This is a genomic window from Rhodococcus sp. MSC1_016 (assembly GCF_023667485.2).
GTDB classification, from domain to species: Bacteria; Actinomycetota; Actinomycetes; order Mycobacteriales; family Mycobacteriaceae; genus Rhodococcus_F; species Rhodococcus_F oxybenzonivorans.
Genome location: NZ_JAMOZI020000001.1, coordinates 860,059 through 971,154, shown reverse-complemented (window position 1 = coordinate 971,154; position 111,096 = coordinate 860,059). Strand labels below are relative to the sequence as shown.

Below are 111,096 nucleotides of genomic sequence, written 5' to 3'. Positions count from 1 at the left end.
CCGTCGATTCCTTCCTCGACCCAGAGACCGCGCTCGCCCTGGCCGCCGCCATCGCCGAGAAGGCCACCAACGCAATCGCCCTGAGGTCCGGCGACTGATGCCCGGCTCGCGGTGCAGGAAATGCAATCAGGAGATCGTGTGGGCGAAATCCATGACGCGTGACGCGTGGGTACCGCTCGACCCGTCGATGGACGCCGCCGGTTCCGTCCGCAAGCGCCGCGTCGATGACACCACGTACGCGCAGGTCCTCAGCGGCGACGAGCTCCACACCGCCGTCGCGAACGGTGAACTCCTGTGGGTCCTGCACCGCGACACCTGCAACGCATTCCGCCCAACCAACCCCATGCCCGCCCACGTCCGCGACGCCCTCCCCGCACGGCGCCGCACGTTCCGTTCATGAACGACGCGGCCCGCGCCGCCGACGAGTGGTGGCACACCCTCCCCGACGACCGCCGCGCCCAGATCCACCGGTGGGTCGACCCACCCATCACCAGCCCGCCGCCCGTCGCCGGGCAGTACGAACTCCCTATCCACGACAACGAACAAGGAGGTGACGACTGATGGCATCGATCCTCGTCGGAACCAACGACCTGCGCGCCGGACTGATCTCGGTCCTCGTCCACGCCTGCGTCGACCCCGAACTGCCCGGCCTGTGCCGGATCCGGCTCGACGTCGGCAAGGAGAACGTCACCGTCACCGCCACCGACCGCTTCACCGCCGGACTCGCCCTCGTCTCGGTGTTCTCCCACCTCGGGTACGACCTCGAAGAGACCGACATCCCGTGGGTCGAGATCATCGACCTCAGCGTCGACGACGCCCAGAAGATCCTCAGCATCTTCAAGGCAGGCAAGGACAAGGCCGACGAGCCCGAGTTCCTCCTTCGCATCGAGACCACCGACACCCACGTCACCGTCACCGACTCCTCCGGGATGATCGACGGCCGCGCACTGAAACTGCCGCGCCTCGCCGCCGACGACGCGTTCCCCGACCTGACCGACCTCTTCGCGAAGGTCCACCACGGCAAGCCATCCCTCCTCGAGGACATGGCAGTCGGTGGGAAACTCCTCGCCCGGTTCAAGGCCGCCGCCGCCTGCTACCGCGAGGCCCTCCTGATCGAAGCGACGACCAGCTCCCGCTCGCTCACCATCCGCTGCGGCGAAAGTTTCCTCGGTGTCCTCATGCCCGTGCACCTGGACGACGAGGCCCGCGACAAACAGAAGGCGTGGCGCGACGCCTGGACCGAACGCCTGCCCCTCCCCGCGTACGCCAACGACTCGGCCGAATCATGACCGCGCCCTCACTGTTCCCCGACTGCGTGCTCCCAGGCTGCGACCAGCCCGTTGCGAAGATCGGCGACACCTGCGACACCTGCCTGACAGCGTTCGGCGCGTTCCTCCGTCCCACCGAGGCCGCACTCACCGCCGACGAGATCGCCGAACGCGACCGCATCGTCGCCGCCACCTACGCAGCCAGGCGGACCCCATGACCATGTACGCCACACCCGAACGCGACGGCTCCGCAGTCACCGTGGTCCGCGCCTCCGGTGACCTCGTCTGCCTCAACTGCCCGTTGATCCCCGGCCGCGACAGCTACAGCCGATTCCGGGCCGCCGACATCCCCACGATGCTCGACCACCTCGACTTCCACCAGATCCTCGGCCAACACGTCCCGCCGGCCACCTTCCTCCGCCTGCGCACCGAGCACGCCGACAACTTCGAGAAAGGCCCCCGATGAATCCGCTCCGCACCCCACCGCATGCGCCCACCCGTGTCCGCGTAGCCCGCGAGCACCCGATCCCCGGCACAGACCGCACGTTCACCGAGTTCATCCCGTGCCACACGATGTACGGCGGGCACGACGGCGAAACCCACTGGTGGGCAATCCGCACCGTCACCGACGAATGGATCCGCCCGACCGACACCATCACCCACGACCCGATGCCGAGCGACTACGCACTCAGTCGCTACACCGCATCGGCGGTGACCGCATGAAGAACGCCGTCCGCACAGTCCGCAACGGGCTCATCTGGGGCCTAGCCGGATGGGTCGCATTCATCGCGTTCCTCGTGTGGGTGATGCCGACATGAGCACCGAACCAATCGACCTCGACGCCGCCCAGACCCTCGCCGACGCAGCAACGCCCGGGCCGTGGACTGCCATCACCTCAGGCATAGCCAACGGAGACCACTGGTACATCTGCGACGGAGGCGAGTCAATCGCCATGATCTCCGCGAACGACGGCATCAACGAAGACCAGCGGGAACCTGACGCCGAGTTCATCGCCCAGGCGCGCACCCTCGTCCCCGCGCTGATCGACGCGTGCCGAACGCTGCTCGACGCAGCCTCGGCGGGAATCGCCGCCGAGTCGAAGCTGATGACGATCCGCCAGCTCGCCATGGCACCTCGGTACATCGGCCGCGGCTGGGGCGGAGGTCCGCTCAACGAGCAGAACTATGTCGTAACCGCCACCGAGGTGCTCAACATCATCGAAGGCGGTCAGTGATGATCACAGTGCTCCGCTGCCGTGGCATCGGCGAGGCCCGACACGACAACATGCTGTCGCAGGTCACCCGACATCTAGACCCAGCACGTTTCCGGGCCCGCGAGGTCCCATGGGAAGCCACCTACGGCCCGATCGGCGGCGGCCCCGGCGGCGTCAGCTACGGCCGTGCCCTCGCCAATGGTCGGAAGCTGCTGATCGACACGATCCGCGCTGACCCGTACCCCGTCGTGCTGCTCGGCTACTCCGGTGGTGCTGCATTGGCCGGCAACGTCGCCGCCGAGATCGCTCTCGGGAACTGGAAGGAACTCGACGTCCGCGGCGTCGGCCTGGTCTCCGACCCCCTGACCCCGAAGGTGGTCAACCGTGAGGGCTGGGGCATCGCAGGCAGCCGATGGATTGGCTCAGCCTTCCCCGTCTGGCACATGTCCGATCCTGCCGATGTGATCGCTCGGTGCCCGGCCGACTCGCCGTTGCGGACGATCGCCGATCAGTCCGCGGCCTTCGCGCTCGGCGACCTGCGGTCTTGGGGCTGGGATCTGATCGACCGGTTACGACAGAACCGCTGGCAGGCAACGATCGCGGACTGGCGCAACACCCGCGAGGTGTGGCGGACATACGGGAAGGCGATCGACGACGCCCGTGGCTACCTCACCGGTGACCACACGAGCTACGACACCCGCCTGCACCCCGGCAGCACGCGCACCTACTGCGAGTGGCTCGCCGACCGAATCAACGAAGTCAGGGAGTGACCATGGCCGACACGTACTGGAACGGCGAGCCCGCACACGCTACTCGCGGCACGGCGGTCGTCGCTGACGCGCCCGAGTTTCCGCAGTACTGGGCACGGACCGAGGGCATTATCGGGCAACGCATCCCCGTCGTCCTGGTGTCGTATGGCGACTGGGAGTACATCCTCGACAACCGTCGAGGGCAGGCCTGGGACAAAGTCACACGTGGCAACGGCTCTCCGCGCTACGGCCACGCAGACGTGGGGATCGAGCCGAACTCATTTGTAATGGAGGGGCTGTCATGAGCCTCGGCATCGAACGAGCCCGCGAGCAGAAGGGCCGCGGCAGCCACACTGAGCAGTGCGACCGTGGCATCGCGATGGCCGTGCGCGAGATCGACGAGCTGCGCACCGAGAACAAGTCGCTCCATGCACAGCTCGAGCAGATACAGCACGGCTGGTCGTCACCGATCGCCCGCTCGTCCCGATGGGCCGAAGAGCCGATCCCGTACCCGCGTCGGACGAACGACCTCTATGCGATTCAGTGCGACTACTTCCGTGCCATCGAGTGCTCAAGCACTGGGCCTACACCGGAGGAGCGCGCCGATAAGTACGAGGCGGTCTTTCATGCGGCGATGCAGCTGGTCTACGAGGTGACGCATCTTCGCGCTGACATGACGGCCGCGAACAAGGTGATCGCAGAGCGGGACGCCGAGAACACGAAGCTGCTCGCCGTCGTCGACCAGTACAGGCAGGAGCGGGACGAGGAGCGGGAGAAGGTCGCATCTCTGACCAAGGAGCTGCTCGGCTACCGCGACGAAAAGTCTTTCGACGAGGAGTGGAACCGTCGCGTCGCCGTCAGCAACGTCCGGTGCTTGTACTGCGACCTCAGGTACGGCGAGCGCGAGCAGTACGGGTGCGTCGACAGCAGTGTGCCACATGCCTACTCGGACGACGAGCTGCGCGCCGCAAGAGAAGGCGGTGAGTGATGCCGCAACGTATCCAGCGGAAGCGCACGAAGGGCTGGCGGATGCCCGAAGGGGCTGTGTACGTCGGCCGCCCGACCAAGTGGGGGAATCCATATCGACCCGGTGGGCTCACATTCCTCAGTGGAAAGAAGGTCGGCCAGAAGGCTGACGCCGGCGACGTGACTCGGATGTTTCGCAACGCCATCGAGAAGGGGCGAGACAACGGCGCCCTACTCCAGATGATCCGGGACGAACTAGGAGGCCGAGACCTCGCGTGCTGGTGCCCGCTCGACCAGCCGTGCCACGCCGACGTCTTACTCGAGATCGCGAACGGAGAAGCATGACCACCCTCACCGAAGCCCAGCGCCTGCTCCTCGGCGAGCTGGAGTCGTGGCAGATCCTCGCCCTGGCCGACGCGCCGGAGTACTGGTGCAAGCACATCCGCGACGGGCAGGGCGGCGGCACCGCGCGTAACGAGGAGTGGCGCGCGGTTGGCGTGTACCGCCAGACGTACTCGTGGGGTCTCGCTATGACGACGTCCGGTGACTACATGCACGAGCGGAAGCGGGACGACCCGGCGCACGCCGCCGCGATCACGTGGCGGGAGATCACGCGGTGGGTCGAGCATCTGCCGCCCGAGCTGCGCGCTGAAGCACGGCGTCAGCGGAAGGGTGACGACGACGCGGTTCGTGCCGTCGTCGACCAGCTCCTGGCGCACAGCGAGGCCGAGCAGGGGGCGCTGTGGTGATGCCGCAAGAGCAGGACGAACCGATTCCGTGGGGTAGTTGCTTGTACCGCAATCCCGCCGTTAGGCAGACGACGACGGTCGTATTCAGCGCCGCAGAGGTGTGGGCGATGGATCAGGGATTGCGTCGGGCGCTGCTCGGCGCGCGTGAGCCCGTTTGGGTGCAGGGCGAGAAGCCGCTGACACCGCAGGAGCGTGCGCTACCCCGTCCGAGCACCACGCCACCGATGTGGGCTCAGCAACCGCAGCGGTCGAAGCGCGATCGACGATCCACGAGGAGGGTCAAGTGACCAAGAGCAACGAAGTGAAGAAGGCCCAGATCGACCAGTTCGAGGCCGACTTCCCGCCCGTCCGCGAGTGGGAGGAGCCTGCAACGGGCGGTAAGCCCGAGTACGCCCTCGAAACCGACTGCGTGAAGCGCGTCATCACCGGGAAGCTCGCTGAGGACATCCGGGCGAAGCTGGGCGCGGATCCGGCAGCAGAGGTCACCGTCACCGAGCGGAACCATCACGGGCACTACTCGACACTCACCCGCGACGACGACTTCGACTGCCTCATCGAATGTTCCGGCGTCTCGAAAGAGCTGTACAGCCACTGGGCGGAGTGGAACAGCCTGCCGACGATCATCGAGTGGCTGACCGAGCCTGAACGCGCCCCGGTGATCCCCACCGAGCCTGTCGAGGTGCCCGAGGCGTACCTGTGGCCGAAGCGGCAGGCAGATCTGAGCGAGGCCTTTCTCGCAGCGCTCCAGGGCTTGCCCGTCGAGGACGGGAAGGACCAAGTATGACCAGCCGTGCCCCTCCGGCCTTCCATGCCCCAGGCCCATCGATTCCACCGTGAGGACGTAACGAATGATGCTCTCCGCTCTCAACTTCCGCGACCGTCAGGTAGGTGGCTGACGTGCCGTGGGTGCGGTGGGGCGACACGTCCGCGAACCATCCGATCGTCCTCTCAGTCCTCGAGCACGAAGAGTGCGACGACCGACTCGTCAACGAAGTCCACGGCTTCATCAGCCGATGCTCAGCGCAGGCAGGCGCACACACAACCGACTACGTCGTTACCCGCGGTACAGCGGTTCTGATGGCTGGTCCGTCCCGTGTGAACGTCATGATCGCCGTCGCCATCTTCGCGGGCTACATGTCCGAAATTGAGGTCGACGGCCGCACCGCGTACAAGCTCATCGACGATGACCACGACTTCCTGCACCTTCGGCTGAAGGAAGAGATCGACTGGGAGAAGCAGCGCAAGTCCGACAACTCCAATCCCGCCCTGATCGTCCCCGTACGCCTCCGCGACGGTGACGCATGCCGGTGGTGCGGAAAAGTCGTCGACTGGTCCGCCAAGACAGGCGGACGCGCAGGGACATACGACCACCTCGTCCCCGGCCAGGGCGCGACGATCGACACCTACGTCGTGTGCTGCCGCAGCTGCAACGCCTCGAAGGGTAAGGGCGCACACCCCGAGAAGCACCCCACGCTCCTCGGTGTGCCCGTGCATCCGTACTTCTCCCGCCACTCGATCGACTGGCTCACCGAGAACAACTGGCGCAAGGACCAAGGTCTGCCAGTCCCGCCACGTCCCCGCAAGGTCGTAGCCCCCGGAACACCGGCCCCCGGCACCCAGCCGCCGGCCACCACGAAGACGCCCGGCCAGAGCCCCGCCACGGCGGCGAGTTCGGCCACCACAGGAGAGCGACCCGACAACCAGTCGGGGCACGCGGGCACACCCGATCAGACCAGCACCACGCACGGCTCTGACACTCCTGCACAGCGAACCGACACCATGTCGGCGACCGCGGCATCTTCCGAGCGACCCGACCACGTGTCGGCGACCGCCACCACTACCGGGGCAGACCAGCACGAACACCAGTCCTGGCAGGACCCTGACAAGACGCCGCAAGATCCGATAAGAGCGCAGACTGCAAATCCTGTCGGAACCGGTCGGGGCGGGTCGGGGCGGGACGGGTCGGGACGGGACGGGAGCCCAGCTCTACCCCCACCCTCTGATAGCCGATCTGCAAACCCTCGGAAGTCCTCACGTGGTCGCAGACGTCGTAAACCACGCTCCTCTCAGAACCTGACCCGCGGGAGAACCAATGACTGACCTCACCCCCGCAGAGATCCACCAACTCGATTCCCGGGCACTCGAACTGGTCGGCATCGTCCACGGCGGCGGCGGCCCCGCTGAGGTAGCAACCCTCGTCCGAGGACTCACCCCACAGCAGCTCACCGGCATAGCGATCTCCTGCGCCGCCATGGTCGACCCGGACAAGCAGATCGGCCAGCTCCTCGAATGGATGAACCGCGACGACCCGTCCGAGGGCTGGACGTCCGACGAGCTGAAGGACGCCCACACCAAGTACGGCCGCGGGGTCCGCACCCCATCCGTCGTGAACGGCGAGCGGATCTATCAACGCCTGCGCAAGCGCAACAACCGGACGAGGGAAGGCAGCACCCGCGCATGAAGAAGACCACCGTCCACTCCGTCGTCCAGGACCTCGCCTACCTCGAAGAGGCGTGGCCGGCCATCGTGAACCTGAAGATCCCCGGCACGGCCCGATCATGGGTCGAGACACCCCGTCGTCGTGGTGTCCTCTCGGCCGCCGACCGGGAACGCCTCGGCAAGAAGGGCGTGCCCCGTCAGTCACCGGTTGACGTCGGCGTGCTCGACCTCCTCGCCCTGATCGCATCTCGGTCCGAGGACATCTGCCGCACCGTCGTCGAGGTAGCCGGACTCGGGCAGGCCGCACTCTCGGGGGAGCAGGCCCAGTGCAAGCCATGGGCGTGGCTCGACGCGACCGCCGTGACCGTGGCCATCGAATGGCACACCGCCCGATTCCTCCCCACCGCATCCGCCGCCAAGTGCCCCGTTCCGTGGTTGCTCGTCGCCCGGCTCTGGCTGTCTGCGGCACAGGAGTTCGACGACCGCACCGTGCCATGGGTCGCGGCAGAGATAGCCGGCCTCGTCGGGGCGGCGGCCCGACTGCTCGGCGATGTGCGTGACGGCCAGGTCATGAACGGCATCTGCCCGTGGTGCGACGGACGAACCATCGGCGCCATCCTCGGCGGCGAACGCACGATGCAGATCGTCTACCCGGACCTCGACGACGAGTCCGACGAACCGGTGATCGTCTGCACGGGGGAGTACTGCGTACCACCGTCCTCGGCGTGCGGGATGCGCAAGGACGGGATGCCTGCCTGGCCCCGTCGTGAATGGGACTGGCTGTCGACCATGCTGCGCACACCAGGCGCCCAACTCGAAGAAAAGGCGAGCGTGTGATGGACACCGATACCAGCGTGTGGAGCCTTCACACCATCGAGTGCCAGGTATGCCGGTATCAACAGCGACAGGAGATGATCCGGCAGATCTTGGAGGCGACTCAGGAGCACCCGTGGTCGTTCACCATGTGGATACCCCGTATCCCGTTTGCCTGGCCGACGACACAGAAAGCGATCTGCGCATGACTACATGGCAGTGGATAACGTTCCCACCGAACGCCCTCACGGCAATCACAGCAGTTGGGCTCGCCTGCCTGACGGTCGCGGTCGTTCGAGACGAGGTGCGCTACTGGAGACGGCCGCGCACAGTAGACCGAGACACCGACAAGGAGACACGCCCATGATCCTGAGCCAGCTTGCTATGTGAGTTATCCACAGGCACAATGTCCCCAGTCGATCTCCCATGCCCAGGTTCGGGTGTGGGAGATCTTTCGTTGGAGGCGACGGCCATGCCCCTCCGCTCATTCGGCCCACCTGCTTGCCAGCCTCTGGCGCATGTGGTTCACCTGAGGAGGTACCGATGGGGACGAGCGCAGGCCGCAGCGGGCACCGATGGCGGACCATCCGCAACAACCTGAAGATGCAACGCAACCCGTGTTGGATCTGTAAGCAGCCGATCGACTATGACGCCCCTGCGAACCACCCGGAAGCGTTCGAGCCCGATCACTACTACCCGGTGAGCACGCACCCTCACCTGGCGAACGACCCGGGAAACCTCAGGGCTTCGCACAGCGAATGCAACCGCAAGCGGGGCAACCAACCTGCCCAAGAGGACGCCTGGGTGCAGGCCGAGGAGTGGTGAGAACGGGGTCTCAGGGCCCTGGCTGGCCGTGTGCGCCGTCCCGGTATAAACGCAGGTCAGAGGCCAGAAATCATCGACCCCCCCACCCTGCGGACCCTCCGCCGGTTCTGTCCAATATCGCGCGGAGAAGCCGAGCGATACATGTACAAAGAGGTGGTCATGACCCATGGCTGACGTCCACAATCGGACCCGTTACCTGGCCGGATGCCGCTGCGAGACCTGCAAGCTCGCGCAGAGCACCTACACCCGCGCCCGCCGGCAAGCTAAGAAGTCCGGGGTGGCCCAGCCCCGTGAGAACGTGGCACCGTCCCCGACCACCCCGACCCCCGCGGCACCCGGCCCGAGCGCACCGACCGACGAAGAATCGGTAGTGGCCGGCGTCCGGGAGGAGATCGCCGGATTCGTCGGCGCCGAGGATCACCCCGGACTGATCGCCACAGCGCTCGCACTGGCCCGCATCCTCGACACCCCGTCCGCGATCGCGCAGCACGCCGCCGCGGCCGGTCGGCTGATGGATCTGATGATCACGCTCGGCAAAAGCGGGAAGAAGAAACCCACGAAACTCGGCGAGCTTCGAAGGCTGGAGGGCGGTAAGTCGGCGTGAGAAAGTCAGCATTGCGCGGGTACACGACGCCCAGGATCTTCACCCCTCCGTTGCGCGAGCTGACGCCCAAGACCTCTCACGGATTCGCGTGCATCCGATTCGCCGAGGAGGTCCTCGGCCTGACCCTGCTGCCGTGGCAGAAGTGGCTACTGATCCATGCCCTCGAGCTGCGCGAGGACGGGCTCTACCGATTCCGTACCGTCATCGTCCTGGTCGCTCGACAGAACGGCAAGACGCTGGTCATGCTTGTCCTCGCGTTGTGGCACATCTACGTTCGCGGGTCGCGGACCGTGATTGGCACCGCGCAGGACCTGACCAACGCTGAGAAGGCGTGGGCTGAGGCCGTCGAGATGGCCGAGGCGGTTCCGGAACTCGCGGAGGAGATCGCTCAGGTCATCAAGCAGGCAGGCAAACAATCCCTGCGGCTCGAGTCCAACGAGCAGTATCGAGTGGCCGCTGCATCACGCCGCGGCGCCCGCGGCTTCTCCGGTGACCTGGTCCTGCTCGACGAGCTGCGTGAGCATCAGTCCTGGGACGCGTGGGGCGCGTCGACGAAGACGACGCTCGCCCGACCCGAGGCGCAGGTGTGGTGCTTCTCGAACGCTGGCGACGCGCTGTCGATCGTGCTGCGCTACCTGCGCGCCACCGCACACCAGGCGCTCGGCTGGCCGGATGGCAACGACGACGAGGCCGCGCTCGGCATGGTCGACGACCTCACCGAGGAGGACCTCCAGGACGGCGACTCGCTCGGCATCTTCGAGTGGTCCGCCCCGCCGAGCTCCCCACGCAACGACCGTGCGGGATGGGCGCAGGCGAACCCGTCGATGAACTACACCGAACTCGTCGAGAACGTCATCACCGAACGGGCCATCGCCGCGGCCATGCGCACCGACCCACTGTCGGTGTTCCTCGTCGAGGTGTTGTGCCGCTGGATCTCGACGGCGGACGGCGGCCCGTTCCCCGAGGGGAAGTGGGAGGCGACGCAGGACAACGAGGCGCGCCGCGCCCTGTGGGCTCGCCGAGTGCTCGCCGTCGACGTGTCGTGGGATCGCTCGATGGCGTACATCGCCCGAGCGGGCGTGAACACAGACGAGGTCCCGGTGGTCGATATCGCCGCCGCCCGCTCCGGTACGGACTGGGTGGTGCCGTGGCTGGTCGAGCACCGCGCCCGCTACGACGCGGTCACGCTGCAGGCCAAGGGTGCCCCGGTCTCGTCGCTTCTCGAATCGATCCGCAACGCGAAGCTCCCGGACGGGTCGGACGCCAACCTGCCGCTCGTCGAGTGGTCGGGCCCCGATCTCAGCCGCGCGACCGGCATCGCCTTCGACGCGGTCGACAAGGAGAAGGTCAAGCACCTCGCGCATCCAGGCTTGGACATGGCCGCGTCGACGGCACGAGCGAAGCCGATGGGCGACTCCTGGGTGATCGACCGCAAGAACTCACCCGCCGATGCGGCCCCGCTGATCGCGTTCTTCGGGGTCTTGTGGCTGCTCGGTCAGGGGCTGGATATCCGACCGGACCAGACGCCCACACAAGAAGACGCGCTCGATCCGTCCGCAATGGACGAACTCATAACCGCCGGATTCTAAGGAGGTGGCCTCCATGGCTGCGAAGGCCACGACCGCACCGATATCCGAAATCGGCTATGTCACCGAGTCGACGAACTTCTGGACCCCGGATCTCGAGACCACACCCGAACTGATGTGGCCGCTCTCGCTCGAGGTCTTCGATCGGATGGCCCGGCAGGACAGCCAGGTTCGCTCGATCCTGCAGGCGATCACACTGCCGGTGCGGCGCACGACGTGGCGGCTCGACCCGAACGGTGCGAGCCCGGAGGTAACCCAACTCGTCGCCGAGGACCTCCGGCTCCCGGTAGTCGGCGGAACTGACGGCCAGCCGAAGGGACGATCGCGGGGCCGGTTCTCGTTCCCCGAGCACCTCCGACTCGCGCTGCTCTACACGAAGTTCGGGAACATGTTCTTCGAGCAGAACTACCGGATCGACGAGCAGGGCCGAGCGCGTCTGCGCAAGCTCGCGCCCCGCATGCCCCGCACGATCTCGGAGATCACGGTCGCCCGCGACGGTGGTCTCGAGTCCATCCAGCAAGCCGGGGTCGACAAGCCGATCCCCGTCTCGCAGCTCGTCGCCTACGTGCTCGACGCCGATCCCGGTGACTGGCGCGGGAACTCGGTGCTACGCACGGCCTACAAGAACTGGCTGATCAAAGATCGCCTACTTCGCGTGCAGGCACAGACGATCGAGCGAAACGGGATGGGCGTCCCGGTCTACGAAGCGGGAGAGAAGGACGACCAGCCGCAGCTCGAAGCGGGTCAGAAGATCGCCACGTCCTACAAGGCCGGCGCCGCATCCGGTGCCGCGCTGCCGTACGGGGCGAAGCTGCGACTGCTCGGCGTCGAGGGCAACCTTCCCGACGCGCTGCCGGCCATCAACTACCACGACGACCAGATCGCGAAGGCGGTGCTCGCGCACTTCCTGAACCTCGGCAAGCAGACGGGGTCATGGGCCCTCGGCACGACGTTCGCCGATTTCTTCATCTTCTCGCTGCAGACCCTCGCCGATCAGGTGTGCGACACGTTCAACCAGCACGTCGTCGAGGACCTGGTCGACATCAACTTCGGCGAGGACGAACCGGCCCCACTGGTCGTGTTCGACGAGATCGGATCTCAGTACGCCGCAGTCGCCGACGCACTGAAAATGCTCGTCGACGCCGGACTGCTCGACCCGGACGAAGCCGTCAAGGCGGCCGTGCGTCAGGCGTACAGCCTGCCCGCGAAACCCGCCTCACCCGAAGGAGATACCGCGTGAACCGAAACGATCGGCGGCGGGTCCGCGCGGCGGCCAACAACCGCCGCGACTGGTACCGCATCCAGAACGCCGCCAACGAGGATGAAGGTCCCGCCGAGATCCTGATCTACGACGAGATCGGTTACAGCTGGTGGGGCGGGATCAGTGCCCAGGACTTCGCCAAGGATCTCAACGCCATCGAGTCCGACGAGATCACCGTGCGGCTCAACTCGCCCGGCGGCGACGTGTTCGACGGCATCGCCATCCTGAACGCGCTCCGCGCTCACAAGGCGCGCATCACCGTCTATGTCGACGGACTGGCCGCCAGCGCCGCCAGCTTCATCGCCATGGCGGGCGACGAGGTCGTGATGCGCCGCAACAGCGAACTGATGATTCACGACGCGTGGGGATTCTGCCAGGGCAACGCCGAGGACATGCACAAGATGGCGGCCGACCTCGACCGCGTCAGCGACAACATCGCCTCGATCTACTCCGACCGATCCGGCGGCACTGTCGAGGACTGGCGCAACGTCATGCGCCAAGAGGTCTGGTACTCGGACCAGGAGGCTGTCGACGCTGGCCTCGCGGACCGGGTCGACGGCAAGGTGGCCGAGGACGACGACGCGGTTGACGCGAAGGCGGCGTTCGACCTGTCGATCTTCAACTACGCCGGCCGACGAGCGGCCCCGCCACCGCCGATCGATTCCCGAAATCTTCGGCACGCCAATCGCGCCGAATCCCGCCCCGGTTCCACGCCGCGGGCATCCACCATCCCGGCCGCAACCCCGGCAGGGTCTACACAAGAAGGAGGCTCACCAGTGGCACTCACGCTGACTGACGAGCAGGAAACCTCCATCCGCGAGGCCCTCGGGCTTGCCGAGGATGTCGATGCCGACGCCATCGTGACGGCGATCGAGGATCTGGCCACCGCGCCCCCCGAGACCGACGCGTCCGCGTCCGCGTCCGGGACGGCCAACGCCAGCCGCACCGCTGCCCTTCCCGACGGCGTTGTCGCCGTCGATGCCGATCAGCTCGCGGCCCTCCAGGCGCAGGCTGCTCGCGGCGTAGCAGCGGCCGAACGGCAGGACCTCGAGGACCGGGAGCGGATCGTCAACGAGGCCGTGCGCGCCGGGAAGATCCCGCCCGCCCGGAAGAACCACTGGCTCAAGCAGCTCGAAGCCGACGCTGGTGCGGCCGACACGCTGAACTCGCTCGCTCCCGGTCTCGTTCCCGTGGGCGAACCCATCGGACACGGTAGCGACGCGTCCGAGTCCGACATGTCCGATGACGAGCTCGATGCCTTCGCGGCGCAGCTCGGCGTTTCGAAGGGGGCCCTCCGTGGCTGATTACCTGCCCAAGTTCACTGGCGGACAGAGCCAGCCGACTCGCACCGCTGGCGCCGGTGGCGTCACCGGGGGCCTGATGGTCACAGCTGCTGGCGTGACCGCTGGCGCCGGTGCTCTCGACTGGATCGGCATCGCGTCGCAGGACGCAGCGGTCGGTCAGCTGTTCGTCGCCTACAGCGGGGCCGTGCAGTACCCCACCGCTGCAGGTGCAATCGCCCAGGGCGCGCGTGTGAAGTGCGCGGCCAATGGCCAGGTTACGACTTGGGTCTCCGGCACCGACGTGCCTGACGCGCTGGTCGGCACCGCGCTGGAAGCAGCCTCCGGCGCTGGCGTCCAGTTCCCCGTCAAGTTCGCACGCTGAGAAAGGAATTGGCCTGATGCCTACCACGTACCCTGATCAGGGGCCCACCGTCAACGGTCAGAAGATCACCGTTGACCGACTGATGAACAACCCGGTGCTGATCTACCGCACCCTCCGCACGCTCATCGACCAGCGCCTCGTCGGTGACAAGATCCTCTCGGGCAAGGTCGATCTGACCGGCTCGGGCTCGGCGATCTTCGAGACCGGCGAGTCGATCTACTCCGATCGTGCCGCTGAGCGCGTCGGCGACATGGGCGAGTACCCGACCACCACCGACTCGGCAGGTCCCGTGTCGCAGGTCAAGGCCGAGAAGTGGGCGCTCGCGACCGAGTTCCCCGACGCTCTCGTCGCCCGCAACCGCATGGACCTGGCGTCGCGCAAGCTGATCAAGCTCGCGAACCGCCTGACCAAGCAGTTCGACGAGGTCGTTCTGTCTGCCGTGGCGTCCGCCGTCACACAGACGCAGGCCGCCGAGGCTGCCTGGAACACCGCCGGAGCGAACCCGTTCCTCGATGCGCTGCTCTCGGGCGCGAAGATCGACGAGCTGAACGAGGGCTACGAGGTCGACACGATCATCGCTCGCCCGACGCAGTTCGCCCGCATCCTCGGTGCTGCGAAGATCCTCGATCACCTGCCGCGAGAGGGTGCCGACGCGCCCGTGCTGACCGGCCGTCTGATCTCGATCGCCGGATTCACCATCATCAAGACCACGAACCTGCCGCCGTCCACGGACGTGATGGTTCTCGACTCGACCCAGCTCGGGTCGATCGCGTTCGAGGATCAGGGTGGCGGATACACCGGCGGTGCCGATGGTGTGCAGACCAAGCGCTTCCGCAAGGAAGAGGCGGACGGCTGGCGCATCCAGGCCCGCAAGGTCGGCGTGCCGATGGTCCAGGAGCCCAACGCGGCTCTGAAGGTGACGGGGGTCTGATCATGGCGAAGCAGTACTACGGCAAGGCCGCTCTGACCATCGTGCGTCAGAAGAGCAACGGCTCGCGCGTCTACGTCTACGCGGGCCAGCCGGTCGGTGACGACGTCGACGCCAAGGAGATCGAGCGCCTCGAAGCCGAGGGCTTCATCGAGGGCGTCACCGTCGCGGCCCCGGTGGTCGTGTCGACGACGGACGCTTCCGGTTCGGACTCCGATGGGGCGCAGTCCAACCCCACCGCCGCGCCCGGCCCGAACGCCAAGAAGGCCGACTGGGTCGAGTACGCCGTCTCGAAGGGCTACGACCGGGCAGAGGCAGAGAAGGCAACTCAGGCCGATCTGATCAAGGCGCTCGGCTGACGAGGAGGGGGCGGCATGGCATTCGCGACAACTATTGAGCTGACGTTGAACTGGCGCCCCCTACGCTCGGAGGAGACCCGGTGGGCGCAGGCACTGCTCGACGCCGCCGGTAGGTGGATCCGCCGGCAGCGGCCCGACATCGCCGCCGACGATCCGGACGCGAAACTCGTCTCGATCGCGGTCGTCCGAAGCGCCTTGATCCCGGGGCCACACACCGGGTACTCCTCGTACTCGAGCACGCTCGGGCCGCGCGCGAAGTCGGGCACCCTCACCAATCCGAACGCGGCGCTGGTGTGGGAGGACTGGATGAAGGAACTCCTGGGGATCTCCACGCAACCAACGGCCACGGGGTATTTCGGGAACGGGGTCAGCTGTGAGCGATGGTGAAACCGTACGGATCCGCCCCGGCAGGAAACTCGACGCCGATCAGAACCCCGTCGCTACGACGGGCTCGGAGTTCGACATCGAGGACTGCGTGATCGAGCCGATCGGCAGCGAAGAGTCGAAGGGATACGGGCGCAGCGGAACCGTCACACGGATTCGTATCTACACGCCCGGCCCGGTCGCCCGGCCGATCCTCGCAACCGACGTGGTCGAAGCGCGGGGAAAGGCCTGGACGATCGAGGGATTCCCCGACGACTGGGCGGACGAGGACGCCGATCTGTCCGGCCCGGTGATCACGGCCGCGAGGGGGATCGGATGAGCCGCCCGAACGTCCGACTCAATCGCGCCGGAGTCGGCCGACTCCTCAAGTCGGAGGGGTACGCCGCGGCGATCAACGGTCTCGCTCATGAGATCGCGGACGCCGCGGGCGATGACGCGCAGGTCGCGGAGTACACCACCGACCGCAAGGCCGCGTCAGTGTCGGTGCCCGCGTATCAGCAGGCCAGCGACGGCAACCTCACTCGGGCTGCCGCCGCTGTCGGACTAGAGGTGAGGAACCGGTGAAGGCGCTCCGCATGCCGGCCGACCCGGCCGGACGCGTCAAGGCGTACCTACTCGTCACGCTTCCGACGTTGATCGGCGAAGTACACACGGTGTCGGTAGGTGGCCCCGGCGAAGATTGGGACGTTGACACCAGCCCTCCGCACGTCGGCATCTTCAACGACGGCGGACCCAGTAGGTGGCCCGTCGCCACGCGTCCGCTGCTCCGGGTGACGGCGTGGTCGGACGGTCGCACCAGATCATGGGACCTCGCTGGCCTGTGCATGGGCGTCCTGCTCGCCCACAGGATTCCGGGTATCGCCAACGTGCGTGAGCCGTCGTCGATCCTCGACGACCGGGACCCCAAGAACGACGGGTTGATGGCCTCGTTCACGGTTCGGACCACCGTCCGCACCCTCTCTGTCTAGCTGCCACTCGGTGGCCCAATGCCCTTGAAAGGGGTGCTTTGCCATGCCAAACGAAATCAATCCCGATGCCTCCCGGATTTGGGACGGGGCCGAGACCTACGTAATCCCCCGCAGCGCCGTCGTCGGCGGGGACATCTCGGCCTACATTCCCGCGAACGTCGACGAGGAACTCGATCCGCTGTGGGAGTTCGTCGGACTCCTCGACGCATCCGCCGGAATCCCGGTCAACCCCGAGATCGAGATCACCCACTACGACGGGTTCGGACACCCCCGGTACCGCAGCAAGGCGCGCAAGGGCGCGATCTCCACCGGCTTCACTGCCCTGGAGGACAACTCGGTCACACGCAAGTTCGTGCTGCCCGGTTCCTCGCCCAACAAGATCGGCGCCCCGAAGGGTGTGTACTTCTACGTCGCGTACGTCCTGCGCGACGAGGACATCGTCACCGACATTCGGATCACCCTGCGGCCCGCACTGTTCGAGCTGACCGGCCACAGTGGCGCGGTCGAGGGTGAGCAGGAGTCCTACGAGATCGCCTGCCACCACGCGAACGACGCGAACGGTGACGTATTCCAGCGGGTGGAGACCTCCTCGGTCGAGCCCACGGTGAAGACGTTCACCCTCCCGGCCGGTACGACGGGCGGCACCTGGACGGTCGCGGTCGACACGAAGGCGACCGGGCCGCTGGCAAGTTCAATCACGCGGGCACAGTTCGAGTCCGCACTCGAGGCGCTGTCGACTGTTGGCGAGGGCAACGTCACCGTCACCGGTACAGGTGGTCTCACCGGTTACACCGCCACGATCTACGTGCCGGTCACGACGGTCACCGCGACGGGTACCAGCCTTACCCCGTCCGGCACGGTCGCCGTCTCCTGATACCCCGGCCGCCTGGTGGAGTGCAGCCCGCCAGGCGGCCGGTTCTACCTTCTGCTGCACCAGCTGCACATAGGAGCGTCATGCCCCGCACACCGACCGATCAGGAGATGCAGGCGGTCGCCGAACGGCTCGGCATCGTCGAGCCAGGACAGCCCCTGCCCCCGCGTCTTCGAGCCAAGGTCGCGAAGACGATCCAGGCGGCCGAGAAGATCGAGGCGACCGAGCAGGCGGAAGCAGCCGCGTCGTCCGGCTTCGTGACGCCCGTCGTCACCATCCACGCCGAGCTGATCACGGCCGGCCTTCCCGAAACCGCCGCGGCCCGAGTGGTCGCGGCCATCGCGCCCGCAATCTGGCGCACAAGTCAAGGAGCTGCACATGCCCGCCAATGACGACTTCGACGCGTTCGAGAACGACGACGAGTTCAGCGCAGAGGAACTCCGCGCCGCCGCCGCCGCACTCCGCGAAGGACGGAACCCCGACCCCGATCCCGACGACGAGGACTTCGACCCCGAGGACCTCGTCGACGTCGACCAGGGCGAGGACGAACCGGACGAGGCGGACGAGGCGGACGAAACTCGCAGCGCCGCGGCCGCCGTCGTCCGCGCGAACCGCCCGAACCGCAAGCAGCGCCGGGCAGCCGGGACAATCCCGAGCCACGCACCCAAACCGCAGGACCACAAGCCGAAGAAGTCGCCCGCCCAGGCCGAGGCGGAAGACTCCGATCTACTCCTCACCCTGTTCGGTAAGGAGCTGCGCATCGACCGCAGCGCCGTGCTCAACAACTGGGATTGGCAGCTCGGCGCGATCGAGAAGAACCCACTGCAAATGGTCAAGGGCTTGCTCGGCCAGAAGCAGTTCAACTGGTTCTGCATGCGCTCGCAGGCCGAGGGCATGCAGCCGCTGCAAGCGGCGACCGAACTGATGGACCTGTTCGCCAACGCGGCCGGGTTCGAGAGCACGGGAAACTCCTAGGCCTCCTCGCACTGCTCCGCGACCAGGAGAAGTGCGACGCGATCGAGGCCGACCTGAGCAGATTCCACAACGGTATGGACCTCCGCGACCTGTGGCGAGCCGACGATGACGGGAACCCACGCCTGACCCTGCGCCAGGTGTGGGTCCGCGTCCGCCACCTCCCACGGACGTCGGCGCTGGCGATCCTCGACAACGGAGGAACCGAACCATGGTCGATCGCCAACCATCTCAGCGCTGATCTCTGGCTCGTCCTCGCACGGGCGAACTCGAAAAAGGGCAAGGCACCGAAGGACCATCCCGCCCGCGAGAAGCAGATGAAGAAGCGGACAGCGAAAAAGGCGAGCACCAAACGCACCGCGTACGAACGCGCGAAGGCACGCAACGCCAGGCGCATCGCTGGCACGAGAACGTAGGAGGCGACGTGGCTGAATCGATCGGTTGGGCAACCCTGCAGGTCATCCCTTCCATGGAGGGCGTCGCCGGCCGGATGAACAGCCAACTCGTCGGCCCGATGCGGACCGCCGGTCAGGCAGCCGGTCGGGCTGCGGGCCAAGGCGTCGCCTCCGGAATCGAGGCCGCCCGCTCTGCCGTCGACAAGGCCACGTCAGTCCTGGCGAAGTCGCAGGACAAGATTGCTGACGCGACCGGTAAGCGTGCGGTCGCGGAGGCGCAGCTGCAGGCACTGGTGGAAAAGGGTGTCACCGATGCCGGTCGGCTCGCCGCCGCGACGGAGAAGATCGAAGCCGCACGCCGGCGGGAAACAGCCGCAGCCCGCGAGGCAGAGAAGGCCACCCGGGATCTCGCCGCGGCCGAAGAGCGGGCAGCCACAGCAACCGACGAGGTCGCTGGTTCCGCCGAGCGCATGTCCGGTGGATTCCGGTCGATGTTCTCCGGTCTCGGTGGGGGAACGAAGCAGCTCCTCGCGTTCGGAACCGGCATGGCTGGCGTGGCCGGGGCCGCGGATCTCATGGGCAAGGCGATGGACCAGGAGAAGTCCGTCTCGAAGCTCAACGCTTCCCTGGGCGCGAGTGGCCAGATGGCCGCGGATTTCGGCGCCGCAGCGAAGTCGGTGTTCTCCTCGGGCGTCGGCGAGTCGATCGGCGAGATCTCCAGCGCGGTCGGCCTCGTCCAGTCGTCGTTCGCGACACTCGGGTTCGAAGGGGATGCGTCGCTCGAGCAGGCCACGACCCGCGCGGTCAACTTCGCGAACGTCTTCGGCACAGACATCGCGTCCTCGGTACAGGCCGCGTCGACGCTCGTAAACAACGGGCTGGCGAAGGACTCGACCGAAGCCTTCGACCTGATGACGAAGAGCTTCCAGACCGTGCCGGCCGCCATGCGCGACGAGCTGCCCGAGATCATCCAGGAATACGGCACAAACTTCAGGGCGCTCGGCTTCGACGGCCAGGAATCCTTCAACCTGCTCGTAAGCGCTGCGGGGCAGGGAAAGTTCGCACTCGACAAGACCGGCGACGCCCTCAAGGAATTCACCATCCGTGCAACGGATGGATCGAAATCCACAGTCGGGACGTTCGAGGAAATCGGGCTTAACGCGATCGAGATGGGCGACCGTGTCGCTCTGGGCGGCGACGGTGCACAGGCGGCCCTGCAAGAGACGGCCACCGCTATCCTCTCGCTCGAGGACCCGACGTCGCGGACCAACGCGGCTATCGCACTCTTTGGTACTCCGCTCGAAGATCTCTCGGTCGATCAGATCCCGGCCTTCCTCGAAAGCCTCGCAGGCGCACCGAACGCCATGGCGGACTTCGCGGGTGCGACGGATGCCATGGGCGACACCCTCAACGACAACGCCGCCTCGAAGCTCGAGACCTTCAAGCGCGGGATCGAGTCCTCGATCGTCGGGGTCCTGGGCGACCAGGCGCTACCGATGATGAGCGAGTTCACCGGCTCCCTCGAGGAGAACGAGGGCAGCATGCTCGCCACCATCGCCGGGATGACCGGGATGGGCGGTGCCCTCGCGGGATTCGAGCAGGCCAAGGGTGTGTTCGACTCCGCGAAAGAAGGTGTGCTCGGACTCAAGGACGGTTTCCTGCAGGCGAAGGACACCGCGCAGCAGGCGTGGTCGAGTGTGCAGGCCGGTGCCGGGTGGGCGAAGTCGAAGGCTTCGGCCGTGGCGTCGTTCGTGCAGACCTCCGCCTCGGCCACCGTCGAGGCGGTCAAGACCGGAGCGGCGTGGACCGGTGCACAGGCGAAGGCCGGTGCCGGGTGGGCAGCTGCGAAGCTATCCGCGGTCGGAACGTTTATCGCGATGTCCGTCTCAGCGACCGTCGAGGCCGCCAAGACGTCCGCAGCGTGGGTGGCATCGAACACCCGCACCGCCGCATCGTTCGTCATCAGCAAGGGCGCGATGGTCGCAACGACCGTGGCGACCGGTGCGATGACCGCCGCACAGTGGCTCCTCAATGCGGCATTGAGCGCCAACCCAATTGGCGTCATCATCGTCGCTGTGGCCGCCCTGGCGGCTGGCCTGATCTACTTCTTCACCCAAACCGAACTCGGGCGGCAGATCATATCCGCCGCGTGGTCCGGCATACAGGCTGCGATCTCGTTCGCCTGGGAATCGGTGATCAAACCGATCTTCGATTTGTGGTGGGCAGGCATGCAGAAAATCGGAGACGTCGCACTCTGGCTGTGGAATTCAGCCATAGTTCCCGCCTTCAACGGCGTCCGCGACGTCATCGGCGGCGTCGCCACCTGGGTCGGTGACCGGTTCAACGACATAGTCGGATTCGTCACCAGCATGCCCGAGCGGATCTCGTCCGCCGCGTCAGGTATGTGGGACGGCATCAAGAACGCGTTCAAGTCCGCGATCAACTGGATCCTCGAACGCTGGAATTCACTCGACTTCACCATCCCGTCGATGGAGTTCGCGGGACAGAAGTTCGGTGGATTCACCCTCGGACTGCCGGATATTCCACTGCTCGCGGGCGGTGGTGTTGCCGGTGTTCAACGGGACGGGAAGCTGTTCGGTCCCGGCACCGGAACGTCCGACTCAATCCTGGGCATGGATCTGCGGGGTGTTCCGACCGCGCTGGTCTCAGCCGGGGAGGGTGTCGTCAAGCACGCGGCCATGAGCCGCGGCGGTGCCGAGCTGGTCGCCGCACTCAACGCCGGGTGGACGCCGTCCGCTGACTTCCTACACGGGCTGCTCGGCGGCGACTTCCGGTCGAACCCGTTCGGAATCGAGGAGGACAACCCGGTCGTCGGCGCGCTGCTCGGCCTTCCCAGGTTCGCGGCCGGCGGCGTGGTGCCGGCAAACGATCTGGTCGACTTCGCGAAGGGAGTCGAGGGCAAGCCGTACGACTGGGGCGGAGTCAACTGGGGCGACTGCTCGGGTGCGATCTCGGCGCTCGCGAACTACGCGACGGGGCTGGCTCCGTTCGCGTCCCGGTTCGCGACGATGACCGAGGCCGAGGAACTCGCGAAGCGCGGGTTCTCGTCGGGACTCGGCCCGAGTGGCTCGCTACAGGTGGGGTGGTTCAACGGTGGCCCGTACGGCGGGCACACCGCGGCGACCCTGCCCAATGGTGTCGGATTCGAGATGGGCGGCAGCCGCGGCAATGGTCAGTACGGCGGCCAGGCGGCGAAGGCCAACGATCCGATGTTCACCGATCACGCGCACCTGTCGCTGACGAAGGACGTCGGCACCCCGTACGACGTCCGTGAGGGCGACGTGCGGTCCGACGCGGGACCCGCGGGCAACTGGTCGGGGACAACCCCACCGGCTGGGTCGACAGTTCCGTCCGCACCGTCGACCACGTCGGGTGCATCGAGCACGGAACCGGCGAAGGCGTTTTCGGCCCGCGATCGGTACAAGTCGATGTTCACCGACATCGGCGGTATCTGGGCTGATGCGTCGATCGAGATGTTCGGGATGGGCGACTGGCTGGACCTGGCCGACCGCTACACGATCAAGGACAGCGCCGGAACTGCGGGAGCGCCTGGCGCACCAGCGGTCGGTGGTGACACCGGGGGCGGTGATCCGAACATCATCCCGATGATCGAGCAGGCGAAGTCATTCCTGAAGGGTGTCGGCCTGTTCGACACCGGCGGCATTTGGGAGCCAGGCACTTTCGGGTTCAACGGGCTACACGAACCCGAGCACGTCCTCAAGGACGCGCACTGGAAGGTCGCCGAAGGGAACATGACCAAGCTCGACGAGCTCGTCGGCGCTGGTGTGGGTGGTGGTCCGCGCGTGCAGATCATCAACAACAACAACCAGACGATCGCCGATCAGGCGTCCTGGCAGCGCGATCAGGCGAACCGTACGCGGATCGCGATGATGCGGTACGGAGGAGGCAACTAGTGGCTGTCGATATTGCCTTCATCAGTCCCGAGGGGGAACGCTTCGACGTGAACGGGCGCTTGGCCGGCCGTCAGGGAATCATCATGGCGGCCGGTCAGGTGCAGAACATCTACGGTGCCCCGATCTCGCAGGAGTGGAAGCGAGCTGCTCGCGAGCGGGGCGGCCGGTTCAAGTCGCAGTCGTTCCCCGTGCGGGATATGGCGATCGGTCTGCACCTGTTCGGCGACGATCATCCGGACGGCATCGAGTATCTCGAAACCATGATGGATCACTGCTTCCCATCAGAGCCGGACGAGTGGGATCCCGACTGGCAGCCGGGCCGAATCGTCGTCAAGTCGAAGAACGCGGTCCGGAGACTGTTCGCGATGCGGTATGAGGGCGACGATTTCGAACCCGATTACGACCCTCACGTCGACGACTACGAGAATCCCATTCTGAAGCTTCGTGCGGGGATGCCCTTTTGGGAGGCCCGGCCGAAGGTCACGGCGTGGGAGACGGACGGCACGTCGGGATCTGGCTTCATCGAGGTCTCGAATCCGACGCCGGTGCTGATGTTCCAGGCGTGGCGGCTCACCCTCGGGACGTGGTCAATCCCCGATCCGTCATGGGTGGGCCAGAAGGGCAAGCGTGTCCCGGGTGGTGAGTACGGCGACCGGGTAGTCAATCTGCTCCCCATCGACCCGGTGCACGGCGGCGCACGGATCAACTACGACCCGATGCGTCTGATGCTCGAATCCTGGTCGGGCACCAACCTGCTCGGCGAGAACGGCGGGCGTGATTTCTTCATGCACAAAATACCGCCGTTTACCCCGCCGACAATGTTGCCGATTTCGGTGACGGGTGCGCCGGCGGGCGTCGGTGCACGCGCTGAACTGCACCAGCCGCGTCTATGGCTGAAGCCCTGGGGAGGTGAATGGCGATGAGTGTGGATCTGAGTCTGAGTCTCGAGGAGCAGTGCCAGGCGATCTGGGACGAGACCGAGGCGCGCGACCGGTGGATGCAGGCGCAGCGGCGCAAACCCCCTCTGGTTCGTCTCCATACGGGGGCGAACTGCGATCTCGTACACATCGTCGAGTGTGAGGACGAGGCAACCTGGGAGGACCCGGACAACGACACCGGCCCGGGGACGCTCATCCTCGACTTCGCAACGCCGCAGGCGCAGTGGCTCAACGACATGTATGGGCGCATCGAGCGTGGCGAGAAGCGCAATGTGATTGTCTCCGTCGATTATTGCGGCATTCGGTGGTCGGGCTTGCTCGAAGAGTGCGATGTGCAGACCGACGAGACGGGCTACACCAGGCTCGTCGCGACTTTCCTGTCGGACTTCGAGCAGCTCAAGTCGAAGTTGCTGTGGTCGACACCGGTGATGCCGGCGGCTTTCCAGCCGATCAAGGTATTCGGGCTCGCTGGACCTGCCCCGTGGGTCTGCCTCACTGCGCTACAAATAAATCTTTGGCGCGAGAACTTCAGCCTTATCACGATGCCCGACGACCCTCTCGCACCGTCCGCGTGGTTCACCGGTCTGGATATGGCGAACTGGACTGTCGTCGTGAAGCCGTCGAGCTTCATGTATTGGATGGGTCAGGGTGTGCCGTGGGCGATCCTCACCTCGCGGTTCAAGTACTGGCACGAAGCCGCGCAGGACATCCTCGCCGACGCCGAGCTGTCACTGAGGTGGCGGCGGTGGTTCGAGGGTGATCCGCCACCGTGGGAGGGCGCGAACGTTCGCCACGGTGCGCTCGTCGTGTGGATCGAAGATATGTCGGGCGTGCTCGCGGGCACCTCGAACGGAGGCACGCTGGCGGACGGCCTGATTCGCACGATCCGCTCGTACACCGATGACTTCGTCGAGAACATCGAAGAGACCATCACCGATATGCCGGTGATCGACGACTACCGGGATCCGAACAAGCCGTTCTCGTACGACCCACGGGTGCCGTACGTCTACTACCCGCCGGACTCACCGGGCGTGACTCAGTCGAGTTTCAAGTCGAAGGGCGCGAAATACGTCCAGCTCGTCACGGGCGGGCACTCGATGCCCGGCGTCAACGAGACCATGAGCGCCCTGACGCAAGGCATCTTCGACGTCATCGGCAATGCGTTGCAGGTCGGGTCGATCGGCGGATCGGTCGACGCGATCTTGAAGCCGTTCTACGAGGACACCGTCCTCGCGTGGGTTGCGGTCAAGCTTTTCGAAAGAGCCCAAGCCTCGGGTGATTTCAGACTGTTCGAGTTCTTCATTGCCTCGGCTGGGAAGGCGTACACACTCGACACGCTCATGGTTCTCCGCAAGGGCGCCCACGACACCCGCACCATCTTCTCCTGGTCGATGTCGATCGCCGACGCGACGCCGTACATGGTGGGAGAGAACGGCCTCGGCCATTTCGCGAGGGGCCACAGAATCGCGGGCCGGATACCCGGTGACCTCACTCGCCGCATTCACGTGCAACGTGTCGCGAAGACGACGCTCGGTTGGGGCCAAGACAGGTCCGCTAACTGGGATCTCGTCGTGGGTGAGAACAAGCCACAGGAAGATCCGCTCGTGCGCCTGATGGGCGACGCGGCCCATCTCAAATCCGAACTCAAGGAAGCTGGTGTGTTCTAGTGCTCAACGAAAATGACATGCCGACCCGCGAGAACTGCGACCTCGACGATCCCGAGGAGATGTTCTGGTGGATGTTCGTCGCGCAGCCCGAACTCAAGGGCGGACTTGCGCTGATGGTGTGGGCGTACTACCGCCTGATGTCGAAGCGCCTGCACGATCTCGGCGCCCGACTCAAGTGCGACGCGTGCGGGCACATGGCCGAGCCGAAGCTCAAGCTACGGCTGCCACCCACGGATGCGCACTGGCTCGCCGGTGAGGGCAAGTGGGTCGACATCAACGAACCCGATGCACCACGCGACGAGGCCGAAGAGATCGTGCGAAAGCTACCGCCCGCAGCGCGCGCAAAACTGAACTCGGCCCTCGACGCGATCAAAGCGGAAGAGGCCATGCAGAGGGGGAACAAGGGCTGATGAGTTTCCGAACCGCTTACGGCAACGCCTGGTCCGAGAACGGATGGCGGATGTGTGACCGCAACGAGTGCGAGCGCATCTACATCGATGGTGCGAACAACGACTACCTTGCGGCGATGATCGTCCGCTCGGGTCCCTCCGAGGTAGTGCTGCGGGCGTGGGCGACCTGGTACCACCGCAACGTCGAACCGCTCGACCGATACCAGTCCGGTGTCGGTGACGACTGGGGCTGGTCGGCAACGAACGACGTCGCCAACAGCAACCATCTGTCAGGCACGGCACTGGACTTCAACGCCGTCCAGTACCCATGGGGCGCCCGCGTCATGCCGAGAGAGCGCATCGCGAAGGTGCGCGAGGGCCTGAAGCTGTTCCGAGGATTCGTCTTCTGGGGCGCTGACTGGGCGCGCGCCGATGAGATGCACTACCAGATCGGTGTCCGCGAGTTCGATGCGGACGGCCAGCCGAACCGCGCTCTCGTCGCCTTCGCCGACGAGCTCGTAAACGGGTTGCACGGAATCCTCGCGCCCGCGGTGCCGGCCGCTCCGGAGTACGACGACTTTGTGCTCGAGGGCTTCGGCCAACTGGTTCCGAGGAGGTCCTGATGGGCACCTATTGGGCGGACGTCAGCCAGTATCAGCGTGTCGTCGATGACACCTACCCGCACCGGGTGTTCTCGTTTCGCACGAACTCGGGCGACAAGCTCGACACGAATGCGGCGGCGAATCTCGCCTGGGGTCTGCGCGCCCTGGACGAGGGGCGCATCGACGTCCTCATTCCCTACTACTTCTTCCGGCCCGGGCAGGCGAACTGTGACCTGTGGCGCCAGGTCGTCACCGTCGACGGAAAGATCGATCCGCGAATCGTGTGCATGGTCGATGTCGAAGGCGATCGAGGCACGGTGTACGGGGACCACTCGGCTGAGCTCAACGCTGAAGTCAGCCGCGTACAGGGCTGGCTCGGAGGGAGGCGGGTGATCGGCTACCTCAATCCGATGGCCGATCCGCGGTTGTGGCTCACCCGCCCCGGCATCCCGCTGGTCGTACCGCACTACAACAGCACACCCGGGCAGTCCTACGACTTCCTGAACCGCTTCGCGCACCAGTACTCGGACCGCGTCCTGTGCGCCCCGTTCGGTCCGTGCGACGCGAACTACACCCACCTCGAGATCCCCGAACTGCTGACCCTGTTCGGCATCACCGAAGGAGTAACAATGACCGACGTAGTCCGTGAAGGCGCAGCCCAGCTGCACCCGTTCGCCGGGAAGCTGCGGCAGATCGGTACACCCGCCAATGTGAACGAATCGACACGGTCCACCCAGGAGCCGTGGCCCTACGACATCTGGGCGGACCTGTGGAACGAAGCCGTCTGGGACGGTTACGACTTCGATGCCGCGATGGCCGATGTCCCGGACGACGTGAAGCGCTCACTCGTCGGCCTGGTCCGCACGATCGGCGCCCGCCAGTCCCGCATCGAGGGCAAGCTCGACGCCCTCCTCGAGAAGCTGGAGAAGTGAGATGAGTTTCGCTGACAGCAAGTACAACCCGCTGAACTACTCCGCCTCGCAGATCGCGAAAGCGCTCGTCTCGCTGGTCACCACCGCGATCATCCTGTGCGGTCTCGCCGCCGGCGCTTTCGTTGACGGCCCGCTCGCCGCAGTCGGGCTGTGGGCGGCGGCGGGCGCAGCGGCCTTGACCCCGATCGCCGTGTTCCTGAAGGGCGCGACACCCGTGCTCGAGCGGTGGGAGAACGGCGACGTCGGCGACCACGAAGCTGATGCCTGATCGGGTGATGCGGGCGGTGTGGTCCCGGTTGCACGGCGACCGGTTCACCCGCCCGCTGACCCGGCGCATCAACGGCCATCGCGGGAAGTTCCTCGTCCTCTTCGCGATGATCTACGGCCTGTTCGGATACGGGTACATCATTGCCGGGATTACCCCGACCCGACGCGCAGCGTTCGGCTGGCTGCCCGACTGGTTCTCGTTCACGATCCTCGCGTGGCCGTGGCTCCTCGCCGCCGCCGTCGCACTGATCAGCGCGATCTTGTACGACCCGCCGCGCACTGACCGATTCGGCTTCATGGCGCTGGCTGTGGTGCCCATGGTCTGGGGGGGTCTGTACCTGATCTCGTGGCTGAAGGGATCCGCGATCACCGGGTGGATCAGCGCAATCATCTACTTCGCCTTCTCGGCGATCGTCACCCTCGCCTCGTCGTGGCCGAACGCGATCGAGTTAGGCGGTGACCGGCTCCTGCCGAAACATACTGAGCCGGAGGATGATTGATGGGCACCGCTTACGCAGGTTTATGGACGGTACTCGGCGGTGTGGTAACGGTGCTCGGCGCCATCATCGTCGCGAAGATCACCGGCCGGTCATCCGAGAACGCGGCCGTCGAGCCGATACGCGTGAAGGCAGAGCAGGACGCGTTCGAGGCGGCAGCCCGGTACTGGCAGGCACAGATCAACGACCAGGCGGCGCGCATCGAAACGCTCACGGCGACGGTCGGCCGACTCGAAACGAAGGTCGACACCCTCGGGCGGACGTCCGAAGAGAACGAACGGAAGAACCGCCGCCGGATCCGCCAGCTCGAGAACGAGCTGATCACCCACAACATCACAGTTCCCGAATGGGATCCAGCAACCTGACGAAAGGTGGTGGTGCGCTATGACGTCCCCGATCGAGCAGACTCCGGACGGGATGCTCAACGGCCTGGGCACCATCGCCGACTGGGGGCAGAAGACGCAGGCCGAGTACGAAGCCGACCGCGTCAACATGCTCACCGAGAAGACGGAAAACATCACCCTGTTTTCGGTCGGGGCCAGCCTGGTCGACAGTATGGTGAGGCAGATCGCGGACATCCTGAGCGGATTCATCGTGACGCCGATCAACGACATCATTCAAGGGGTCAAGGATTGGTTCAGTGGCCTCGACGATCAGTTCGACGCGGCGACGAACAACGCGATATCCAGTGTGACTAGCAGCCTGTCCGCAGTGGCCGGGTCGCTCGTCGACGTCGCCGCGACGATCCTCGGCATCCAGAACGTGGGTGTGGAGAACGCAACGTCCATCGCTGCGATTAACGCGGCGCTCGGCGGCGAGGCCGGATCGGGCGTCTACTTCGTGGACACCTTCGACCGGGCCGACTCGACAAGCATCGGGTCCGATTGGACGGTCGCCGACCCGTCATCGGTAGGGCTCACGATCACCAGCAACCAGGCGGTCGCCGGTACCGCCGCGACGGGCTCGGTGTTCGCGGCCTGCAATACGATCACGCTCGGCGACAACATGTCCGCCGCAGCCGTCATCGGAGACCCGCTATCGGGGCTGTTCTACGACACCGCGCTACACGTTCGGATGAACACAACGCAGACGGCGTGGGTCTACCTCAACATCTTCAAGAACAAGGTCTACCTGGGGCGCGCTACCCGCTCGGGGTCGAGTTCGACGTACACCGACTGGGTGTCTGTGACGTCGGGAATCTCGATCACCAACGGCACGCAGGTCGAATTGCGGGCCGAGGGCACCACGTACCGCGCCTACGTGGGCGGCAAGCTCGTCGCCGCATACACCGATGCGGCCGTATCGCATCCCGTTGGCGCGTCGTATCGATCAACAGGATTCAAGGTACGGAACGATTCGATCGGACGCTCACTGGCTCTGTCGTCGTTCGCGATGGCGGATATCACCGTGCCGACGACGCTGGGTACCGGCTGGAACCTGTACCGCAACAGCACGTCGGGGTCGTCGTCGACGTCTTGGACCAGTTCCGGGACCGCGTTTGGGTCCAACACGTTCGACGTGGAGGACCGGAAGGCTAATGTCGTCGTCGACAATCTCGGTCTGGGTCGGATTAAAACCATCAAGTCTGGTTGGTACACGGTGACCGTGCACGCGGTGACCAGCACCGCGACCGCCCTTGGTGGGGTCGGGCTGCTGGGCGGAGCCAGTTCCGGGGCGATGAGCATGATCAAGCTCGGGCAGGTCGGTCCCGATTCCGACGAGTCGTATGACGACTTCACAGGGAACAACACGACATCGACCAACGGTAAAACGTTCGGTGCGACGTGGGTCGTGTATTGCCCGGCCGACTACTACCTACAGCCATGCGGCTGGAAGCAATCTTCCTCGGCGAGCATGTCGCTCGTCGGCAACCCAGCCGGGTACAACACGAACTTCTCCGGCGCACTCATGGGATAGGAGCCCGAATATGGCCGAGTCAGTCAATTTCAGTTTCGCGGGGTTGCCCGGCGTCACGTTCATCGCGACACGCGGTGCAGACGGTACAGGCGAACAGTTCGTGACAATCGAAACGACCACCAATGGCGGCGCACCCGTCGAGACCGCGGGGTTCCTCGGTCCTGCCCAGGAGGAGACCCCGTGACCATCGTCAATTCCACCTTCATCTTGCCCACTGGTGCCGAGCTGTCGTCCGGCACGATCACCTACTCGATGCCCGATCTACGTCGCTCCGCTGGCGGGTCCGCAATCGTGACCCCGGACGACATCGACGTCGCCGTCGTCGATGGTGTGGCCGCCGCCGAGGACCTCGAGCCGGGCCCGTACGAGGTGCGGGTTGCGGCGGGCTGGTTCCTCAACACCTACCAGATCGTGGTCCCCGAAACGGGGCCGGCCGAACTGATGGATCTGATCGAGGAGTTCGTGACCTACGAACCTCAGGTTGTCGGTCAGGTGCAGCAGCTGGTGGCGCAGGCTCAGGGTTTGAGTACCGCGCAGGACGAGGCGGTCGCCGATCTCGTCGCACCGGGCACCGCAACGAAGACGGCCCTGGATGCCACTTATGCCCCGGCATTCGCGGACACCGGGATCACCTACAACCCCGATGATTCGGTCGCCACGGTGACGGAGAACGGGGTCACCACGTCGTACACCTACAACCCGGACGGCACGGTGGCGACGGATACCCGAGATGGCGTGACCCGCCAGTACACGTACACCGATGGAAACCTGACCGGAATCGAGGCCGTCTGATGGACCCCGTAACCCTCGGCATGGCGAAGGCCGACGCCCGCAAGCGTGCCCGCGACCAGCGTGCCCCCGGCAATATCGGTCAACGCATCTTCGGCGGCCGGATGGGAACGTACGACGGCAGTACCGCCACCACCTTCCAGGTGACGTGCGAACTGCAACAGCACTTCGACGCCATTCAGCTGATCTTCGCGAACCACAACGCGGCCTACAGCCTCAACGCGGTGCAGTGCAAGGCAGCCGCACTGCCGTCAGCTGCCGACCTGAACGGGAACTCGGCGGCCTGGGTGCCGGTCACCAAAATGGGCATGAACCGGATGATGCTGACCACCCCCCTGTCTGGCGACCGAATTGCGTACACGGTCTCCGACATGATCCCGCTCGCAAGCGTGCCCCGTTCGGATGCCGGAACCAATCCGATCGTCGTCATCCGCGCCTACATGACGAACAACTCCACGATCTCGGTCGTCGGAAACGGGACGGACAGCTTCACCAACTGGGCCACCCGCACGGACGGCCGCCTATGGGCGATGCGCGCACAGACCGGAGACCAGGTCACCACCCCCACCACGTGGACCTCCACCACGAACATCTCTCAGTCGCCGATCGTGGGCGTGCGCTATCTGGCGCGGGGCAAAGTCGTCAACGTGATGGCCGTGGGTGACTCGATCTCTGACGGTCGCGGCACCTACCTCGGGGAAGGCTTCGGTGGACTGGTAGCAGACCGCCTCTCCGAAGATGACATTGCCGTCGAGTACTCCAACTGCGGCTGGGCAGGGCAGTCAACGACCTCCTTCGCCAATCGTGCAATGGACATTTTGCAGTCCGACGTGAAGCCGGACGTTCTGATGTTCCCGTCCAACTCGCCGAACAACGAGACCAACTTCACGGCAGCGGGGATCGTCTCGGCCGCCGCCCATCGCAGTCGTGTCCTCGCCGAATGCGCCAGAGTCGGCACCGTCCCGGTCCTGTGGACACTCATTCCATGCAGTCCCGCAGTCCACGATTGGGGCGCAACCGACGCGCTGCGTGTAGCGGATAACGCCGCTGTACTCGCGCTCCGTCAGCGCGGCGTGCTGGTCGCTGACACCGCAACGGCACTGTCCGGTCCCGTGGTGGGCGGGCAGGTCGGACTGCCAGCCGAATACGCCCCGGACGGCATTCACCCCGGCGATCTGGGTTCTGCGATGATGGCCGACCTACTGGAACCGCTGGTTGCGAGAGGAGCTGGTCTCTGATGGTGCTGAAACGAGCAGACTTCCCGACCTACCTCAACTCCACCAGCGTGGAGATAAGCGGCGCAGGAACCTACTTCTGTGCCAGCGCGACCTCCCAGACGGTCACGCTGCCGAAGCGGGTTCCCACCGTCAGCCCGGAAGACATTGCGATCTACCGGATTGTGGCGCTGTCCTCCGCATCGCCCGTGACGATCACCCGAAGCTCCTCCGATGTGTTCAACCTCGGCGGGATCGCCACGGTCACGAGCTTCATCCTCAACCCCGGTGAATCCGTCGACATCATGAATAACGGACTCACCTGGGTCGCGATCTTCTCCTCGCCCCCACCCGCCGTATACCGGAAGGTGAAGTCGGTCAGCGGCACAACGCAGACCCTCGACAGGTCCGCGTCGATGTGGTCCTTCACAGGATCGGCGGCAACGGTGTGGACCCTGCCCGCCCTCGCCAATAACACAGGGCTCGAGTTCTCCATCAAGAACAAGGGCTCAGCCGATATCACCCTGCAACGCGCCGGCGCGGACAACCTCTACACCACGGCCGCGGTCACCTCGATCACGATCACCGCTGGAAACTCCGCTCGGGTCGTCAACGACGGAGCGCACTGGGTGGTCCTGTAACCAACTTGCCGACGCAGCCACGGGCGAAGGTGCCGAGGTCGATCGGGTTGAAATGTGACTGGTCGCCGTGCTCGCCCGTTGCGGCCGCCTGGGTAAGGCGCTTCGGGTCAGGGACGATGTTCGCGAGCCGGTCACCGTTCGCCGCCTTCGGAACCTGCGTATCCCCCGGTGAGGCAAGTACGTGGTAGTCGATATCCGGCAGCTTCGCAGCTCCAGTGATGGGGTTCGACGTGTCGGGTATCGACGCCCCGTAGGCCGCAGTGATCTGAGCGGCCTGGCCGGGAACGTTGCCCACCGAGTTCAGATCGACGACCGGCTGGAAGCCGTACCAGCACGGCGCCGAGACGGCACCGGCACCGAGCGCGTTCAACGACACGGCGGCACCCATCGATCCAGCGACGATCAGCTTCACCGGGGCGCCCGCTGTTTCCTCGGCCCACTTCTGGAGATTCGCCGCGGCGTTGACGGATTGAGGGTTACCCCACGAGACGAGGTTCAGGTCGCCGGACGCAACCGACCATCCCGCCTCACGCAGGGTGTTGAGCCACGGGCTGCCCATCCGGTCGTCGACGTTGCCGCCCTGGCCGTGGAAGTACAGTGCTACAGCCTTGGCGTCTCCGACCAGCGGTCGGTCCAGGCGAACCTGCTCGGTACCGAGCCAGGTCCGGACGGTGCCGTTCTCCTCGGTGACGGAAACAGGAGCCGGGGCCGCTGGCGTCGGGGTGTAGGTGGAAACGTAGTCCGACTCTTCCCGACTCGCATTCGCGGCAACCGCCCCGGCCGTGAAGACCGCAACTCCCACAACCGCTACCGCGCCGCTGACGGCCCACCAATTTCTCTTACGCAGCTTCATGAGCCCGCTTCTGTCTGTGAGGCTCGTCGCGTGAGTGCGGAGCCAGGCATTGACTAATCGACACACCGGTCGGTTCGTTACAAGATTCAACGAAGTTCATTCACGCGAATGACAGCAACCGATCTGCAACCAATCCGGTTGACGAGGACGAGAGGATTGTCGGATGAGGCTCTGGGTTGACGATCTCCGCACACCACCTGACGGGTGGGAGTGGGCGAAGACCAGCGCAGCGGCCATCGCCCGACTGGATGCCGGCGGAGTCGAACAGTTGTCGCTCGACCATGACCTCGGCGGCGATGACACCACTAGGCCGGTCGTCCTGTGGATGTGCGAACACGAGGTGTGGCCACGCGAGATCCGCGTCCACAGCGCCAACCCTGTCGGCGTCGAATGGCTCACCGGAATGATCGATCGCTACCGGCTGTAGCCCGCCCGTAATTGCTCACTATGCCCCGCTCGACGGCATGAAAAAGCCCCCACCCTCATCGCGAGGGTGGGGGCTTTCTCGTGCGTTCAGCACTCACCATTCGCGGCGGCCGTGATCGCCGCGACCAGAAGAGCTTGCTTGTCCGGCGCGGTGTCCTTCCAGGGAGTTCCGGTCGCGGTAGCATCCTCGACCTCGCTGGCATCGACCTGGAGCAGTGCAAGTTGCTTCTCCACGGTGGTCGCTCCGAACATCGCTGCACTCGCCGAAAATTCGTGGGCACTCCGGCATGCTTCGACGAACTCGGGAGAGCCCTTGTCCACGGGCACGTTTACCGCCGTTGTGACGCCTGCCTCGGTCACCTCGTAAATGTTCGCGGCGGGTACCTGCGCGATCGGCACACTGGCGGTCGTTGTCGTCGCGGCCGGGGTGCTGGTCGTAGGCTCCGCTGCGACGGACTCACTCGAGTCTCCACACGCGGCGAGGAGCAGGGCAGCCGGGACGGCGAGGGCGAGCATGGTTCGCTTCATGCGCTGATCAAACCACGCCCGCCCACCTGTCATGCCACCTGTTCGGCCTGGGCGATCCAGCGTCGCACCGTGTTCCCCGGCGCTCCCCCGATCCGGCGCCCGGCCTCGCGCTGCGACACCCCAGCTGCGACGAGTGCCAGCGCCTCGGCCTTTTGCGCCTCGGTGTACTTGCTCGGGCGCGGTGTCGGTGCGACGAGATGCAGCGGCTCAGGTTCCGGCGCAGCGGCGGGCGGCGGGGTCTCACTTGGTGGTGCGACGTCCTGGACGTCTGCGACGTCGGGCTGCGACTCCTCGATGACCTCGTCGTTTCGCATCTTCCGGGCGAGGTGCGACGCGAACGGGAGGCAGAGGGGCGGGACGACCGCGACGGCTGCGGCTGCGATGGGTGGCAGCGGCCCGGCGGGGAACATCGCATTCGCGACGGCGGCGACGACCGAGACTGCGGTACCCGCGACGAGTAGCGACCATGCGTACCATCGCGACGCCGCGAGGCTGAGCACGCCACGCGCTGCCATCACCGCGAGCCCGTCGACGATCAGCGGCCAGCAGTGCGCCATGAGGTCGCCGTACCCGGCGCGCAGTGCGAGGTCGACCAGCTTCGAGTAGCTGAGTGCGAAGGCGAGGAACGCGATCATGTACGCGACGACAGCATCAGGGTTGCGCTTCATGCCTGGGCTCCGTTCCGTTCGCGCTCGGACTGCAGCGCGATCTCCAGTCGGGTGACGTTGGCGAGGGCCGCGGACGCGTTGAGGTTCTCCTCGTTGGCGCGCTCGTCGGCCGCTTCGAGGGCGTCGAGGAGTTGTACGACGACGGGGTCGCCGTAGTGGTCGGCGTTCTGTCGGAGCCAGGCGCGATGCTCGGGGGTCAGGTCAGGCATGGCGTGCTTCCTTTCGGGCGGTGTCCGTAGCTCTGATGTATTCGCGGTGCTCCCATGCCCCGGCGGACGTGAACGTGCCGTTCTCGATGAGGTGGTCGATCAGTCCGTCGACAGCGGCGTAGGCGGCTGTGCCTACAGGAAACTGGCGGCGGTACTCGAGCGCGTTCTGCAGATGGTCAGACATCATCGGTCTCCGATCTCAGGCGGCAAGGTGGGCGGCGGGCGAACGTCGGCACGGGCACTTGATGGCCCCACCGGATGCGTCATACCCACGCCAGCCGTATTCGTCGCACTCGTCGCACTTGGCGCCGATTGTGGGGCGAGGAGTGGGCAGCGCCCGCCAGAAGTTGAGCAGGCCACCCGCATGACGGGTCGGGTTTCCGGGGGTGTGCATCTTGAGTGCGTGAGAGGCGAGGGCCTCGACGCCGTGGATCTCGAGCAGCTGGGCGATCGCGTCGGCCTTCTCGGCGCTGAGCGTGTCCCAGGAGGCGGGTAGGCCCTTTGCCTGGCAAGCCGCGGCGAGTCTGTTCAGCTCGTCGGAGAATTTGGGAACCACCACCACCGGGGGAACCTTGGCCGTGCTCGCGGCGGGTGTCCTGGGGGTGGTGCGGTGGTGGTTGGTTTCAGTCCTTGGTAGGACATTTCTTTGTGTAAGGCCTGGATTTCCGGGGGTCGGGTTACCGGACGTCGGTTTTTCAGGCCTCGGTGCGACAGGGTCCTGCGGATCGGTTTCGTCGAGGTCGATCGGCAGTTCGTAGACGGTCGAGATCGTCGACCAGTGACCGGTCTGCGGGTCCTGGATCTTCTCGTAGACGATGTAGCCCGCGTCCTTGAGTTCGCGCAGCGCGGTACGGATGGCGTCGCGGCCTTCCTTCGCGGCCCGGGCGAGCGACTCGGCGGAGGTGCGCCAGTCGGCGGGCTTCGAGAGGATGAAGGCGAGGACGCCGCGGGCGCGGAAGCTCAGGCGCTCGTCGCCCAGGGCGGCATTGTCGAGGATGGTGAAGTGGTCGGCCTTGCGGGGACCTCGGCGGACGCTCATAGCGCCTGACCTGCGAATAACGTATACTGGTGCAACGTTCGACTCCTCTTCAGTCGGACTGCAGACCCGCCGCGATGCCGGTCGCTGCGGGTCGTTTTTTGTTTCACCAAGTCCTACGGAAACCCAAAGGTATCGAGATCGTCACCATCGCCGCCGCCGAGTCCGAGAACCCCGAACGGTCGATCGCCGTCGCGGTGCGCAGCGTCGTCTGGCGTATCAGCGTCTTCTACATCGGCTCGATCTCGATCATGGTGCTCGTCCTCCCGTGGGACTCGTCCGATCTGAAGAGCGGACCCTTCGTGGCCGTGTTGAATCAGGCGCACCTTCCCTACGTGGCCGGATTCATGGAACTGGTCGTGGTGATCGCGTTGCTCTCGGCGTTCAACGCCAATATCTACGGCACCTCCCGGATGGCGTACTCGTTGTCCCGCCGCGGCGACGGTCCGGCGTTCATGGCCCGGATCTCCCACTCGGGGGTGCCGCTCAACGCGGTGTTGCTGTCCGTGTTCTTCGGTTTCGTCAGCGTTCTTCTCAATTGGTGGCTGCCCGACGACCTGCTCGGGTTGCTTCTCAATGCCGTCGGTTCGGCGCTTCTGGTGATCTGGATCTTCATCGTCGTCTCCCACTTGAGATTGCGGCCGCGTCTCGAACGTGCGGGCAAGCTGACGGTGCGGATGTGGCTGTTCCCCTGGCTGAGCTACGCCACGCTTGCGCTTCTCGGCGGGTTCGTCGTGCTCATGCTCTTCGACACCGACGCCCGCACCCAGCTGTTCTCGACGTGCGTGCTGTTCCTCGCAATCACCGCACTCGCCTTCCTGAACGCGCGATACCGCAGGAAGGCCGTTCCCGCTACCGACCCCGGGCAGCGAGCGCGTTGACGAACACGTTGGAAATATCCGCCGGATCCTTCGCGACGTAGCTCGACCCACCCGTCACCCGCGAGATCTCGGCGAGGGTAGCCGCGTCGGCGTCGTCGGTGATACCGATCGTCACGATGATGACGGGACGCGCCGGGTCCTGCTCCCGCTCGAGGATCCTCAGCAGCTGCTCCTTGGTGATGGAGTCCGGGTCCTCGTTGGCACCATCCGTCAGGATGATCACACTGTTGACGGCGCGTGGGTCGTACGATTCCTGCACGGTCCTGAAAGCGGCCAGCGCCGTGTCGTACAGCCCCGTTGCGCCGCCGACGAGACCGTCCACCTTCTCCGCTTGCTGGGCCATGATCTGCCGTTGCGTGAGGCCGTCGACCACCGTGTCGTAGCGCCGGATCGGCACCATCTCCCGGTAGTCCTGCGGTCCCCCGCCGAGCCCCTGCGAGAAGGCCCACAATCCCGCCGACACGCTGTCCGGGAACATGGCGTTCCCGGCGAGCGCGGCGTCCACCGTGAGGTCCATCCGAGATCGGTTTCCTGCCGGCGTCTCCATCGACCCCGACACATCGATGGCGACGAGGGTGCGGATGGGCAACGCCATCAACGCCCATGCACCGAGTGCCTCCTGCAACACCGTCTCGTCCACCGGGCCCAGCTCGGGGACCTCACCGATCCCGCGCCCGTCAGGCAATGGGCTGCCATCCGGGCCACGAAAACCACTGTTCTGCAGCACGGTTCGAGCGGAGTCACTCCCGAGAACTCCCGCGACGGCGCGCGCAACCTGGGTGGCCTTGTAGTGGCGGTCCGGTGCCGGCGACGTGACGACCAGCGGATAATTCACGAAGGTGCTGCCCGTCGCAGGCACCGTCGCAGCGAGCGCCTGACCGGTATCGGCGTTGTAGTTCACTACGGCCTGTTCGGTGGCGACGGCGACGCCGCCGTTGTCGGCTACCCCGCGCAGCATCTCTTCGCCGATGGGTTCGTCTGCGGTGCGCGCACTCTCCTCCTGCGCGAGGGGCACCAGGGCGGCCCGCACGGTGCCCGCGGACACTGGGTCCGATCGGCCTTCCGCGAGGGCTGCGTCGATCGGCCCCTGTGCGACGCCGGTGACGAGCGGATTACCGAGCTGCAATTCTTTCAACTGCAGCGCAGCAAGCCAGGTCTCGGCCGCCGGCGCCTCACCTTCGCGGGACACCAGGACGATGGGCGAAGACGCGACCGACCCCGTCATCACTTCCACCGGACCCGCAGCGGTGAGTGCCGCTTTCCCTACCCACGCCCCGGTGTCGGGGATCCACAAGTCGGGGGCGTCGGCGCCCTTGCCCAACCGTCCGGCTATGTCACCCGAGGTGGCAGCGCTGACGGCGATGGTGGCGCAACCGGTGTCGGTGTCCTTCGCTGCGCTCAGAATGTCGGTGACCGCCGGCGCGATACTCGGGTCCGCCGCAAGGGTGTAATCGACCAGGTGGTCGCAGCCACCGGTCCAGGAACGCACCGCTTGCACGATGACGACGACGGACACCACCAGACCGATGACCACGGCGGCACAAACGACGTAGAACCCGAGGGAACGGCCGCCGCGCTCGTCGCGCGTACTCGAATGACGACCTCCGGCCATGGCCTGCCTCCCTGACTTTTCGGTCACGATCTGCCGAAGCTTCTACGCTTTGCTGCACTGCAGGTTCGATACCGACGCTCGTGGTCAGGCGATCGTATCGGCCGACCCGGGGGTCAGCCTTCGCGTTGGGCCACCTCGAGTTTCCGGGCCACCAACGCGGCCTGTATCTGACGCAAGCCGGAAGGTCGCGTCGGGTCGCACCCGGTCAGCTGCGCAATTCGCTTCAACCGATAGTCCACCGTATTGGTGTGCAGGTGCATCTTCTTCGCGGTGCGCTGACGGTTCAAGTCGTGGCTGATGTGCACTTCCAGGGTTTCGACCAGCTCCGGTGAGTTCTGCAACGGATCGAGAAGGCGTGCGAGATGGGTGCGGCCCGGACCGGGACGGGTGAGCTGATACTCGAGTGCCAGATCATTCATCTCGTATAGACCTGGAGCCAACGACAGCTGATGTGCGAGGTCGAGAAGTTCGTGTACCTGCTCGGCCGCCGTCGGGATGTCCGCCGTACGGACCCGGCTCACCGTCGCGGTCAGGGGTACTTCCGCGGCCGCGCCGACGCGGTCGAGCAGCGACACGATCCACGCCCGTTCCGGCGAGCCGGGAAGCAGAATGGTGCCGCCATCGGGACTCAGCGAGCACAGGGCTGCCCCGCCGGAGGCCTCGGCAAGTTCGATCTGCAGTCGCCGTAACTTCTGCCGCGCCACCACCGCCTTCCGCCGGTGCGCGATCGCCTCTGCCGGATGCGGCGGTACGGCAAGGCCCATGACGACGTAATTCTCCGCAGGCTCCACCCCGGCGTGCCGGGCGGCCGACGCCGCCTTCCGACCGCTGAGGAGGGCCGTGACGAGGTTGACGGCGGCGCCGTCGCGCTCACTGTTGACCGCCTCGAGTTCGTTGACGTAGCTGGTTGTGGCCGCGACCGTCACGCACTCGAGAAGCGCGAACATCACCTTCTGGATGACCAGAAGGCCCGGCAGGTCCTCTTCGCGGGCGTTGGCCGCCGCAAGGTCGCCGGCCTTGGTGATTCCCTCGTGGAGGATGCGCAGAACCAGCGTCAAGGGGAAGCCCTCGCGGGCCCACCGAGCCGAGGCGTCCCTCACTTCGGCGAGATCTTCTTCGGTGGGCGAAGTTCCCCCATCGAGCATCTGGATGCCGAGGCGCAGGCACACGACCGTGAAATCGGTGACGTCGCTCTGGAGTTGCTCACCGGGCAGAGAACCGCACGGCGTCACGTTGTCCGCGAAATGCCGTACGAGTTTTCGGGCGACTGCGTGCGTGTCGCGTAAGGGGGCAGAAGCCGGCCTACCGTCGACGAGAATCTGCAAACCCGCCCCCGCACTGTGATCTGTCATAGATCTCATCACTCCAATATGTGGATGACACCGAACTCGCGCACCATCGACATCACGTGCACATAACGAGGGTTCGCTTCTATAACTGTTTTATCACGACAACGCTCTGTGCAGGGGGAATACGGCGATGTGCGGACCACAAGTCGGTCGGGAGCAGACCCGGCACCGGCCGGGCGGACCTCAGTCCTCCTCGGCGACCCGGACCACCAGCTTGCCGAAATTTCTTCCTTCGAGAAGGCCGATGAATGCTGACGGAGCGTTCTCGATGCCCTCGACGAAGTCTTCCCGGTAGGCGAAGCGTCCCTCCGCTATCCACGCCGCAACGTCCCGCTGGAAATCGGCGAACATCTCCGGCACGAACTCGCTCTGAATGAAACCGCGGATGGTGAGACTCTTCACCAGGACACGAGTGAAGAAGCCGGGCAACCGATCGGGCCCCTCGGGAGCCGCCGTGTCGTTGTACTGGGCGATCAAACCGCACACGGGAACGCGAGCATAGAGGTTGAGCAGCGGGAGCACCGCGGCGGCGACAGCGCCGCCCACGTTCTCGAAGTAGACGTCGATACCGTCCGGCACCGCGGCTCGGAGTTGTTCGGCGAAATCAGGAGCCCGATGGTCGACCACGGCATCGAAACCCAGCTTCTCCAACACATAGGCACATTTCTCGGGACCGCCGGCGATCCCGACTGCCCTGGCGCCCTTCACTTTCGCAATCTGGCCGACCGCGGAACCGACCGGTCCGCTCGCCGCCGCGACGACGACGGTCTCGCCTGCCTTCGGTTGCCCGATCTTCAGTAGTCCGGAGTAGGCAGTGAATCCGGGCATTCCGAGAACGCCGACCGCGGTCGACAGCGGCGCCGCGGCGGGGTCGAGCCTGCGCAGGTGGCGACCGTCGACCACCGCGTGCGACTGCCACCCCGCGTAGGCGAGGACATAGTCACCGGCAGAAAATTGAGGATGGCGCGATTCGACCACCTGGCCGACAGTGCCACCCACCATCACCTCGTCGATCTCGACCGGATCGGCATACGATTCGGCGGTACTCATTCGCCCCCGCATGTACGGGTCGAGCGAGAGGTAGATGACGCGTATCAGCACCTGCCCCTCGGAAAGTTCGGGCAAACTGACCACCTCGAGACGGAAGTTGTCCGTCGTGGGCGCGCCGTCCGGCCGGGACGCCAGGACGATCCGGGTGCTCTGAACAATGCTGTCGACACTCACTGTGCGCCTGCCCATCCGTAGTGGTCCGGTTCCGAACGCCACACTACCGACGTCAGAAGAGTTGGTTCTTCTGCACCTTTCCCATGGCGTTGCGGGGCAGGGAGTCGACCACCCTGATTTCGCGGGGTCGCTTGTGCACCGACAGTTCGGCGGCGACGTGGTCGATCAACTCGGACTCCGAGACGTTCTCCCCCACCACGAAGGCGACCAGTCGCTGGCCGAGGTCGGGATCGGGAACGCCGACCACCGCCGCTTCCCGCACACTCGGGTGACCGAGCAGCGAAGTCTCCACCTCGCCCGCCCCGACCCGGAAACCGCCCGACTTGATGAGGTCCGTGGATTCGCGTCCGACGATGCGATGAAACCCCCCTGGGTCGATGACGGCGACGTCGCCGGTCTTGAACCAACCGTCCTCGGTCCACGATTGGGCGGTCGCCTCCGGACGGCCCAGATATCCGTCGAACAGCATCGGACCCCGCACCTGCAGTCCGCCTATCGATTTCCCATCGCGGGGAACGTCACCGCCGCGTTCGTCCCGCAGCCGGGTCTCGACACCGCGAAGGGGAACGCCGACCCAGCCGGGGCGACGCTCCCCGTCCGCCCGCGTACTGAGGGTCAGCATCGTCTCGCTCATCCCGTAGCGCTCGATCAGTGCGAGGCCGGTCAGCTCGCGGATCTTGTCGAACACGGGCACCGGAAGAGGCGCACTGCCCGACACCAGCAACCGCGCACTCGACAGCGCACGAGCCGACTCGGGGTCGTCGGCGATGCGGCTCCACACCGTCGGAACGCCGAAGTACATCGTTCCGCGGGCGGCGGCGTACGCCTTGGGGACCGGTTTGACGGTGTGCACGAGCGGGCCGCCGAACCGTAGCGGTCCGAGCACCCCGAGAATCAGCCCGTGGATGTGGAAGAGCGGGAGTCCGTGCACCACGGTGTCGGCGCCGGTCCACTCCCATGCCTCGGCGAGCGCGTCGAGTCCGGCCGCAATCGCCTTCCGGCTGAGGAGTACGCCCTTCGGCGGTCCCGTCGTCCCGGAGGTGTAGAGGATGAATGCGGTGGCCGTGTCGGGCGGCTCGGGGTAGCTGTGCCAGGAGCGGGCGTGAAGCCGGACCGGGATGACGGGCAGCCCCGCGGCGTTCTGCGGAGCCTCGCCGAGCCACGCCTGGGCCCCTGAGTCACGCAGGATGTGTTCGAGCTCCGCGCGACCCGAATCGGGTGGAACGGGCACGGCGGCGACGCCGGCGATGAGACAACCCACCACCGCGAGCACAGTCGTCACGCTGGGGGTGGCGAGGATCGCGACCCGGTCTGCGCGCGAGACCCGTTCCGCCACGGAGGTCGCTGCGCCGAGCACATCACTGCGCGACAGTGTGGAATCGCCGATCCGGACGGCGTCAGGAATGTCGTCGCCGCGGGCGACGGCCACAGGATTCAGGGATCGCAGAAGCACAGGGACAGCTTCTCACAGGGGGCGGGCGGCGCCGGCCGGGTCTCCCACGGGCGGACTGACGGTCGCCAGGGCGGCGCCCAGCAATGCCCCGGTGAGCACCGCGAGTCCGTGAGCGTCGCCTACCGCGACGAGCAGAACACCCGCCAGCACCACCCCGGCACTGAGGGCGAGGGATCGCCATTCCTTCGACTGCATGACCACCAGCCCGGCGATGGAGGCCACGAGTGTGAGGGTGGCTCCCGAGTTGCCGGCGCCGGAGGAAGGAAAGAGAAAAGCGGTGAACAATCCGAAGATGACTTGACCGGCCACGAACAGCAGGACCGTCCGGGCGCTCCCCCACACCTTCACCGCCAGCGGCGCCACCCACGCGAGAACCGCCAGATTCAGCAGCGTGCCGGCGATCCCGCCGTCCTGAACCGCGACGGAGGTGACGATGCGCCACCACTGGTCGTCCCTGATCCGGTCGGGCTCCCGATCGAACGCATCGAGAATCGCCGGAAACACGAACTGCAGCAGCGACGGAACTGCGACCACCGACCACAGCACGACGGCGGTCCGGGGCGGGTGAGCCGGCAGTCGGTAGCCGACGAGAACCTGCCCGAGCAGCGCAGACAGCACGAGGACCACCGCGAAGAGGACCGCACCGGTCCATCCTTCGACTGAAGTGGTCACCGCGAAACTCTACAACGGCGCAGGCCCGGCCCCGTGTCCGTGGCACACCATGTCAGTGCCTGCTGACCACCGACCGGAGGAAGAATCGCAAGTTCGAGGGACGCTCCGCGAGGCGGCGCATGAAGTAGGCATACCACTGAGTTCCGTACGGTACGTACACCCGAACCTGCTTGCCCTCACCCGCGAGCCTGCGTTGTTCGAGGTCTCGGATGCCGAACAACATCTGGTGCTCGTATTCTGAGGATGCGCGCCCTGATTTCGTCACAAGTGGCCCGACTGCAGCGATGACTGCCGGATCGTGCGACGCCACCATCGGGTAACCCGATCCGTCGATCAGAACCTCGAGGCACCGTAGATACGACGCGTCGACCGCAGCACGGTCTTTGAACGCCACCGACTCCGGCTCCTGATAGGCACCCTTGCAGAGACGAACCCGGGAGCCGGCACCCGCCAGTTCGCGGCAGTCCTGTTCGGTACGCCGCAGATACGACTGCAGCACGGCCCCCAGCCAGGGGTAGTCCCGCCGGAGTTCGCGCACGATCGAGAGAGTCGAATCGGTGGTGGTGTGATCCTCGGCGTCCACGGTGACCCAGACACCGGAGGCCTCCGCGGCCGCGCAGATAGTGCGGGCGTTCTCGGTGGCCACTTCGGTTCCACGGTCCGGGAGCGCCAGCCCGAGCGCCGACAACTTCATCGACACTTCGAGCCGGCGCACGCCCGACCCGCCGGGCGCCGCCTCGGGTAACGCTCCGAGGGCGGCGACGAGTTGCAGATACTCGTCGACCGTTGCCCGCGCTCCCTCCTCGTCACGGGTGTCCTCACCGAGGAAATCGATGGAGACGGAGCGACCCGAGTCGAGGAGGTCGCGGACCGTGCGCAGAACCGAGTTCCGGTCGTCGCCGGCGATGAATCGATCGACGAGCTTGCGGGTGACCGGTGTGCCCGTGACCGCCCGTTTCACCCGGGACGAACGCGAGGCCGCGAGGATCGCCGGCCGAAGCGGATTCGCGAGGGACGCGGGCGCTTTCATTCCGACCCCATGTGTGGGTAGCGATAGTCGGTGGCGGGCGAGAACGTCTCCTTGATCGTGCGCGCCGACACCCACCGCAGAAGGTTCAGCTTGGAGCCGGCCTTGTCGTTGGTACCCGAGGCGCGGGCGCCACCGAAGGGTTGCTGTCCGACCACGGCTCCGGTCGGTTTGTCGTTGACGTAGAAGTTCCCCGCGGTGAACCGCAACGCGGAGGTGGCAGCTTCCACCGCACGGCGGTCGTCGGCGATCACGGCCCCTGTCAGCGCGTACGGGGCCGCCGTATCGACCGCGCCGAGGATGTCGGCGAAGGCACCGGGCGCCGAATCGTCGTAGACGTGCACGGTGAGGATCGGGCCGAAGTACTCGGTGGTCATCGCCTCGTCCACCGGGTCGTCGGCGAGCAGCACGGTCGGACGGACGAAGTACCCGACGCTGTCGTCGTACTTGCCGCCCACGGCGATCTCGACGCCGGTGGTGGCGCGTGCGCGCTCGATGGCCGCGACGTTCTTCTCGTACGCGCGGCGGTCGATGAGAGCGCCGCCGAAGTTCTCGAGATCGGTGACGTCACCGTAGGTGAGCGCGTCGACTTCCGCGGTGAAGGTGTCGCGCATCCTGTGCCACAAGGACTTCGGTACGTAGGCGCGGGACGCCGCCGAGCACTTCTGCCCCTGATATTCGAACGCTCCCCGGATCAACGCGGTGCGCAGTACGTCCTCGTCCGCCGAGGCGTGCGCAACCACGAAATCCTTGCCTCCGGTCTCGCCGACCAGCCGCGGATAACCGGCATAGTTGCCGATGTTCTCCCCGATCTGCCGCCACAGGTGCTGAAACGTCCGGGTCGACCCGGTGAAGTGGATCCCGGCGAGACGGGGATCGCTCAACGCCACCTCGGACACGGCCTGCCCACTGCCGGTCACCAGATTGATGACGCCCGGTGGCATTCCGGCGGCCTCGAGCAGCTTGATGGTCCAGTACGCCGCGACGGTCTGCGTCGACGACGGCTTCCACACCACCGTGTTACCCATCAGCGCCGGCGCGGTAGGCAGGTTTCCGGCGATGGCACTGAAGTTGAACGGGGTGATTGCGTAGACGAAACCCTCGAGCGGCCGGTATTCGAGCCGGTTCCACACACCCGGTGACGAGATCGGCTGATCGGCGAGTATCTGCCGGGCGAAATGAACGTTGAAACGCCAGAAGTCGATCAATTCACACGGTGCGTCGATTTCCGCTTGTTGCACCGACTTGGACTGGCCCAGCATCGTGGCCGCCGCCAGCGTCTCCCGCCACGGTCCCGACAGCAGGTCGGCGGCACGCAGGAGGACTGCTGCTCGGTCGTCGAAAGACAGCGCCCGCCATTCCGGCGCTGCTGCTGTGGCGGCGTCGATGGCCGCTGATGCGTCGTCGTGGGTCGCGTTGCGCAGCGTGCCGAGCACCGCGGAGTGCCTGTGTGGTTGCACGACGTCGACACGGTCACCGGCGCCGTGCCGATGCGTCCCGCCGATCACGTGCGGGATGTCGATGGGATTTGTCGCGATGTCGCCGAGTGCGGTCTTGATTCGTGCGCGTTCGGGACTGCCCGGCGCGTACGAGTGGACCGGCTCATTGGTGGGCACCGGAACCTGGGTGATGGCGTCCATGCTGCCTGCCTCCTGCCCTCAGATCGTGAGGAACTGTGACCGGGAACGAACTGTGACGGGAACTTTTCGGACGGGACACCCGACCGAGTTGGACCCTGTGCCCAGGTTAGCGCCGGAGAGGGGGAGCCATCCGGTTTTGGCCGCGACTACACGTCGCGGGCGTTCGAGACCATCTGATGCACGTCCTGGTCGGCGGCGCCGAGACCGAAACTGATGATGCGACGCGGATGGATACGAATCGTCGGGCCACCGAGGCCCTGCGTCTGCGCAGCGTCCGCGTCGATCGCCTCCCCCCGGCCGCGGATCTCGACGCACCGCACCCGCCACGGATCGACGGAAGGAACATCATCTACCACGAAGGCCACCCGCCCGTTGTCGGCGACGTTGCGGAACTTCCGGCTCGCCGCCATGCGATAGCCCTGAATGTCGATCGTCGACGTCGTGGGGTTGTAGTGGAAGCCGACAGGGCTGACCTGCAAAGTCCCGTCGGGCTGGACCGTCGCGATGCGTCCGAGGCGCTGAGTGGACAGGTACGCGAGTTCGTCGTCTGTGAAGGGCATGAACTCACGCTAAAACCTGAACCACGCTGGAGGTCAAGTGCTCACCGAAGATCCCGGACCGCCTGCTTCGCTTCGTCCACCCGCTGTTCGGCCCGGTCGAGTTCCCGTTCCGTCCGACGCACGCTCTCCGCCGACGCCTTCTCGGCGTTCCGGGTGAACTGCCGTTCCTGCTCAGCGTGTTCGAGTTCCGCGCGCAACTCCTCGATGCGCCGGTCGATCTCCGCCAGCGTCGAGCGCGCCTGTTCGAGTTCCGACCGCGCACTGCCCAGCGCGTCCCGGATCTCCTCCGCTTGGGACGTGGCCTCGGCGAGCTCCGTCTCGGCGGCCGCTCGCTCGGCGTCGCGCTTGCGCGCCTCCGACTTCGTGTCCTTCCGAGATGCCGACCTCGGCTTGGACTCGGTAGCCGACTTCGCGGACGAACCCGCGTCCGACGCGGGCGAGCTCCCCGATTTCTCGCTCTTCTTCGCCGGCTTCCCCGAGACGACACTCAGTCCGGCCGGACCGAAACCGCTGTAACTCGCAGCAGTCACCATCCGGCCGAGCCGAACCTGATCCGCCGTGTCGGAATCGGCGAGCGCCGCTGTGAGCGTCTGCCCCACCTCGCGTAAAGCGTCTTCACCGACCTGCCGCCCGCGCTCGGCCGCAATGTCCCCCGCCCGGCGCGCGAGGGCGCTCACTGCCTGCTGCCGTTGGGCGGACAGTTTCCGAAGGTCCGGCCCCGACAGATGACGTTGAGCGTCCCGAAGCGCCTCCCCCAACTGCAAAAGCGCGCCCACCTCCTCCGGCAACTCGCGCGAGAGTAGGTTGACCAGCCACCCCACCGTCGTCGGTTTCCGCAGCTTCCCGATGGCAGTCGCCAGCGCACGATCCCCAGCCTCACGGGCCGCTTCCACCCGAGCACTGCGCGCCGCGACGAACTCGCCGGGGTCGAGGCCGTACAACTCGTCGGCGACATCGTCGAGGTTCACGGACACAATCCTGTCACCGCGAACCACCGCACTCAGCGCAACCGCTCGGCCGCCGCCTCGATCCGCTCGTCACTGGCCGTCAGGGCGATCCGCACATGCGTGCCGCCGCGGGGACCGTAGAACTCCCCCGGGGCGACGAGAATGCCGCGAGCGGCGAACCACTCGACGGTGTCGCGGCACGACTCACCGCGGGTGGCCCAGATGTAAAGCCCGGCCTCGGAATCGTCGACGGTGAACCCGGCACCCCGTACTGCGGCGAGGAGGATGTCGCGGCGACGACGATAGCGCTCGCGCTGCTCGTTCTCGTGCTCGTCGTCGGAGAGCGCGGCCGTCATCGCCGACTGGATGGGCAGTGGCACCATCATCCCAGCGTGCTTGCGCACCTCGAGGAGTTCGGCAACCAGCACGGGATCACCGGTGACGAATCCGGCGCGGTAGCTCGCAAGATTCGACGTCTTCGACAGGGAGTGCACGGCGAGCAAGCCGGTGAGATCGCCGTCGTTCACCCGCTCGTCGAGGATCGACAGCGCCTCACCCTCCCAGGTAAGTCCCAGGTAGCACTCGTCCGAGACGACGAGGGCGCCGCGCCGCCGCGCCCAGTCGACCACCTTGCGCAGATGTTCGAGGCCCAGCACCTTGCCGGTGGGGTTGGACGGCGAATTGACGAAGATGAGGGACGCAGCCTCCGGCCCCAACCGGTTGAGCCCGTCGGCGCGGATCACGCGGGCCCCCGCGAGAAGCGCCCCCACCTCGTACGTGGGGTACGCGAGTTCCGGAATGACCACCAGATCGTCGGACCCGAGCCCGAGGAGGCTGGGCAGCCAGGCGATCAGTTCCTTGGTACCGATGGCGGGGAGCACCGAGACCGGATCGATCCCCGCGATCCCGTACCGGCGTTTCAGCGACTCGACGGCAGCGACACGTAACTCCTCCGTGCCGTGCGTCGTCGGATATCCGGGGACAGCCGCGACCGCGGCCAGCGCCTCCTGGATGATCGGCGCAACGGGATCGACGGGCGTGCCCACCGACAGGTTGACGATGCCGCCCGGGTGCGCGAGTGCTTTCGCCTTGGCCGACTCGAGCGAGTCCCAGGGAAAGTCGGGAAGTGCCTTGGCTACCGAGATACGCGGCACATCTAGTCCTCGCCCATGGGCGGCAACGCCTTGATGAACGGTGGGTCGTAATCGACCTTGCCCAACTTCGCTGCGCCACCGGGGGATCCGAGGTCGTCGAAGAAATCGACGTTGGCGGCGATGTAGCCGTTCCACTGTTCCGGGACGTCGTCTTCATAGAAGATGGCTTCTACCGGGCAGACAGGTTCACAGGCACCGCAGTCCACACACTCGTCGGGATGGATGTAGAGCATCCGCCCGCCCTCGTAGATGCAGTCGACAGGGCACTCCTCGATACATGCCTTGTCCAACACATCTACGCACGGTTCAGCAATCGTGTAGGGCACTGCCGCTCTCCCTGCCTTTCTGACGCCACCAACGAGCTGCGGAAGACCCGCAGAAGACCCTATTATCCCCTGCCCGGACTCCCACTTTTCGCTGAGGGTTACCTGACCCGGCGCAGTCCCGGGGTGAGCGCCGCACGGGAGCTGATCCATTGCTCACCCTGCTTCGCCGCCCGCGCCAGCGCTCCCCGTTCACCGAGATACGCGGCCACCACACCGATCACCGGCACGTTGCCGAGCAGAGAGTAGGTGCTACCCGGCCCCGGCCGTTGATCGAGCTCGGTGGTGAGTGCACGCAGCGTGCGGGCCGTGCGCCACAAGACGCCTATCAGTGCGAACGGACGCCACGACGACTCCCCTGTGTCGGGGCGGGGCTCGTCACCGTCGGCAGACAGGGCGCGAGCGTCGGCCTCACGCCGGCACAGCACCGATGCCAGCAGCTCCACCTGCTCGGCCCGCTCGGTGACACCGTGCTCCCGCGCGACGGCGACGAGTACCAGAGCCTGGTTCGCGAACCCGAGCAGGTCTCGGATGGGCAATCGGTTCAGGAGAACGCCGAACATGCCCGGAAACGCGACCGCGATCGTGTTGAGTGCCCCGATGCGCGTCACCCACCACCGAGCGCGTTCGTCGTCGGTCGCCTTCTCCCACGACGCCGTTCCCGGGAACTGGATCGTGTCCAGCACCCAGGCGATGCCGTCGAGCAGGGCTTCTGCGGCGCTGCGCTCCTCCGGTGTCGGGACGAACGTCCGGCCCTTGATTCCGAACGGGTCCGTCAGTGCCAGATCGAGCACAGGGTTGATGCCGCGCGCGGCCCGATCCAGTATCGCGACGACCTTGTCGTCTCCGAGCCGATCCGTATCGCTCATGCTGCCGGTGACCTTCCTTCGCGTCGGGCGTGGGTGGTGGTGCGTTCGCGTGCCGGGCGGCCGATCCCCTCGGCGATGGCCCGTAGTTCGGCGACGGTCTTCTCCGAACCGTGCTCGGACCCGGCCATCCGGGAGATGGTTTCCTCCATCAGGGTGCCACCGAGATCGTTGGCACCGCCCTGCAACATCACCTGAGTACCCGTGACACCGAGCTTGACCCAACTGGTCTGAATGTTCGGGATCCGCCCGTGCAGCATGATCCGGGCCAGCGCGTGCACCGCGCGGTTGTCGCGGTTGGTCGGGCCAGGACGCGAGGCACCCGCGAGATACAGCGGCGCGCTCTGATGCACGAACGGCAACGGCACGAACTCGGTGAAACCACCGGTCCGGTCCTGGATTCCGGACAGCACCCGCAGATGCCCCACCCAGTGCTTCGGGTTGTCGACGTGGCCGTACATCATCGTCGAACTCGACCGCAGCCCCACCTCGTGCGCGGTGGTGACCACCTCGACCCAGGTGGCCGTGGGCAACTTCCCCTTCGTCAGCACCCAGCGGACCTCGTCGTCGAGGATCTCCGCGGCCGTGCCCGGGATGGTGTCCAGACCCGCCTCCCGCAATTCGGTGAGCCAGTCCCGGATGCTCTGCCCACCCTTGGCGGCACCGTTGACGATCTCCATCGGGGAGAACGCATGCACGTGCATCGACGGCACCCGCTTCTTCACCGCCCGCACCAGATCGGCGTACCCGGTGACCGGCAACTCCGGATCGATCCCCCCCTGCATGCAGACCTCCGTCGCCCCGGCGACGTGCGCCTCCCACGCCCGGTCCGCGACCTCCGACGTCGACAGGGTGAACGCATCCGCATCACCCTTGCGTTGCGCGAACGCGCAGAACCGGCAGCCGGTGTAGCAGATGTTGGTGAAGTTGATGTTCCGGTTCACCACATACGTGACCTCGTCGCCGACCGCCTCCTGGCGCAGGGCGTCGGCCAACGCCACCATCGCCTCGAGTCCCGGACCCTCGGCCGTGGCCAACGCCAGGTACTCGTCGTCGGTGCATCCGGCCGGATCGCGTTCGGCGCTGCGCAACGCCGCCAGCACATCGGTGTCCACCCGCACCGGGCCACTGAGTTCGAGGACCTGCTCGCGGACGGTCTCCCAGTCCCCGAACGCACTGCCCAGGTCGCTGCGGGTGTCGGTGTTGCGGCCGTCGGTATCGATTCCGGTGTGCAGATCCACCCGCCCGGTCGACTCCCACGACTCGTCCGGCTCCTGCCACGGCAACCCGACCGGGACAGTCTCCGGCCGCGCCAACCCCGTATCCGGGTCGGCGAGGGCCTGCACGTGCCCGAGGATCCGCGGATCGATCCACGGCGAGCCGGCGAGCACGAACTGTGGCTGCGCCGCCGTGCGTTCGGTGAGCACGAACCCGGCCTGCGCGGTGATCTCGGCCAGGGTGTCCAGATTCGGCCACGGCCGTTCGGGGTTCACATGGTCCGGGGTCAACGGCGACACCCCACCCCAGTCGTCGACACCGGCACCGAGCAACGCCGCACATTCGGTGTTCGAAACCAGGTTGGGCGGTGACTGGATCCGCATCCCCGGCCCGAGCAGCAACCGCGATACCGCAATCGACGCCAGAAATTCGTCGAGACCGGCATCGGGGACATCGCGCATCGCGGTATCCGGTTTGGCCAGGAAGTTCTGGATGATCACTTCCTGAATGTGCCCGAACGCCTTGTGCGATTTGCGGATCGCCATGATCGACTCGGCCCGCTCGCGCACGCTCTCGCCGATACCCACCAAAATCCCCGTCGTGAACGGCACGTTCAACCGCCCCGCGTCGGTGAGCGTGCGCAGCCGCACCGCCGGATCCTTGTCCGGGCTGCCGTAATGGCATTCACCCTTGTCGGTGAACAACCGGGTGGCCGTGGTCTCGAGCATCATCCCCATCGACGGCGCCACCGGCTTGAGGCGGGAGATCTCTTCCCAGTTCATCACCCCGGGATTCAGGTGCGGCAACAGCCCAGTCTCCTCGAGCACCCGGATCGACATCGCCCGCAGATAGTCGAGCGTCGAATCGTAACCGCGCTCGTCGAGCCACTGCTTGGCCTCGGGCCACCGATCCTCGGGACGATCACCCAACGTGAACAGGGCCTCCTTGCACCCCAGTTCAGCGCCCCGGCGGGCGATCTCGAGCACCTCGTCCGGCTCGAGATACGCACCCCGGCCCTCGGCCCGCAGCTTGCCCGGCACGGTCACGAACGTGCAGTAATGACACTTGTCGCGGCACAACCGCGTCAACGGAATGAACACCTTGCGTGAATACGTGACCGCCCCGGGTCTGCCCGCCGCCAGCAACCCCGCATCACGCACCTTCGCCGCCGACGCACACAGATCGACCAGATCATCACCACGCGCCTGCAACAGAACAGTGGCCTCGTCGACATTCAACGTCGCACCGTCCCGGGCACGCCGCAACACACGCCGCATAGCCGAGGCAGAAGGTGCCACTTCCTGCACCGATGCGCCAGTCGAGGTCGCCGCTCGAATACCCGGTATGGGAAGCATGGTGGGCCGGCCGGTCTCTTCACCTGAATGGGTCACCCAGCGATCATGCGCCACCCACTCGCGCACGTGCCACTCAGACTCCCCCGAGCGGCCCGTAACGCTATTCGCGCGGATAGTCTTCGTCGTCCGGGACGACTCGGCTCTGCTCCGCGGCATCCGCCTCGTTCACTTCCAAGGACGACACCCCTTCTACCTGGTCAGTGGGCTCGTCGTCGACGGCCAGTTCCTGCTCAAGACGGTCGGCCTCGGGAACCTCCGGAGAGTTGGCCGCATCGAATGACGTCATGTCTGCGCTCCTTTCGCTTCGGGGGTCCTCCCACGATAGGTCTGTTCTCGACAGAATGCCGGTGCACGGCCAAAGTAGGGGCATGAGTGCGCCCGCTACCGTCACCATGGCCGATCCGCTGTGGCGGCCCAGCCCGCGAGCCAGGCAGCTGTGGGCCATCAACGCCGCACTCTTGTGGCTCCCGGTCTTCGCCCTCCAGGCGGTGGGTGCCTTCGTCGGCACCTGGTGGCCGACCTGGGCTCAGATCAGCGTTGCAGCCGTCACTGTCGTCCTCGCCCTGTTGCATGTCACCGTCGTTCCGTTCTGGCGCTATCGCGTGCATCGCTGGGAGATCAGCGACACCGCCGTATACACGCGCACGGGATGGTTCACGCAGGAACGGCGCATCGCCCCGATCTCCCGGGTGCAGACGGTCGACACCGAACGCGGCCCGATCGACCGCATGCTCGGTCTCGCCACAGTCACTGTGACCACGGCGTCGTCGGCCGGTGCCGTCAAGATCACCGCCCTCGACCAGGACACCGCAGATCGCACCGTGGCCCAGCTCACCGAGATCGCCGGAACCAACGTCGGCGACGCCACGTGACTGCGCCGCCGCCGCCCGGAGTCGCGCCTCCCCTCGCTCAGGGGGAGGCCGCGGCCGCTGCCGAGGCAGAACAACCTTGGCTCCGCCTGGATCGGCGGATGCTGCTGGTTCATCCGGTGAGCGAGATCGTGAAGCTGCTGCCCGTCCTGTTGCTGTCGCTGATCGTCGGCAGCCAGAGTGGGAACCACGTGTGGGGTCTGATCGCGGTGGCGGCGTTCGTGGCACTCGGCCTCTCGCGCTGGTTCACCACGAGCTACCGCATCGGTCCCGTCCACGTGCAATTGAGGCAGGGACTCTTCCGCAAACGACTCCTCTCCATTCCCCGGAACCGCATCCGCTCGGTGGACGTCGAGGCGGGAGTGCTGCATCGCCTGCTCGGATTATCGATCGTCCGGATCGGCACGGGACAACAGGTCGGTTCCAAGCCGGACGCGGCGAAGTTCGAACTCAATGCCCTCTCCGCCGCCCTCGTACCGGATCTGCGCGCCGCACTGCTCTCCCACACACCCGAAACAGTGCCCGGACCCGGCACGATCACCGCCGAGCGTCCCGTACACGAGATCGGGCACTGGAGGCCCTCCTGGGTGCGATACGCCCCGTTCTCGCTGACGGGCGTCGTCACCATCGGCGCGATCGTCGGCATCGCATTCCAGTACGGAATCGCCCGCGAGATCGCACGGTCCTCGACGGTGACCGAAGGTATCGAATCGGCCGAGCGGCTCGGTATCGCGCTCGTGGTGGTCTTCGGAATCGTCGTAATCCTGATCGCTGCCAGTGCACTGGCATGTATTCGCTATCTCCTGGCGTACGGCAACCTGACCCTCACCGACAACGGACGGACACTGCACGTCAGCCACGGTCTCCTGAAGACCCGGCAGACGACGCTCGACCGTGCACGGTTGCGGGGCACGACCTTGAAGGAGCCGTTGCTTCTCCGGCTGGCCGGCGGTGCCCGGCTCGACGCCGTCATGACCGGGGTCAGCGCCGAGAAACACGAGTCCTCGCTTCTGCTTCCCCAAGCGCCGCGCCGTGAAGCCGAACGGGTGATGGCCACGGTGATCGGAGACAGTCGTCAAGCCGCGGTGGCACTGAGGCCGCACGGAGCTGCCGCACGACGGCGGCGATACACGAGGGCGCTGATCCCGGCGGGTGTCGCACTGCTTGCCGCGCTCGTCCTCGCGGGGGTCGGCCGTCCGGTGATCTGGCCCGTGTGGGCAGGAATCGGTGTGGCCACGGTCGCCGGAGCTGCCCTCGCCTGGGACCGGTACCGCGGGCTCGGCCACGCGATTCTTCCCGGTTGGCTGATCACCCGCAGCGGCTCCCTCGACCGGGCCCGCGACAGCCTCGAGGCGAACGGCATCATCGGTTGGACCGTCCGCCAGACGTTCTTCCAACGCCGGTCGGGGGTGGCCACCGTCATCGCCGCCACCCCCGCGGGCACCGGAAAGTACCTCGTGATCGACCTCCCCGCCGATCAGGCGTGGACTCTCGTCGAGGCCGTGACTCCTGGGGGAGGTGACGTGTGGGCGCGCCGCTGAACGAACTTGCGCGCCTCGACGCCGAACTCGTCGACTGCCGCGCCTGCCCGCGTCTGGTGGAGTGGCGAGAGAAGGTGGCTCTCGAGAAGCGCGCCGCCTACCGGAACGAAACATACTGGGGCCGACCCGTTCCGGGATTCGGACCACCCGACGCCGCCATGCTGATCGTCGGACTCGCTCCTGCCGCACACGGCGGAAACCGGACGGGGCGGATGTTCACCGGCGACCGCAGCGGCGACTTCCTCTACGCGGCGCTGCATGCCGTCGGTCTGGCGAGTCAGCCGACCGCCACGCACATCGGTGACGGCCTCGAACTGTTCGGCACCAGGGTCACGGCACCCGTGCACTGTGCGCCGCCCGACAACAAACCCACGCCTGTGGAACGGCAGACCTGCCGTCGCTGGCTCGACGCCGAATTGAGAATCCTGCAGCCTCGGCTGCGCTCGGTGATCGTGCTCGGCGGATTCGGCTGGCAGGCACTGCTGCCCGTGCTGGAGGACGCCGGATGGGTCGTCCCGCGACCCCGCCCGAAGTTCGGCCACGGCGCCCACGTCGAACTCGCCGGCCGGACCGGCCCTCTGCACCTGTTCGGGTGTTACCACGTCAGCCAGCAGAACACCTTCACCGGCCGGCTCACCCCCGCGATGCTCGAGTCGGTGCTCTCCGACGCCGCACGCGCGGCCGGGTTGATGGGGTGATCCGGCTCCCCGGGCGAACGGTACATCCGACCCGTCTGAAGCGCCGAAAGTGCCGTTCACCCCAGTTGGCGCCGGTTGGGCAGTTCCTCGATGATGTATTTGGCCATGCTGCCCAACCGTGAGCGGGTGGGTTGCATGGTGTCGACACCGAGCACGGTGAGAGGCGACGCCGTCACCGAACCGACGCAGATCGCGGCCACCGGCCCGTTGAACGCGCGGACGAGAGCGTCGACGCGTCCGACGTCCTTCGCAGTGCTCAGCAGCGAGGACACCGCCGGCGCGCTGGTGAAGGTGACCGCGTCGACGTCACCACCGGTGATGCCGTCGACCAGCGCCCGCAGGGGTCGTTGATCGACGGGCCGTATCCACCGGTACACCGACACCGCGGTGGTCCGCGCGCCCGCCTCGGCCAGGGAGACGCTCAAATCGGTGATCGGTTCCCACTCCGTGATCGTGCCGTGCAGTTGGACCGCAACGTGTAGCCCCTGCACTCCCTCGGCGATGAGGTGTTGCGACACTTCCTCGGACGACTCCGTCTCCGGCGACCACTCCTCCCGCAGGCCCGCACCGCGTACGGCGCCCTTGGCTTTGGGACCGCGGGTGATGATGCGTGCCGAGCTCAACGCGCCGACAAGGGCCTCGTCGTTACCCCAGGCCCGTGCGGCGTCCATCCACCCCCGGAAGCCGACGGCCGTACTGATCACGACGAGGTCCGGCGGAGAGGCGATGATGTCGGCCGTTCGCGCTTTCAGATCGGAGTCGTCGACCAACGGCAGCACGTGGATGGCAGGTGTGTGCGTCACGGTGGCACCGTGACGTTCGAGCAGCGTGATGAACTCCGCGGCTCGGCGTTCGGCGGTGACGGCGATGGTCAGTCCCGCAAGTTCATCGTTCGACATTGTCCCAGTGTGACGGACGTTCCGGCTTATGCTGACGAGATGATCACTGCCGTGCACACGCTCGTCTATGCCGACGACGCCGAAGCTGCCCGCGACTTCTTCCGGGACGTGCTGGGCTGGGACCACGTGGACGCGGGAGGCGGGTGGCTCATTTTCCGCACCGGCCCCTCCGAGATGGGCGTGCATCCCACGTCGGACGACCGCGGCGGGGAGCCGTGGTCGACGCAGCCTCACCATGAGATTTCGCTCGTCTGCGACGACATCGAGGCGACAGTTGCCGAGTTGAAGGCGAAGGGCGCCGAGTTCACCCGCGACGTTCGCGACGAGGGGTACGGCCTGACCACCGCGCTGAGGATTCCCGGCGCCGGCGAGATGATGGTCTATCAGCCGCAGCACCCGGTCGCGTACTGAAGGTCGGGTACCCAGAGGTCCAGGCGCTCAGGCAGGAACTGGGGACGTGGGCGGCAGCGGCGACCCGACCTTCCAGAGATATGCGGCAGGCGGAATCAACGCGCCGAGAAACAGCAGCAGGGTCCACACGGACGCGAGCAGGAGAACGTCGCCGCCCGGCCCCCCGAGCATGCAGAGCAGGAAACCCACGATCCACCCGACGAGTGGGAGGACTGCGGCGCCCACCCGGCCGGTCGCGGACCGCGCGGCGATCACCAATGCCACATTGACCGCTCCGGCGACGAGGATGCTCACCGGGAACGGCGTCGCCCCGAGGTACAGCGGAAGGAAAAGTACGGCGAGGACGGCACACAAAAGGCCGTCGAACACCAGCAGGGCAAGGGTGGCCCTTGCCAGAACATCCGTATGTTCACGTTTTTCTGCGGTGCCGACGGCCATGTGTCAATAGTGGATCAGGGGACCGGTGGGTAACCCAGCAGGGTCAGCAAGTGACTCTGCATGTCGGCAAATCCATACAGCACGCTGTAGTACAGCTCGCGCTGAGCGGGCCATGACGGCCTCAGCGAGTCGACGAACGCCACTATGGCGTTCTGAACATCCCAGTTGTACATCGAAGACCTCTCCTGACGGGCGTCACACGGACTCGGACTGAGCCACTGCGTGATGTGCGCCACAGTGTAATACGTAATGCCAGTCACAGTTAAGTGCGGTCATGCCCGGCACCGCAGAGGTCAGAGCTCTACACCGGCGAAGAGGTCACGCTCACGACCACGGTCGTCGACCTCCCCCGACCGACCACGGGCCAGCACGAAGTGTTCCTCCGAAAGGATCGGCTGGGCGACGGCGTTGGAGAGCGCGAACTCGGCGCCTCCGGGCGCCACCCTCACCTGCGTGGCATGAGCCGCGAGTGCGGCCTGCTTGGCGCCCAGCACCGCCCGCACGTCGATCACTGTGGTGACCTGGGAGTCGGGCACGCTCGGTAGTTCGCCGGGCTCGGGCAGTCGCCATCCTTCGGGGAGGTCGCCGATTCGGCAGATCCCCGATTCGAGCGCGCTCGCCTCGGTGACCGTCCAGTACAGCTTGGCCACCGGCCACGGCTCACCGGCGTCGGGAAATGTCGTCGTCCCCGACGCCTCTACCGCTGCCTCCGTGAGGCGATGCGCCTGGATGTGGTCGGGGTGCCCGTAGCCGCCGTGCTCGTCGTAGGTGACGACGACGTGCGGTCGCAGCTCCCGGATGACCGCCACCAAGGCTGCGATCGCCGCTTCTTTGTCGGCGTTGACGAAGGCGCGCGGATGAGCTGCCGAGGGCGTACCCGCCATTCCCGAATCGCGAAAGTGCCCCGCCCCTAACAGGAATCGCGGCCGGCCGGCGCCGAGAATCGACAGGGCAGACCTCAGTTCGCCGATCCGGTATCCGCCGAGCTGATCGGCGGCACCGGCAACGAGCCCGGCCCACTCGTCCCCGATCACCTCGCCTTCCTCACCCAGCGTGCAGGTCAGGACGTGTACCTCGACACCCTCGGCGGCGTAATGCGCGATGGTGCCACCGGTGGTGATCGTCTCGTCGTCGGGATGGGCATGGATGAAGAGAAGGCGCCGATCGGTCATTCCTCGATCCTGCTCCAACCGGACGCGTCACTGAAAATCCCTACCGGCACAGCGCCCGACAGCGACACTCCCTCGACACCCGGCCCTACCGCCACCAACGTGCGGTCCTGCATGATCGGCAGCACGGCAGCAAGATCCCACAGTCGGCGATCTGCGTCGGCCAGAGCCTGAGATACGTCACCCGCACCGCGCAACGCGGCGTCGATCGCGGGCTGCAGCGACGGGTCGCACAGGCCGGTCAGATTGGACGGCGCTTCCGCCTCTGCGGCGGAATTCCCTTCCGGTGCAGTTCCTTCGGCTCGAGCCGGCGTGTTCGTCGCTGCGGCGGGCGGGCAACTGTGCCGGGAGGCCAGCGCGGTTGCCGGATCGGAACCGTCGCGGGACCATCCGACGACGGCACCGATCTCGCCGCTCGTCAACGCTTCTCCGTACAACTCCTCCGCGGGTATTGCTTGCACACTGGCGTCCACTCCGGCACTACGTAGTTGGTCGGCAGCCGTGTTCGCGACAGCATTTGCGGTGTCATCCCCCTCCGGAGTTCCGATGACGAGCGAGAGCGGCACGCCACCGCGGACGAGCCTCGCCTGCGGCACGGTTGCGGCGGGATCGGGAGTGGGCGCGGCAATGTCGGAGACATAGCCGTATTCCGCGAGCTGCGCCAGCACCTGTTCGCGGGACGGGCGCGCGGGGGCGGTAGCGGTGTAACCCGGGTCGGACGGGGCGTACACCTGCGAGCGGGTGGGTACGGCGGCCGCTTCGCTTCCCGCCCCGACGACCGCCAGAAGGTCGGTATCGAGCAAGTCCAGCAGACTCCGCCGTACCCGGACGTCCGCGAGTTCGGGCACCCGTCCGTTGAGGGTCAGCGACAGCCCTCGCGGCTGGAACGACGCACCCGTGCGCACGGTCGGGATCGCCGCGAGCTGAGCGGAAGTGGCTGTGCCGCCGTGAATCTGCACGATCTGCGTGTCGTTGTTGCGCATCGAGTCGGCGAGCTGCGCGGAGGTTCCGTCACGCCGCATGAGTATCTGGTCCGGGGTCGCCGGCTTGTCCCAGAATCGATCGTTACGTTCGAGCAGAATTTCGTCGCGACCGCGGTCGATGTTTTTGATGTGGAAGTGTGCGCCCGACACCGGAATGTTCTCGGACAGCCCGGTGGCGAATCCCCCCGGCGAATCCTTGATCAGGTGCGACGGCAGGAGGTCGGTGAACAGCTCTCGCCACGCCGGGTACGCGGACTTCATCACCACGTTCACGGTCTTGCCGCCACCCGACGACCGCACGTCCTCGATGAGTTGATAGCCGGCCGGGTCGACGGCTCCCGGGGCGCTGATCATCTGCTGCCACAGGTAGCGGAAATCCTCCGCGGCGATCGGCGCACCGTCGGACCATTGCGCTTCGTTGCGTAACTGATAGGTGATGGTGAACGGTTCCTGCGACGAGACCTCGGCGGACATCACGAGCGAGGTATCGGGGATCCAGTTACTGCCGCCCACACGCTGCGGGTCGGGAACGGGGCGGAACGGGCTCGGAAGGACGAGTGCGCTGACGGCGGAGTTCGCCGGCGACTGATCCGACAGGAGATGCGGGTTGAATCCACTGCCGACGTCGTCGATGGCCACCACGACGGGCTGCTTCTCCGTGGGTGAGACGGTGGGTTTGGGGCTGTCGGTGCTCTCGACGGGAGGCGGCGGGTCGGCCGTACACGAGGTGAGGACCGTCGTGGACACTGCGAGAAACACCGCGGTGGTCACGAGCCCGTTGCCACGCCTTCGACGCCGAACTCCCCACGCTCTGTCGATCGAACCCCCAGCAACCACCGCGCCGCCTTTCCTCAGAGATACCGGAAGGCTCCGGAAACCCTCGAGCGAATGTACCTTCGGTCGGCGATCGACCGAAGGTACATTCGCCCGGTTGTGTCTTACGTGGTCGGACGCGGGACCTACAGGGCCGCCTTGTCGCGGGCCTTGGAACGCGAACGCTCACGGGCGCGGTCGGTGGCCGACAGGTGCACCTTGCGCACCCGCACGACCTCCGGGGTGACCTCGACGCACTCGTCGCCGGCGCAGAACTCCATCGCGCCCTCGAGTTCGAGCTTGATGGGCTTGGCGAGGGTCTCCATCACGTCGGCGGAGGACTGACGCATGTTGGTCAGCTTCTTCTCGCGGGTGACGTTGATGTCGAGGTCCTCCTGGCGCGGGTTGATGCCCACGACCATGCCCTCGTAGGTATCGGCACCCGGCTCGACGAAGAAGGTGCCGCGATCGGCCAGCTGGATCATCGCGAACGGGGTGACGGTGCCGGTGCGGTCCGAGACGAGCGAGCCGGTGTGGCGTGCCCGGATCTCGCCGGCCCACGGTGCATAACCGTGGAACACCGCATTGGCGATGCCGGTGCCGCGGGTCTCGGTGAGGAAGTCGGTACGGAAACCGATGAGGCCACGCGACGGGACGATGAACTCCATCCGAACCCAGCCTGCGCCGTGGTTCGCCATCTGGACCATCTTGCCCTTGCGGTTGGCCAGCAGCTGGGTGATGGCACCGAGGTACTCCTCGGGGCTGTCGATGGTGAGCTCCTCGAAGGGCTCGTGCACCTTGCCGTCGACCTGCCGGGTGACCACCTGCGGCTTGCCGACGGTCAGCTCGAAGCCTTCGCGGCGCATCTGCTCGACGAGAATGGCGAGCGCGAGTTCACCACGGCCCTGCACCTCCCAGGCGTCGGGGCGACCGATGTCGAGGACCTTGAGCGAGACGTTGCCGACGAGCTCCTGGTCGAGGCGGGACTTCACCATGCGGGCGGTGAGCTTGTGCCCACTGACCCGGCCGACGAGCGGCGACGTGTTGGTGCCGATGGTGACCGAGATGGCGGGCTGGTCGACGGTGATCCGAGGCAGCGGGACAGGGTTCTCCAGATCGGCGAGCGTGTCACCGATCATGATGTCGGGGAAACCGGCGACGGCGACGATATCGCCGGCAACCGCCCTCTCGGCAGGCTGACGCTCGACACCCTTGGTCGCGAGCAATTCGGTGATCTTGGCCTTGGTGACGACGGGCTCGCCGTCCACCTCACGGCACCAGGAGACGGTCTGGCCCTTGGTCAGCTCGCCGTTGTGGATGCGCACCAGCGCGAGGCGGCCCAGGAATGCGGAGGCGTCGAGGTTGGTGACGTGAGCCTGCAGCGGCGCGTCGACGTTGCCCTTGGGTGCAGGAACGTAGTTCAGAAGCACGTCGAACAGGGCGTCGAGGTTCTCGGCGTCCGGTGCGTGACCGTTCTCGGGCTGACTCTTGGACGCCTTGCCCTCACGGCCGGAGGCGTAGAGGACCGGGAGGTCGAGAGCGAGTTCGGCGGCTTCCGCGGCCTCGTCGTCGAGGTCCGAGGCGAGGTCGAGAAGCAGGTCGTGACTCTCGGAGACGACCTCTTCGATGCGGGCATCGGGACGGTCGGTCTTGTTGACCACGAGGATCACGGGCAGCGAGGCAGCGAGGGCCTTGCGGAGCACGAACCGAGTCTGCGGCAGCGGGCCCTCGGAGGCGTCGACGAGCAGGACGACACCGTCGACCATGGACAGGCCGCGCTCGACCTCACCACCGAAGTCGGCGTGGCCCGGGGTGTCGATCACGTTGATCACGGTGACGCTGCCGTCGGCATGGTGCTTGTGGACGGCAGTGTTCTTCGCGAGGATCGTGATGCCCTTCTCGCGCTCGAGGTCGCCGGAGTCCATGACGCGATCGACCAGCTCGGCGCGCTCCTCGAAAGCCCCCGATTGGCGCAGCATGGCGTCGACGAGAGTGGTCTTGCCGTGGTCGACGTGTGCGACGATGGCAACGTTACGGAAGCTGGTGATGGTCACGCGATGGCTCTCCTGGCTGAGTTGATTCGGCCACGCGAAAGTTCACTCGCACGACCTTCTGGCGGCCGCATTGTCATCCTGATTCAGAAATCCCTCGTCGAGGCGATGGCAAAATCGCTCATACAGGCATCGCGGCCACGTAAATACTACCCGCCCGCGGCCCGGTTCCGCGCATCGCGGACGTCGAGGGGCATCGGGCACCAGCGTAAAGTGATCTGCGCCACGCAATGTGCGGGCCGGTTCCAGGTCGGCAGCGGACGAAGTCGCGGCCACGCTAGCCTGGGTCGAGCGTCGCATCCGGTGTTCCGTCAGAGCTAGGGAGGCCGAGCCGAGCATGGGCAAGATCAAGGCCACCGAGGTTTCGGGCCTCAAGCCGAAGAAGAAGTGCTGCCGCAGCAAGAAGCGTTGCCTCAAGTGCCCGGTGGTCATCATGCGGATGAGGAAGCTCGAGAACGAAGGCGCCTCCAAGAAGGAACTGAAGAAGGGCCTCGTGAAGGCCCGTAAAACCTGAGCCGGCGACCGACCCGATCGACCGAAGTCCTCAGATTCCACCGTCGAGGTACGGACGCAGGTCCGGCACCCATCCCCGATCGTTGCCGACCAGGTCGATCTCCCCGAGCTCTCGGCCGTTCACCCACCGCACCTCGGCATGGTCGAGCGCGGACGGTGTTCCCGACACCAGGTCCACCCGGTAGGCGCGGAGCACGCGTCCGTCGGGAAGGGGCACGTCGTCCCCTACCCTCGTGCCCCCTGCCACCTCGACGCCGAGTTCTTCTCGCAGTTCCCGCCTGAGCGCGTCCTCGGCCGTTTCCCCTGCTTCGGCCTTGCCGCCCGGCAGTTCCCACAGGCCCGCCAGCTCGGGCGGTCGCGTCCGCTGGGCGAGTAGGAGGCGTCCGTCGACGATGATCGCCGCAGCCACCACTTCGCCGTTGTTCGTGGCGGGTCTTGCAGGTTCCGTCGACACCGCACCATCATGGGGTATGACCGAGTTGCTGTCAGACGGAAGTATCGATGCCGGGCTCGCCGGACTGCCCGAGTGGCGGCGCACCGGCGACTCGCTGGTCCGCACCATCGAGTCGCCGAGCTTCATCGACGCGATCGAACTGGTCCGCAAGGTTGCCGCGGCCGCCGAGGCCTCCAACCACCATCCCGACATCGACATCCGGTGGCGCAAGGTCACCTACACCTTGTCGACCCACTCGGCCGGGGGGATCACACAGCTCGATCTGGATCTCGCAGCACAGATCGACGTGCTGGCAGGGTAGGCGTCAGCTTCGCCCGCCTGCCCGCCCAGGCAATCCAGGCATACACGGCGAATGCGCCCACCACGTCGACAGTGCCGAGCCACGCGAGCACCGCAGGCCGTGAGATGAGCCAGATCGAGTCCTGGAAGAAGCTCAGAACCCACGGCACCCCGATCAGCGTCGTGACAAGCCAGTACCCCGCGACGACCCGGGTACCGAGCATCGATCCGTAGGGACCGTGAAGAAGCCAGATCAGCATCGGGATCACCCATACCCAGTGGTGTGACCATGAGATCGGGGACACGAGCAGTCCCAGCAGCTCCACGACGACGAGTGTGCCCAACCTGTCGTCGCGGGCGAGAGCGCGCCAGGCGAGCACCGCGAGGACCACGGTGAGCGCGACGCCCACCACCCAGACTGCACCCGTTCCGACGTCGTACCCGAGCAGCCTCGACAACGCCCCGCGCAGAGACTGGTTCCATACCGAACCGACCGGACCGATGCGATCTGCGTCCCCGAGGAGGTGGGTGAAATACTCGCGGGCCTCGGAACCGACCAAGAGATAGCTGAGGCCGACGGTCGCCGCGAACGCGACACCCGAGAAGACCGCCGCTTTCCACCTGCGCTGGAGCAGAAAATACAGCCCCGTGATGGCCGGGGTCAGTTTGATGCCCGCCGCGAAGCCGACGAGCGCACCCGACAGCCACCACCGTGAACTACGGACCGCAGTCATCACGAGCAAGGCGAGGAAGACATTGATCTGCCCGTAGTCGAGCGTGGTGCGCACCGGCTCCAGCCAGACGCCCACAGTCGTCCACAGAAGCGCCACCGTCCGCCAGTGGGGTCGACGGGCCGCCGCGCCGAGCACGAGGCTCAAACTCATGCGGGCCAACGCATACAGCGCGAGGATGGTGAGCAACTGCCAACAGACGCCGACCAGGGTGAACGGCAGGAAGTGCAGGGGAAAGAAGACGAGCGCCGCGAAGGGTGGGTATGTGAACGGCAGTGGAAAGTCCGGTGTCACTTCCGAATAGGTGAAGTCGTACAGGTTGCCACCGCCGAGAGCCTCCGAACCGTCGACGTAGACGTGTAGGTCGACGAGGTTCATCCCGTTGGGGCTCAGCAGTGTCCACGCCATCCGTCCGAGCACCGACAACGCGAGAAGCACAGGCGCCCAGCGCAACAGCGCCCGGCTTCCGGAAACACGTTGTGACGAGGGAGAAGACGGGTCCTCGGAGTCCGCTCCGCCGTCGGACGCTCCTTCGTGGGACGCTGCTTGGTCGGACACAGTGTGGCGCTCTCCCGTGAGGTGTGTAGACGTCTCAGCCGATCCCGAAACGGTCCCGCACAGCGTAGACGCCCGGCCGCACACGCCCCGCTCTGTCCGTAGCAGCGCGTAACAGTTGCATCACCATCAACACTGATCACACCAGCCACAGGCTATGGTTCCGGGAAGGATCACCGCCGGGGTCACCATGCCATACACTCCCACCGGGGCGCCGCAGCTACCACGGGATGCACTCGTCAGCTGTACAACCCGGGGGCGCTGTACATAGAGTGGCCCCCCGAGCCGTAAGACGTGGATTGGATTGTCGTTCACGCTGTTATGACAAGGATGGGGAGACTGTGCTTCGAACCCGAGGTATGCGCAGGGCATTTACTGCTTTCGCAATTGCCGCAGCAGCAGCGATGGCAGTGCCGGTACAGGTATCCGCGCAGCCGACGCCGCCGCCCGTGCCCGAGGGCATGCCTGTGGAGATGCTCGCATCGTTCGCTCCCGCGATCATCGGCGCAGCCGCTGGTACCGAAGACATCGCTGCAGGCCCGCAGGCCGAACTTCTCGCGCAGGCACGCAACCTTCTCGAGTCTCCCGGCATTCCTCCCGAGATCAAGTCCACCCTCGAGCGCGTCATCACGTTCCTCGACGGCAGCGGTGGCGGCGGACCTGAAATCCCGCAGGACAACGCACCCGTCATCGCCCAGTTCCTGTACCCGACGCTCGGTAAGGGCTGCATCGGAGAGGGCGCCGATTCCGTCGGCACCGCACTCGCCGTGCCCGGACCCGCGCAGCTCCCGCCGCCCGGACCTGCGGCCGGACAAGCCGGCTTCGTGTTCACCGCGCTCGGAACCAGTGCGGTCGCTGCCGAGCAGCCCAATCCGCTGACCGTCACGTGGATCAACCTGGACAACCAGCGCCGCGAGACGCAGAACCTCACCAACGAGGCACGCATCAACCCTGACGGCCCTGCCACTCTGTCCGCGATTGCCGACACCGGCCCCGGTCGCGTCATCGCCGTCATCTCCGGCGGACTCACCACTCAGAAGGAAGGGGCGGCACCCATCACGTGCAGCTTCCTCCCGACCGTGGGTATGTTCCGCGTCGCATAGCAGTTCGACTTCACGAAAGGGCCCCCGGACTTCCGGGGGCCCTTTCGTCGGTCCAGCCCGATCACCGTGTGCCGACGACACCAGCGTGGTAGACCGAGGAATGCCCTCCACGCACTCGTTCCGCCGTTCTCGGCACGCCCACCGATCGATACTGTCGATTCGCTCGGAAGGGTCCATCCTCTCGATCGGGTCGGCCTACTCGGTTCTGTCGATCGGCAGCGTCGGCTCCGTCCTGTCGATAGGGTCGGCGGGCTCGATCGGGTCGGTGTTGAGCACGGGCTCGTTCGCCAGCCTGGGCTCTGCCCTGTCCGGACTCTCGGGCTGGTCTCTGATGTCCTGGCGGGGATGGCACGAGTCACCTCAGGAGCATCCCCAACTCACGGTCATCGCCGAAGAACCGGACCTTGCCCGGGACGCGACCGCGCACGTGCAGTCCTGAGCGCTACGACCCCGGCCGACCTTCCTTCGATCGGCGAGGCCAGCTCCGGCCTTCCAAGTTCTCTACCTCCGCGTTGAACTTCGACAGCAGTCGACGCAACTCTTCACGGTCGCCGTCGCTCCATCCGCCGATCACCCGTTCCACGCCGCTACGACTCAGCTGTCGATCACTGCGCAGGTGTTCGAGCCCGAGATCGGTGGCCTGCACCTTCCGCGCCAGTCCCCCGTCGGGGTCGGGGACGCGCTCGACCAGTCCTCGTCGCAGCAGTGCCCCGATCTGCCTGTTGATCGTCGAGATGTCCAGGCGGAACGCTTCCGATAGTTCTTTCAGAGTGACCGGATGCTCCAGTTCGAGGCGGCTGAGCAACAGGTAGGCCGAGCGATCGATCTGCAATCCCGCCCGTTGGGAATGCACGTAGTGCCTCGACAACAAGGTCAGCTCGTTCTCGATGTCGGCCGTCACCGCCTCGCGATCGGACACCGTCACCTCCAGAAGTTTTCTTCATCCTGCCCGATCGGCAGCGTTGTGCACCATACACATGATGTGTAGGGTACACATCTCTGGTGTCGTGAACGCGTCGCGCCGAACCTGTACACCCCGGGAGGTGTCGATGTCCGTTCCACCGCCGAACGCCGGTATCCGAAGCCGGCGGCACGCACCGTCCCTCATCCTCGCCGTCCTCGGCTCGTGCGGGATCGTGGTGGCGCTCATGCAGACGCTCGTCATACCGATCATTCCCGAGTTGCCCCACCTCCTGGGGGCGAGTGCGGCGAATACGTCCTGGGCGGTCACGGCGACTCTGCTCGTCGCCGCCGTCGTCACGCCGATCAGCGGTCGACTGGGTGACATGTTCGGCAAACGCCGCGCCCTGATCGGGAGCCTCACACTGCTGGTGCTCGGATCGGCGGTGTGCGCGATGGCCTCCTCATTGATTCCGATGGTGACGGGTCGTGCCCTCCAGGGTGCGGCCATCGGCGCGATCCCACTCGGAATCGCCATCCTTCGCGACGTGCTCCCGCCGAAAAGGGTCGGCGGCGCGATGGCGGTGATGAGCGCGACCCTGGGAGTCGGGGGCGCCGTGGGATTGCCCATCGCCGCCACCATCGCGCACTACACCGATTGGCACATGTTGTTCGTCGTGTCCGCCGTACTCGGCTGCGCCTGTATCGCCCTGACCTTGCTCGTCATTCCCGAATCGCCCGTGCGGCGGCCCGGCCGCTTCGACTTCCTCGGAGCTGTCGGCCTGAGCGTCGTTCTCGTCACGTTCCTGCTGCCCATCACGAAGGGCGACGACTGGGGATGGGCGAGCGGGCAGACGCTAGGACTGTTCGCGGCGTCGTTCGTGAGCCTGCTCCTGTGGGGGTTCCTCGAGCTACGGACCGCCGCACCCCTGATCGATCTCCGCGTGAGCGCACGACCTCCGGTCCTGTTCACCAACCTTGCCTCGGTTGCCGTCGGCTTCGCGATGTACGGCACCTCCCTCTCGTTCCCCCAGTTGCTGATGGCTCCGGAGTCGACCGGTTACGGGTTCGGCCTGTCGATGATCACCGCGGGCCTGGTTCTCGCTCCCGGCGGCCTGGTCATGATGGCGCTGTCCCCGGTATCGGCGCGCCTGTCCGCCTGGCGGGGACCGAGGGTGACCCTGATGACCGGCGCCGTGGTGATCGGCCTCGGTTACGCGGTCGCGTACGTGGCGGTGTCGGCGGTCTGGCAGGTCCTGCTCGCCGGAATGGTGATCGGCGCGGGCATCGGCTTGTCGTACTCCGCCATGCCCGCCCTGATCATGAGTGCGGTTCCCATCACGGAATCGGCGGCGGCCAACGGATTGAATTCGCTGATGCGGTCGATCGGCACATCCACGTCGGCAGCCGTCGTCAGCGTGATCCTCGCGGGAATGACGGTCACCGTCGGCACGGCCGTTATCCCGTCGCTCGATGCTTTCCGCGCCGGGTTCATCGCCTCGATCATCGCCTCGATGGTCACACTGGTTTTCGCCTGGCTGATCCCGTCCCCGACGAAGGACCTACGACCCGTTGACGAAGAACGCGGTGTAGAGGACGGAGGCGATCGTGTAGCCGAAATCGATGAGCAGATCCATGGTGGAACTCCCGGTGTCGAAGTGAATGAAGTGACACCTGATGCATCGGCGTCGGCTCGCCGAGCGTTTCACCCAGCATCTCGCCCAGCGGAAACTTCCCCACGAACCGACTGAAACGTGTTCTCATTTCCGTAGGCGTACCTCTACGGGCGCCACGAGGGAAGGACACCAGGATGTCGTGGAGTCGGGCCGAACTGAACGACGCGTTTGCGCACTACCAGCGAACGGTCAGCCGGTGCGTCGAACTCGGGAATTGGAACGGCTTCGCCGATCTGTTCACAGAGGACGCCACCTATGCGGAACACGCGTTCGGGAATTTCGAGGGCCGCGAGGCCATCCGGGTATGGGTCACGCGGACCATGTCGACGTTTCCCGGCAGCCGGATGACACAGTTTCCCGCGAACTGGCACGTGCTCGACGAAGAACGCGGGTGGGTGATCTGTGAGATCGACAATCCTATGGAAGATCCCGGAGACGGTTCAGTGCACGCGGCCGCCAATATCACGATTCTCCACTACGCGGGCCACAACCTGTGGTCGCGGGAAGAAGACGCGTACAACCCGCTGAATTTTCTCGCCACGGCCAAGAACTGGTGCCGCGCAGCGGAAACCGCGGGAAAACTTCCCGACGACGCTCGCGAGTGGCTCGTTCGGATGGGCGAGAAAATCTCTGGCTAGCCGCCTCGGCACAGGTTAGCGGCGGAGCGAGCCCGAACGCTCACCACTGGCCGTAATCGGGCGCGAGAATGTCATTGAGGTCGATGCCGACTCCGTCGACAGTTCTGGCATCGATTTCGTACTGGTGCAGATGAGCTTTCGGGTGGACGTACCCCTCCGGAGTGCCCCAGTCGTGCTGCCAGTACCACGACCCGAGTCCGGCGAGGATAGCCAGATCCAACGTCGGCGAGTTTGCGTAGATACCCGTATTCGCCTTGCCTACCACCGATTCCCACCCCGCGAGATACGGCGCGATCATCGTGAGGAAGTCTGCGGGCGTCGGATTGTCGTCGATCGATGCATAGATCGGCCGATTCTCGGCACCTCCGGCGGCGAGGTGGAGTTCGAGTCCACGCTCCGCGTGACGCTTTCCGGCTTCGAATCCGCCGCGCCAATCCGCCGTCGACCCCTTGCCGAACTGGTAGCACGACACGACGGACAGCCCCGCCTCTTGCAGAGCGCTCGCCTCGTCGGCGCGGAGCGGCTTGCCCACCATCCACTCGGCTCCCGGTCGCCGGTCCGACACGTAGCGGATGGCCCCGGCGTATCCGGCTGCGCTGATCGCCTCGGCGGACGGAACGCCACCCGAGTAGTCGATGAGTGTGCCGAGACTGTCGGCGTGCGCCACCGCGCCCGACACCAGGGTGGAAGTGAGCGCGGCCACTCCGGCCACGGCCGACCCCGCGGCCGCATACCGGAACAAGTCCCGTCGAGAAATATGCACTGTGCCCCTCATATCCAATCGGTCGCGCCCCGGCGTGTCGTCGACAAGTGTTTCTGCTCAGTCGCTATGTTGTTCGGTTTGCATTCCACCACACTCACTGGTGTCCCGCCAGCCACTTGGACGACATCAGTCACACTGGACACTCCCACGGGCGGGACGCGACATCGCCCTCATCACTGCGCTGCGTCGTTGTGGCACGCAGCCGCCTGCCGGGGCGCCGTGAGAGACCCCACGTTGCACGTTACTTCAGATAACACTTACCTTGGGGCTGTGGGGCATAGACGCCTCGCACGACAGTTCGTTCCATCGCGAAAGGGCGGTGCGTCATGAGCATTGCGGTTGTCTCGATTCTGATCGCCATCGGGCTCGCTCCACTCTTCGTGAGCGGCGGCGCAGGGCTCGACTTCCGGGCCCGCCAACTCGAATACCGGATGCGGGCCCGCCACTGAGGCAGAGAGTTACGCCTTCGCCGCGAGGGCGAGTGCGGTCGATCCCAGTTTAGGCAGACGAAGGTCGGCAATAGGCGTGAGCATGTTGCCCAGCCGATTCGTGACGAAGGCAATCGACAGGCCCGTCTCCGCGTCCGCGAACGCACCCGACCCGCCCAAGCCGTAGTGCCCGAACGTCTTTGACGGCTGGGTGCGTCTCGCCACCATGCCGGCGTGGTAGCCGAGACGCCAATTCATGGGCAGACCCAGCACGTAGTCGCGACCCGTGGTCTGCACCTCACCGAGTTGCGTCACGACATCGGGTGCGAGGAACTCGACGCCGCCCACCGATCCGCCGTTTGCCAACGCCCCGTACATCTTTCCGAGCGCGCGGGCGCTGAACACTCCATTCCACCCGGGCATCACGCTGTCGTGAACAGCCGGGTTGCGGACGAGTAGATCGAAACCTGCCGGCATTCCGGCATCAGCGACGTTGCGCAGTCCCGGAAGTCGAGACATCGCAAAGGACGTCGCGGCCCAGGGGACACCGAACGGGTTGATGTGCGGAAAGGTCCGGGCGATCCGGCCGCGTTCGTCGAGCGGAACCGCGTACCAGAAGTCTTTCACCCCGAGCGGTTCGGCGATCTCGGTTTTCACCAGCTCGGTGAAGGGCTGTCCCGACGCCCGCGACGTCACTTCGGCGATCAACGAACCGAACGTGACCGCGTGATACCCGGGAGCGCGCAGTCGGCGCCGATCAGGGGTCGCGGCAGCCAGCGCGGCGCTGACGAGGGAGTGGTCCATCAGGCTCAGCGGTTCGGGCACCAGGCCGCGAACCCGATGGAGTCCGGCACGGTGCGACAGCAGCTCGCGTACCGTGATCGCCTCCTTACCCGCCGCTGCGAACTCGGGCCAGTACTGCGCGATAGGGACGTCGTAATCGATGAGGCCGCGCCCCGCCAGTCGGTGTAGCACCGTGGAGGCGACACCCTTACCGGTGGAGAAGGTCAGCGTGACAGTGTCGCCGTTCCACTGCGTCTTCCGGCTGGCCCAGCCCGCCCAGACGTCGACGACGGGCTCGCCGTGCAGATAGACCGACAGGGCGCCGCCGCCCTGCCTCGTGTCGCGGAACAGCTGAAAGAACTGGTCCACGAGCCTTCCGAAGCGCCGGTCCACCAGCATCCCTGCCGGCGGCCGCGCCGTTCGGCCGATCAACGGCCACGGCGTTGTGGTCGTCATGCCTGTTGTCCTAACAGTCTTTTCCCGTGAGCACTGTGCACACCTACTTCCTCTGTACACACCACGGAGGCTGCGGGTGGCGGTTGGCGGCCTACGTGACCGGTTCGTGGCCATACCGCAACGGAAAATGCGCCTGAACAGCGCACGAGCACCGCTTTTGCTATTTCGGTTCGAGTGAGCGGAAGTAGTCCGAGCGGACCTCTACGTCCTCGACGAGACGGGTGGTGGTCTGCACTCCCAGCGCGTGCTCCTTGAGCAGGTCACACAGCCGGTCCCCGTCGATGAGATCGATAGGCGGTGCTCCGTCACGCTTCGACTCGGTGCGGGCGTCACCAGTGAAGGTGCCGGTGGTGATGAGTAGCCCCTTCTCGCCGCGACCAGCCATTGCGCCACGAAAGTCGCGCACGGCGCCGGCGCCGACACTGCCGTTGTGACGCTTGCACTGGAAGAAGACCGGAAAGCTGAGCAGCGACAACTGGTAGACGCCGAGACCCTCGATGTCGCCCTCTCCCCCGCGCCACGTGACGGATGCGCTCGAGAACCCCGCTTCGCGCAGCAATCGCTGCGTAAGGCGTTCGAACGCGGCGGGCGACATCTTCAGAACGGTCTCGAGGAGCACGTCTTTCCAGCCGGCATCGGTGTCGACTTCGGTGATGTTCGTTTCCGGTTCGTCGGTCCTGCGAGACGCGGCCTTGGCCGATTTTCGGGCAGCGTTCCTCTTGCGGTTCTCCGCCGAGGACTCGGCATGCAGAGGCCGGATCTGACTTTCGGTGACCTCGCGGCCCTTCTCCGTGACACTCCACACCCCGCGGCGGCTGTTCGTGAGCAGACCCATCCCCTTGAGGTGGGTGCGGGCCCACGCCAGCCGGTATTCGATCTCGGTGCTCGGCCCGTCTCCGTGCAGCACACCCTGAACGTCGGACGACAGTCCTTCACGCTCGATGACCGCGTTGTCGAGTTCTTCGTTGGACGCCGAACCACCGAGCGCAATCACGGCCTGAAGTGCTGGCCACAGGAGGTCGACGTACCGAGGAACCTGAACAGTCATGGCGACAAGCATGCCGGAATCGACCGGGCCCCCCACACACCGGACCCCGATCCGTTCACCCGGGCGAATTCTGCAACTGCCGAGCCTCCTCGCGGTTCTCGAGCTGTGCCCGGTAGATCGTCTTTCCGGATCGCCGCACGATGAGATATGCGAGGGCGACGGCAACCATTCCCGGGGCCAGCACACCGATGCTGCCTGTCATCTCGGCCACCATCAACATCACCGCGAGCGGCGCCCGGGCGATGCTGCCGAAGCAGGCCATCATGCCGACGATGACGAACGGTGCCGGACTGTCGGAGACGCCGGGAGCGATCGGTTCGAGCAGGCGCCACACCGCGGCACCGGTGAATGCCCCGATCACCATGCCGGGGCCGAAGATACCGCCGGAACCACCGGACCCGATGGACAACGAGGTGGCGAGAATCTTCGCGAACGGCAGCAACAGCACCACCCACAGAGGAATGGCCGCGAGGTCGACGCGGGCCATCGATTGCTGGATCCAGCCGTATCCGCTGCCGAGCACCTCGGGTAGTGCCAGCGCCATCAGCCCGACGAATAGCCCCCCGACCGCCGGTTTGACGATGCGACTGCCCGGCAGCCGGTGGCTCAGGTCGACGAACGCATAGAACGTCCCGCTGTACAGCAATCCGATCAGTCCTGCCAGAATTCCGATGATCGCGAACCACACCAACTGTATGGGGGATTCGAACGTGTACTCCGCCGCGGCCGCACCGAACAACGGCCCGAAACCGAGGATGCTGCCGAACACCGAGTAGCTGACGATCGAGGCGACCATGCCCGGCACGAGTACGTCGTATTCGAAGTCGTCCTTGTAGGGAATCGCGCAGCACAGCACCGCCCCTCCCAGAGGTGCACCGAAGATCGCGCCGATGCCGGACCCGATGCCCACCGCGACAGCGATTCTGCCGTCGCGGTCGGACAGGTCGAGCTTGCGGGCGAGTAGCGAGCCGAAACCTGCCGAGATTTGCGCCGTCGGCCTCTCACGGCCGCCCGACCCGCCCGACCCGATGGTGATCGCGGAGGCGACCAGCTTGACCAGGACGACGCGGATCCGGATCATCCGCGGATTGCGGTGAAACGCCTCGATCGCCGCATCGGTTCCGTGCCCTTCAGCCTCCGGCGCCAGGGTGAACACGATCACTCCGGAGACAAGCCCGCCCAGTGCCACCACGAGTGGGACGGCCCAGGGGCGGGTGAATTCTCCGCTCCCGGCTGCACCGCCGTCTCCCGCCGCAGTCGGGGGCTGATACCCGGCGAGTTCACCGAGGAGCAGATGCGTAGCCCCTGCGAGGGCGACGGAGAACACCACCGCCCCCAGCCCTGCGATTGCGCCGATGACAATTCCCAGCACGAGCCACTTCGGTAGGTAGCTCGCATTCCGGACCCACCTTGCCACCGACGTCGGGATCGATCGCACGGCCTTCGCCAGGTGCGCCACGCGGGTCACTCCAGCTTTCCGAAGACCGTCCGGCCCTCCAGAATCGTGGCGAGCACCTCGAGATCCGCGATGTCGTCCGGGTCCACGCGCAACGGATTGGCCGACAGCACCACGAGGTCGGCGTGCTTGCCGGGTGTGATCGATCCGATGGCATCCTCACTTCGCAGGTGCCATGCCGAGTTGATCGTCTCCGCTCGCAGCGCCTCGAGGACGGGAATTCGTTCCTCGGGTGCGAGGACGCGGCCCGACCGCGTCCGGCGTGTGACCGCATCGGTGATATTGCGTAACGGGTTCGTGGGAGTGACCGGACCATCGTTGTGGAACGAAATACGCTGACCGGCCGCGATGGCCGAAGCGGCTGCCGCCCAACGAGACCCGCGCTCGGCTCCGAACAGGTCGTCGACGAGGACGTCACCCCAGTAGTAGAGATGGTCGACGAACATACTGCAGGTGACGCCCAGTTCCGTCGCTCTGCGGAACTGCTCCGGTCGCATCGCGCCTACGTGCTCGAGGCGCAGACGGTGGTCTTCGCGCGGTACTTCGGTGAGCATTCTCTCCCACGCGTCGAGGACCAAGCTGACCGCGTCGTCGCCGTTGGCGTGACACGAAATCTGCCAGCCCTTCTCGAAATAGGGCCGGCTGATGTCGTGGACCTCCTCGGCCGTGTAGTTCGCCTTGCCGCGTGTTCCGGCGAGCCCCAGCGCCCGGGTGACCTCCGAGTCGATGTACGGAAAACTGGTGGCGGCGTTGCCGACCCACGGAGACCCGTCCGACCAGATCTTGATACCCACCTGCCGCAGAAGGTCGTTCCCGACACCCGGCGACACCGCAGTGGCCCGTTGAGGATTCGACATCTCGTAGAGGCGCAGCCGAGTGGTGAGCGCACCGGACCGTGCGATCGCCGTCAACGTCGCACTGAATCGAGGGTCGAACGCCATCTCACTCACAGTGGTGATGCCCACAGCGTTCATTCGTGCGCATTCAGCCGCGAGAAGCTCTGGCAGCCGGGCGGTAGCGCCGGCAAGCACATTGGTAGCCACCGCCATGACAGCGGGCGCTTCGAACGCCGAACCGTCGAGTTCGCCCGACGGGTCCCTGCCGTAACTTCCCCCTTCGGGGTCGGGCGTCTCGCGGGTGAGCCCGGCGTCGCGCGCTGCGACATCGTTGAAGTAGGCGACGTGCCCGGTGTTGTGCAGGATCACCATCGACGTCTCGGGCGCAACCGAATTGAGCCATTCCCGCGTCGGAGCGGGCAACCCCTTCTGCAGCAGCGGATCCCATCCGTTGAAGACGACACCCTCCTGGTGCTCGCCGACGGCCCGGCGGACGGTGTCGACCACCGTGTCGGCATCGGCGATGGTGACGGGGCGGATGTCCACCACGGGCTCGCCGAGCAGGACGGCCGAGTTCAGCGGATGCCCGTGGGCCTCGACGAACCCCGGCATGATGCACGCGCGGTGCACGTCCACCGTTGCGGTGGTGGGTCCGATCAACGGGAACACCGCGGCGTCATTTCCGACAGCGGCTATCCGCCCGTCGCGCACAGCAACGGCCTGCGCTCGCGGCCGCGTGTCGTCCATGGTGACCACGTCACCGAACAGCACCAGATCCGCTGCCTTCTCGTCGTTCGTGCCCATCAGTGCACCCTCCCGTCAGACCGGGCGCGGGCGAGTGCCCGCACGCCGGCAGCGAGCGTCGACTGGAACTTCAGATTACAACCCGGGATGCAGGCCATAGGGAGAAATAGGCAGCAAGAAGTTCCTGTCTCGGACAGCGATGACCCGAGCACTGCCCGATGGGGTTCGCGGCGACGGCGCAGCGGGGTACTAGACGGCGCAGCGGGGCACTACCGGAGTCGGGCCACCGTCGGAGTGGGGCTCGGCCGCACCGTCATGCACTGAGCTCCGGTATCGCCGGTCAATTACCCTCGACCGTGACGTCGGCCTGGTCGACGTTCACTCCCTCACCGGGGTTCGCCGTACCGTTCACGGAAATCCGGCCTTTGTCGACACCCTGCGCGACGAGCGCGTCGGCGACCGCATTGGCGCGTTGCTCGGCGAGTGCCTCCGCCGCAGCCTCATCGGAGTTGGCGGCGTACGCCGTGATTTCGACCTTGTTGTCGCTGGCTTTCAGTGCGGCGGCCACCGCGTTGATGGTCACGCCGGAGACGGCATTGAGTTCGGCGGACCCCGACTCGAACCCGATGGGGACCGCCGAGATCGCCGAATTGATGGCGTTCTGCGTAGCCTCGCGGGCCGTGTTCACCGCCGAGGAGGCGGTGGCCTGCACGCTGCTCATCGCCCCTTCCATACGGTCCGACATCGACGCCGACGTCGTCGTCGTTGCTATCGGGGCCTGATCGGAGCTGTCGTCGGTGCAGCCGGCAGCGCCTACGACGGCGAGGGCCGCCACTGCAATGCCGCTGACGAGGGTCTTGCGCATCATGGATCCCCTATACGTGTGTATTGCCGGAAGCCTTCTCGTGAGGATAGCCGCGGTGCGAGCCCTCGACGGTGGTATTCGCACGAGTCCGAGGAGATCCGCCGGATACGTGTAGAGCTGCCATCGGCGCCGCCACCGATTATTTACTTTCCGTTCCTCGCAATTCAATCTCTCGAATTGCGATCCCCATTCGATCACGGTAAGAAGGTGAACGGCGCCCGCTCAGCGCCACAAATTCCCACGACCGAGCAAGGAGTTATCAGCATGGATCTGTCCTTCCTTTCCGAGTTCTTCACCGCAGTCTCCGACTTCGTCGGTGCCCTCGATTTCTTCTCGGGCTCCGCTGAGGCACTGAGCGGTACGGAAGAAGCCGCATAGGCATCCGCTCCACTAGGCTGGCCATTTGCGCTGGTAGCTAGCTCGACAGCACGCGACGGTGCTCGCCCGTTCCCTGGGCGAGCACCGTCGCTTTGTCATTTCGCAGTTAATTATTGGTTCAACTGGACGCAAATCACAAGCGTGTAACGGAACCGCACACGCGCATCAACACTCGTGATCGTCGGACATAACCGCTATTTTGGTCGAACGACCAGTTGCATAATTCCCAAGATCAACTTCAATACGCCGAGGATTAACTTACTCAACGCCCTGTCTTTACGCATTGCGCATACCAACCGGCAGTTCACCCGTCGGATTGAGTGCACATCTGTACACTCAAACCTCATGACTCAATCCGAGCTGCGGCGTCGATCCGAAATACAGGCACTCGCCCGGCTGGCCCTCGACGAAATCGGGGGTGCGGCAGACGGCATCGGGTCCATACACCGCGCCATCGCGACCCGCATCTTCGCCGGCATCCGCGCAGGCCTCGGGCCTTCGGTGCTACCTGTGCAGTCGCTGCACGACGCTCTCTCCGACACGATCTACACCGCTGTCGCGAGCACCGCTCGCGTCGGCGGCGCTCTGGCCGGACATCTGCTCGACCTGCCGACTTCCGACAACGTCCCGCCGTCGCAGACCAAAGCCGGCGCTCAGGCGATCGCCATCATCTCGGGCCTGATCGGTGACGTGCTGGAAACGGAGGGCTCCCCCCTCGCGGAACTGATGGCGGTGCGTGTCGACGGGGCAGCTGTCCCCGTGGACAGCGGCGCGCTCGCAGCAGCGTTTCCCGAGGCGAGCCCACGTATCGTCGTCTTCCTCCACGGCCTCGTGGAAACCGAGAGTGCGTGGACGCTCGGCGGAAGGCCGACCTACGGCGAACGCCTCGAAACCGATGCAGGGTTCACAGCGCTGCAGATCCGGTACAACTCAGGACGCCACATCTCCGACAACGGGAAGTCCTTGTCCGAACTTCTCGACACGCTGACCGCGCGGTGGCCGGTCGAGATCGAGTCGATTGCCCTGGTCGGGCATTCGATGGGCGGACTGATCGCCCGTAGCGCCTGCTACGCCGCCGCCAAGGACGATCGACCATGGGTACAGCAGGTACGGCAGGTCGTGAGCCTCGGATCCCCACACCTCGGGGCGCCGCTCGAGCAGGCGGTGCACTACGTGAGCGCAGCGTTGGCGGCACTGCCCGAGACGCGTGCGGTCTCCGGATTGCTCCGTCGGCGGAGCGCGGGTATCCGCGACCTCAATCAGGGGTCGCTGGTCGACGAGGACTGGCGCGACCGCGACCCGGACGCGCTACGCGCGGCTGCCTGCAACGAGGTGCCCCTGCTCGAGGGCGTGATGTACTTCTTCGTCTCCGCCACCATCACGCGAAGTCCCAGGCATCCCCTGGGACGTCTGCTCGGTGACGGCATGGTTCTCGTGCCGAGCGCATCGGGCCGCAATAGAACTCGGATGATCGGGTTCCGCGAGGAGGACGGGATGCACCTGGCCCCCGCGAACCATTTCACGATGCTCAACCACGACTCGGTGTACGAGAAACTTCTCGGCTGGCTGACGTCCGCGACACCGGAATCGGCCGGAAAGCCCCCGAACCCCCCGGCCGACTCTGGTCGTCACGAACTGGAGTCGTGATCGCATCAGGTTAACGCGACTCGGGCTGGCCGTCGGCTGTCTGTTTTCCCAGACTCCGCGGAGCACCGGTTATGTTGCCTCACAGGCTTCGAAAGCCGATCAGGCCATCGTCGTCTGCCACACGATGGCGGCCGCAAGCGCGCCTGCACCGTTCAACGACCAGTGCAGCGCAATCGGCGCGATGAGGCTACCGCTTCGGCGGCGCAACCACGTGAAGACGACGCCCGCCGCGGCGGTGGCTACGACCGCGGCGAGAACGCCGAGTATCTGACCGAGCAGCCCACCGCCGAGGAACCCTGACAGTCCCTTGTTCCCCGAGGTCAACCCGAGCGAAGACGCGATGTGCCAGAGGCCGAACAGAAGCGACCCTGCCGCGAAGACTCCGCGCGCACCGTAGACGCGCTCCAACGTTCCGTGGAGGACACCGCGGAACGCGAGTTCTTCCGGGATGACGGTCTGCAACGGGATCACGATCATCGAGGCGATGAGCGCCCCGGAGAGGGTGGCATACCGGTCGGCCATGAAGAACGGGCGAGTGATGGGTAGCGCTGCGCCGATCGCCACGACACCGATGACGATGGCCATCGCGGCCAGGGCGTACACCGACCCACGCCGCAAGTGGCGGGGTGAGAGTCCGAGTTCGGCCCAGCCGAGCCCTCGGCGACGCGTGAGAACGAGGAGGACAACGGCGGAGATGGGGACGGTCGCGATACTCGCCCACACGGTGGTGAAGTGCGCGATCAGGTTGGTGGCCGCGAGGACGATCACCACGATCGCGATGTCGAGATAGGCGTGCAGCACGGGTTTGCCCGCGCGCTCGTCGCCGGATCCGGGTTCGACGGCAGTCACACAGCCAGCTGGTGAGGTCATGAGGTCAGCCGCAGTCGTTCGTGTCGTCGCATCAATTCAAGTGTACGGATTTGTCTGTGAGAACCCTGTGACAGCTATTTGAGAAACCCTGTGACAGGGGCCACAACGTCGCCCCCGGCCTCTGCCGCCTCACGTAGCCGCGTCTAGCCTGAGTACGAACTTCACACCCCTCGCTGTCCAGGAGATAGAATGGCCGACTTCCTCTACGAGGACTTGCTGCCGATCGGTGACGACCCCACCGAATATCGGTTGCTGACCACCGAGGGGGTGTCGACCGTCGAAGGACCGGACGGCCGCACCTTCCTGTCCGTCGAGCCCGAGGCCCTTCGCCTCCTGACCGAGACCGCTCTCCACGACATCTCGCATTACCTGCGCAGCGACCACCTGACGCAGCTGGCGAGCATCCTGGACGACCCGGAAGCCTCCGGCAACGACAAGTTCGTCGCCCTGGACCTGCTCAAGAACGCGAACATCTCCGCGGCGGGCGTCCTCCCGATGTGCCAGGACACCGGCACGGCGATCGTCATGGGCAAGCGCGGTCAGCACGTCCTCACCCCGGGTGACGACGAGAAGGCCATCGCGCGGGGTGTGTACGACGCGTACACCCGGTTGAATCTGCGCTACTCCCAGAACGCTCCGATCACCATGTGGGAGGAGAAGAACACGGGAAGCAACCTTCCCGCGCAGATCGAGCTGTACGCCGACACCGCGGCAGGTCACGAGAACTCCTACAAGTTCCTGTACATGGCCAAGGGCGGCGGCAGCGCCAACAAGTCGTATCTGTTCCAGGAGACCAAGGCCATCCTGAACCCGGACGGCATGATGCGGTTCCTCGAGGAGAAGATCCGAGCGCTCGGCACCGCCGCCTGCCCGCCGTATCACCTCGCGATCGTCGTCGGCGGTACCTCGGCCGAGTTCGCGCTGAAGACCGCGAAGTACGCGTCCGCGCACTACCTCGACGAGCTTCCGAACGAGGGTGCGATCACCGGTCGCGGCTTCCGGGATCTCGACCTCGAGGAGAAGGTGCTCGAGCTGACCCGCCAGATCGGAATCGGTGCGCAGTTCGGCGGGAAGTACTTCTGCCACGACGTCCGCGTCATCCGCCTTCCGCGGCACGGTGCGTCGCTGCCTGTCGCACTCGCCGTGTCCTGCTCCGCGGACCGCCAGGCCAAGGCGAAGATCACTCCTGAGGGCGTCTTCCTCGAGCAGCTCGAGTTCAATCCCGGCCGGTTCCTCCCCGAGGTCACCGACGCCCAGCTCGACGCCGAGACCGACGGTGTGTCCGGTACCGGCAAGGGTGCCGCAGTGAAGATCGACCTCACCAGGCCGATGCCGGAGATCCTTGCCGAGCTGTCGAAGCACCCGGTGAAGACTCGCTTGTCGCTCACCGGCCCGCTCGTTGTCGCCCGCGACATCGCGCACGCCAAGATCAAGGAGCGACTCGACGCCGGCGAGGACATGCCGCAGTACCTCAAGGACCACCCGGTGTACTACGCCGGTCCTGCCAAGACCCCCGACGGCATGGCGTCCGGTTCCTTCGGACCCACCACCGCCGGTCGTATGGACTCCTACGTCGAGCAGTTCCAGGCGGCGGGCGGCTCGATGGTCATGCTCGCGAAGGGCAACCGCTCCAAGCAGGTCACCGATGCGTGCAAGAGCTACGGCGGCTTCTACCTCGGGTCGATCGGCGGTCCCGCGGCGCGTCTGGCCCTCGACTGCATCAAGAAGGTCGAGATAGTCGAGTACGAAGAGCTCGGCATGGAAGCGGTGTGGAAGATCGAGGTGGAGGATTTCCCCGCGTTCATCGTCGTCGACGACAAGGGCGAGGATTTCTTCGCCGGTGTCTCGACTCCCACCCTCACCATCGGCAAGCGCCCGGGGCTCTAGGCGCGCCGCGCTCGTGCGCCTTTCTGGTAGCTGGGACTACCGAAAAGGCGCACGGGCGGAAGCCAGGGCAGTCAGCGTTTCGGCGCTGCTGTAGCGGGGCTGCCAGCCGAGGTTCTTCTTCGCCTTCGAGGTGTCCATCACCACGGACGTGCGCCCGGTGTGCAGCCATTCCAGCATGGCCGGCACCGCCGGGAGCCATTCGAGGGCTGCCGAGGTGGCCTGCGCGACGGCCAAGGGGATTCGGACGGGCCTCGCACCCAACGCTGTCGCCACCTCGGACAGCGACACGGTTCCGTCCCCGGCGATGTTGTAGGCGCCGGGCGGTGCGTCCGTCGTGACCGCCGCGTCGATCGCCGCGGCCACGTCGTCGTGATGGACCAGTTGCAGCGGGATGCCGGGGTCGGGAAAGAGTGGGCGCGGAAGGGGCAGCGCACCGACGACCTTCGTCACGACTCCGGGGAGGCGATCGGCGACCTGACGCCACGGCATGGCGTCGGCCAGCGCGGTGGCGGTCGGTCCGGCGACGATGCAGGGCCGGAGCACGAACACCTCGAGCCCGTTGCCGTCGTTGATTTCTGCCAGCACCGTCTCGAGTTCGGCCTTCTGTTCCGAGTAGTAGTGCTGCCGGGATCCTCGGGTGGGCACGTCCTCGGTGAGCGGGGTCGGATTGTCGGGGTGATACCCGTAGGCCGCCACCGAGGAGGTGTACACCAACCGGGTGGGGCGGGCGGCCGCGACAGTGGCTTCGAAGACGTTTCGCGTTCCGGTGAGGTTGATCCGATTGCTGTCGGCCCGCGATCCCATGATGAGGAATGCGAGGTGAACAACCACATCGGCTTCACCGACGAATCGCTCGACCGCGGCGCGGTCGAGGATGTCACCTTGCCGATATTCCGTCTTGGTCCATCCGCGCTCGCCTGGGTCGAACGGCCGTCGCGCCATGCCGAGGATCCGGTCGACGGTGGGGTCGTTCTCGAGCGCGGCAACCGCGGCGAGGCCGATCTCGCCGGTGGGGCCGGTGACAGCAACGGTGATGCCCATGGGTTCCACATTTCCCCGCGGAAGCCGTATCGAAACTTCCGCCTCGGTGCGGCCGAGCACACTGTTAGCGTGGTCGGCAGACTCTGCACGGCAACCGAGGGGACAGCCATGACGTTCAGTCTTGCTCTCACGCCAGCTCAGAAGGATCTCGTCGAGCGGACGCACAGTTTCGCCGAAGACGTGATCCGGCCGGTCGCCGCCGAGTACGACCGCAAGCAGGAGTTCCCGTGGGACGTCCTCGAGAAGGCGGCAGCAGAGGGGTTCTACAGTCCACTGTTCTACCGCGACCTGATCGGTGATCCGACGGGATTGTCGTTGCCGTTGTTCATGGAGGAACTGTTCTGGGGTTGCGCGGGAATAGGACTCGCGGTCGTGATGCCGGCGCTCGCCTTGTCGTCGATCGGCCAGGCCGCGACTCCGGAGCAGATGCTCCGGTGGGCGCCCGAGTGCTTCGGGCAGCCGGGAAACCTGAAACTCGCGGCCCTGTGCATCTCGGAACCGGAGGGCGGAAGCGACGTGCGGAACTTGCGGACCACCGCGACGCGGGACGGTGACGAATGGGTCATCGACGGTCACAAGATGTGGATCGGGAACGGCGGCATCGCGGACGTGCACGTCGTCAATGCGACGGTCGACCCCGACCTCGGTCATCGCGGACAGGCGCTGTTCGTCGTGCCCGGCGGCACGCCGGGTATCGAGCTGGTGCGCAAACTCGACAAGCTGGGATGCCGCGCGTCCCACACCGCCGAGCTGAAATTCCATCAGGTGCGGGTGCCGGCGGATCATCTCCTCGGCGGTGACGACAAGCTGCAGAGCCGTATGAAGAAGGCTCGCGCAGTGCAGGAGGAGGTCGCGACAGGTGCACCGCGCCGGAAGTCGGCGACACTCGGCACGTTCGAGCAGACGCGTCCCATGGTTGCCGCGCAGGCGCTGGGAATCGCCAGGGCAGCACTCGAATACGCGACCGAGTACGCAAACCGTCGCGCTGCCTTCGGCGGTCCGATCATCGACAACCAAGGCATTTCGTTCCCTCTTGCCGAACTCGCCACCGAGATCGATGCGGCGCGGCTGCTGACGTGGCGGGCGTCGTGGATGGCGGCGGCCGGGGTCGAATTCCGGCACGGCGAGGGCTCGATGGCCAAGCTCGCGGCCTCGGAGGTCGCCGTGAAGACGACGGAACGCGCGCTCCAGACGATGGGCGGCTGGGGTTACATCAGCGACCACCCCGTGGAGAAGTGGTACCGGGATGCCAAGCTGTACACCATCTTCGAGGGCACCAGCGAGATTCAGCGGATGGTGATCGGGCGGGCACTGGGAGCAGCAGACGGCGCCCCTCCCCTGCATTTCGATCAGGCGACCGAGGGAACCGCTTTCAATCGGCGCTTCGGCCGGGGCACGTCGGTGCGCACCAGGGCCGGGGAATTCGCGATGTCCATGAAGGATCGGATGCCCGAGTCGGCGCAGCGACTGGCGATGCGCGTACTGGCGCCGCCGAAGAAGTGATCAGGTCCAGAGTGCGGCCACCAGAACGGTGACGACGGCCAAACCCCCGACCACGTGCACCAGTCCCGGCTTCTCCTGCCCGCGTTTCTGCCTGCCGCGCAGAATTTCGGCGAGCGCCACCACCACGAGGGACAGCAGAAGTTTCACACCGATCTTGACGTGGTTGTACTCCTTGTCGAGTGCCCCTTCACCGAGTCCGACGAGGATCAGTCCGGTGACGAACTGGAGCCGGGCACCCCACACGATCACCTCGGAGATCCGCGGAGCCGACAACACAGCGAAGTAGCCACCCACGAGTGCAGCCATGCCGAGTAGGTGGCCAACGAAGACGATGTTGTACACGACGGACATATGCGGAAGCCTAGCGGCCGAATCAGACCTTCACGATGCCTGCCTCGATCGCGGCCTCCCGGTACGACGCGGCGAGAGTTGTGACGGTTTCGTGCGCGTTGAGCCCACTGGGATTGGGCACCAGCCACAGGGCGGCCCCCTCCAGATCACCCGGCTGCCTTCCCTTCTTCGCCGCACGCTCGCGGAACGCCGTCCGGTATGCAGTAATTCCGGCAACCGCTACGACGTGCGGGCGGGTGCCGCGCACCACCGCGCGAAGTCGCTCGGCGCCGACCGCCAGCTCGTCGGCGGTCAGCTCGTCGGCCTTGGCGGTGGCGCGCACCGCCAGATTGGTGATGCCGACTCCCCGCTCGATTAGATGGTCCCGGTCGGCGTCCGACATCCCCGCGGTGGGGTCGATAGACCGGTCGATGATTCCGGCAGCCAGCAGAGCCGGGTAGAACCGGTTACCCGGTCTCGCGAAGTGCGCCCCGGTGGCGGCGGTCCACAGTCCCGGGTTGATACCGACGAAGAGTAACCGGCATCCGGGTCCGATCAAGTCCGGAACTTCTGCGTCGCGGTACGACTCCAGCTCGGCACGGGTGAATCTCACAGTCGGCCGGCACCCATGAGACCCGCAACGGTGTCGGCGAGCGTCTCCGCCGAAGCGCGGTACTCGACACCGAGTTCCACCTCACTGGGCCGGTCGTCCGTGTCCGGCATCCGCGTGTAGTACTCCATCGCCGCTTCGGACACCGGCGTGTCGAAGGGAACGAATCGGTCGACCACATCGACGAGGCGTCCGACGAGGCGCAGCGCGCTGTCGGGAACCGGCAGGATACCCATCCTCCGTCCGGTGACGGAGGCGAGCATGTCTGCCACTGCGCTGATCGGGAGCCGGGGACCGCCGAGCATGAACCGTCGGGGGCCGTGCCCCGGCTCGAGCAGGGCGGCGTGTGCTGCCGCCACGTCCCGCACGTCGACCATCGTCCACGCCGCACTCCGCCCGGGCAGAAACCGCAGTCGGACGGCGGCCTCGACTCCTTGCGCCGCCTCACCGAACTGGTCGCCCGCGGGCGGGCCGATCACCATCCCCGGGTAGGTGATGGCGATCGGCGCACCGCCCGCCTGCAGGTCACGGGCATACTCCTCCACTCGGGCCTTGCTCTGCCCATACGCGTCCGAGGGACCGCACACTGGCAGGTCCGAGGTGAGCAGGTCGACGCCGGGCTGGAACAGTGCGGCGATACTCGAAACGTAGACGACGGGATCGCAGCCCAATTCGATCGCCGTTCCGAGCACGTTCCGAGCACCGGCGAGGTTGGTCTGCTTCATCTCCTCGGCCCGGCGCGGGTCGACCGCGACGACGGCGGCGGCATGGACCACCGCGTCACAGCCGTCCAACGCACGCCGCACCGAATCCGGGTCGGTGATGTCTCCGACCACGTGATCCGAGGTGTCGAGACCGAGCTTCGCCGCGCTGCACTCGAGTCGAGCAGGATTCCGGACGAGGAAACGCACGTGGTGACCGGCGTCCACCACCGCCTTCGCACTCCATGCCCCGATGAATCCTGTTCCCCCCGTGACCAGAACTCGCAAGGTGTGTTACACCGTCCCGGCGAGGCGATTGGCGAGGAGACTCGTGAAGTGCGCGGGATCGTCGAGTTCGCCACCCTCCGCCAACAACGCCATCCCGTAAAGAATTTCGGCCGTCTCCTTCAGGCCCGGATCCTCGCTACGTTCGGCGTGCGCCGTCCGCAGAGCCGTCACCAGCGGGTGCTCCGGATTCAGCTCGAGAATGCGCTTGCTGGTCGGCACCGGCTGCCCGGAGGCGCGATACATGCGTTCGAGCGCCGGTGACATGCTGAAGGCATCGCCGACCATGCAGGCCGGGGAGGTGGTCAGTCGCGTCGACAACCGCACCTGCTTGACATGCTCGTCGAGGGCTTCGGTCATCCAGGTGAGCAGGTCGGCGAAGTCCTTTTCCTTCTCCTCCCGCTCGGACTCGTGAGCCTTCTTGTCGTCCTCGGTGTCGAGATCGACTTCTCCCTTGGCGATCGACTGGAACGACTTGCCGTCGAACTCCGGAACCGCGCCTACCCACATTTCGTCGACGGGGTCGGTGAGCAGCAGCACCTCGATGCCCTTGGCACGGAAGGCTTCCATGTGGGGCGAACTTTCGAGCAGCTGGCGCGACTCGCCGGTCGCGTAGTAGATCTGCTCCTGACCTTCCTTCATCCGCGATACGTAATCCTCGAGCGACGTCAACTCTTCGTCGCTGCGGGTCGACGCGAAAGACGAGATGGCCAGCAACGTCTCACGGTTGTCGGTGTCGGACAGCAGGCCTTCCTTGATCGCCCGGCCGAATTCGTTCCAGAAGGTGCGGTACTCCTCGGGGCGCTCGTTCTTGATGTCTTTGATCGTCGACAGAACCTTCTTCGTGAGCCGACGGCGGATGGCCCGGATCTGCCTGTCCTGCTGGAGGATCTCGCGAGAGACGTTGAGCGACAAGTCCTGGGCGTCCACGACGCCCTTGACGAAGCGCAGGTACTCCGGCATGAGCTGGTCGCAGTCGTCCATGATGAAGACGCGTTTGACGTAAAGCTGCACACCAACCTTGGCGTCCCGCATGAACAGGTCGAACGGGGCGTGGGACGGGATGAACAGCAGCGCCTGGTACTCGAATGTGCCCTCCGCCTTCATCGGAATGACTTCGAGGGGATCGTCCCAGGCGTGGGCGACGTGCTTGTAGAACTCCTTGTACTCCTCCTCGGAGACCTCGTCCTTCGAGCGGGCCCACAGGGCCTTCATGGAGTTGATCGTCTCGTCCGAGATGGTGACCTGTTCCTCGCCGCCTTCCTCGGCGGGCGGGGTCTTGCGCTCCACCTGCATCCGGATCGGCCACGCGATGAAGTCGGAATAGCGCTTGACGAGTTCCTTGATCTTCCATTCCGACGTGTAGTCGTGGAGGTGATCCTCGGTGTCCTCAGGCTTGAGGTGCAGCATCACGGAGGTGCCCTGCGGCGCGTCGTCGAGCGTTTCGATGGTGTAGGTGGCCTCGCCGGCGGACTCCCAGCGCGTGGCCGAACTCTCCCCCGCCTTCCGGGTCACCAGCGTGACCTTGTCGGCGACCATGAACGAGGAGTAGAACCCGATGCCGAACTGACCGATCAACTCTTCGGAGGCGGCGGCGTCCCGCGCCTCACGCAACTTGCTGCGCAGTTCCGCGGTGCCGGACTTGGCCAGCGTGCCGATGAGGTCGATCACCTCGTCGTGCGACATACCGATGCCGTTGTCGCGGATGGTGAGTGTGCGCGCTTCTTTGTCCGTCTCGATCTCGATGTGCAGATCGGAGGTGTCGACGTCGAGGTCCTTGTTGCGGTAGGCCTCGAGACGGAGTTTGTCCAACGCGTCGGACGCATTGGAGATCAGCTCGCGCAGGAACGAGTCCTTGTTGGAGTAGATCGAGTGGACCATGAGGTCGAGCAGCTGACGAGCCTCCGCCTGGAACTCGAGCTGCTCGCGGCGCGGTGCGCCGCTCTCCACCGTTTGTGCGTTCACTTCGATTCCCTTCGACAGCAGAACCCTGGACACAGAGTCGTTTTTCGGAATGATATCCCGCCGGGATACGGCGATTTCATGGTGTCGGCACGGCGGGTTCAGCGGTATCCGGTGACGTCGGCGGGCATGCCGGCGTCCTGTACTTCGTCCATGTATCGCCAGCAGTCGGGCCGACTACCGTCGAGGTCGTCGAAGTCGTACACCTTCGCCAGTTGACCGCTCGACAACGACTGCCCGTTCCACCTCGACACGTCCGGATCCTGGGCGAGCGCCGCCACCGCCCGTCCGACGAAGGCGGGACTCTCGGAGATCGCGAAATGCGGGACACGCTCGGTGGCGTCACGCCAGTTCGCCTCGGTGACACCGAACGCGTCGAGCATCATCTCCGAGCGCAACCATCCCGGCGTGAGCGACACCGCCGTCGCACCGTAGGGCGGGAGCTCGTGCGCCAGCGCGAAGGCCATTCTGTTCACCGAGGCCTTCGCCAGGTCGTAGAAGAAGGACACCCGATAATGGGCGGAGTTATAGTCGTCGGTTCCGTCGGTGACCTCGACCACCAGCCCGCCCGGAGTCTCGATCAGCAGCGGAAGGGCGAAGTGACTGGTAACCGCGTGGGTCTCCACGCCGTGTCGCAGATAGTGGAGGCCGATGTCGAGGGAAGACTCCCAGACCGTCTTGTCCCACTCCATGGTGGTGGCGCCCCAGATGTCGTTGACCAGCACGTGCAGGGCACCCTGTTCGTCGCGGATGCGGTCGACGAGGGCGCGCACCTCGCCCCGCACCAAGTGATCGACCCGGACAGCGATGCCTCGTCCACCTGCCTCGTCGACGAGTTCGGCGGTCTCCTCGATCGTCTCCGGCCGGTTCATCTCGGACGGCTGGGTGCGAGTGGTACGCCCGGTGACGTAGACGGTGGCTCCCGCGGCACCCAGTTGCACCGCAATGCCACGGCCCGCTCCCCTGGTCCCTCCGGCCACCAGGGCAACCTTGCCCGTCAACGGCTTCTCCATGTCTCGAACCTAACGCCGTCGAGGCCGCCCCGCGGAGGTTATTCGAATACGACTCGACGACCTGCCGAGCCGGTCGCGGAAACGTAATCTACTTCTGTGCAGGCCCCGTAGGCTTGCGAGATGGAACGAACTTCGACGAGGTGACGGTTGTGACCGAACTGATCCTGGGACCACTTCTGCGGCACGTGGGCAGGTGTGACGCGACGGTGTGGGTGGAGACTTCCGGACCCTGCACGGTCGGCGTACTCGGGCACACCGAGCACACGTGGGAGGTCGCCGGCCACCACTACGCGCTGGTGGTGGTGGAAGGGCTGGAAGCGGGGTCGAGCACGCCCTACGAGGTCACCCTCGACGACCGCCTGGTGTGGCCGCTGCCCGACGCGAAACCGTCGACCATCCGCACACTCGCCGACGACGGTTCGCTGGTTCTCGTCTTCGGTTCGTGCCGTTTCGCCACAATGTCCACCACCGAGGACAACAACCACCTCGGCACCGACGCTCTCGATGCCTTCGCGTTGAGGATGACGGAACAACCGGAGAGCCAGTGGCCTGATGCTCTCCTCCTCCTTGGCGACCAGGTGTATGCCGACGAACTGTCGGCGGAAACCGAGCGCAGGCTCGCCGAGATTCACGACTTGAGCGAGCCGCCGGGACCGCAGGTCCGTAACTACGAGGAATACACCTGGCTGTATGCGGAATCGTGGTCCGACCCGCAGGTGCGCTGGCTGATGTCGACCGTGCCGACATCGATGATCTTCGACGACCACGACGTTCGTGACGATTGGAACACCTCGCAGTCGTGGCGGGACGAACTCGAGGCCACCTCGTGGTGGGAGGAGCGGATCGTCGGCGCGTTGTCGTCGTACTGGGTCTACCAGCACCTGGGCAATCTGGGACCCGCGCAACTCGCCGAAAACGAACTGTATCAACGTGTTCGGAACCATGGCGGTGACGTGGAACCGATCCTCCGCGAGTTCGCATCCGCCGCCGACGAGGAAGCCGACGGCGCCAAGGGCGCGCAATGGTCGTATCGCCGCGACCTCGGGCCGGCGCGGCTCCTCGTCATCGATTCGCGCTGTGGACGCGTCCTCACCGACGGCCGGCGTGAGATGGTGTCCGATCCGGAGTTCACCTGGATCGAGCGCCAAACTCAGGGAGACTACGACCACCTCCTCGTCGGGACGTCGTTACCGTGGCTGCTGCCGCGCGCGCTGCACGACCTCGAATCGTGGGACGAGCGTCTGGCCGAAGGCAGCCGGGGACCACGCCTGGCCGCCCTCGCCGAGAAGATCCGGCGTGGGGCCGATCTCGAACACTGGGCGGCCTTCCGCAGTTCGTTCGATCGACTCACCAGATTGTTCGGCGACGTCGGCCGCGGGCAGTGCACCGGCCCGGGCGGGCGGGCGCCGTCCACCATTTCCGTGCTGTCCGGGGACGTGCACCACGCGTACGTCGCGGAGGCACACTATCCGGAGCCGACTCAGTCGCACGTCTACCAACTGACATGTTCGCCGCTGCACAACTACGTGCCTGCCGCAATGAAGGTGGCCTTCCGCATATCGTGGCGGCGCGCCACCGAACGGACGACCCGCTTCATTCTGGGCCGGGTCTCGAAGGTTCCGCCGGTGCCGATCGAGTGGAGCAAGATCACGGGACCGTTCTTCGGCGATCAGGTGGCCACCCTCCGACTGCACGGCAGGGCAGCTCACCTCGTCATGGAACAGGCGACCACCGACAGTGCGGGCACCCCGCAGTTCACCACCATGGCCGACCTCGTGCTGTCGACGGCGGACGATTCGGTGCCTAGCGCTTCTCGGCCTCCGCTTTGAGCTGTGCCAGGCCCTTGTCGAAGTCCTTGCCTACGAGCTTGTCCATATTCACGATGAAGCCGAACAATTTCAGCATCCAGTTCTTCCGGCCGGTCATCTGCCAGCGGACCGTCGTCCCGGCGCTGTTCGGCTCGAGTAGGAACGTCGTGACGTTCTGCGCCGGAAACGGCTTCTGGAACTCCAGGTCGAGGACGACCTCGGTATCGGGTACCGATTTCGTGATCGACATCGAGCCTTTGCCCGCCTTGCGATTGCCTTCCCAGCTGTAGGTGGCGCCCACCCCGGAATCCGGCCCCGTGTAGGTCCGCCGCAGATTCGGGTCGACTCCTTCCCATGGCGACCACGCCGTCCATCGGTGGAAGTTGTCGATGAGGGGAAACACGGTTCCCGGGCTTGCATCGATCACGATGGATCGTTCGACGCGGAACTCGTCGGAAGTCTTCGGTGCCAACACTGTCTCCGTTTCGTCGCTCGAGAAGCCAGGTCGCTCGAACCGACCCTGCCGGTACCGCCCGAAGTCGGGGCGTTGCGCGGTATCGTCGAGGACGACCCGTACGACATGCTGTGGTAGGGGGTGCGACATCGTCAGCGACTCGATAGGTAATGTTAGCGACTCGATCCGCAATATCGCTCTGGTGGGACATCAGGGTAACGGTAAGACGAGCCTCGCGGAGGCAATGCTGTTTCGTGCCGGCGTCGTCACCCGTCCGGGGCGCGTCGAGAACGGCAACACCGTGCTCGACACCCAACCGGAAGAGCACGACCGTACCCAGTCGTTGACTCTCGGCCTGGCGTCGTTCGAGTGGGCCGATTGCCGGATCAACCTCCTCGATGCGCCCGGTTACGCCGATTTCGTCGGTGATGCGATGACGGCGCTGCATGTCGCCGACGTCGCCGTATTCGTCGTCGACGGTGTCAGCGGTCTGCAGGTCAACGACGAATTGCTCTGGCAGGCGGCGGCGGAACGCTCGATTCCCCGGATCGTGTTCATCAACAAGATGGACAAGGAGAGGGCATCGTTCGATCAGACGCTGGCAGGTCTCCGAGACCATTTCGGCGCCGGGGTGGAACCGCTCGATCTGCCGGTCGGTGAGGCGTCGGAGTTCACCGGCGTGGCCGATCTTCTCAGCGAGCACGTCATTCTCTACGACACCGGCTCCGCAACCACCAGCGACGAACTCCCCGCGGACATCGCCGACCGCGAGCACGAGCAGCACGAACACCTCGTGGAGGACGTCGTCGAGATCGAAGACGATCTGCTGGCCCGATACCTCGACGGTGATGCCATCAGTGTTCCCGAACTCGAGCACGCACTGCGTCGGGGATTTTCCGGCGGATCCCTGTGGCCGGTGCTGTGCGGATCGGCGACCGAGGCGATCGCGATCGACCGGCTGCTGGACTTCTTGTGTCACATCGCGCCGGCGCCTTCGGAGGTGCCCGGTGTCGAGGTGCGCAACGGGAACGGATCCGACTCGCTGACGTGTGATCCGTCCGGCGATCCGCTGGCGTTCGTCTTCAAGACACAGACCGACGAATACGTGGGTCAGGTTGCGTTGATGAAAGTCCTCTCCGGCACGCTCCATGCCGATGATGTGCTCGTCGACCAGCGAACCGGCACCAAGGAACGCCTCCACAACTTGCTCCGGGTTCTGGGCAGCAAACACACCCCGATCGACACCGCAGTTGCCGGCGACATCGTGGGGGCGATCAAACTCACCGACGTCACCACCGGTGACACCCTCGCCCCGATCGGGTCCTCGCTCACGGTCACACCGGTCGAACACAAACGCCCGGTCTACGGAATCGCCGTCGCCGCCGACAGCGCGGGTGACGAAGACAAGTTGTCGACCGCCCTGGCCGAGCTGGTGGGTGACGATCCGACTCTGGAAGTGGTCCGCGACAGCGAAACCCATCAGACCGTGCTGCGGGGGGCGGGTGACGTCCACGTCCAGGTGGCCCTCACCCGTCTGCAGCGGCGATACGGCATCACCGTCCGCACCGAACCCGTAAAAATCGCCTACCGGGAAACACTGCTCGCCCCGGTCGAGACGGAAGGCAGGCACAAGAAGCAGAGCGGCGGTCACGGGCAGTTCGGTGTCGCGACCGTCCGATTCGAACCTCTCCCCCGCAACGGTGGCTACGAATTCGTCGACGCCACGCGGGGCGGCGTGATCCCCAAGTCACTCATCCCCGCGGTGGGCAAAGGTGTCGCCGAATCGATGGAACGCGGCGGGCGACACGGGTTCCCGCTCGTCGACCTGCGGGCGACGGTTCTGGACGGCAAACACCATTCCGTCGACTCGGACGATTTCAGCTTCCGGATGGCCGGGGCACTCGCTCTGCGCGCCGCCATCGACAAGGTGGGCACGCTGATCCTCGAACCCGTCGACCGCGTGGAGGTCACGGTGCCCTCCTCCCTTCAGGGCGATGTGATGGCAGATCTCGGGCGGCGGCGTGGCCAGATCGAGGGCACCGAGCCCGCCGGAGACGGAGAAGTCACCGTGATCGCCTCAGTGCCCACCAGCGAGGTCGTCGACTACCCCGTCGCCTTGCGCTCGATGACGCATGGACGGGGCCGCCTCGCGCTGTCGTTCGAGCGCTATCAGGAGCGCCCCGACCCCCGGTAACCGCCACGCCCTTCCCCGTAATGGAGCTCAGTGCGGCGCAGCTTCGTCGCGGCTCCAGGTGTCCGTCTGGGTAAGCCAGAAGAGGTAAGCCAGCGCCGGCACTACCGTCACCGCGGCGAGGCCGACGACCACAAGCAGTCCGATGAGCGTTGCTCTCGCTCCCGCGGCGTCGGCGATGAGAACCTGGTCGACGAGAATCCAGGGTGTCTGGGCGACGCCCCAGCCGATCACGATCGCTGCCACGGCGACGAGCGCCGTGATCCGGGCTGCACCGAAGCGGCTCCGCCACAACAAGATCAGTGTGGCGACACCGGCGAGCGCGGAGACAACGATCAACGGCAACGCGCTGCCGAGGAGACCTTCACCGAGAGTGGGCGAGTCGCGGCGGATGGGTTCGATCGCGGCCAGTGCGACCGCGCCGACGACGACACCGACGACAATCGTGCGCGGTCGCAGGTACGCGGCCAGCGTGCCGTCTCCCGAACGATCGGCGTCTGCGGTGAGGAAGACCCCGGCCAGGAATGCACACGTTCCGACGGCAATGACGCCGCCGAGGACGGATGTGGGATTGACCCACGAGGTCACAACGTCGCCGTATCCGTCCGCGGGCACACGCCCCGAGGCGACTGCGCCCGCCACCGTGCCCAGGAAGAACGGGGTGATCAAGGACGAACCGGCGAAGAGCACTCCGAACAGTCGCGCCTGCCCCATGGTCGCCGAGTACTTACGAAACGCAAAGTTGGCCCCGCGCAGCACAATGCCGAGAAGGGCGAGAATCAGCGGAATGAACAAGGTGGTCATGATCGCCGCGAACACGGTCGGGTAGGCCGTCCACAGAAATACCAGGATGTAGATGAGCCACACGTGATTGGCCTCCCACACCGGACCGATGCTGTGGTCGATCAGCACCCGGAGCCGACTTCCGCGATGCGGTCCGCCCGCCGTGAGATCCCAGAAGCCGGAACCGAAGTCGGCTCCACCGAACAACGCGTACAACACCACACCGGTGAACATGGCCACCGCAACGGTGTTCGACAGAGTCATCGCCCACTCCTCTGCCCGGCCTCCCCGGAGCGCTGCGTTTCGTCGACCGCCGAAGCCCCCGGCCCGTAGGGGCTGGCGAGATCCTCGTCTCCGGCGCGCCAACGCCTGGCCATGGACCGCAGCACGACGTACGCACCCACCGTCATCCCGAGATACACGAGCACGACGCCGAGGTAACTCCACCACAGGCCGCTGTTCTCACTGGCTGCGTCAGCCGTGCGGAGCACCTGCCATACCGTCCACGGCTGACGCCCGACCTCGGTGGCGATCCACCCGCACTCCAGAGCGATGATCGCCAGCGGTCCGGCAACAACGGCGCCTCGCAGGAACCATCGGCTGGTCAACGGGTCGTGTCGGCGCCAGCGCAGTAGCCAGAACACGACGACAGCGACCGCGAGCAGAGTGCCGATCACCACCATCGTCTGGAACGCGAGGTGCGTGATGTTCACCGGTGGCCGGTCCTCCGCCGGGACGGTGTCGAGTCCGGGAATCGGTGCCGTCAAGGAGTTGCGGGCGATGATCGAGCCCAGGCGGGGAATCTCCAGCGCCCACTTGACCTCACCGTCGATGAGCAGGCCGCCCAATCGCAACGGTGCAGGCCCTTCGGTGGTGTCCGCGAGTTCGAAGGCGGCCAGCTTGGACGGTTGCGTGTCGTGGACGCGCATTCCGAGGACGTGACCGATCACCGGTTGGAGTAGGGCTGCCACGCTGGCGAAGGTGAACGGCACGATGAAACCCAGACGGTGATGTTCGTCGCGGCGACCACGGAGGAGTCCGGCGGCGTACACGCCTGCCACCACGAATCCGACGAGCATGAACGCGCCCACCCACATGTGGGCGAACTGCAACCAGACACCGGAGTTGAACATCGCCTTCCACGGATTGACGTCGGTGACCTCACCGTCGACGAGTCGGAAGCCGGTCGGATTGTTCATCCATGCGTTGACGCTCACGACGCAGAAGGTGCCCACCACACCGGCCAGCCCCATCGGGACGAGCATCGCCAGATGCCGGCGCGGCGGCAGACGACCCCACCCGTAGAGGTAGATGCCGAGGAATATCGCTTCGATGAAGAAGGAGAGGCCCTCGAAGGCGAACGGGAGTCCGAGCACGTCCCCGTAGCGGCCCATCAGCCCAGGCCACAGAAGACCCATTTCGAAACTGAGCACCGTGCCCGACACCGCGCCGATCGCGAACAGAATCGCCGACACCTTGCCCCACCGTTTCGCCAGGCCGAGAGCGACCGGGTCGTCACGCACGATGCCGCGTCGATGCAGGACGTAAATCATGGCAGGGAAGGCCACCCCGAAACACGCCAAGATAATGTGCCAGCCCAATGAGAAAGCCATCTGCTGACGCGCGGGCAGCAGTCCGGCCGGACCGTCGGCGGCGAGCAGCTGGACGGCAACAAGCCCACTCGGCACCATCACAGACCCTTCCCGTTCGTCCACCGTGCGCCGGTCATGCACGCCCGCGGCGTCTCCGCCCGGGCTTCCACCGGCATACCCGCTGGGTGGGCGAGGCAACCCGGCTCAGGAGGAGTCGGTCCGATCATGCGGGGCTGGTGTAGATCTCGAGACCCTTGGCGGAATTCACGGCGAGTGGCGGGCCGGTGGCGGATCCGCCATCGTTGTGAGACGCCGGGGTCAACGGACCGCCGAACGCCTCAATTGCCCGGCTCTAGATCACTCGGGGTGTCCCGATTGACGCCCCGAAAGCAAAATCATCACCGGACGGGTCAAACGGGAACGCGCAGCTCAGGGAGTCTCGGTCAACGCCCCCTTCCGGAGATGTGCCGATCAGCGTTCCGCCTACGGGTCACCCATATGGAGCGGTTGGCTCAACAACCATGTTCCAGCTAAGAGACCTGCGCGATGATGTCCTCGGACGCTTGCAGGGCGATGTGCTCGTCGATGAGTACACGGCGGCATCCATCGATCTCGATGAGTACCGGCAACGGTTCGACATCCTCTGGCCCGGCTAGCGTCACTGTCGTGCCGGCCGTGAGGTTCGCGACCGACAAGCACTCGTTTGCGGGCGGGAGCGAGAAGAACGTCTGCCCCAGGCTGTCCTGGAGTTCTTCGGCTCCCGCGAAGGTGATACTCCCGTCCGGATCGGTGGTGTAACGACAAACTGCGCTGCGGACCCAGTACTGGTCGGCTACGAGGTGATCACTACCGATTTCTGGCGTCACCCGACGCGTGCTGCATCCCATCAGCTGTTGCAGCGAATCCGGCGTGTGGCGGACGTAGTGTTCGATCCGATCGACCTGGACTAGTTTTTCGATCTCGCGGAGTCCACCGATCTTGAGGAATCCACAGTCGTCGACAGGGTAGGACGGGCGTAGTGCGCGACCGTGCGCGTCGATCAGCCACAAGTCCGGTATCGGTGCCAAACTCGGCGTTCCGCAACTGTTCTGATCCAGACGTTGGCCCTCAGACGGGGAATTGAGCTTGTCGATTGCCGCAGCGAAGTCGCCCTCCCATCGGTGCTCGGCAAAGCTCCCGGTGAGATCAGCGGCGATCGAATTCGCGAGCCATTCGTCGCAGGTAATGGCCGCGACCGGCTCGAAATCCGACGGCACCGTTCCTGAGCGCGGTGCCGGCGCCCCCATCAATTCGGTCGGTGGAGTGACGCCCAGCAGTTCGCTGCCTTGCGGCATTCGACAGACCGCAGCGTCCACGATCTCGGCAGGATCGCGATCAGGGGCTGGTCCACGGATCAGACTGCATCCGCTCATTAGTGCCGTCAGCGCGACCACTGCGGTGAACAGGCGACGGTCCATGTTGTGCACGCTACCGTCGACGAACATCGCGGGCCGCTGCATCCGAGCGGCCGCCAATCAGCGCCACATACCGCCCGTAAGCGCGGATCAGCACGGTGCTCCAGCTCTGCGAGTACCGCCCACTGGTCGATAGGGATCCCTGATCGGTCCGATCATCGATCGCTGACCGGTCACCGATCCCCGAGGTGGAAAAGCCTGGCCGGGCGAAGGAGCACAGCGCGAGCAACCACGGCGAGTGCTTTCAGTCGGTCACTGGCCCAGGGTGGGTGTTGGCCCATGCGCGATCGAGATCTGACGGGCTGCTCTCAGCCGTGGGCTGAGTAACGAGAACGAAGTTCGGTCCGAGCCATGTACGTGAGACGCGATTACGCCAACCCGGTGTGCTATTCGAGGCAGCCGACTCGAGAGCGTCCAACGGGGCCAGCAAATCCCGCATATGACTTCGAACGAGGAGCGCTGCACCAGCAGCCCCGAGTCTTGTGTATCGATATACCGGAACGATCCCCAAGTACTCGAGTCGCGGTGTATCCGGCTCGTCCCACGCAAACTTGACGAAGACGCTGTTATCCAGCACTGCGATGTCGATCAGACGAAACCACCTCCACGCTTCCGCGTCGTAATACGGCCGCCCCGGGGAGGAACTCGGTTTATCGCCTGGGCGGGTGTACGGGTGCCAGCCTGTTACGTCGGATGGGTCCCCTCCGGGGACACCTGCCAGTGGGTCGTCGACTCGAGCTACCTCCCGAAGGAGGGCCGAGCGGACCGCAGCGATCAGGTCACTCGTCAACGGTGCGGGCGCTTCGCCAGTGGTCATCGCTCCATTGTCACTGTGAATCACGTAGTTGAATCCTGCGAGCTGGCGGACACCGATAGCGGATCGCCTTGACGAACTGTTCGCGTTTGGCGTCAGATCGGCGCGGACGTCTCCAATGCCTAAGCGCACGTCCGTCGGCGAGCGAAGCGGCGCCGGATGTGCCAGCCGCGGTTCATCGGGTGGATTGGCTTCCCGAATGGCAGCGATGACCCGACAAGAATGGGGTGTCTCGGAGGAAGCTTGAGAGCCACTAGTCCGATCGGTTTCCGGCTTTATTCGTTGTCTTGGATCGAGACGTTTTCTCGTTCACCCCGTATCGCTGAACCGCCGATGTTCTGGAGTGGGGCGTTCGGGTCTTGGCCAGCTTGTGAATCCCTGGCCATGTCTTCGATCGTTTTGGGGCCATCCCCCTCGATGATCGGCTCTTCCGGATCGACGTCATCCCATTCATCGTCCGGACCAGCTACGTCGGTCATGGAAGTGCTGTCCTTTCCAGGAGCAGGGGTCGGGTCTGCAGAAGCTGAATGACTTATCGTAATGGCACAGACCACGACCCCGCCGGCGAGCAAGACCGCACACACTGTGACCAACCGTCGGCGTCCCAGTTCAGTCCGCGGCATATGCGTGGCCCGGGCATAAGAGATCCGGGCCCATTCCGCTGCCGTGAGCCATCGTCGAACAGGCTCGGCGTTTACCGTCTCGGCCGCTTGTACCGACACCTCGCGGTCTCTCTGCGGTTGCCCGCTGGCGGATCCCTATTCGGGGACGAGCACCGAGCGCTGCCGGCACCGTACTGGCGCCGCCCTTCTCCCGGTGCAGGTTCGTCACCGGGACCACCGTCAGGGACTGGCGTGCGACGATAGAAGAGATAGATCAGCGGGCCTGAGGGGATTGGTATGACATCAGAATCCGGGTCACCTGAGGGCCAGAGCATCCTCTCTACGCTCGCTCGCCGAGCCATGAGCCTGCCGGGGCGTCCGGGCAAGGGCGATCACGAGTACGTCGCCTACGACGCTGTGAACGCCAGCACTGGCCACAAGTTGGAGTCCACCGGCGAGCTCTCCCTGATTCACGAGGGATATGCCAATAGCTCGGTGGCGACCTGGACCGCTCCGGACGGGAGACACCGGATCGACAGCACCCGAAATGGGAAACCAAACCCCCACAATGGTATCCATGGACCCGAGGACGGGGCCCCTCGCACCTTCTTCGCGAGAGAACGACCCCTCTCCGCGTATATAGACACCACCAACTCCTACCTGATACTGAACGATGTCGCCCGAATCTGGCAACGTCAGCACATCCCTGACTACATGATGGTCGCGGTCCTAGAAGAACTTGCAAATCGCTCGGATGTAATCGTGGAAGAGCATGCTGTCGACGACGCGGGCCGCGCCGGCATAGCCATCAGTGCTCAGGCGGTCCACTACAACAGGCTCCAGCGGTACACCCTGACGCTTGACCCCCAGACACTCCTGCCGCTGGCCGCGACAAACTACGAGCAGAGGACTCGCCCGGATGGCACAACTGAGTGGAAGCTGCGCAGCTCGGTCCTATGGCGTCAGGTCGGCCACGTCGAGTCACTGAACGAAGAACTCTGAGAGCCACAAGTCGATGGTTATCCGGATTCCGACATACCATCGATAGATGGGCCGCCGCTCGGCGTTCGACAAACCCGCGCTCACGCTCGCGAACGACCTTCAGCGCGTCGGGCGCCCAGACCTGCACCACCGCATCGTCGAGGCCCTTCGCGATGATCCACTCACCGATGATCACGTCGGCGAGGTCCAGGAACGACTGGTCGAAGTTCTGAACGATCCACGAGTCGCCGAACGTGACAAGAACGAGGCGAGACGACTCATCGCCGTGGGTGACGATCTACTCGGTGCGATCGGGCGGTGTGGAGTGGTGCACATGACCTGGCGGCGGATTCCGACTAGCGAGCCCGGGCCGGTGCAGTGGGCTCGACCTGTTCTTGCCGAGGACGAGGGCATCTACCAAGGCTCCTGGGGCGGCGAGGAATCGTACGAGTTGTCTCCGGAGTTCACCTCGCTCGACGAAGCGCTCATGTGGGCACGCGTCCGAGCGCCCTCGGTGATTGTGCGCCCGTGGTGGGACAACGGGACCGAGTACTGGGCCGGTGACGGCCCACCACCTGAGCGCTATCGCGAGCTCGAGCGTCCGCACTGACTCGGGTTCCTCGATGTCGTCCCGAAGCCCTATCGCTGATCGGGCCCCTCGACTGCCGCCGAGTTCGCCACCGACCGGACCGGCCCCGCCACGTCTGGGACCCGTCTCATGACTAGGGGTTATCAGCCCGCGTGCTGCTTCTCCTGGTCAGCCAGGCACCCCGGACGAGCATCAGCAGGCCTAAACCGACGCCCCATCCGACTTCCGAGAGCACCACGCCCACGCCTGCCTGGCCGGTGATGTCGGTGCTGGCGTGCGTTCACACTGAACGCGGTCGTGAACCCTGCCGCCGTGCCCGCGGCGGCAGCCAGACCGCCCGCTGCCGCCCAGCGGGACAGGTGCGCCGCGGCGAGACACGCCAAGACCACTGTCACTCCACAGGCGATCACTTGCCAGGTGGGGAACTGTGTCGGTGCGGGCAGTCCGGGCCTGCGAATTCTCCTTGGTAGTCGGCGGACCAGCTCAGCCAGCCCGCGCAAGACAGGAATCCCAAGGGAAACGCGACTAGTCCAGTGGCCCACAGCCCCAGTCGGCCAACTCCCGTCTGCGTTCTACCCACACCTGCTCTGCCCTGGGAGCGTTGCAGCCCGTCCCGCTCGGACCGCGCGACCGACCAGATGATGCCCGCACCGATCATGGTGGGCACACCAACGAATATGAATACCATCCAGAGGAACTGTGACCACGAGAAGTCGAAATCGACTGTCATGGCTGGAGTATGCACCCACGCGACGCCGCTGATGGTGATGTCGGTTGCCCAGCGACGTAATCCGGCACCGTAAGCGGATCCGCTTACGGGATCGAGCTGGAGCGGCACAAATTCGGAGAAAATGCCCGATCGCCGTTCCTGCCGGCGGTCTCTAGCGGTTCGTCGTTGTTGTTGCGTTTGCCCGTGTAATCGTGGATGTTTCGTGAAGCACGGTTACGGGGATCCGACAACGCGACATCCGACTGAGAAAGGTGATTGCCATGAGCGAATGTGCATTCGTCGCGGTCTGGTCGATGGACCCGGCCAAGTCGGCAGAGCAGGAGGCTGGACTGCATGAGACGATCGTGCCGCTGACCAAGGCGCAACCAGGCTTCATTGAGGGCCTCTGGGCGCGCGATGACACTGATGCGATTGCGTGCATCGTCTTCGACACTGAGGAACACGCGCGAGCCTTCATGGGCCTCGTCCAGACGGACCCCGGAGGGCGAGGCCCGGCAGGCGTGAGCAACCGGAGTATGCACGTGCTTCCTCGGCTGACCCGGGCTTGAAGCCTGATCCACCGGTCACGGCGGTCGGTTGTCACTTCGACACTTTTTTGCACGTCCCGTATAGCCGATAGCCGATCCGCTTTCGGGACGAGCGCAGAGATCTCGAGGGTGCGCGCTGGCGCGCCGATCTCGTCCCGGTGCAGGTTCGGCTTCGGGACTGCGAAGTCCAAGGCCTAAATGGATTCTTGGACGCGTCGTACATCGTCTTCGTCCATCGCTGAAATTGTCATCAATCGCCACGTCCATCGATCGTCCGACCACTCGGTTGAGTGTGGGTATCGCTGCGTGAGTTGACGATCGAGCAGTGTGGGTTGCGCGCCAAGGGGCCACCGAGCCAGTGACGCGTGTCCGTTCACGTGAAGACTCATCACAAGTTCACCAGTGTCAGGGTCTCCGCTGATCGGAGTGAAGGACACTCCGGTCGGCCAGTACCGCGGGGTTGCACCTTCAGCCATTTCGTGGACCTGTCGGAGATGCTCGGGGTCCCGGCTTCTTTCCTTCACAGTCGGCGGTGCGATAGCACCTTCCCAATCGAATACCTCATCGGGAAGGTCCTCGTAGGTATTGACCTCGGTCAACTCGGCGTAGAGCTTGTCGCTGGAAGATCCCGTGCGGAGAATGAGTCCTGTCTCGTCGTCGATGACGAACTCGATGCTCTCCTCGTGCGACGTCGAGTTCATGAGCATTGACCACGCGCGCCGGCCATTCACAACGGTTTCGATGGGGGACCTGGCGGGTGTTGTGTTCTTACTGAGGGTGGAGGGCGAGAGGAAAGACTCGGGTCCTACAAACAAGAGAGGACTGATTGGTTTCAGAATGTGAAGTTGGATATGACCTGTGTTTCGATGCATCTCACCGTCACGCCAACTGAACGCGAGTTCGCCGTTCCGGATCAAGATCGGCTGACCCGATCTTTCGATACGCCATTGATTACCGGGTCCGTGCCAGAATTCCCATGTGCCCTCGTCGACGTCGCCCGTGCGAGTGACGTATCGGTAGATCAAGGACGCCGAGGTATAGAGCATGTCGCTGGCCGCATGACGGCCCATCAACTCGACCCACGATGGAGTGCCTACGGTCATACTCTGCAACGATACGGTCGAGAACCTATGTCTGGTCGCAGGAGCGATCCTAGACCGGTCATCGATCGGTTATCGCTCAGTCTCCTACGTGGCTGTCAGTACCCGGATCTTCGCGATGTGGTGCAGTAGGACCATGGCCTGGGATCCCGAAACGACTGATAGCCAGGACTGGGCCGAGCGCGGCCTCCGATTGGCAGCCGATACCACCGCCGGCACCTGGATCGTCGAACACGTGCACAACTTCGACCACACTGTCGCCGCCCTGGTGCCACCAGTGTTTCCCGCGTACGCCCGGATCTTCCACCCCGCGACCACCCCTGACGACGAGCCTGTGCGTTGGGCAGCTGTCGCCGCGGCCAACGGCACCGTCGCGCACCCCGTCATGGAATGGGGATCCATCGTGGGTAGCTGGCACACCAGCGAACAGGAGGGTCTGTGGCACGACGCCCCGGTCACCGGCTCGTTGCCCGCGCGAACAACACGCGCGCTGGCCGACATTCTTCGACGGTTCACGTCCACACCGGAGCTGTGCTGGTTCGCCCACTGGGAAGGATCCGGATTCCTCACCGTTCCGTCGAACTACTCGTATCTGCCCATGCCCAACCGCAGGATGGCCCTGTTCTCGGGAGGAATTGATCTGGCTGATATCCGGTTCGGGGCCAATAGGTGGTTCCCGGATGGGATGAGCCCGCATTTGTGGTGGCCCGATGATCGGGCATGGTGTGTGGCGACGGACATCGACCTCATGACCACGTATGTGGGAGCATCGCGCGATTGCGTAGATGCCGTTGTCGCTGCCGGCGACCTCGAAGCGCTGCCCGTGACACCCGATCAGAGAGTCACCTGGGACAGCGACACAATCAACCCGCTGCCTTCCAGTCCGTCGGGCCGGTGACCCACCCGCAAGTCCTGATCGACACCGGATGACGATCCCCTTTCGGTCAGCATTGTGTCCAATCAATGGCAGTACAGAGCACTGAGGCCTGTGGTGCCATGGACCGATGGCACGAGATCCCGAACCGACTGACGATCACGACTGGCAAGAGCGCGGCCTGCGGATGGCTGCCGATGTCGGGCCCGGGATGTGGATTGTCAAGCACGTGCACCGGTTCAACGAACACGCGATCGCGTCCCTGGTGCCACCAGTGTTCGACTCATACGCCCGAATCTTCCATCCTGCAATGGCCATTGACGGCGAGCCGGTCCGCTGGACCGACGTGGCCGTCGCCAATGGCACCACCGCGCATCCCGCCATGGAGTGGGGGTCCCTTGTAGGAAGCTGGCACACCCCCGAACAACCGGGCGTATGGCAGGAGGCACCTGAGCAAGGATCACTGCCGCCTCGGACCGCACGCTCCTTGGTCGGCGTCCTCCGACGCTTCACCCAGACACCCGATACCTGCTGGTTCGCCCACTGGCAAGGATCCGGCCGCATCACCGCTCCCGAAAACTATCCCCGCCTGCCGATGCCCAGCCGAGAGGACATGGTCCTGTTTTCTGGAGACATCGATCTCGCCGACACTCAATTCGGCGGCGGCATGCTGGGGATGAGCGCGCATCTGTGGTGGCCCGAGGATCGCGCGTGGTGCGTGGCGACCGACATCGACCTCATGACGACCTACCTCGGTGCGTCAGCAGAATGCGTCGAGGCCGTCCTCACCGCCCCCGAACTTGAAGCACTCCCCGCGACCTCCGATCAGAAGATCACGTGGGACAGCGACACAGTCAACCCGTTGCCCGGAAGTCCATCATCGGGATTCTGACCTATGCGGTTGTGTGCACCGGTCCACCTGCACGGGGAGGACCGCTGACCGGTCACCGATCCGTCACTGGTCAGTATTGGCGGACGAGTTCGGGGTGGCGGGCACGGAGATAGAGTCCGCCGAACGTCGGACATTCGTCGGCGATCCACGTCCACGCTCGCTGGTCCCACTCGGCCAACTCGCTGAGGGCGTCCGCGACCGTGGTCGTCCCGTTCGAGCTCTTGCGTAGTACGACGGTGGGGTCGTCCCAGTCGATCGCGGCGGCCCTCCTGTCGAGGGGACTGTGTCGGGCGATGATGTCGGCGTCGATCGTCTCGGAGAACCGTCCCTGCTGGATCGCGCGTTGGAAGTCGTTATCGACGGCAGTGGCGATGTCCAGCGACGCGACAAGCCAGGTGCGCGGCGCCGCGGTCGAGGCGACCAGTACGGCGGCAACGGGTATCGGATCGCGCGCAGTTGATGAGCGGACGCCGCCGAGCACCACGGCGGTGTCGTCGTCCTCGACCACCGCAACGGGCGCACCGTCAACGCCCAGGCTGTAGCTCCCGCTCCGGTAAGTGAATGCGGGATCGCCGCTGCGCGAGAGCAGTTGGTCGAGTAGTTGACCGGTGGATCGCCGCGCGATCGTCCATCCATCCTGGCGGGCGATGCCGTCCACGAGCTGGCTGACGGCGCCGATGACGTGTTGGCGTCGTGGATCTGCGAGTCGATTCCTCATGGGCGCATCACCGCCAGCTCCATGAGGACCCCGGTCTCGATGCATCCAGTGCTGTCGAGGTTGTTGGCGAACCACTTGGGACTCGCGTGGATACGCCGCAGCAGCCTCGCGTCGGGGATCGGTTGCCACTGGCCGGCGATCTGCTGGTATTCGACGATCTCCAACTGTAGGTCGACAACGAGTCCCGTCGTGGGGCGTATTCCATCGGGCACGGTCGGCCCGTGACGGGTGCCGGAGAAATAGCCGAACACGGCGTTTACCTGCGGTGTGTCGGTGGTTGGCCAGTAGGCCTCGATCCCGCCAGAAGTGATGAGGTGGGTCCGTCGGCTCCAACGGGCACCGTCAGGCAGGGACCTCCCTCGTTCGGATGCCAACTCGATGAAGGTCAATGCCCACGTGGTGTCGTATCCGACGACGGGAGGGACACCGCAGCATTCGATCTCCCAGTTCTCCACGAACACGGAGATGAGGTCGGCGCGTGTGGGGACTGGGGTCGGTTCAGTGAACCTGTGCATGTCAGGCCCCGAGTACTCGGGAACCGCGGCACGAACACCGCGGACTCGGGGTCACCTCCGACCACTATCACGGATCAACAGGCTTTCGGTCAAGGATCCTGCTCCGGACGCGGCGGCGTGCTCAGTATGTGTCTGGTGGGACGCCCGTTTCTAGATTGATCGCCGTAGGACCTCCTGATTGCTGTCCGCGCAAGCGGGGATGCAGACGCTCGATGCCGACTAACCTGGGGTTATGGAGCACTACGTGCGTAAGGAACCAATCCCGTACGAGTCTGAGCCCGCGCCCGACCGGAGACGCTGGTTCCAGAGGATGGCGTTTCGAGACCTCCTCCGTGGCCTCCGACGACTTCTCCATGACCGGAAATCGAGCCCATATTCGTCGGTCTCACCTCGGCGCATGGACGGGTCCCATACCGACGTCTTTCCCTTCAACAGCAGCGGCGGTGGAGTAGGCGGCGGACTATAAGGCCTGCGGCACAGAAGATATCGCCAGTAGAGAATCGGCGTACGGAACGAGCACCGACTGCTGCCGGCATCCGACATCGCCGAACTCGTCTCGGTGCAGGTTCTTGAAGTGGAACCAGGCCAACCGCGATTGCGGTCGGATGATCTCTCTGGAAACCTCGAGGAACTTGGCGTTGACGGATCAGCTCCACACGAAGAGCCAGCCAGCGTGATCCTCTCTGGAACGCTCACAGAATACTTCTAATGGAAGGTGATCCGCGGGTGGCAAGCGGCTGATCCATCGGCGCCGGAAGGCAACCTCTCGACAGCACCGACCGTTCCGGCGAAGACTGAATGAATTCGTAGAAAGGATCCGTCATGCCAGTACTTCGCGTGGAACATGCGGTCAGCGACTTCGATGCGTGGAAGAAACTCTTCGACGACGATCCGGTGGACCGCAAGGGCTCGGGCGTTCAGCGGTACCGCGTCGGACGATCCGTCCGCGACCCCGCTTTCGTGACCATTGACCTGGAGTTCGCGACCACGGAGGAGGCCGAAGGACTGCTCGAGAAGCTACACACCCTGTGGGCCGGCCCGGGTAAGGCAGTTATGCGCGACCCCCGCGCGCAGATCATCGAGACGGTGGAGGACGTCACTCTCTGACGTCGTCCCGGGGATTCACGTCGAATGGCCGAGTCATCATGCGCTAGTGACACCGGAGGTCAGGGGTTCCAGACCATCGTTTGCTGGTGCACCCGTCTGCCGTTGTCGCGCAGGCCGGGCACCAGCGGCGTCGGGCCGTGTTCGGTGAATCCCATCCGCCGGAAGAACCGCACCGCACGGGTGTTCTCCACCAGGGTCTGCAGATAGCAGCCCGGCGATCCGGATGCCACGAGCAGGTCGAGCCACCGTTGCATGAGCTCAGCCGCGGCGCCGGTACCGCGGGCGCTCGGCAGGACGTTGATGTGTTCGGCCGGGTCGGTGAGGGTTCACCGACCGCCTCGAAGATTCCGCACGAAGCATCGAGGACTCGTTCGGGTGTAAATGTGACAGGATCACCGAGGGTCGAAAAGGGTCGTCGGAACGATGTGAACCGCCGACGCGTCCCGCAATACGGTCCGTGCGCTGACACCTCTGCTATGTGAGGGTCGTTCACGCGCGGAGCCAAAGGGGCGGCGGGGAAGTGTAGCCTCGTGGATGTCGAGGGTCATTCGAATATGCGCGGTCAAGCCATGTCGTCCTCGGCGCCCAAACCGGCCCGAAGTCAAAGGTCCGAGAACTGGAGCGCCGCGATGGCGTCGAACCCGACCAATGTGTCGAACTCTCTAGCGGTTTCCAAGTCATCTAGCCCTGCACGGGCACTGGAATCGACGCTGTCCTGCACGGCATGTCCGCACAGCCCCGATACCCACGATGCGCTCGGTATTCGGTTTTGCGCCGTGACCTCGGACCGAAACCTCGACCGAAAGTGCATCTGCGCTGGCGAACAGACGACTGGACAGTGCTACTCCCGGTACTGAACGAGAAGTTCACCCAAACGGGAGCGTCGCTGGCGGAACCCGGAGCACGGCATGTTTGGTGGATTTAAGGATCTCGAATTCGCCAGGTTCTCCGCCCACGCCGCTCCAGCTCGGGGCTGAGCTGGCAACCGGCCCTGTGTCAGATCAGGACCATGACGGCGATGAGCGCGAGCAGTGTCGCGACGTTAGCCATGGGACTGTGCGGCCCCGCCACAGGGCAAGGCCGAGCGCGTCGATCGCGATTGAACACCGGGGCGCTTTCTGCCATCCGGTCGTGTCCCGGTCGTCCGGTGGTCTGTTGCATCGCGCAGGACGTCACTCGATGAGCGTTAGTCGATCCATCAACGGTCGTCATTCATGCGGACCGCATCGCGGCTGTCCCAGGTCGTCGGTATTACGCGATCTGGAAGCGCTCGTCGCCGAGTTCGACCTCGACGCGTAGGGCTCCGCCGACGGCTTCGACATACCGGCGCAACGTGTCGATCTGCACACGTTCGAGGTCGCCGTGCTCGATGTTGGACACGCGGTTCTGCCCGACTCCGAGCCGCTCGGCCAGCTGTTTCTGTGTCATCGCCACCGATTCACGCAGCTCCTGAAGTCGATACGCACGCACCTCGTCGATCATGCGGGCCTTGTGTGCCTCGACTGCGCCGCGATCGACAGGACGCTCGGCGAGCATCTGCTCAAGGCTCTTTGCCATCGTGTTCACCTACCTTTCAACTCGTCGAGATGGGCCGCGAAGCGGTCATCGGCGATCGGGATGTTGAGCTTGTACCAGGTCTTCCATTGTCCGGCCTTGTTGCCGGCAACCAGTAGGATCGCCTTTCGTTCGGGGTCGAACGCGAACAGCACCCGCAGCTCCGAGCGGCCACTGGACCCCGGCCTGAGCTCCTTCATGTTCTTGTGACGGGACGCCTTCACCGCGTCGACCAAGGGGCGGCCGAGCTGCGGTCCGCGCTCCGCGAGTAGCTCGAGTGCTGCCACCACCTGCTCGTACGATGACTGATCCAGTGCCAGCAGCCACTCTTCGACCAGCCCCACCTCTACGGTCCATTTCCCCACCGCGTGAGAGTATCACTCCTAGATGATATCACTTTTGTGTGATAGCTTGGCTCGACAGCCGGGCGGGGATTGTGGGTTCCCGGACGCGGTGCGACCGGGGCGGAGTGCTTCCGTTCAGCCTACGAGCATGACTTGCCGATCGCTCCCGCTTGGCGATCGTTTATCGGTGACGGAAGTCAGACGTCGCGCCACTGGGCTCATAGTGCGCCCAGTCGCCGTAGTGTGTGAAGACAACCCAGGAGTCCCCATTCCATTCGACGGCTCGTCCAGTACGCATGTACACGCAGCGGCCATGGCTCCGGGTCTGGGCGGGCGACTGGTCAGGGGAGCACATCTGATGGCCTTGATACGGACTCATCTCCCGTTCGTCGACGTGGAGGTACCTCCCATCGAGGTTTCCACCTTCGAACGCACATCTCATATGCCGACTCTATGGATGGACCAATAGGAAGGCCAGCAGAGTCCCTTTCGGCGGCGGTCGGTTGGTTCCCGCAAGCGGATCGCTGACCGGTCGTCGATTTGCTCGCGGGAATCACGTGTCCGCCAGCGTGTTCTCGGGCGAGACCGTTCCGCTGGTTGTTCCGCTTACGGCGAAGATTCCGCACGAAGCATCGAGGACTCGTTCGGGTGTAAATGTGACAGGATCGCCGAGGGTCGAAAAGGGTCGTCGGAACGATGTGAACCGCCGACGCGTCCCGCAATACGGTCCGTGCGCTGACACCTCTGCTATGTGAGGGTCGTTCACGCGCGGAGCCAAAGGGGCGGCGGGGAAGTGTAGCCTCGTGGATGTCGAGGGTCATTCGAATATGCGCGGTCAAGCCATGTCGTCCTCGGCGCCCAAACCGGCCCGAAGTCAAAGGGCCGAGAACTGGAGCGCCGCGATGGCGTCGAACCCGACCAATGTGTCGAACTCTCTAGCGGTTTCCAAGTCATCTAGCCCTGCACGGGCACTGGAATCGACGCTGTCCTGCACGGCATGTCCGCACAGCCCGGATACCCACGATGCGCTCGGTATTCGGTTTTGCGCCGTGACCTCGGACCGAAACCTCGACCGAAAGTGCATCTGCGCTAGCGAACAGACGACTGGACAGTGCTACTCCCGGTACTGAACGAGAAGTTCAGCCGAACGGGAGCGTCGCTGGCGGTACCCGGAGCACGGCATGTTTGGTGGATTTAAGGATCTCGAATTCGCCAGTTTCTCCGAACCCACGCCGCTCCAGCTCGGGGCTGAGCTGGCAACCGGCCCTGTGTCAGATCAGGACCACGACGGCGATGAGCGCGAGCAGTGTCGCGACGTTAGCCGTGGCAGCGGATGTGCGTCCCGGTCAGGTGGAGTTCCCGACGCAATACGTCGACCAGCGGTATTGCAGGATCTGAACGTAGTTTCAGCCTCGAACCGTTGATCACGGTGGGCACACCATCATTTTGATCATGCATCGAGATTGCCTTCTTCCAGAGCGCTGTTGATCGCGGACCGCGATTGGCCGAGACTGAGAGCGGCGTAGTTCCAGGCTCGCCCCGCGGATCGGTCGGGGCCCGGTGTACCGGTCGGCGATGCTTCAGCCGTTCACGATCCCGGGAGTGCGGTCCAGAACGACTCGAGCTTCTCGGCGGTGATCACGGTGCCGAAGTTCTGTGCGACGACGGACACCGAAGCGTCGTGGGCTGTTCGGCTGTAGGTGGCAGCGCAGTCTTCGACGAGCGAGACCCAGTATTCGTGAAACAGCGCGCTACGCAGACTCGACTCGACACACACCTCGGTGGCGACGCCGGTGAAGAGCAGGGAATCGATGCCGAGGGAACGCAGGGTGAGGTCGAGGTTGGTGCCGACGAATGCGCTGAACCGGTACTTCGTGATCACCACGTCGCGTTCCTGTGGAACGGCGGCGTAGTAGTCTGCCCCGGGTGTTCCTGTGCGGCAGGTAATTCCGGTTCGTGCCGCGTCCGGTCCCTCGCCCACGCGGCCGAGCCACTGGGGTGTATCGGTGGTTTCGTCGTGCAGGGTACGTACAAAGATCACCCGGACCCCGGCCGTGCGCGCGGACGCGATGAGGCGGTCCAGTCGCGGAGCCATCGCCACGGGGGCGGTCACGTCGAAGCCCCTCTGTGCCAGCGACCCGTCGGGAGAGCAGAAATCGTTCTGCATGTCGATGACGATCAGTGCGCAGCGTGCGGGGTCGTAGCGGAACGGGACCGAGCTCATTCGTAGTGTCCTTTTCATGTCGGGGTTGTGCGGAAACCGTGTTCGGCGATAAGTCGCTACCAGATGACGACGGCGGCTCCGGTAGCCAGCAGCAGTCCGGCCATCACCGGGA

At 65.5% G+C, this 111,096-nt stretch carries 130 protein-coding genes (2 of these 130 cut by a window edge); 74 read left to right on the top strand and 56 right to left on the bottom strand.

Going from position 1 to position 111,096, the window contains the following annotated elements; all coding sequences use genetic code 11:
• From L1080_RS04520 to L1080_RS04285, 48 genes are all read left to right on the top strand, one after another.
• On the top strand, window positions 1–98 hold the end of the coding sequence (locus tag L1080_RS04520; RefSeq protein ID WP_250777353.1) for a hypothetical protein. It extends 160 nt beyond the left edge of the window; 98 of the gene's 258 nt are visible here — the last part of the coding sequence; its start codon lies off the left edge, out of view; its stop codon occupies window positions 96–98.
• Window positions 99–151: 53 nt separating this feature from the next.
• On the top strand, window positions 152–400 hold the full coding sequence (locus L1080_RS04515; protein WP_250777355.1) for a hypothetical protein: 249 nt from the start codon (window positions 152–154) through the stop codon (window positions 398–400).
• Entirely contained in the window at window positions 397–561 is a 165-nt protein-coding gene (locus L1080_RS04510) for a hypothetical protein (protein ID WP_250777357.1), read from the top strand. Before L1080_RS04515 ends, L1080_RS04510 begins: the two co-directional genes overlap by 4 nt.
• Window positions 561–1,289, top strand: coding sequence for a hypothetical protein (locus L1080_RS04505; RefSeq protein ID WP_250777359.1), 729 nt, complete (start codon window positions 561–563; stop codon window positions 1,287–1,289). Before L1080_RS04510 ends, L1080_RS04505 begins: the two co-directional genes overlap by 1 nt.
• Window positions 1,286–1,486 carry a hypothetical protein gene (locus L1080_RS04500; RefSeq protein ID WP_250777361.1) on the top strand — a complete coding sequence of 67 codons (201 nt, stop codon included), beginning with the start codon at window positions 1,286–1,288 and terminating at the stop codon, window positions 1,484–1,486. Before L1080_RS04505 ends, L1080_RS04500 begins: the two co-directional genes overlap by 4 nt.
• A complete protein-coding gene (locus tag L1080_RS04495) occupies window positions 1,483–1,734 on the top strand; it encodes a hypothetical protein (RefSeq protein WP_250777377.1) in 252 nt (83 codons plus the stop codon). Before L1080_RS04500 ends, L1080_RS04495 begins: the two co-directional genes overlap by 4 nt.
• Window positions 1,731–1,991, top strand: a complete 261-nt coding sequence (locus tag L1080_RS04490) for a hypothetical protein (protein ID WP_250777380.1) — start codon at window positions 1,731–1,733, stop codon at window positions 1,989–1,991. Before L1080_RS04495 ends, L1080_RS04490 begins: the two co-directional genes overlap by 4 nt.
• 91 nt (window positions 1,992–2,082) lie before the next feature.
• Entirely contained in the window at window positions 2,083–2,502 is a 420-nt protein-coding gene (locus tag L1080_RS04485; protein WP_250777384.1) for a hypothetical protein, read from the top strand.
• Window positions 2,502–3,251: an alpha/beta fold hydrolase gene (locus tag L1080_RS04480; protein WP_250777387.1), complete on the top strand. Its 750-nt coding sequence runs from the start codon at window positions 2,502–2,504 to the stop codon at window positions 3,249–3,251. The genes L1080_RS04485 and L1080_RS04480 overlap by 1 nt, the downstream gene beginning before the upstream one ends.
• A gap of 2 nt (window positions 3,252–3,253) precedes the next feature.
• On the top strand, window positions 3,254–3,535 hold the full coding sequence (locus L1080_RS04475) for a hypothetical protein (RefSeq protein WP_250777390.1): 282 nt from the start codon (window positions 3,254–3,256) through the stop codon (window positions 3,533–3,535).
• An 80-nt stretch (window positions 3,536–3,615) separates the two neighbouring features.
• On the top strand, window positions 3,616–4,218 hold the full coding sequence (locus L1080_RS04470) for a hypothetical protein (RefSeq protein WP_250777393.1): 603 nt from the start codon (window positions 3,616–3,618) through the stop codon (window positions 4,216–4,218).
• Complete coding sequence (locus L1080_RS04465; RefSeq protein WP_250777396.1) at window positions 4,218–4,541, top strand: DUF4326 domain-containing protein; 324 nt, start codon at window positions 4,218–4,220, stop codon at window positions 4,539–4,541. The genes L1080_RS04470 and L1080_RS04465 overlap by 1 nt, the downstream gene beginning before the upstream one ends.
• Entirely contained in the window at window positions 4,538–4,945 is a 408-nt protein-coding gene (locus L1080_RS04460; protein ID WP_250777398.1) for a hypothetical protein, read from the top strand. Before L1080_RS04465 ends, L1080_RS04460 begins: the two co-directional genes overlap by 4 nt.
• Complete coding sequence (locus L1080_RS04455) at window positions 4,939–5,232, top strand: hypothetical protein (RefSeq protein WP_250777401.1); 294 nt, start codon at window positions 4,939–4,941, stop codon at window positions 5,230–5,232. Before L1080_RS04460 ends, L1080_RS04455 begins: the two co-directional genes overlap by 7 nt.
• Window positions 5,229–5,729 (top strand): hypothetical protein, encoded by a 501-nt coding sequence (locus L1080_RS04450; protein WP_250777403.1) that lies wholly within the window; start codon window positions 5,229–5,231, stop codon window positions 5,727–5,729. The genes L1080_RS04455 and L1080_RS04450 overlap by 4 nt, the downstream gene beginning before the upstream one ends.
• A 104-nt stretch (window positions 5,730–5,833) precedes the next feature.
• On the top strand, window positions 5,834–7,045 hold the full coding sequence (locus tag L1080_RS04445; protein WP_250777405.1) for an HNH endonuclease: 1,212 nt from the start codon (window positions 5,834–5,836) through the stop codon (window positions 7,043–7,045).
• Entirely contained in the window at window positions 7,038–7,406 is a 369-nt protein-coding gene (locus L1080_RS04440; RefSeq protein ID WP_250777408.1) for a hypothetical protein, read from the top strand. The genes L1080_RS04445 and L1080_RS04440 overlap by 8 nt, the downstream gene beginning before the upstream one ends.
• Window positions 7,403–8,221 (top strand): hypothetical protein, encoded by an 819-nt coding sequence (locus L1080_RS04435; RefSeq protein ID WP_250777422.1) that lies wholly within the window; start codon window positions 7,403–7,405, stop codon window positions 8,219–8,221. Before L1080_RS04440 ends, L1080_RS04435 begins: the two co-directional genes overlap by 4 nt.
• Window positions 8,222–8,740: 519 nt before the next feature.
• Window positions 8,741–9,022, top strand: coding sequence for an HNH endonuclease (locus tag L1080_RS04430; RefSeq protein WP_250777437.1), 282 nt, complete (start codon window positions 8,741–8,743; stop codon window positions 9,020–9,022).
• 166 nt (window positions 9,023–9,188) lie between these two features.
• Entirely contained in the window at window positions 9,189–9,626 is a 438-nt protein-coding gene (locus L1080_RS04425; protein ID WP_250777440.1) for a hypothetical protein, read from the top strand.
• Window positions 9,623–11,215, top strand: coding sequence for a terminase large subunit domain-containing protein (locus L1080_RS04420; RefSeq protein ID WP_250777443.1), 1,593 nt, complete (start codon window positions 9,623–9,625; stop codon window positions 11,213–11,215). Before L1080_RS04425 ends, L1080_RS04420 begins: the two co-directional genes overlap by 4 nt.
• A gap of 13 nt (window positions 11,216–11,228) precedes the next feature.
• Window positions 11,229–12,452 (top strand): DUF935 domain-containing protein, encoded by a 1,224-nt coding sequence (locus L1080_RS04415; protein ID WP_250777446.1) that lies wholly within the window; start codon window positions 11,229–11,231, stop codon window positions 12,450–12,452.
• Window positions 12,449–13,777: a head maturation protease, ClpP-related gene (locus L1080_RS04410; protein WP_250777448.1), complete on the top strand. Its 1,329-nt coding sequence runs from the start codon at window positions 12,449–12,451 to the stop codon at window positions 13,775–13,777. Before L1080_RS04415 ends, L1080_RS04410 begins: the two co-directional genes overlap by 4 nt.
• Entirely contained in the window at window positions 13,770–14,138 is a 369-nt protein-coding gene (locus tag L1080_RS04405; RefSeq protein ID WP_250777451.1) for a DUF2190 family protein, read from the top strand. Before L1080_RS04410 ends, L1080_RS04405 begins: the two co-directional genes overlap by 8 nt.
• A gap of 16 nt (window positions 14,139–14,154) precedes the next feature.
• The gene (locus tag L1080_RS04400) at window positions 14,155–15,069 is read left to right on the top strand and encodes a phage major capsid protein (RefSeq protein ID WP_250777454.1); all 915 of its coding nucleotides are present in this window, start codon (window positions 14,155–14,157) and stop codon (window positions 15,067–15,069) included.
• A gap of 2 nt (window positions 15,070–15,071) precedes the next feature.
• Window positions 15,072–15,425 carry a hypothetical protein gene (locus L1080_RS04395; RefSeq protein ID WP_250777456.1) on the top strand — a complete coding sequence of 118 codons (354 nt, stop codon included), beginning with the start codon at window positions 15,072–15,074 and terminating at the stop codon, window positions 15,423–15,425.
• Window positions 15,426–15,440: 15 nt separating this feature from the next.
• Window positions 15,441–15,812: a hypothetical protein gene (locus L1080_RS04390; protein ID WP_250777459.1), complete on the top strand. Its 372-nt coding sequence runs from the start codon at window positions 15,441–15,443 to the stop codon at window positions 15,810–15,812.
• Window positions 15,799–16,128: a hypothetical protein gene (locus tag L1080_RS04385; RefSeq protein ID WP_250777462.1), complete on the top strand. Its 330-nt coding sequence runs from the start codon at window positions 15,799–15,801 to the stop codon at window positions 16,126–16,128. The genes L1080_RS04390 and L1080_RS04385 overlap by 14 nt, the downstream gene beginning before the upstream one ends.
• Complete coding sequence (locus L1080_RS04380; RefSeq protein WP_250777464.1) at window positions 16,125–16,373, top strand: hypothetical protein; 249 nt, start codon at window positions 16,125–16,127, stop codon at window positions 16,371–16,373. The genes L1080_RS04385 and L1080_RS04380 overlap by 4 nt, the downstream gene beginning before the upstream one ends.
• Window positions 16,370–16,777: a hypothetical protein gene (locus L1080_RS04375; RefSeq protein ID WP_250777467.1), complete on the top strand. Its 408-nt coding sequence runs from the start codon at window positions 16,370–16,372 to the stop codon at window positions 16,775–16,777. Before L1080_RS04380 ends, L1080_RS04375 begins: the two co-directional genes overlap by 4 nt.
• A gap of 43 nt (window positions 16,778–16,820) precedes the next feature.
• Window positions 16,821–17,651, top strand: coding sequence for a hypothetical protein (locus L1080_RS04370; protein ID WP_250777470.1), 831 nt, complete (start codon window positions 16,821–16,823; stop codon window positions 17,649–17,651).
• Between the two features lie 80 nt (window positions 17,652–17,731).
• The gene (locus tag L1080_RS04365; RefSeq protein WP_250777473.1) at window positions 17,732–18,040 is read left to right on the top strand and encodes a hypothetical protein; all 309 of its coding nucleotides are present in this window, start codon (window positions 17,732–17,734) and stop codon (window positions 18,038–18,040) included.
• A complete protein-coding gene (locus tag L1080_RS04360) occupies window positions 18,027–18,623 on the top strand; it encodes a hypothetical protein (protein ID WP_250777475.1) in 597 nt (198 codons plus the stop codon). Before L1080_RS04365 ends, L1080_RS04360 begins: the two co-directional genes overlap by 14 nt.
• A gap of 74 nt (window positions 18,624–18,697) precedes the next feature.
• Window positions 18,698–19,036: a hypothetical protein gene (locus tag L1080_RS04355; RefSeq protein ID WP_250777477.1), complete on the top strand. Its 339-nt coding sequence runs from the start codon at window positions 18,698–18,700 to the stop codon at window positions 19,034–19,036.
• A gap of 8 nt (window positions 19,037–19,044) precedes the next feature.
• Window positions 19,045–22,950 carry a phage tail tape measure protein gene (locus L1080_RS04350; RefSeq protein ID WP_250777479.1) on the top strand — a complete coding sequence of 1,302 codons (3,906 nt, stop codon included), beginning with the start codon at window positions 19,045–19,047 and terminating at the stop codon, window positions 22,948–22,950.
• On the top strand, window positions 22,950–23,873 hold the full coding sequence (locus tag L1080_RS04345; RefSeq protein ID WP_250777481.1) for a hypothetical protein: 924 nt from the start codon (window positions 22,950–22,952) through the stop codon (window positions 23,871–23,873). Before L1080_RS04350 ends, L1080_RS04345 begins: the two co-directional genes overlap by 1 nt.
• The gene (locus tag L1080_RS04340; protein ID WP_250777483.1) at window positions 23,870–25,555 is read left to right on the top strand and encodes a Gp37-like protein; all 1,686 of its coding nucleotides are present in this window, start codon (window positions 23,870–23,872) and stop codon (window positions 25,553–25,555) included. Before L1080_RS04345 ends, L1080_RS04340 begins: the two co-directional genes overlap by 4 nt.
• Window positions 25,556–25,572: 17 nt before the next feature.
• Window positions 25,573–25,965, top strand: a complete 393-nt coding sequence (locus L1080_RS04335) for a phage gene 29 protein family protein (protein WP_250777485.1) — start codon at window positions 25,573–25,575, stop codon at window positions 25,963–25,965.
• On the top strand, window positions 25,965–26,567 hold the full coding sequence (locus tag L1080_RS04330; RefSeq protein ID WP_250777488.1) for a M15 family metallopeptidase: 603 nt from the start codon (window positions 25,965–25,967) through the stop codon (window positions 26,565–26,567). The genes L1080_RS04335 and L1080_RS04330 overlap by 1 nt, the downstream gene beginning before the upstream one ends.
• Complete coding sequence (locus L1080_RS04325) at window positions 26,567–27,478, top strand: hypothetical protein (protein ID WP_250777491.1); 912 nt, start codon at window positions 26,567–26,569, stop codon at window positions 27,476–27,478. Before L1080_RS04330 ends, L1080_RS04325 begins: the two co-directional genes overlap by 1 nt.
• Window position 27,479: 1 nt before the next feature.
• Window positions 27,480–27,746 (top strand): hypothetical protein, encoded by a 267-nt coding sequence (locus L1080_RS04320; protein ID WP_250777494.1) that lies wholly within the window; start codon window positions 27,480–27,482, stop codon window positions 27,744–27,746.
• Window positions 27,739–28,245 carry an MFS transporter gene (locus L1080_RS04315; RefSeq protein WP_250777497.1) on the top strand — a complete coding sequence of 169 codons (507 nt, stop codon included), beginning with the start codon at window positions 27,739–27,741 and terminating at the stop codon, window positions 28,243–28,245. The genes L1080_RS04320 and L1080_RS04315 overlap by 8 nt, the downstream gene beginning before the upstream one ends.
• Window positions 28,245–28,607: a hypothetical protein gene (locus tag L1080_RS04310; RefSeq protein WP_250777499.1), complete on the top strand. Its 363-nt coding sequence runs from the start codon at window positions 28,245–28,247 to the stop codon at window positions 28,605–28,607. The genes L1080_RS04315 and L1080_RS04310 overlap by 1 nt, the downstream gene beginning before the upstream one ends.
• A gap of 19 nt (window positions 28,608–28,626) precedes the next feature.
• On the top strand, window positions 28,627–30,159 hold the full coding sequence (locus L1080_RS04305) for a DUF7257 domain-containing protein (RefSeq protein WP_250777502.1): 1,533 nt from the start codon (window positions 28,627–28,629) through the stop codon (window positions 30,157–30,159).
• Between the two features lie 10 nt (window positions 30,160–30,169).
• Window positions 30,170–30,343 carry a hypothetical protein gene (locus L1080_RS04300; protein ID WP_250777505.1) on the top strand — a complete coding sequence of 58 codons (174 nt, stop codon included), beginning with the start codon at window positions 30,170–30,172 and terminating at the stop codon, window positions 30,341–30,343.
• On the top strand, window positions 30,340–30,951 hold the full coding sequence (locus tag L1080_RS04295) for a hypothetical protein (protein ID WP_250777508.1): 612 nt from the start codon (window positions 30,340–30,342) through the stop codon (window positions 30,949–30,951). Before L1080_RS04300 ends, L1080_RS04295 begins: the two co-directional genes overlap by 4 nt.
• Window positions 30,951–32,186, top strand: coding sequence for an SGNH/GDSL hydrolase family protein (locus L1080_RS04290; RefSeq protein WP_250777511.1), 1,236 nt, complete (start codon window positions 30,951–30,953; stop codon window positions 32,184–32,186). The genes L1080_RS04295 and L1080_RS04290 overlap by 1 nt, the downstream gene beginning before the upstream one ends.
• Window positions 32,186–32,803 carry a hypothetical protein gene (locus L1080_RS04285; protein WP_250777514.1) on the top strand — a complete coding sequence of 206 codons (618 nt, stop codon included), beginning with the start codon at window positions 32,186–32,188 and terminating at the stop codon, window positions 32,801–32,803. The genes L1080_RS04290 and L1080_RS04285 overlap by 1 nt, the downstream gene beginning before the upstream one ends.
• On the opposite strand, the gene L1080_RS04280 is transcribed toward L1080_RS04285, so the two are convergent.
• The gene (locus tag L1080_RS04280) at window positions 32,772–33,656 is read right to left on the bottom strand and encodes a hypothetical protein (RefSeq protein ID WP_250777530.1); all 885 of its coding nucleotides are present in this window, start codon (window positions 33,654–33,656) and stop codon (window positions 32,772–32,774) included. The two genes, L1080_RS04285 and L1080_RS04280, sit on opposite strands and share 32 nt — an antisense overlap.
• 163 nt (window positions 33,657–33,819) lie before the next feature.
• Here L1080_RS04280 and L1080_RS04275 point away from each other — a divergent pair, with 163 nt between their 5' ends.
• Complete coding sequence (locus L1080_RS04275; protein WP_250777533.1) at window positions 33,820–34,083, top strand: cyclic-phosphate processing receiver domain-containing protein; 264 nt, start codon at window positions 33,820–33,822, stop codon at window positions 34,081–34,083.
• 86 nt (window positions 34,084–34,169) lie between these two features.
• Here the strand turns inward: L1080_RS04275 and lpqV are convergent, their stop codons facing one another.
• The 5 genes from lpqV to L1080_RS04250 are packed head-to-tail and all read right to left on the bottom strand — an operon-like array spanning window position 34,170 to window position 36,526.
• Complete coding sequence (gene lpqV, locus L1080_RS04270; RefSeq protein ID WP_250777535.1) at window positions 34,170–34,610, bottom strand: lipoprotein LpqV; 441 nt, start codon at window positions 34,608–34,610, stop codon at window positions 34,170–34,172.
• A gap of 29 nt (window positions 34,611–34,639) precedes the next feature.
• Window positions 34,640–35,278: a DUF2637 domain-containing protein gene (locus L1080_RS04265; RefSeq protein WP_250777538.1), complete on the bottom strand. Its 639-nt coding sequence runs from the start codon at window positions 35,276–35,278 to the stop codon at window positions 34,640–34,642.
• Window positions 35,275–35,487 (bottom strand): hypothetical protein, encoded by a 213-nt coding sequence (locus L1080_RS04260; protein WP_250777541.1) that lies wholly within the window; start codon window positions 35,485–35,487, stop codon window positions 35,275–35,277. The genes L1080_RS04265 and L1080_RS04260 overlap by 4 nt, the downstream gene beginning before the upstream one ends.
• A complete protein-coding gene (locus tag L1080_RS04255; RefSeq protein WP_250777544.1) occupies window positions 35,480–35,671 on the bottom strand; it encodes a hypothetical protein in 192 nt (63 codons plus the stop codon). The genes L1080_RS04260 and L1080_RS04255 overlap by 8 nt, the downstream gene beginning before the upstream one ends.
• A 15-nt stretch (window positions 35,672–35,686) precedes the next feature.
• Window positions 35,687–36,526 carry a helix-turn-helix domain-containing protein gene (locus L1080_RS04250; protein ID WP_250777547.1) on the bottom strand — a complete coding sequence of 280 codons (840 nt, stop codon included), beginning with the start codon at window positions 36,524–36,526 and terminating at the stop codon, window positions 35,687–35,689.
• A gap of 29 nt (window positions 36,527–36,555) precedes the next feature.
• Here L1080_RS04250 and L1080_RS04245 point away from each other — a divergent pair, with 29 nt between their 5' ends.
• Entirely contained in the window at window positions 36,556–37,404 is an 849-nt protein-coding gene (locus L1080_RS04245; protein WP_459030360.1) for an amino acid permease, read from the top strand.
• Here L1080_RS04245 and L1080_RS04240 read toward each other — a convergent pair.
• The 14 genes from L1080_RS04240 to L1080_RS04175 all read right to left on the bottom strand — a co-directional run bounded on the left by L1080_RS04240 (window position 37,376) and on the right by L1080_RS04175 (window position 53,090).
• Complete coding sequence (locus tag L1080_RS04240) at window positions 37,376–39,016, bottom strand: substrate-binding and VWA domain-containing protein (protein ID WP_250776673.1); 1,641 nt, start codon at window positions 39,014–39,016, stop codon at window positions 37,376–37,378. The genes L1080_RS04245 and L1080_RS04240 overlap by 29 nt on opposite strands.
• A gap of 113 nt (window positions 39,017–39,129) precedes the next feature.
• Window positions 39,130–40,368, bottom strand: a complete 1,239-nt coding sequence (locus L1080_RS04235; RefSeq protein ID WP_250776672.1) for a PucR family transcriptional regulator — start codon at window positions 40,366–40,368, stop codon at window positions 39,130–39,132.
• Window positions 40,369–40,548: 180 nt separating this feature from the next.
• The gene (locus L1080_RS04230) at window positions 40,549–41,589 is read right to left on the bottom strand and encodes an NADP-dependent oxidoreductase (protein ID WP_308202205.1); all 1,041 of its coding nucleotides are present in this window, start codon (window positions 41,587–41,589) and stop codon (window positions 40,549–40,551) included.
• 52 nt (window positions 41,590–41,641) lie between these two features.
• The gene (locus L1080_RS04225) at window positions 41,642–43,042 is read right to left on the bottom strand and encodes an acyl-CoA synthetase (RefSeq protein ID WP_250776671.1); all 1,401 of its coding nucleotides are present in this window, start codon (window positions 43,040–43,042) and stop codon (window positions 41,642–41,644) included.
• Between the two features lie 12 nt (window positions 43,043–43,054).
• Window positions 43,055–43,714 (bottom strand): rhomboid family intramembrane serine protease, encoded by a 660-nt coding sequence (locus L1080_RS04220; RefSeq protein ID WP_159925404.1) that lies wholly within the window; start codon window positions 43,712–43,714, stop codon window positions 43,055–43,057.
• Window positions 43,715–43,766: 52 nt separating this feature from the next.
• A complete protein-coding gene (locus L1080_RS04215; RefSeq protein ID WP_250776670.1) occupies window positions 43,767–44,744 on the bottom strand; it encodes a proline dehydrogenase family protein in 978 nt (325 codons plus the stop codon).
• Entirely contained in the window at window positions 44,741–46,381 is a 1,641-nt protein-coding gene (gene pruA, locus L1080_RS04210; RefSeq protein WP_159925402.1) for an L-glutamate gamma-semialdehyde dehydrogenase, read from the bottom strand. The genes L1080_RS04215 and pruA overlap by 4 nt, the downstream gene beginning before the upstream one ends.
• 146 nt (window positions 46,382–46,527) lie before the next feature.
• Window positions 46,528–46,941, bottom strand: a complete 414-nt coding sequence (locus L1080_RS04205) for a PPOX class F420-dependent oxidoreductase (protein ID WP_250776669.1) — start codon at window positions 46,939–46,941, stop codon at window positions 46,528–46,530.
• 41 nt (window positions 46,942–46,982) lie between these two features.
• Window positions 46,983–47,909 (bottom strand): hypothetical protein, encoded by a 927-nt coding sequence (locus tag L1080_RS04200; protein ID WP_250776668.1) that lies wholly within the window; start codon window positions 47,907–47,909, stop codon window positions 46,983–46,985.
• 32 nt (window positions 47,910–47,941) lie between these two features.
• Window positions 47,942–49,042 carry a succinyldiaminopimelate transaminase gene (gene dapC, locus L1080_RS04195; protein WP_250776667.1) on the bottom strand — a complete coding sequence of 367 codons (1,101 nt, stop codon included), beginning with the start codon at window positions 49,040–49,042 and terminating at the stop codon, window positions 47,942–47,944.
• A 2-nt stretch (window positions 49,043–49,044) separates the two neighbouring features.
• A complete protein-coding gene (gene fdxA / locus L1080_RS04190; protein WP_109331903.1) occupies window positions 49,045–49,368 on the bottom strand; it encodes a ferredoxin in 324 nt (107 codons plus the stop codon).
• A 98-nt stretch (window positions 49,369–49,466) separates the two neighbouring features.
• Window positions 49,467–50,234 (bottom strand): hypothetical protein, encoded by a 768-nt coding sequence (locus L1080_RS04185; RefSeq protein ID WP_159925398.1) that lies wholly within the window; start codon window positions 50,232–50,234, stop codon window positions 49,467–49,469.
• On the bottom strand, window positions 50,231–52,804 hold the full coding sequence (locus L1080_RS04180) for a bifunctional FO biosynthesis protein CofGH (protein WP_250776676.1): 2,574 nt from the start codon (window positions 52,802–52,804) through the stop codon (window positions 50,231–50,233). Before L1080_RS04180 ends, L1080_RS04185 begins: the two co-directional genes overlap by 4 nt.
• Window positions 52,805–52,904: 100 nt before the next feature.
• Window positions 52,905–53,090 carry a hypothetical protein gene (locus L1080_RS04175; RefSeq protein ID WP_109331905.1) on the bottom strand — a complete coding sequence of 62 codons (186 nt, stop codon included), beginning with the start codon at window positions 53,088–53,090 and terminating at the stop codon, window positions 52,905–52,907.
• 82 nt (window positions 53,091–53,172) lie between these two features.
• On the opposite strand from L1080_RS04175, the gene L1080_RS04170 reads away from it, so the two are divergent.
• Genes L1080_RS04170 through L1080_RS04160 form a run of 3 tightly spaced genes read left to right on the top strand, consistent with a single transcriptional unit; the run spans window position 53,173 to window position 55,912 of the window.
• A complete protein-coding gene (locus L1080_RS04170) occupies window positions 53,173–53,676 on the top strand; it encodes a PH domain-containing protein (RefSeq protein ID WP_159925396.1) in 504 nt (167 codons plus the stop codon).
• Window positions 53,673–55,214, top strand: a complete 1,542-nt coding sequence (locus L1080_RS04165; protein WP_250776666.1) for a PH domain-containing protein — start codon at window positions 53,673–53,675, stop codon at window positions 55,212–55,214. The genes L1080_RS04170 and L1080_RS04165 overlap by 4 nt, the downstream gene beginning before the upstream one ends.
• On the top strand, window positions 55,199–55,912 hold the full coding sequence (locus tag L1080_RS04160) for a uracil-DNA glycosylase (protein WP_250776665.1): 714 nt from the start codon (window positions 55,199–55,201) through the stop codon (window positions 55,910–55,912). The genes L1080_RS04165 and L1080_RS04160 overlap by 16 nt, the downstream gene beginning before the upstream one ends.
• A gap of 56 nt (window positions 55,913–55,968) precedes the next feature.
• Here the strand turns inward: L1080_RS04160 and L1080_RS04155 are convergent, their stop codons facing one another.
• Window positions 55,969–56,811, bottom strand: coding sequence for a uroporphyrinogen-III synthase (locus L1080_RS04155; RefSeq protein WP_159925390.1), 843 nt, complete (start codon window positions 56,809–56,811; stop codon window positions 55,969–55,971).
• 39 nt (window positions 56,812–56,850) lie between these two features.
• Between L1080_RS04155 and L1080_RS04150 the strand changes: the two genes are divergently transcribed.
• On the top strand, window positions 56,851–57,222 hold the full coding sequence (locus tag L1080_RS04150) for a VOC family protein (RefSeq protein WP_109331918.1): 372 nt from the start codon (window positions 56,851–56,853) through the stop codon (window positions 57,220–57,222).
• 27 nt (window positions 57,223–57,249) lie between these two features.
• Here the strand turns inward: L1080_RS04150 and L1080_RS04145 are convergent, their stop codons facing one another.
• From L1080_RS04145 to typA, 5 genes are all read right to left on the bottom strand, one after another.
• Window positions 57,250–57,660, bottom strand: coding sequence for a hypothetical protein (locus tag L1080_RS04145; RefSeq protein WP_159925388.1), 411 nt, complete (start codon window positions 57,658–57,660; stop codon window positions 57,250–57,252).
• A gap of 14 nt (window positions 57,661–57,674) precedes the next feature.
• Complete coding sequence (locus L1080_RS04140; protein WP_201453444.1) at window positions 57,675–57,833, bottom strand: hypothetical protein; 159 nt, start codon at window positions 57,831–57,833, stop codon at window positions 57,675–57,677.
• A gap of 120 nt (window positions 57,834–57,953) precedes the next feature.
• Entirely contained in the window at window positions 57,954–58,832 is an 879-nt protein-coding gene (gene mshB / locus L1080_RS04135; protein ID WP_250776664.1) for an N-acetyl-1-D-myo-inositol-2-amino-2-deoxy-alpha-D-glucopyranoside deacetylase, read from the bottom strand.
• On the bottom strand, window positions 58,829–60,649 hold the full coding sequence (locus L1080_RS04130) for an ABC transporter family substrate-binding protein (protein WP_308202204.1): 1,821 nt from the start codon (window positions 60,647–60,649) through the stop codon (window positions 58,829–58,831). Before L1080_RS04130 ends, mshB begins: the two co-directional genes overlap by 4 nt.
• A 122-nt stretch (window positions 60,650–60,771) precedes the next feature.
• Window positions 60,772–62,679, bottom strand: coding sequence for a translational GTPase TypA (typA, locus tag L1080_RS04125; RefSeq protein WP_109331922.1), 1,908 nt, complete (start codon window positions 62,677–62,679; stop codon window positions 60,772–60,774).
• Window positions 62,680–63,013: 334 nt separating this feature from the next.
• Between typA and L1080_RS04120 the strand changes: the two genes are divergently transcribed.
• Window positions 63,014–63,190: a hypothetical protein gene (locus L1080_RS04120; RefSeq protein WP_250776662.1), complete on the top strand. Its 177-nt coding sequence runs from the start codon at window positions 63,014–63,016 to the stop codon at window positions 63,188–63,190.
• A 30-nt stretch (window positions 63,191–63,220) separates the two neighbouring features.
• On the opposite strand, the gene L1080_RS04115 is transcribed toward L1080_RS04120, so the two are convergent.
• Window positions 63,221–63,601, bottom strand: a complete 381-nt coding sequence (locus tag L1080_RS04115) for a (deoxy)nucleoside triphosphate pyrophosphohydrolase (protein ID WP_159927515.1) — start codon at window positions 63,599–63,601, stop codon at window positions 63,221–63,223.
• Window positions 63,602–63,659: 58 nt separating this feature from the next.
• On the opposite strand from L1080_RS04115, the gene L1080_RS04110 reads away from it, so the two are divergent.
• Window positions 63,660–63,944 (top strand): 4a-hydroxytetrahydrobiopterin dehydratase, encoded by a 285-nt coding sequence (locus L1080_RS04110; protein WP_250776661.1) that lies wholly within the window; start codon window positions 63,660–63,662, stop codon window positions 63,942–63,944.
• Here the strand turns inward: L1080_RS04110 and L1080_RS04105 are convergent.
• Window positions 63,892–65,211, bottom strand: coding sequence for a mannosyltransferase (locus tag L1080_RS04105; protein WP_250776660.1), 1,320 nt, complete (start codon window positions 65,209–65,211; stop codon window positions 63,892–63,894). The genes L1080_RS04110 and L1080_RS04105 overlap by 53 nt on opposite strands.
• A 356-nt stretch (window positions 65,212–65,567) precedes the next feature.
• Here L1080_RS04105 and L1080_RS04100 point away from each other — a divergent pair, with 356 nt between their 5' ends.
• Together L1080_RS04100 and L1080_RS04095 are read left to right on the top strand one after the other, a co-directional pair.
• Window positions 65,568–66,311, top strand: coding sequence for an Rv1157c family protein (locus L1080_RS04100; protein ID WP_109331925.1), 744 nt, complete (start codon window positions 65,568–65,570; stop codon window positions 66,309–66,311).
• A 100-nt stretch (window positions 66,312–66,411) separates the two neighbouring features.
• Window positions 66,412–66,750 carry a hypothetical protein gene (locus tag L1080_RS04095; RefSeq protein WP_159925380.1) on the top strand — a complete coding sequence of 113 codons (339 nt, stop codon included), beginning with the start codon at window positions 66,412–66,414 and terminating at the stop codon, window positions 66,748–66,750.
• 3 nt (window positions 66,751–66,753) lie between these two features.
• On the opposite strand, the gene L1080_RS04090 is transcribed toward L1080_RS04095, so the two are convergent.
• Window positions 66,754–67,236 carry a MarR family winged helix-turn-helix transcriptional regulator gene (locus tag L1080_RS04090; protein ID WP_159925378.1) on the bottom strand — a complete coding sequence of 161 codons (483 nt, stop codon included), beginning with the start codon at window positions 67,234–67,236 and terminating at the stop codon, window positions 66,754–66,756.
• 124 nt (window positions 67,237–67,360) lie between these two features.
• Here L1080_RS04090 and L1080_RS04085 point away from each other — a divergent pair, with 124 nt between their 5' ends.
• Window positions 67,361–68,962, top strand: a complete 1,602-nt coding sequence (locus L1080_RS04085; protein ID WP_250776659.1) for an MFS transporter — start codon at window positions 67,361–67,363, stop codon at window positions 68,960–68,962.
• A gap of 59 nt (window positions 68,963–69,021) precedes the next feature.
• Window positions 69,022–69,525, top strand: coding sequence for a nuclear transport factor 2 family protein (locus tag L1080_RS04080; protein WP_250776658.1), 504 nt, complete (start codon window positions 69,022–69,024; stop codon window positions 69,523–69,525).
• A 40-nt stretch (window positions 69,526–69,565) separates the two neighbouring features.
• Here the strand turns inward: L1080_RS04080 and L1080_RS04075 are convergent, their stop codons facing one another.
• Window positions 69,566–70,300 (bottom strand): DUF1906 domain-containing protein, encoded by a 735-nt coding sequence (locus L1080_RS04075; protein WP_250776657.1) that lies wholly within the window; start codon window positions 70,298–70,300, stop codon window positions 69,566–69,568.
• A gap of 314 nt (window positions 70,301–70,614) precedes the next feature.
• On the opposite strand from L1080_RS04075, the gene L1080_RS04070 reads away from it, so the two are divergent.
• Window positions 70,615–70,737, top strand: coding sequence for a hypothetical protein (locus L1080_RS04070; protein WP_268962523.1), 123 nt, complete (start codon window positions 70,615–70,617; stop codon window positions 70,735–70,737).
• 9 nt (window positions 70,738–70,746) lie between these two features.
• Here L1080_RS04070 and L1080_RS04065 read toward each other — a convergent pair whose 3' ends face one another.
• The 5 genes from L1080_RS04065 to L1080_RS04045 all read right to left on the bottom strand — a co-directional run bounded on the left by L1080_RS04065 (window position 70,747) and on the right by L1080_RS04045 (window position 76,907).
• A complete protein-coding gene (locus L1080_RS04065) occupies window positions 70,747–71,955 on the bottom strand; it encodes a serine hydrolase domain-containing protein (protein WP_159925372.1) in 1,209 nt (402 codons plus the stop codon).
• 160 nt (window positions 71,956–72,115) lie between these two features.
• Entirely contained in the window at window positions 72,116–73,015 is a 900-nt protein-coding gene (locus L1080_RS04060; RefSeq protein WP_109331952.1) for a restriction endonuclease, read from the bottom strand.
• Between the two features lie 43 nt (window positions 73,016–73,058).
• Complete coding sequence (locus tag L1080_RS04055; RefSeq protein ID WP_250776656.1) at window positions 73,059–74,471, bottom strand: chloride channel protein; 1,413 nt, start codon at window positions 74,469–74,471, stop codon at window positions 73,059–73,061.
• Window positions 74,468–76,099 carry an amidohydrolase gene (locus tag L1080_RS04050; protein ID WP_250776655.1) on the bottom strand — a complete coding sequence of 544 codons (1,632 nt, stop codon included), beginning with the start codon at window positions 76,097–76,099 and terminating at the stop codon, window positions 74,468–74,470. The genes L1080_RS04055 and L1080_RS04050 overlap by 4 nt, the downstream gene beginning before the upstream one ends.
• Window positions 76,100–76,379: 280 nt before the next feature.
• Window positions 76,380–76,907, bottom strand: a complete 528-nt coding sequence (locus L1080_RS04045) for an OmpA family protein (RefSeq protein ID WP_236603282.1) — start codon at window positions 76,905–76,907, stop codon at window positions 76,380–76,382.
• A gap of 720 nt (window positions 76,908–77,627) precedes the next feature.
• On the opposite strand from L1080_RS04045, the gene L1080_RS04040 reads away from it, so the two are divergent.
• Window positions 77,628–78,929, top strand: a complete 1,302-nt coding sequence (locus tag L1080_RS04040; protein WP_250776654.1) for a lipase family alpha/beta hydrolase — start codon at window positions 77,628–77,630, stop codon at window positions 78,927–78,929.
• Window positions 78,930–79,028: 99 nt separating this feature from the next.
• On the opposite strand, the gene L1080_RS04035 is transcribed toward L1080_RS04040, so the two are convergent.
• Complete coding sequence (locus tag L1080_RS04035; protein ID WP_159925362.1) at window positions 79,029–79,799, bottom strand: CPBP family intramembrane glutamic endopeptidase; 771 nt, start codon at window positions 79,797–79,799, stop codon at window positions 79,029–79,031.
• A 189-nt stretch (window positions 79,800–79,988) separates the two neighbouring features.
• Between L1080_RS04035 and L1080_RS04030 the strand changes: the two genes are divergently transcribed.
• The gene (locus tag L1080_RS04030) at window positions 79,989–81,686 is read left to right on the top strand and encodes a fumarate hydratase (RefSeq protein WP_109331958.1); all 1,698 of its coding nucleotides are present in this window, start codon (window positions 79,989–79,991) and stop codon (window positions 81,684–81,686) included.
• 36 nt (window positions 81,687–81,722) lie between these two features.
• Here the strand turns inward: L1080_RS04030 and L1080_RS04025 are convergent, their stop codons facing one another.
• The gene (locus tag L1080_RS04025) at window positions 81,723–82,727 is read right to left on the bottom strand and encodes an NAD-dependent epimerase/dehydratase family protein (RefSeq protein WP_250776653.1); all 1,005 of its coding nucleotides are present in this window, start codon (window positions 82,725–82,727) and stop codon (window positions 81,723–81,725) included.
• 108 nt (window positions 82,728–82,835) lie between these two features.
• Between L1080_RS04025 and L1080_RS04020 the strand changes: the two genes are divergently transcribed.
• Window positions 82,836–84,230, top strand: a complete 1,395-nt coding sequence (locus L1080_RS04020; protein ID WP_250776652.1) for an acyl-CoA dehydrogenase family protein — start codon at window positions 82,836–82,838, stop codon at window positions 84,228–84,230.
• Here the strand turns inward: L1080_RS04020 and L1080_RS04015 are convergent, their stop codons facing one another.
• The 5 genes from L1080_RS04015 to L1080_RS03995 form a co-directional block, all read right to left on the bottom strand.
• Entirely contained in the window at window positions 84,231–84,581 is a 351-nt protein-coding gene (locus L1080_RS04015) for a hypothetical protein (RefSeq protein ID WP_109331972.1), read from the bottom strand. It lies immediately after the preceding gene.
• A gap of 22 nt (window positions 84,582–84,603) precedes the next feature.
• Window positions 84,604–85,173: a mismatch-specific DNA-glycosylase gene (locus L1080_RS04010; RefSeq protein ID WP_159925356.1), complete on the bottom strand. Its 570-nt coding sequence runs from the start codon at window positions 85,171–85,173 to the stop codon at window positions 84,604–84,606.
• Window positions 85,170–86,159, bottom strand: coding sequence for an SDR family NAD(P)-dependent oxidoreductase (locus L1080_RS04005; protein ID WP_250776651.1), 990 nt, complete (start codon window positions 86,157–86,159; stop codon window positions 85,170–85,172). The genes L1080_RS04010 and L1080_RS04005 overlap by 4 nt, the downstream gene beginning before the upstream one ends.
• Before the next feature lie 6 nt (window positions 86,160–86,165).
• Complete coding sequence (gene htpG, locus L1080_RS04000; protein ID WP_308202208.1) at window positions 86,166–88,106, bottom strand: molecular chaperone HtpG; 1,941 nt, start codon at window positions 88,104–88,106, stop codon at window positions 86,166–86,168.
• Between the two features lie 113 nt (window positions 88,107–88,219).
• Entirely contained in the window at window positions 88,220–89,131 is a 912-nt protein-coding gene (locus tag L1080_RS03995) for an SDR family oxidoreductase (protein WP_250776650.1), read from the bottom strand.
• Between the two features lie 149 nt (window positions 89,132–89,280).
• On the opposite strand from L1080_RS03995, the gene L1080_RS03990 reads away from it, so the two are divergent.
• Entirely contained in the window at window positions 89,281–90,960 is a 1,680-nt protein-coding gene (locus tag L1080_RS03990; RefSeq protein ID WP_250776649.1) for an alkaline phosphatase D family protein, read from the top strand.
• Here L1080_RS03990 and L1080_RS03985 read toward each other — a convergent pair.
• The gene (locus tag L1080_RS03985; protein WP_250776648.1) at window positions 90,935–91,411 is read right to left on the bottom strand and encodes an SRPBCC family protein; all 477 of its coding nucleotides are present in this window, start codon (window positions 91,409–91,411) and stop codon (window positions 90,935–90,937) included. The genes L1080_RS03990 and L1080_RS03985 overlap by 26 nt on opposite strands.
• 145 nt (window positions 91,412–91,556) lie before the next feature.
• Here L1080_RS03985 and fusA point away from each other — a divergent pair, with 145 nt between their 5' ends.
• Entirely contained in the window at window positions 91,557–93,587 is a 2,031-nt protein-coding gene (fusA, locus tag L1080_RS03980) for an elongation factor G (RefSeq protein WP_250776674.1), read from the top strand.
• Window positions 93,588–93,614: 27 nt separating this feature from the next.
• Here the strand turns inward: fusA and L1080_RS03975 are convergent, their stop codons facing one another.
• The 4 genes from L1080_RS03975 to L1080_RS03960 form a co-directional block, all read right to left on the bottom strand.
• On the bottom strand, window positions 93,615–94,631 hold the full coding sequence (locus L1080_RS03975) for a cytochrome d ubiquinol oxidase subunit II (RefSeq protein WP_250776647.1): 1,017 nt from the start codon (window positions 94,629–94,631) through the stop codon (window positions 93,615–93,617).
• Complete coding sequence (locus tag L1080_RS03970) at window positions 94,628–96,058, bottom strand: cytochrome ubiquinol oxidase subunit I (protein WP_250776646.1); 1,431 nt, start codon at window positions 96,056–96,058, stop codon at window positions 94,628–94,630. The genes L1080_RS03975 and L1080_RS03970 overlap by 4 nt, the downstream gene beginning before the upstream one ends.
• Before the next feature lie 431 nt (window positions 96,059–96,489).
• The gene (locus L1080_RS03965) at window positions 96,490–97,416 is read right to left on the bottom strand and encodes a hypothetical protein (RefSeq protein ID WP_250776645.1); all 927 of its coding nucleotides are present in this window, start codon (window positions 97,414–97,416) and stop codon (window positions 96,490–96,492) included.
• A 1,086-nt stretch (window positions 97,417–98,502) separates the two neighbouring features.
• Window positions 98,503–98,706, bottom strand: coding sequence for a hypothetical protein (locus L1080_RS03960; RefSeq protein WP_250776644.1), 204 nt, complete (start codon window positions 98,704–98,706; stop codon window positions 98,503–98,505).
• Window positions 98,707–99,126: 420 nt separating this feature from the next.
• Between L1080_RS03960 and L1080_RS03955 the strand changes: the two genes are divergently transcribed.
• Window positions 99,127–99,831: a hypothetical protein gene (locus L1080_RS03955; RefSeq protein WP_250776643.1), complete on the top strand. Its 705-nt coding sequence runs from the start codon at window positions 99,127–99,129 to the stop codon at window positions 99,829–99,831.
• Window positions 99,832–99,877: 46 nt separating this feature from the next.
• The gene (locus tag L1080_RS03950; protein WP_250776642.1) at window positions 99,878–100,420 is read left to right on the top strand and encodes a hypothetical protein; all 543 of its coding nucleotides are present in this window, start codon (window positions 99,878–99,880) and stop codon (window positions 100,418–100,420) included.
• Window positions 100,421–100,805: 385 nt separating this feature from the next.
• On the opposite strand, the gene L1080_RS03945 is transcribed toward L1080_RS03950, so the two are convergent.
• Complete coding sequence (locus L1080_RS03945; RefSeq protein ID WP_250776641.1) at window positions 100,806–101,129, bottom strand: hypothetical protein; 324 nt, start codon at window positions 101,127–101,129, stop codon at window positions 100,806–100,808.
• 260 nt (window positions 101,130–101,389) lie between these two features.
• On the opposite strand from L1080_RS03945, the gene L1080_RS03940 reads away from it, so the two are divergent.
• Entirely contained in the window at window positions 101,390–101,677 is a 288-nt protein-coding gene (locus L1080_RS03940; protein WP_159925342.1) for a hypothetical protein, read from the top strand.
• Window positions 101,678–101,850: 173 nt separating this feature from the next.
• On the opposite strand, the gene L1080_RS03935 is transcribed toward L1080_RS03940, so the two are convergent.
• Window positions 101,851–102,357: a hypothetical protein gene (locus L1080_RS03935; protein WP_250776640.1), complete on the bottom strand. Its 507-nt coding sequence runs from the start codon at window positions 102,355–102,357 to the stop codon at window positions 101,851–101,853.
• 535 nt (window positions 102,358–102,892) lie between these two features.
• On the opposite strand from L1080_RS03935, the gene L1080_RS03930 reads away from it, so the two are divergent.
• The gene (locus L1080_RS03930; RefSeq protein WP_250776639.1) at window positions 102,893–103,654 is read left to right on the top strand and encodes a hypothetical protein; all 762 of its coding nucleotides are present in this window, start codon (window positions 102,893–102,895) and stop codon (window positions 103,652–103,654) included.
• A gap of 106 nt (window positions 103,655–103,760) precedes the next feature.
• Complete coding sequence (locus tag L1080_RS03925) at window positions 103,761–104,522, top strand: hypothetical protein (protein WP_250776638.1); 762 nt, start codon at window positions 103,761–103,763, stop codon at window positions 104,520–104,522.
• A 70-nt stretch (window positions 104,523–104,592) separates the two neighbouring features.
• Here the strand turns inward: L1080_RS03925 and L1080_RS03920 are convergent, their stop codons facing one another.
• On the bottom strand, window positions 104,593–105,240 hold the full coding sequence (locus tag L1080_RS03920; protein WP_250776637.1) for a hypothetical protein: 648 nt from the start codon (window positions 105,238–105,240) through the stop codon (window positions 104,593–104,595).
• On the bottom strand, window positions 105,237–105,755 hold the full coding sequence (locus tag L1080_RS03915) for a DUF6578 domain-containing protein (protein WP_159925338.1): 519 nt from the start codon (window positions 105,753–105,755) through the stop codon (window positions 105,237–105,239). Before L1080_RS03915 ends, L1080_RS03920 begins: the two co-directional genes overlap by 4 nt.
• Window positions 105,756–106,577: 822 nt before the next feature.
• Here L1080_RS03915 and L1080_RS03910 point away from each other — a divergent pair.
• A complete protein-coding gene (locus L1080_RS03910) occupies window positions 106,578–106,862 on the top strand; it encodes a hypothetical protein (protein ID WP_159925336.1) in 285 nt (94 codons plus the stop codon).
• A 59-nt stretch (window positions 106,863–106,921) separates the two neighbouring features.
• On the opposite strand, the gene L1080_RS03905 is transcribed toward L1080_RS03910, so the two are convergent.
• Complete coding sequence (locus tag L1080_RS03905; protein ID WP_374435669.1) at window positions 106,922–107,155, bottom strand: GNAT family N-acetyltransferase; 234 nt, start codon at window positions 107,153–107,155, stop codon at window positions 106,922–106,924.
• Between the two features lie 261 nt (window positions 107,156–107,416).
• Here L1080_RS03905 and L1080_RS03900 point away from each other — a divergent pair, with 261 nt between their 5' ends.
• On the top strand, window positions 107,417–107,719 hold the full coding sequence (locus tag L1080_RS03900) for an RGCVC family protein (protein WP_308202207.1): 303 nt from the start codon (window positions 107,417–107,419) through the stop codon (window positions 107,717–107,719).
• A 394-nt stretch (window positions 107,720–108,113) separates the two neighbouring features.
• Here the strand turns inward: L1080_RS03900 and L1080_RS03895 are convergent, their stop codons facing one another.
• Window positions 108,114–108,419 (bottom strand): helix-turn-helix domain-containing protein, encoded by a 306-nt coding sequence (locus L1080_RS03895; protein WP_043790214.1) that lies wholly within the window; start codon window positions 108,417–108,419, stop codon window positions 108,114–108,116.
• Between the two features lie 5 nt (window positions 108,420–108,424).
• On the bottom strand, window positions 108,425–108,781 hold the full coding sequence (locus tag L1080_RS03890) for a type II toxin-antitoxin system RelE/ParE family toxin (protein WP_250776635.1): 357 nt from the start codon (window positions 108,779–108,781) through the stop codon (window positions 108,425–108,427).
• 806 nt (window positions 108,782–109,587) lie between these two features.
• Between L1080_RS03890 and L1080_RS03885 the strand changes: the two genes are divergently transcribed.
• The gene (locus L1080_RS03885) at window positions 109,588–109,890 is read left to right on the top strand and encodes an RGCVC family protein (protein ID WP_308202206.1); all 303 of its coding nucleotides are present in this window, start codon (window positions 109,588–109,590) and stop codon (window positions 109,888–109,890) included.
• Between the two features lie 458 nt (window positions 109,891–110,348).
• On the opposite strand, the gene L1080_RS03880 is transcribed toward L1080_RS03885, so the two are convergent.
• Complete coding sequence (locus L1080_RS03880; RefSeq protein ID WP_250776634.1) at window positions 110,349–110,984, bottom strand: cysteine hydrolase family protein; 636 nt, start codon at window positions 110,982–110,984, stop codon at window positions 110,349–110,351.
• A gap of 56 nt (window positions 110,985–111,040) precedes the next feature.
• Window positions 111,041–111,096 carry the 3' portion of a permease gene (locus L1080_RS03875; RefSeq protein WP_250776633.1) on the bottom strand. 1,471 nt of this gene lie beyond the right edge of the window, so 56 of the gene's 1,527 nt are visible here — the last part of the coding sequence; its start codon lies beyond the right edge, outside the window — the gene reads right to left on this strand; the stop codon is at window positions 111,041–111,043.

Excerpts from the sequence above, each read along its gene's own strand:
- L1080_RS04365 (WP_250777473.1), top strand. The coding sequence starts at position 17,732 with ATGCCCCGCACACCGACCGATCAGGAGATGCAGGCGGTCGCCGAACGG.
- L1080_RS04495 (WP_250777377.1), top strand. The coding sequence starts at position 1,483 with ATGACCATGTACGCCACACCCGAACGCGACGGCTCCGCAGTCACCGTG.
- L1080_RS04180 (WP_250776676.1), bottom strand. The coding sequence starts at position 52,804 with ATGCTTCCCATACCGGGTATTCGAGCGGCGACCTCGACTGGCGCATCG.
- L1080_RS03965 (WP_250776645.1), bottom strand. The coding sequence starts at position 97,416 with ATGGACCGTCGCCTGTTCACCGCAGTGGTCGCGCTGACGGCACTAATG.
- L1080_RS04330 (WP_250777488.1), top strand. The coding sequence starts at position 25,965 with ATGAGTTTCCGAACCGCTTACGGCAACGCCTGGTCCGAGAACGGATGG.
- L1080_RS04300 (WP_250777505.1), top strand. The coding sequence starts at position 30,170 with ATGGCCGAGTCAGTCAATTTCAGTTTCGCGGGGTTGCCCGGCGTCACG.
- L1080_RS04280 (WP_250777530.1), bottom strand. The coding sequence starts at position 33,656 with ATGAAGCTGCGTAAGAGAAATTGGTGGGCCGTCAGCGGCGCGGTAGCG.
- L1080_RS03900 (WP_308202207.1), top strand. The coding sequence starts at position 107,417 with ATGCGCGGTCAAGCCATGTCGTCCTCGGCGCCCAAACCGGCCCGAAGT.
- L1080_RS03885 (WP_308202206.1), top strand. The coding sequence starts at position 109,588 with ATGCGCGGTCAAGCCATGTCGTCCTCGGCGCCCAAACCGGCCCGAAGT.
- L1080_RS04505 (WP_250777359.1), top strand. The coding sequence starts at position 561 with ATGGCATCGATCCTCGTCGGAACCAACGACCTGCGCGCCGGACTGATC.
- L1080_RS04140 (WP_201453444.1), bottom strand. The coding sequence starts at position 57,833 with ATGTACAACTGGGATGTTCAGAACGCCATAGTGGCGTTCGTCGACTCG.
- L1080_RS04285 (WP_250777514.1), top strand. The coding sequence starts at position 32,186 with ATGGTGCTGAAACGAGCAGACTTCCCGACCTACCTCAACTCCACCAGC.
- pruA (WP_159925402.1), bottom strand. The coding sequence starts at position 46,381 with ATGGACGCCATCACCCAGGTTCCGGTGCCCACCAATGAGCCGGTCCAC.
- L1080_RS04465 (WP_250777396.1), top strand. The coding sequence starts at position 4,218 with ATGCCGCAACGTATCCAGCGGAAGCGCACGAAGGGCTGGCGGATGCCC.
- L1080_RS04490 (WP_250777380.1), top strand. The coding sequence starts at position 1,731 with ATGAATCCGCTCCGCACCCCACCGCATGCGCCCACCCGTGTCCGCGTA.
- L1080_RS04120 (WP_250776662.1), top strand. The coding sequence starts at position 63,014 with ATGGGCAAGATCAAGGCCACCGAGGTTTCGGGCCTCAAGCCGAAGAAG.
- L1080_RS04040 (WP_250776654.1), top strand. The coding sequence starts at position 77,628 with ATGACTCAATCCGAGCTGCGGCGTCGATCCGAAATACAGGCACTCGCC.
- L1080_RS04305 (WP_250777502.1), top strand. The coding sequence starts at position 28,627 with ATGACGTCCCCGATCGAGCAGACTCCGGACGGGATGCTCAACGGCCTG.
- L1080_RS04150 (WP_109331918.1), top strand. The coding sequence starts at position 56,851 with ATGATCACTGCCGTGCACACGCTCGTCTATGCCGACGACGCCGAAGCT.
- L1080_RS04320 (WP_250777494.1), top strand. The coding sequence starts at position 27,480 with ATGAGTTTCGCTGACAGCAAGTACAACCCGCTGAACTACTCCGCCTCG.
- L1080_RS04265 (WP_250777538.1), bottom strand. The coding sequence starts at position 35,278 with ATGAAGCGCAACCCTGATGCTGTCGTCGCGTACATGATCGCGTTCCTC.
- L1080_RS04460 (WP_250777398.1), top strand. The coding sequence starts at position 4,538 with ATGACCACCCTCACCGAAGCCCAGCGCCTGCTCCTCGGCGAGCTGGAG.
- L1080_RS04095 (WP_159925380.1), top strand. The coding sequence starts at position 66,412 with ATGCCCTCCACGCACTCGTTCCGCCGTTCTCGGCACGCCCACCGATCG.
- L1080_RS04175 (WP_109331905.1), bottom strand. The coding sequence starts at position 53,090 with ATGACGTCATTCGATGCGGCCAACTCTCCGGAGGTTCCCGAGGCCGAC.
- L1080_RS04185 (WP_159925398.1), bottom strand. The coding sequence starts at position 50,234 with ATGAGCGATACGGATCGGCTCGGAGACGACAAGGTCGTCGCGATACTG.
- L1080_RS04075 (WP_250776657.1), bottom strand. The coding sequence starts at position 70,300 with ATGAGGGGCACAGTGCATATTTCTCGACGGGACTTGTTCCGGTATGCG.
- L1080_RS04035 (WP_159925362.1), bottom strand. The coding sequence starts at position 79,799 with ATGACCTCACCAGCTGGCTGTGTGACTGCCGTCGAACCCGGATCCGGC.
- L1080_RS04310 (WP_250777499.1), top strand. The coding sequence starts at position 28,245 with ATGGGCACCGCTTACGCAGGTTTATGGACGGTACTCGGCGGTGTGGTA.
- L1080_RS03960 (WP_250776644.1), bottom strand. The coding sequence starts at position 98,706 with ATGACCGACGTAGCTGGTCCGGACGATGAATGGGATGACGTCGATCCG.
- L1080_RS04500 (WP_250777361.1), top strand. The coding sequence starts at position 1,286 with ATGACCGCGCCCTCACTGTTCCCCGACTGCGTGCTCCCAGGCTGCGAC.
- L1080_RS04475 (WP_250777390.1), top strand. The coding sequence starts at position 3,254 with ATGGCCGACACGTACTGGAACGGCGAGCCCGCACACGCTACTCGCGGC.
- L1080_RS04250 (WP_250777547.1), bottom strand. The coding sequence starts at position 36,526 with ATGAGCGTCCGCCGAGGTCCCCGCAAGGCCGACCACTTCACCATCCTC.
- L1080_RS04370 (WP_250777470.1), top strand. The coding sequence starts at position 16,821 with ATGCCAAACGAAATCAATCCCGATGCCTCCCGGATTTGGGACGGGGCC.
- L1080_RS03995 (WP_250776650.1), bottom strand. The coding sequence starts at position 89,131 with ATGGAGAAGCCGTTGACGGGCAAGGTTGCCCTGGTGGCCGGAGGGACC.
- L1080_RS03935 (WP_250776640.1), bottom strand. The coding sequence starts at position 102,357 with ATGAACTCGACGTCGCACGAGGAGAGCATCGAGTTCGTCATCGACGAC.
- L1080_RS04020 (WP_250776652.1), top strand. The coding sequence starts at position 82,836 with ATGACGTTCAGTCTTGCTCTCACGCCAGCTCAGAAGGATCTCGTCGAG.
- L1080_RS03955 (WP_250776643.1), top strand. The coding sequence starts at position 99,127 with ATGACATCAGAATCCGGGTCACCTGAGGGCCAGAGCATCCTCTCTACG.
- L1080_RS04415 (WP_250777446.1), top strand. The coding sequence starts at position 11,229 with ATGGCTGCGAAGGCCACGACCGCACCGATATCCGAAATCGGCTATGTC.
- L1080_RS04515 (WP_250777355.1), top strand. The coding sequence starts at position 152 with ATGACGCGTGACGCGTGGGTACCGCTCGACCCGTCGATGGACGCCGCC.
- L1080_RS04255 (WP_250777544.1), bottom strand. The coding sequence starts at position 35,671 with ATGTCTGACCATCTGCAGAACGCGCTCGAGTACCGCCGCCAGTTTCCT.
- L1080_RS04145 (WP_159925388.1), bottom strand. The coding sequence starts at position 57,660 with ATGGCCGTCGGCACCGCAGAAAAACGTGAACATACGGATGTTCTGGCA.
- L1080_RS04065 (WP_159925372.1), bottom strand. The coding sequence starts at position 71,955 with ATGACGACCACAACGCCGTGGCCGTTGATCGGCCGAACGGCGCGGCCG.
- mshB (WP_250776664.1), bottom strand. The coding sequence starts at position 58,832 with ATGACCGATCGGCGCCTTCTCTTCATCCATGCCCATCCCGACGACGAG.
- L1080_RS04325 (WP_250777491.1), top strand. The coding sequence starts at position 26,567 with ATGGGCACCTATTGGGCGGACGTCAGCCAGTATCAGCGTGTCGTCGAT.
- L1080_RS04070 (WP_268962523.1), top strand. The coding sequence starts at position 70,615 with ATGAGCATTGCGGTTGTCTCGATTCTGATCGCCATCGGGCTCGCTCCA.
- L1080_RS03880 (WP_250776634.1), bottom strand. The coding sequence starts at position 110,984 with ATGAGCTCGGTCCCGTTCCGCTACGACCCCGCACGCTGCGCACTGATC.
- L1080_RS04060 (WP_109331952.1), bottom strand. The coding sequence starts at position 73,015 with ATGCTTGTCGCCATGACTGTTCAGGTTCCTCGGTACGTCGACCTCCTG.
- lpqV (WP_250777535.1), bottom strand. The coding sequence starts at position 34,610 with ATGAAGCGAACCATGCTCGCCCTCGCCGTCCCGGCTGCCCTGCTCCTC.
- L1080_RS04425 (WP_250777440.1), top strand. The coding sequence starts at position 9,189 with ATGGCTGACGTCCACAATCGGACCCGTTACCTGGCCGGATGCCGCTGC.
- L1080_RS04205 (WP_250776669.1), bottom strand. The coding sequence starts at position 46,941 with ATGCCCTTCACAGACGACGAACTCGCGTACCTGTCCACTCAGCGCCTC.
- L1080_RS04110 (WP_250776661.1), top strand. The coding sequence starts at position 63,660 with ATGACCGAGTTGCTGTCAGACGGAAGTATCGATGCCGGGCTCGCCGGA.
- L1080_RS04430 (WP_250777437.1), top strand. The coding sequence starts at position 8,741 with ATGGGGACGAGCGCAGGCCGCAGCGGGCACCGATGGCGGACCATCCGC.
- L1080_RS04260 (WP_250777541.1), bottom strand. The coding sequence starts at position 35,487 with ATGCCTGACCTGACCCCCGAGCATCGCGCCTGGCTCCGACAGAACGCC.
- L1080_RS04015 (WP_109331972.1), bottom strand. The coding sequence starts at position 84,581 with ATGTCCGTCGTGTACAACATCGTCTTCGTTGGCCACCTACTCGGCATG.
- L1080_RS03895 (WP_043790214.1), bottom strand. The coding sequence starts at position 108,419 with ATGGCAAAGAGCCTTGAGCAGATGCTCGCCGAGCGTCCTGTCGATCGC.
- L1080_RS04395 (WP_250777456.1), top strand. The coding sequence starts at position 15,072 with ATGGCGAAGCAGTACTACGGCAAGGCCGCTCTGACCATCGTGCGTCAG.
- L1080_RS04485 (WP_250777384.1), top strand. The coding sequence starts at position 2,083 with ATGAGCACCGAACCAATCGACCTCGACGCCGCCCAGACCCTCGCCGAC.
- L1080_RS03910 (WP_159925336.1), top strand. The coding sequence starts at position 106,578 with ATGCCAGTACTTCGCGTGGAACATGCGGTCAGCGACTTCGATGCGTGG.
- L1080_RS04100 (WP_109331925.1), top strand. The coding sequence starts at position 65,568 with ATGCGCAGGGCATTTACTGCTTTCGCAATTGCCGCAGCAGCAGCGATG.
- L1080_RS03970 (WP_250776646.1), bottom strand. The coding sequence starts at position 96,058 with ATGGTGCCGAGTGGGCTTGTTGCCGTCCAGCTGCTCGCCGCCGACGGT.
- L1080_RS04030 (WP_109331958.1), top strand. The coding sequence starts at position 79,989 with ATGGCCGACTTCCTCTACGAGGACTTGCTGCCGATCGGTGACGACCCC.
- L1080_RS04510 (WP_250777357.1), top strand. The coding sequence starts at position 397 with ATGAACGACGCGGCCCGCGCCGCCGACGAGTGGTGGCACACCCTCCCC.
- L1080_RS03915 (WP_159925338.1), bottom strand. The coding sequence starts at position 105,755 with ATGCACAGGTTCACTGAACCGACCCCAGTCCCCACACGCGCCGACCTC.
- L1080_RS04050 (WP_250776655.1), bottom strand. The coding sequence starts at position 76,099 with ATGGGCACGAACGACGAGAAGGCAGCGGATCTGGTGCTGTTCGGTGAC.
- L1080_RS04290 (WP_250777511.1), top strand. The coding sequence starts at position 30,951 with ATGGACCCCGTAACCCTCGGCATGGCGAAGGCCGACGCCCGCAAGCGT.
- L1080_RS04080 (WP_250776658.1), top strand. The coding sequence starts at position 69,022 with ATGTCGTGGAGTCGGGCCGAACTGAACGACGCGTTTGCGCACTACCAG.
- L1080_RS03925 (WP_250776638.1), top strand. The coding sequence starts at position 103,761 with ATGGCACGAGATCCCGAACCGACTGACGATCACGACTGGCAAGAGCGC.
- L1080_RS03940 (WP_159925342.1), top strand. The coding sequence starts at position 101,390 with ATGAGCGAATGTGCATTCGTCGCGGTCTGGTCGATGGACCCGGCCAAG.
- L1080_RS04390 (WP_250777459.1), top strand. The coding sequence starts at position 15,441 with ATGGCATTCGCGACAACTATTGAGCTGACGTTGAACTGGCGCCCCCTA.
- L1080_RS04235 (WP_250776672.1), bottom strand. The coding sequence starts at position 40,368 with ATGACAGATCACAGTGCGGGGGCGGGTTTGCAGATTCTCGTCGACGGT.
- L1080_RS04240 (WP_250776673.1), bottom strand. The coding sequence starts at position 39,016 with ATGGCCGGAGGTCGTCATTCGAGTACGCGCGACGAGCGCGGCGGCCGT.
- L1080_RS04440 (WP_250777408.1), top strand. The coding sequence starts at position 7,038 with ATGACTGACCTCACCCCCGCAGAGATCCACCAACTCGATTCCCGGGCA.
- L1080_RS04215 (WP_250776670.1), bottom strand. The coding sequence starts at position 44,744 with ATGAAAGCGCCCGCGTCCCTCGCGAATCCGCTTCGGCCGGCGATCCTC.
- L1080_RS04335 (WP_250777485.1), top strand. The coding sequence starts at position 25,573 with ATGCCGACCCGCGAGAACTGCGACCTCGACGATCCCGAGGAGATGTTC.
- L1080_RS04355 (WP_250777477.1), top strand. The coding sequence starts at position 18,698 with ATGGACCTCCGCGACCTGTGGCGAGCCGACGATGACGGGAACCCACGC.
- L1080_RS04360 (WP_250777475.1), top strand. The coding sequence starts at position 18,027 with ATGCCCGCCAATGACGACTTCGACGCGTTCGAGAACGACGACGAGTTC.
- L1080_RS04340 (WP_250777483.1), top strand. The coding sequence starts at position 23,870 with ATGAGTGTGGATCTGAGTCTGAGTCTCGAGGAGCAGTGCCAGGCGATC.
- L1080_RS03920 (WP_250776637.1), bottom strand. The coding sequence starts at position 105,240 with ATGAGGAATCGACTCGCAGATCCACGACGCCAACACGTCATCGGCGCC.
- L1080_RS04155 (WP_159925390.1), bottom strand. The coding sequence starts at position 56,811 with ATGTCGAACGATGAACTTGCGGGACTGACCATCGCCGTCACCGCCGAA.
- L1080_RS04275 (WP_250777533.1), top strand. The coding sequence starts at position 33,820 with ATGAGGCTCTGGGTTGACGATCTCCGCACACCACCTGACGGGTGGGAG.
- L1080_RS04025 (WP_250776653.1), bottom strand. The coding sequence starts at position 82,727 with ATGGGCATCACCGTTGCTGTCACCGGCCCCACCGGCGAGATCGGCCTC.
- L1080_RS04315 (WP_250777497.1), top strand. The coding sequence starts at position 27,739 with ATGCCTGATCGGGTGATGCGGGCGGTGTGGTCCCGGTTGCACGGCGAC.
- L1080_RS03950 (WP_250776642.1), top strand. The coding sequence starts at position 99,878 with ATGGGCCGCCGCTCGGCGTTCGACAAACCCGCGCTCACGCTCGCGAAC.
- L1080_RS03975 (WP_250776647.1), bottom strand. The coding sequence starts at position 94,631 with ATGACTCTGTCGAACACCGTTGCGGTGGCCATGTTCACCGGTGTGGTG.
- L1080_RS04380 (WP_250777464.1), top strand. The coding sequence starts at position 16,125 with ATGAGCCGCCCGAACGTCCGACTCAATCGCGCCGGAGTCGGCCGACTC.
- L1080_RS04045 (WP_236603282.1), bottom strand. The coding sequence starts at position 76,907 with ATGATGCGCAAGACCCTCGTCAGCGGCATTGCAGTGGCGGCCCTCGCC.
- L1080_RS04085 (WP_250776659.1), top strand. The coding sequence starts at position 67,361 with ATGTCCGTTCCACCGCCGAACGCCGGTATCCGAAGCCGGCGGCACGCA.
- L1080_RS04400 (WP_250777454.1), top strand. The coding sequence starts at position 14,155 with ATGCCTACCACGTACCCTGATCAGGGGCCCACCGTCAACGGTCAGAAG.
- L1080_RS03930 (WP_250776639.1), top strand. The coding sequence starts at position 102,893 with ATGGCCTGGGATCCCGAAACGACTGATAGCCAGGACTGGGCCGAGCGC.
- L1080_RS04480 (WP_250777387.1), top strand. The coding sequence starts at position 2,502 with ATGATCACAGTGCTCCGCTGCCGTGGCATCGGCGAGGCCCGACACGAC.
- L1080_RS04435 (WP_250777422.1), top strand. The coding sequence starts at position 7,403 with ATGAAGAAGACCACCGTCCACTCCGTCGTCCAGGACCTCGCCTACCTC.
- L1080_RS04170 (WP_159925396.1), top strand. The coding sequence starts at position 53,173 with ATGAGTGCGCCCGCTACCGTCACCATGGCCGATCCGCTGTGGCGGCCC.
- L1080_RS03945 (WP_250776641.1), bottom strand. The coding sequence starts at position 101,129 with ATGACAGTCGATTTCGACTTCTCGTGGTCACAGTTCCTCTGGATGGTA.